This is a genomic window from Microbacterium sp. Soil_N32 (genome assembly GCF_057655505.1).
Window position 1 is genome coordinate 54,936 of sequence record NZ_JBDGME010000018.1, and the last position, 109,731, is coordinate 164,666.

The 109,731-nt window shown below is 70.0% G+C and carries 115 protein-coding genes and 3 tRNA genes (1 of these 118 cut by a window edge); 64 read left to right on the forward strand and 54 right to left on the reverse strand.

The annotated features are described in order from the left end of the window. Positions 1–26: 26 nt before the first annotated feature. The 7 genes from pstB to AC3A3J_RS06600 all read right to left on the reverse strand — a co-directional run bounded on the left by pstB (position 27) and on the right by AC3A3J_RS06600 (position 8,173). Positions 27–806: a phosphate ABC transporter ATP-binding protein PstB gene (pstB, locus tag AC3A3J_RS06570; RefSeq protein ID WP_314651284.1), complete on the reverse strand. Its 780-nt coding sequence runs from the start codon at positions 804–806 to the stop codon at positions 27–29. Positions 807–835: 29 nt separating this feature from the next. Next, positions 836–1,936 (reverse strand): phosphate ABC transporter permease PstA, encoded by a 1,101-nt coding sequence (pstA, locus tag AC3A3J_RS06575; RefSeq protein WP_487671511.1) that lies wholly within the window; start codon positions 1,934–1,936, stop codon positions 836–838. A gap of 1 nt (position 1,937) precedes the next feature. Further along, on the reverse strand, positions 1,938–2,900 hold the full coding sequence (gene pstC / locus AC3A3J_RS06580) for a phosphate ABC transporter permease subunit PstC (protein WP_487671512.1): 963 nt from the start codon (positions 2,898–2,900) through the stop codon (positions 1,938–1,940). 99 nt (positions 2,901–2,999) lie between these two features. Beyond that, positions 3,000–4,103 carry a phosphate ABC transporter substrate-binding protein PstS gene (locus tag AC3A3J_RS06585; protein ID WP_487671513.1) on the reverse strand — a complete coding sequence of 368 codons (1,104 nt, stop codon included), beginning with the start codon at positions 4,101–4,103 and terminating at the stop codon, positions 3,000–3,002. A gap of 202 nt (positions 4,104–4,305) precedes the next feature. Then, a complete protein-coding gene (locus AC3A3J_RS06590; RefSeq protein ID WP_487671514.1) occupies positions 4,306–5,280 on the reverse strand; it encodes an NUDIX hydrolase in 975 nt (324 codons plus the stop codon). Further along, on the reverse strand, positions 5,277–7,442 hold the full coding sequence (locus AC3A3J_RS06595) for an RNA degradosome polyphosphate kinase (protein WP_487671515.1): 2,166 nt from the start codon (positions 7,440–7,442) through the stop codon (positions 5,277–5,279). The genes AC3A3J_RS06590 and AC3A3J_RS06595 overlap by 4 nt, the downstream gene beginning before the upstream one ends. Positions 7,443–7,492: 50 nt before the next feature. Further along, entirely contained in the window at positions 7,493–8,173 is a 681-nt protein-coding gene (locus AC3A3J_RS06600; protein ID WP_314651268.1) for a winged helix-turn-helix transcriptional regulator, read from the reverse strand. Between the two features lie 71 nt (positions 8,174–8,244). On the opposite strand from AC3A3J_RS06600, the gene AC3A3J_RS06605 reads away from it, so the two are divergent. From AC3A3J_RS06605 to ygfZ, 3 genes are all read left to right on the forward strand, one after another. Next, a complete protein-coding gene (locus AC3A3J_RS06605) occupies positions 8,245–8,535 on the forward strand; it encodes a hypothetical protein (RefSeq protein WP_314651266.1) in 291 nt (96 codons plus the stop codon). A gap of 166 nt (positions 8,536–8,701) precedes the next feature. After that, positions 8,702–9,304, forward strand: coding sequence for a heme-binding beta-barrel domain-containing protein (locus AC3A3J_RS06610; protein WP_487671516.1), 603 nt, complete (start codon positions 8,702–8,704; stop codon positions 9,302–9,304). 5 nt (positions 9,305–9,309) lie between these two features. Continuing rightward, complete coding sequence (gene ygfZ / locus AC3A3J_RS06615; RefSeq protein WP_487671517.1) at positions 9,310–10,431, forward strand: CAF17-like 4Fe-4S cluster assembly/insertion protein YgfZ; 1,122 nt, start codon at positions 9,310–9,312, stop codon at positions 10,429–10,431. Positions 10,432–10,475: 44 nt separating this feature from the next. On the opposite strand, the gene AC3A3J_RS06620 is transcribed toward ygfZ, so the two are convergent. Then, positions 10,476–11,300 carry a class I SAM-dependent methyltransferase gene (locus AC3A3J_RS06620; RefSeq protein WP_487671518.1) on the reverse strand — a complete coding sequence of 275 codons (825 nt, stop codon included), beginning with the start codon at positions 11,298–11,300 and terminating at the stop codon, positions 10,476–10,478. A 58-nt stretch (positions 11,301–11,358) separates the two neighbouring features. Between AC3A3J_RS06620 and AC3A3J_RS06625 the strand changes: the two genes are divergently transcribed. Continuing rightward, positions 11,359–12,108, forward strand: a complete 750-nt coding sequence (locus AC3A3J_RS06625; protein WP_487671519.1) for a phosphoglyceromutase — start codon at positions 11,359–11,361, stop codon at positions 12,106–12,108. 66 nt (positions 12,109–12,174) lie between these two features. On the opposite strand, the gene phoU is transcribed toward AC3A3J_RS06625, so the two are convergent. Continuing rightward, positions 12,175–12,870: a phosphate signaling complex protein PhoU gene (gene phoU, locus AC3A3J_RS06630; protein WP_487671520.1), complete on the reverse strand. Its 696-nt coding sequence runs from the start codon at positions 12,868–12,870 to the stop codon at positions 12,175–12,177. 217 nt (positions 12,871–13,087) lie between these two features. Between phoU and AC3A3J_RS06635 the strand changes: the two genes are divergently transcribed. Both AC3A3J_RS06635 and AC3A3J_RS06640 read left to right on the forward strand, forming a co-directional pair. Continuing rightward, the gene (locus AC3A3J_RS06635; protein WP_487671521.1) at positions 13,088–14,308 is read left to right on the forward strand and encodes a sensor histidine kinase; all 1,221 of its coding nucleotides are present in this window, start codon (positions 13,088–13,090) and stop codon (positions 14,306–14,308) included. Beyond that, entirely contained in the window at positions 14,305–14,988 is a 684-nt protein-coding gene (locus tag AC3A3J_RS06640) for a response regulator (protein ID WP_487671522.1), read from the forward strand. The genes AC3A3J_RS06635 and AC3A3J_RS06640 overlap by 4 nt, the downstream gene beginning before the upstream one ends. An 81-nt stretch (positions 14,989–15,069) precedes the next feature. On the opposite strand, the gene AC3A3J_RS06645 is transcribed toward AC3A3J_RS06640, so the two are convergent. Beyond that, a complete protein-coding gene (locus tag AC3A3J_RS06645; RefSeq protein ID WP_314651248.1) occupies positions 15,070–15,543 on the reverse strand; it encodes a DNA modification methylase in 474 nt (157 codons plus the stop codon). 137 nt (positions 15,544–15,680) lie between these two features. On the opposite strand from AC3A3J_RS06645, the gene AC3A3J_RS06650 reads away from it, so the two are divergent. The 5 genes from AC3A3J_RS06650 (at position 15,681) to AC3A3J_RS06670 (ending at position 20,665) form a co-directional block, all read left to right on the forward strand. Next, positions 15,681–16,163 (forward strand): CarD family transcriptional regulator, encoded by a 483-nt coding sequence (locus AC3A3J_RS06650; RefSeq protein WP_487671523.1) that lies wholly within the window; start codon positions 15,681–15,683, stop codon positions 16,161–16,163. Between the two features lie 78 nt (positions 16,164–16,241). Further along, complete coding sequence (gene ispD, locus AC3A3J_RS06655; protein WP_487671524.1) at positions 16,242–17,501, forward strand: 2-C-methyl-D-erythritol 4-phosphate cytidylyltransferase; 1,260 nt, start codon at positions 16,242–16,244, stop codon at positions 17,499–17,501. A 9-nt stretch (positions 17,502–17,510) separates the two neighbouring features. Next, positions 17,511–18,920, forward strand: coding sequence for a cysteine--tRNA ligase (gene cysS, locus AC3A3J_RS06660; protein ID WP_487671525.1), 1,410 nt, complete (start codon positions 17,511–17,513; stop codon positions 18,918–18,920). Further along, complete coding sequence (gene rlmB / locus AC3A3J_RS06665) at positions 18,913–19,917, forward strand: 23S rRNA (guanosine(2251)-2'-O)-methyltransferase RlmB (RefSeq protein WP_487671526.1); 1,005 nt, start codon at positions 18,913–18,915, stop codon at positions 19,915–19,917. Before cysS ends, rlmB begins: the two co-directional genes overlap by 8 nt. Positions 19,918–20,023: 106 nt before the next feature. Then, positions 20,024–20,665 (forward strand): NAD(P)-dependent oxidoreductase, encoded by a 642-nt coding sequence (locus AC3A3J_RS06670; RefSeq protein WP_487671527.1) that lies wholly within the window; start codon positions 20,024–20,026, stop codon positions 20,663–20,665. 24 nt (positions 20,666–20,689) lie between these two features. On the opposite strand, the gene AC3A3J_RS06675 is transcribed toward AC3A3J_RS06670, so the two are convergent. Next, complete coding sequence (locus tag AC3A3J_RS06675) at positions 20,690–21,997, reverse strand: DUF4032 domain-containing protein (RefSeq protein ID WP_487671528.1); 1,308 nt, start codon at positions 21,995–21,997, stop codon at positions 20,690–20,692. Positions 21,998–22,079: 82 nt separating this feature from the next. Beyond that, positions 22,080–23,183 carry an ABC transporter ATP-binding protein gene (locus tag AC3A3J_RS06680; protein WP_487671529.1) on the reverse strand — a complete coding sequence of 368 codons (1,104 nt, stop codon included), beginning with the start codon at positions 23,181–23,183 and terminating at the stop codon, positions 22,080–22,082. A gap of 238 nt (positions 23,184–23,421) precedes the next feature. Here AC3A3J_RS06680 and AC3A3J_RS06685 point away from each other — a divergent pair, with 238 nt between their 5' ends. The 4 genes from AC3A3J_RS06685 (at position 23,422) to AC3A3J_RS06700 (ending at position 25,984) form a co-directional block, all read left to right on the forward strand. Beyond that, a complete protein-coding gene (locus AC3A3J_RS06685; protein WP_487671530.1) occupies positions 23,422–24,381 on the forward strand; it encodes a DsbA family protein in 960 nt (319 codons plus the stop codon). Between the two features lie 58 nt (positions 24,382–24,439). Next, positions 24,440–24,512: transfer RNA gene (locus AC3A3J_RS06690), tRNA-Thr, on the forward strand. 113 nt (positions 24,513–24,625) lie between these two features. Continuing rightward, the gene (locus tag AC3A3J_RS06695) at positions 24,626–24,910 is read left to right on the forward strand and encodes a hypothetical protein (protein WP_487671531.1); all 285 of its coding nucleotides are present in this window, start codon (positions 24,626–24,628) and stop codon (positions 24,908–24,910) included. Positions 24,911–25,033: 123 nt separating this feature from the next. After that, positions 25,034–25,984: an aldo/keto reductase gene (locus AC3A3J_RS06700; RefSeq protein WP_487671532.1), complete on the forward strand. Its 951-nt coding sequence runs from the start codon at positions 25,034–25,036 to the stop codon at positions 25,982–25,984. Positions 25,985–26,077: 93 nt separating this feature from the next. Here AC3A3J_RS06700 and AC3A3J_RS06705 read toward each other — a convergent pair whose 3' ends face one another. Together AC3A3J_RS06705 and cycA are read right to left on the reverse strand one after the other, a co-directional pair. Then, the gene (locus AC3A3J_RS06705) at positions 26,078–27,220 is read right to left on the reverse strand and encodes a calcium:cation antiporter (protein WP_487671773.1); all 1,143 of its coding nucleotides are present in this window, start codon (positions 27,218–27,220) and stop codon (positions 26,078–26,080) included. 92 nt (positions 27,221–27,312) lie between these two features. Beyond that, on the reverse strand, positions 27,313–28,842 hold the full coding sequence (gene cycA, locus AC3A3J_RS06710; RefSeq protein ID WP_487671774.1) for a D-serine/D-alanine/glycine transporter: 1,530 nt from the start codon (positions 28,840–28,842) through the stop codon (positions 27,313–27,315). Between the two features lie 70 nt (positions 28,843–28,912). Between cycA and AC3A3J_RS06715 the strand changes: the two genes are divergently transcribed. The 4 genes from AC3A3J_RS06715 to AC3A3J_RS06730 are packed head-to-tail and all read left to right on the forward strand — an operon-like array spanning position 28,913 to position 32,336. Beyond that, entirely contained in the window at positions 28,913–29,869 is a 957-nt protein-coding gene (locus AC3A3J_RS06715) for an ABC transporter ATP-binding protein (RefSeq protein WP_487671533.1), read from the forward strand. Next, a complete protein-coding gene (locus AC3A3J_RS06720; RefSeq protein WP_487671534.1) occupies positions 29,866–30,627 on the forward strand; it encodes an ABC transporter permease in 762 nt (253 codons plus the stop codon). Before AC3A3J_RS06715 ends, AC3A3J_RS06720 begins: the two co-directional genes overlap by 4 nt. 9 nt (positions 30,628–30,636) lie before the next feature. After that, positions 30,637–31,725 (forward strand): sensor histidine kinase, encoded by a 1,089-nt coding sequence (locus AC3A3J_RS06725; RefSeq protein ID WP_487671535.1) that lies wholly within the window; start codon positions 30,637–30,639, stop codon positions 31,723–31,725. Next, positions 31,722–32,336: a response regulator gene (locus tag AC3A3J_RS06730; RefSeq protein WP_487671536.1), complete on the forward strand. Its 615-nt coding sequence runs from the start codon at positions 31,722–31,724 to the stop codon at positions 32,334–32,336. Before AC3A3J_RS06725 ends, AC3A3J_RS06730 begins: the two co-directional genes overlap by 4 nt. Positions 32,337–32,385: 49 nt before the next feature. Here AC3A3J_RS06730 and AC3A3J_RS06735 read toward each other — a convergent pair whose 3' ends face one another. Continuing rightward, on the reverse strand, positions 32,386–32,763 hold the full coding sequence (locus AC3A3J_RS06735; protein ID WP_487671537.1) for an MmcQ/YjbR family DNA-binding protein: 378 nt from the start codon (positions 32,761–32,763) through the stop codon (positions 32,386–32,388). Next, entirely contained in the window at positions 32,763–33,416 is a 654-nt protein-coding gene (locus AC3A3J_RS06740) for an SOS response-associated peptidase family protein (protein WP_487671538.1), read from the reverse strand. The genes AC3A3J_RS06735 and AC3A3J_RS06740 overlap by 1 nt, the downstream gene beginning before the upstream one ends. A 64-nt stretch (positions 33,417–33,480) precedes the next feature. Between AC3A3J_RS06740 and AC3A3J_RS06745 the strand changes: the two genes are divergently transcribed. Next, positions 33,481–34,419, forward strand: a complete 939-nt coding sequence (locus AC3A3J_RS06745) for a DMT family transporter (RefSeq protein ID WP_487671539.1) — start codon at positions 33,481–33,483, stop codon at positions 34,417–34,419. Positions 34,420–34,425: 6 nt separating this feature from the next. Here the strand turns inward: AC3A3J_RS06745 and AC3A3J_RS06750 are convergent, their stop codons facing one another. Both AC3A3J_RS06750 and msrB read right to left on the reverse strand, forming a co-directional pair. Then, positions 34,426–34,989 (reverse strand): nitroreductase family protein, encoded by a 564-nt coding sequence (locus tag AC3A3J_RS06750; RefSeq protein WP_487671540.1) that lies wholly within the window; start codon positions 34,987–34,989, stop codon positions 34,426–34,428. Next, positions 34,986–35,396 carry a peptide-methionine (R)-S-oxide reductase MsrB gene (gene msrB, locus AC3A3J_RS06755; RefSeq protein ID WP_487671541.1) on the reverse strand — a complete coding sequence of 137 codons (411 nt, stop codon included), beginning with the start codon at positions 35,394–35,396 and terminating at the stop codon, positions 34,986–34,988. Before msrB ends, AC3A3J_RS06750 begins: the two co-directional genes overlap by 4 nt. A 74-nt stretch (positions 35,397–35,470) precedes the next feature. On the opposite strand from msrB, the gene AC3A3J_RS06760 reads away from it, so the two are divergent. The 4 genes from AC3A3J_RS06760 (at position 35,471) to groL (ending at position 39,094) form a co-directional block, all read left to right on the forward strand. Then, the gene (locus tag AC3A3J_RS06760; protein ID WP_487671542.1) at positions 35,471–36,463 is read left to right on the forward strand and encodes a DUF2332 family protein; all 993 of its coding nucleotides are present in this window, start codon (positions 35,471–35,473) and stop codon (positions 36,461–36,463) included. A gap of 9 nt (positions 36,464–36,472) precedes the next feature. Then, positions 36,473–36,730 (forward strand): DUF3263 domain-containing protein, encoded by a 258-nt coding sequence (locus AC3A3J_RS06765; protein WP_487671543.1) that lies wholly within the window; start codon positions 36,473–36,475, stop codon positions 36,728–36,730. A gap of 25 nt (positions 36,731–36,755) precedes the next feature. After that, positions 36,756–37,334: a LytR C-terminal domain-containing protein gene (locus AC3A3J_RS06770; protein WP_487671544.1), complete on the forward strand. Its 579-nt coding sequence runs from the start codon at positions 36,756–36,758 to the stop codon at positions 37,332–37,334. A gap of 140 nt (positions 37,335–37,474) precedes the next feature. Continuing rightward, positions 37,475–39,094 (forward strand): chaperonin GroEL, encoded by a 1,620-nt coding sequence (gene groL / locus AC3A3J_RS06775; protein ID WP_487671545.1) that lies wholly within the window; start codon positions 37,475–37,477, stop codon positions 39,092–39,094. 92 nt (positions 39,095–39,186) lie between these two features. Here groL and AC3A3J_RS06780 read toward each other — a convergent pair whose 3' ends face one another. The 7 genes from AC3A3J_RS06780 to AC3A3J_RS06810 all read right to left on the reverse strand — a co-directional run bounded on the left by AC3A3J_RS06780 (position 39,187) and on the right by AC3A3J_RS06810 (position 46,979). Further along, the gene (locus AC3A3J_RS06780; protein ID WP_487671546.1) at positions 39,187–39,474 is read right to left on the reverse strand and encodes a WXG100 family type VII secretion target; all 288 of its coding nucleotides are present in this window, start codon (positions 39,472–39,474) and stop codon (positions 39,187–39,189) included. Positions 39,475–39,607: 133 nt separating this feature from the next. Beyond that, positions 39,608–41,308, reverse strand: coding sequence for a sensor histidine kinase (locus tag AC3A3J_RS06785; RefSeq protein WP_487671547.1), 1,701 nt, complete (start codon positions 41,306–41,308; stop codon positions 39,608–39,610). Positions 41,309–41,355: 47 nt separating this feature from the next. Beyond that, positions 41,356–42,048, reverse strand: coding sequence for a response regulator transcription factor (locus tag AC3A3J_RS06790; protein WP_487671548.1), 693 nt, complete (start codon positions 42,046–42,048; stop codon positions 41,356–41,358). A 161-nt stretch (positions 42,049–42,209) separates the two neighbouring features. Then, positions 42,210–43,157 carry an endonuclease domain-containing protein gene (locus tag AC3A3J_RS06795; protein WP_487671549.1) on the reverse strand — a complete coding sequence of 316 codons (948 nt, stop codon included), beginning with the start codon at positions 43,155–43,157 and terminating at the stop codon, positions 42,210–42,212. A 149-nt stretch (positions 43,158–43,306) separates the two neighbouring features. Next, complete coding sequence (locus AC3A3J_RS06800) at positions 43,307–44,950, reverse strand: DNA repair helicase XPB (protein ID WP_487671550.1); 1,644 nt, start codon at positions 44,948–44,950, stop codon at positions 43,307–43,309. A 36-nt stretch (positions 44,951–44,986) separates the two neighbouring features. Beyond that, entirely contained in the window at positions 44,987–46,696 is a 1,710-nt protein-coding gene (locus AC3A3J_RS06805; protein WP_487671551.1) for a helicase-associated domain-containing protein, read from the reverse strand. 10 nt (positions 46,697–46,706) lie between these two features. Beyond that, on the reverse strand, positions 46,707–46,979 hold the full coding sequence (locus AC3A3J_RS06810; protein ID WP_487671552.1) for a multidrug ABC transporter ATPase: 273 nt from the start codon (positions 46,977–46,979) through the stop codon (positions 46,707–46,709). A 119-nt stretch (positions 46,980–47,098) separates the two neighbouring features. Between AC3A3J_RS06810 and AC3A3J_RS06815 the strand changes: the two genes are divergently transcribed. Continuing rightward, positions 47,099–47,479: a cold-shock protein gene (locus AC3A3J_RS06815; RefSeq protein ID WP_487671553.1), complete on the forward strand. Its 381-nt coding sequence runs from the start codon at positions 47,099–47,101 to the stop codon at positions 47,477–47,479. After that, positions 47,463–48,194, forward strand: a complete 732-nt coding sequence (locus AC3A3J_RS06820; protein ID WP_487671554.1) for a DUF3027 domain-containing protein — start codon at positions 47,463–47,465, stop codon at positions 48,192–48,194. Before AC3A3J_RS06815 ends, AC3A3J_RS06820 begins: the two co-directional genes overlap by 17 nt. Positions 48,195–48,242: 48 nt before the next feature. Here the strand turns inward: AC3A3J_RS06820 and serC are convergent, their stop codons facing one another. Then, complete coding sequence (gene serC, locus AC3A3J_RS06825; protein ID WP_487671555.1) at positions 48,243–49,355, reverse strand: phosphoserine transaminase; 1,113 nt, start codon at positions 49,353–49,355, stop codon at positions 48,243–48,245. Between the two features lie 102 nt (positions 49,356–49,457). On the opposite strand from serC, the gene AC3A3J_RS06830 reads away from it, so the two are divergent. From AC3A3J_RS06830 to AC3A3J_RS06845, 4 genes are all read left to right on the forward strand, one after another. Further along, positions 49,458–50,159, forward strand: a complete 702-nt coding sequence (locus AC3A3J_RS06830) for an iron-dependent transcriptional repressor DtxR (RefSeq protein WP_487671556.1) — start codon at positions 49,458–49,460, stop codon at positions 50,157–50,159. A gap of 243 nt (positions 50,160–50,402) precedes the next feature. Beyond that, positions 50,403–51,242, forward strand: coding sequence for a M23 family metallopeptidase (locus AC3A3J_RS06835; protein WP_487671557.1), 840 nt, complete (start codon positions 50,403–50,405; stop codon positions 51,240–51,242). Between the two features lie 306 nt (positions 51,243–51,548). Continuing rightward, on the forward strand, positions 51,549–52,046 hold the full coding sequence (locus AC3A3J_RS06840; protein WP_487671558.1) for an HNH endonuclease: 498 nt from the start codon (positions 51,549–51,551) through the stop codon (positions 52,044–52,046). Between the two features lie 31 nt (positions 52,047–52,077). Further along, positions 52,078–52,151 (forward strand) — tRNA-Arg (locus tag AC3A3J_RS06845). Positions 52,152–52,165: 14 nt separating this feature from the next. Here the strand turns inward: AC3A3J_RS06845 and AC3A3J_RS06850 are convergent. The 8 genes from AC3A3J_RS06850 to idi are packed head-to-tail and all read right to left on the reverse strand — an operon-like array spanning position 52,166 to position 60,044. After that, positions 52,166–54,352, reverse strand: coding sequence for an MMPL family transporter (locus AC3A3J_RS06850; RefSeq protein WP_487671559.1), 2,187 nt, complete (start codon positions 54,350–54,352; stop codon positions 52,166–52,168). Positions 54,353–54,378: 26 nt separating this feature from the next. After that, positions 54,379–55,266 carry a prenyltransferase gene (locus AC3A3J_RS06855; RefSeq protein WP_487671560.1) on the reverse strand — a complete coding sequence of 296 codons (888 nt, stop codon included), beginning with the start codon at positions 55,264–55,266 and terminating at the stop codon, positions 54,379–54,381. Beyond that, positions 55,263–55,604 carry a lycopene cyclase domain-containing protein gene (locus AC3A3J_RS06860; protein WP_487671561.1) on the reverse strand — a complete coding sequence of 114 codons (342 nt, stop codon included), beginning with the start codon at positions 55,602–55,604 and terminating at the stop codon, positions 55,263–55,265. Before AC3A3J_RS06860 ends, AC3A3J_RS06855 begins: the two co-directional genes overlap by 4 nt. Beyond that, positions 55,601–55,942 (reverse strand): lycopene cyclase domain-containing protein, encoded by a 342-nt coding sequence (locus AC3A3J_RS06865; RefSeq protein ID WP_487671775.1) that lies wholly within the window; start codon positions 55,940–55,942, stop codon positions 55,601–55,603. The genes AC3A3J_RS06860 and AC3A3J_RS06865 overlap by 4 nt, the downstream gene beginning before the upstream one ends. Continuing rightward, complete coding sequence (gene crtI, locus AC3A3J_RS06870; protein WP_487671562.1) at positions 55,942–57,537, reverse strand: phytoene desaturase family protein; 1,596 nt, start codon at positions 57,535–57,537, stop codon at positions 55,942–55,944. Before crtI ends, AC3A3J_RS06865 begins: the two co-directional genes overlap by 1 nt. Next, positions 57,534–58,433 (reverse strand): phytoene/squalene synthase family protein, encoded by a 900-nt coding sequence (locus AC3A3J_RS06875; RefSeq protein WP_487671563.1) that lies wholly within the window; start codon positions 58,431–58,433, stop codon positions 57,534–57,536. The genes crtI and AC3A3J_RS06875 overlap by 4 nt, the downstream gene beginning before the upstream one ends. Beyond that, a complete protein-coding gene (locus AC3A3J_RS06880) occupies positions 58,430–59,503 on the reverse strand; it encodes a polyprenyl synthetase family protein (RefSeq protein ID WP_487671564.1) in 1,074 nt (357 codons plus the stop codon). The genes AC3A3J_RS06875 and AC3A3J_RS06880 overlap by 4 nt, the downstream gene beginning before the upstream one ends. 1 nt (position 59,504) lies before the next feature. Continuing rightward, positions 59,505–60,044, reverse strand: coding sequence for an isopentenyl-diphosphate Delta-isomerase (gene idi / locus AC3A3J_RS06885; RefSeq protein ID WP_487671565.1), 540 nt, complete (start codon positions 60,042–60,044; stop codon positions 59,505–59,507). Positions 60,045–60,104: 60 nt separating this feature from the next. On the opposite strand from idi, the gene AC3A3J_RS06890 reads away from it, so the two are divergent. After that, a complete protein-coding gene (locus tag AC3A3J_RS06890; protein ID WP_487671566.1) occupies positions 60,105–60,740 on the forward strand; it encodes a MarR family winged helix-turn-helix transcriptional regulator in 636 nt (211 codons plus the stop codon). Positions 60,741–60,784: 44 nt separating this feature from the next. Here the strand turns inward: AC3A3J_RS06890 and AC3A3J_RS06895 are convergent, their stop codons facing one another. The 3 genes from AC3A3J_RS06895 to AC3A3J_RS06905 form a co-directional block, all read right to left on the reverse strand. Then, positions 60,785–61,138 (reverse strand): histone-like nucleoid-structuring protein Lsr2, encoded by a 354-nt coding sequence (locus tag AC3A3J_RS06895; protein ID WP_487671567.1) that lies wholly within the window; start codon positions 61,136–61,138, stop codon positions 60,785–60,787. Positions 61,139–61,241: 103 nt separating this feature from the next. Then, positions 61,242–62,099 carry a LuxR C-terminal-related transcriptional regulator gene (locus tag AC3A3J_RS06900; protein WP_487671568.1) on the reverse strand — a complete coding sequence of 286 codons (858 nt, stop codon included), beginning with the start codon at positions 62,097–62,099 and terminating at the stop codon, positions 61,242–61,244. A 93-nt stretch (positions 62,100–62,192) separates the two neighbouring features. Beyond that, positions 62,193–62,744, reverse strand: a complete 552-nt coding sequence (locus tag AC3A3J_RS06905; protein WP_487671569.1) for a methylated-DNA--[protein]-cysteine S-methyltransferase — start codon at positions 62,742–62,744, stop codon at positions 62,193–62,195. A 177-nt stretch (positions 62,745–62,921) separates the two neighbouring features. On the opposite strand from AC3A3J_RS06905, the gene AC3A3J_RS06910 reads away from it, so the two are divergent. After that, positions 62,922–66,632 carry an AAA family ATPase gene (locus tag AC3A3J_RS06910; protein ID WP_487671570.1) on the forward strand — a complete coding sequence of 1,237 codons (3,711 nt, stop codon included), beginning with the start codon at positions 62,922–62,924 and terminating at the stop codon, positions 66,630–66,632. A gap of 261 nt (positions 66,633–66,893) precedes the next feature. Here AC3A3J_RS06910 and mscL read toward each other — a convergent pair whose 3' ends face one another. The 3 genes from mscL to AC3A3J_RS06925 are packed head-to-tail and all read right to left on the reverse strand — an operon-like array spanning position 66,894 to position 68,239. Next, positions 66,894–67,328 carry a large conductance mechanosensitive channel protein MscL gene (gene mscL / locus AC3A3J_RS06915; protein ID WP_487671571.1) on the reverse strand — a complete coding sequence of 145 codons (435 nt, stop codon included), beginning with the start codon at positions 67,326–67,328 and terminating at the stop codon, positions 66,894–66,896. Positions 67,329–67,354: 26 nt separating this feature from the next. Next, positions 67,355–67,627 carry an FmdB family zinc ribbon protein gene (locus tag AC3A3J_RS06920; RefSeq protein WP_487671572.1) on the reverse strand — a complete coding sequence of 91 codons (273 nt, stop codon included), beginning with the start codon at positions 67,625–67,627 and terminating at the stop codon, positions 67,355–67,357. A gap of 15 nt (positions 67,628–67,642) precedes the next feature. Further along, positions 67,643–68,239 carry a 5-formyltetrahydrofolate cyclo-ligase gene (locus AC3A3J_RS06925; RefSeq protein ID WP_487671573.1) on the reverse strand — a complete coding sequence of 199 codons (597 nt, stop codon included), beginning with the start codon at positions 68,237–68,239 and terminating at the stop codon, positions 67,643–67,645. Positions 68,240–68,280: 41 nt separating this feature from the next. On the opposite strand from AC3A3J_RS06925, the gene galU reads away from it, so the two are divergent. From galU to AC3A3J_RS06955, 6 genes are all read left to right on the forward strand, one after another. Beyond that, positions 68,281–69,168, forward strand: a complete 888-nt coding sequence (gene galU / locus AC3A3J_RS06930) for a UTP--glucose-1-phosphate uridylyltransferase GalU (protein WP_487671574.1) — start codon at positions 68,281–68,283, stop codon at positions 69,166–69,168. A gap of 46 nt (positions 69,169–69,214) precedes the next feature. After that, the gene (locus AC3A3J_RS06935; protein WP_487671575.1) at positions 69,215–69,826 is read left to right on the forward strand and encodes a GNAT family N-acetyltransferase; all 612 of its coding nucleotides are present in this window, start codon (positions 69,215–69,217) and stop codon (positions 69,824–69,826) included. Positions 69,827–69,911: 85 nt separating this feature from the next. Beyond that, the gene (locus AC3A3J_RS06940; protein ID WP_487671576.1) at positions 69,912–70,793 is read left to right on the forward strand and encodes a hypothetical protein; all 882 of its coding nucleotides are present in this window, start codon (positions 69,912–69,914) and stop codon (positions 70,791–70,793) included. Positions 70,794–70,844: 51 nt separating this feature from the next. Then, positions 70,845–70,920: transfer RNA gene (locus AC3A3J_RS06945), tRNA-Ala, on the forward strand. A gap of 325 nt (positions 70,921–71,245) precedes the next feature. Further along, the gene (locus AC3A3J_RS06950) at positions 71,246–72,559 is read left to right on the forward strand and encodes an ATP-binding protein (protein WP_487671577.1); all 1,314 of its coding nucleotides are present in this window, start codon (positions 71,246–71,248) and stop codon (positions 72,557–72,559) included. Further along, complete coding sequence (locus AC3A3J_RS06955; RefSeq protein WP_487671578.1) at positions 72,556–74,316, forward strand: tetratricopeptide repeat protein; 1,761 nt, start codon at positions 72,556–72,558, stop codon at positions 74,314–74,316. The genes AC3A3J_RS06950 and AC3A3J_RS06955 overlap by 4 nt, the downstream gene beginning before the upstream one ends. Before the next feature lie 7 nt (positions 74,317–74,323). Here AC3A3J_RS06955 and AC3A3J_RS06960 read toward each other — a convergent pair whose 3' ends face one another. Both AC3A3J_RS06960 and AC3A3J_RS06965 read right to left on the reverse strand, forming a co-directional pair. After that, entirely contained in the window at positions 74,324–75,238 is a 915-nt protein-coding gene (locus AC3A3J_RS06960; protein ID WP_487671579.1) for an arginase family protein, read from the reverse strand. Position 75,239: 1 nt separating this feature from the next. Further along, positions 75,240–76,517 (reverse strand): DUF445 domain-containing protein, encoded by a 1,278-nt coding sequence (locus AC3A3J_RS06965; protein ID WP_487671580.1) that lies wholly within the window; start codon positions 76,515–76,517, stop codon positions 75,240–75,242. A 51-nt stretch (positions 76,518–76,568) separates the two neighbouring features. On the opposite strand from AC3A3J_RS06965, the gene AC3A3J_RS06970 reads away from it, so the two are divergent. Further along, entirely contained in the window at positions 76,569–76,844 is a 276-nt protein-coding gene (locus tag AC3A3J_RS06970; protein WP_314651070.1) for a metal-sensitive transcriptional regulator, read from the forward strand. A gap of 30 nt (positions 76,845–76,874) precedes the next feature. Here the strand turns inward: AC3A3J_RS06970 and AC3A3J_RS06975 are convergent, their stop codons facing one another. Genes AC3A3J_RS06975 through AC3A3J_RS06995 form a run of 5 tightly spaced genes read right to left on the reverse strand, consistent with a single transcriptional unit; the run spans position 76,875 to position 81,415 of the window. Continuing rightward, complete coding sequence (locus tag AC3A3J_RS06975; RefSeq protein WP_487671581.1) at positions 76,875–77,339, reverse strand: Lrp/AsnC family transcriptional regulator; 465 nt, start codon at positions 77,337–77,339, stop codon at positions 76,875–76,877. 41 nt (positions 77,340–77,380) lie between these two features. Then, positions 77,381–78,541 carry an acyl-CoA dehydrogenase family protein gene (locus tag AC3A3J_RS06980; RefSeq protein ID WP_487671582.1) on the reverse strand — a complete coding sequence of 387 codons (1,161 nt, stop codon included), beginning with the start codon at positions 78,539–78,541 and terminating at the stop codon, positions 77,381–77,383. Continuing rightward, the gene (locus AC3A3J_RS06985; protein WP_487671583.1) at positions 78,538–79,296 is read right to left on the reverse strand and encodes an alpha/beta fold hydrolase; all 759 of its coding nucleotides are present in this window, start codon (positions 79,294–79,296) and stop codon (positions 78,538–78,540) included. Before AC3A3J_RS06985 ends, AC3A3J_RS06980 begins: the two co-directional genes overlap by 4 nt. Positions 79,297–79,340: 44 nt before the next feature. Next, the gene (locus AC3A3J_RS06990; protein ID WP_487671584.1) at positions 79,341–80,255 is read right to left on the reverse strand and encodes a sugar kinase; all 915 of its coding nucleotides are present in this window, start codon (positions 80,253–80,255) and stop codon (positions 79,341–79,343) included. After that, complete coding sequence (locus AC3A3J_RS06995; protein ID WP_487671585.1) at positions 80,252–81,415, reverse strand: MFS transporter; 1,164 nt, start codon at positions 81,413–81,415, stop codon at positions 80,252–80,254. The genes AC3A3J_RS06990 and AC3A3J_RS06995 overlap by 4 nt, the downstream gene beginning before the upstream one ends. 437 nt (positions 81,416–81,852) lie before the next feature. On the opposite strand from AC3A3J_RS06995, the gene nrdH reads away from it, so the two are divergent. The 11 genes from nrdH (at position 81,853) to AC3A3J_RS07050 (ending at position 92,589) form a co-directional block, all read left to right on the forward strand. Next, entirely contained in the window at positions 81,853–82,086 is a 234-nt protein-coding gene (nrdH, locus tag AC3A3J_RS07000) for a glutaredoxin-like protein NrdH (protein WP_017202656.1), read from the forward strand. A gap of 26 nt (positions 82,087–82,112) precedes the next feature. Beyond that, the gene (gene nrdI / locus AC3A3J_RS07005; protein ID WP_314651052.1) at positions 82,113–82,562 is read left to right on the forward strand and encodes a class Ib ribonucleoside-diphosphate reductase assembly flavoprotein NrdI; all 450 of its coding nucleotides are present in this window, start codon (positions 82,113–82,115) and stop codon (positions 82,560–82,562) included. Then, entirely contained in the window at positions 82,559–84,706 is a 2,148-nt protein-coding gene (gene nrdE / locus AC3A3J_RS07010; protein ID WP_487671586.1) for a class 1b ribonucleoside-diphosphate reductase subunit alpha, read from the forward strand. Before nrdI ends, nrdE begins: the two co-directional genes overlap by 4 nt. 49 nt (positions 84,707–84,755) lie before the next feature. Further along, entirely contained in the window at positions 84,756–85,733 is a 978-nt protein-coding gene (nrdF, locus tag AC3A3J_RS07015) for a class 1b ribonucleoside-diphosphate reductase subunit beta (RefSeq protein ID WP_487671587.1), read from the forward strand. A gap of 164 nt (positions 85,734–85,897) precedes the next feature. Next, entirely contained in the window at positions 85,898–86,827 is a 930-nt protein-coding gene (locus AC3A3J_RS07020) for a ribokinase (protein WP_487671588.1), read from the forward strand. Then, complete coding sequence (locus tag AC3A3J_RS07025; RefSeq protein WP_487671589.1) at positions 86,824–87,825, forward strand: ABC transporter permease; 1,002 nt, start codon at positions 86,824–86,826, stop codon at positions 87,823–87,825. The genes AC3A3J_RS07020 and AC3A3J_RS07025 overlap by 4 nt, the downstream gene beginning before the upstream one ends. A gap of 125 nt (positions 87,826–87,950) precedes the next feature. After that, complete coding sequence (locus AC3A3J_RS07030; RefSeq protein WP_487671590.1) at positions 87,951–88,979, forward strand: sugar ABC transporter substrate-binding protein; 1,029 nt, start codon at positions 87,951–87,953, stop codon at positions 88,977–88,979. Further along, entirely contained in the window at positions 88,979–90,520 is a 1,542-nt protein-coding gene (locus tag AC3A3J_RS07035) for a sugar ABC transporter ATP-binding protein (protein ID WP_487671591.1), read from the forward strand. The genes AC3A3J_RS07030 and AC3A3J_RS07035 overlap by 1 nt, the downstream gene beginning before the upstream one ends. Positions 90,521–90,549: 29 nt before the next feature. Then, the gene (gene rbsD, locus AC3A3J_RS07040; protein WP_487671592.1) at positions 90,550–91,005 is read left to right on the forward strand and encodes a D-ribose pyranase; all 456 of its coding nucleotides are present in this window, start codon (positions 90,550–90,552) and stop codon (positions 91,003–91,005) included. A 41-nt stretch (positions 91,006–91,046) separates the two neighbouring features. Then, a complete protein-coding gene (gene deoC, locus AC3A3J_RS07045) occupies positions 91,047–91,757 on the forward strand; it encodes a deoxyribose-phosphate aldolase (RefSeq protein ID WP_487671593.1) in 711 nt (236 codons plus the stop codon). 121 nt (positions 91,758–91,878) lie between these two features. Continuing rightward, entirely contained in the window at positions 91,879–92,589 is a 711-nt protein-coding gene (locus tag AC3A3J_RS07050; RefSeq protein WP_487671594.1) for a GntR family transcriptional regulator, read from the forward strand. 50 nt (positions 92,590–92,639) lie between these two features. Here AC3A3J_RS07050 and AC3A3J_RS07055 read toward each other — a convergent pair whose 3' ends face one another. After that, positions 92,640–93,251, reverse strand: a complete 612-nt coding sequence (locus tag AC3A3J_RS07055; RefSeq protein ID WP_487671595.1) for a flavodoxin family protein — start codon at positions 93,249–93,251, stop codon at positions 92,640–92,642. Between the two features lie 117 nt (positions 93,252–93,368). Here AC3A3J_RS07055 and AC3A3J_RS07060 point away from each other — a divergent pair, with 117 nt between their 5' ends. Then, positions 93,369–93,572: a hypothetical protein gene (locus AC3A3J_RS07060; RefSeq protein ID WP_487671596.1), complete on the forward strand. Its 204-nt coding sequence runs from the start codon at positions 93,369–93,371 to the stop codon at positions 93,570–93,572. 69 nt (positions 93,573–93,641) lie between these two features. Here the strand turns inward: AC3A3J_RS07060 and AC3A3J_RS07065 are convergent, their stop codons facing one another. The 3 genes from AC3A3J_RS07065 to AC3A3J_RS07075 are packed head-to-tail and all read right to left on the reverse strand — an operon-like array spanning position 93,642 to position 95,033. Then, positions 93,642–94,259 carry a GNAT family N-acetyltransferase gene (locus AC3A3J_RS07065; protein WP_487671597.1) on the reverse strand — a complete coding sequence of 206 codons (618 nt, stop codon included), beginning with the start codon at positions 94,257–94,259 and terminating at the stop codon, positions 93,642–93,644. 8 nt (positions 94,260–94,267) lie between these two features. Next, positions 94,268–94,648 (reverse strand): ImmA/IrrE family metallo-endopeptidase, encoded by a 381-nt coding sequence (locus AC3A3J_RS07070; RefSeq protein WP_487671598.1) that lies wholly within the window; start codon positions 94,646–94,648, stop codon positions 94,268–94,270. A gap of 7 nt (positions 94,649–94,655) precedes the next feature. After that, positions 94,656–95,033, reverse strand: coding sequence for a helix-turn-helix domain-containing protein (locus AC3A3J_RS07075; RefSeq protein ID WP_487671599.1), 378 nt, complete (start codon positions 95,031–95,033; stop codon positions 94,656–94,658). Between the two features lie 93 nt (positions 95,034–95,126). Here AC3A3J_RS07075 and AC3A3J_RS07080 point away from each other — a divergent pair, with 93 nt between their 5' ends. The 4 genes from AC3A3J_RS07080 (at position 95,127) to AC3A3J_RS07095 (ending at position 97,810) form a co-directional block, all read left to right on the forward strand. After that, positions 95,127–95,375 carry a helix-turn-helix domain-containing protein gene (locus AC3A3J_RS07080; protein WP_487671600.1) on the forward strand — a complete coding sequence of 83 codons (249 nt, stop codon included), beginning with the start codon at positions 95,127–95,129 and terminating at the stop codon, positions 95,373–95,375. Between the two features lie 70 nt (positions 95,376–95,445). Then, positions 95,446–96,375: an aldo/keto reductase gene (locus AC3A3J_RS07085; protein ID WP_487671601.1), complete on the forward strand. Its 930-nt coding sequence runs from the start codon at positions 95,446–95,448 to the stop codon at positions 96,373–96,375. A 42-nt stretch (positions 96,376–96,417) separates the two neighbouring features. Further along, on the forward strand, positions 96,418–96,816 hold the full coding sequence (locus AC3A3J_RS07090) for a PLD nuclease N-terminal domain-containing protein (RefSeq protein ID WP_487671602.1): 399 nt from the start codon (positions 96,418–96,420) through the stop codon (positions 96,814–96,816). A 1-nt stretch (position 96,817) separates the two neighbouring features. Continuing rightward, a complete protein-coding gene (locus AC3A3J_RS07095) occupies positions 96,818–97,810 on the forward strand; it encodes an epimerase (protein WP_487671603.1) in 993 nt (330 codons plus the stop codon). A gap of 34 nt (positions 97,811–97,844) precedes the next feature. On the opposite strand, the gene AC3A3J_RS07100 is transcribed toward AC3A3J_RS07095, so the two are convergent. The 3 genes from AC3A3J_RS07100 to AC3A3J_RS07110 are packed head-to-tail and all read right to left on the reverse strand — an operon-like array spanning position 97,845 to position 100,709. Then, positions 97,845–98,831 (reverse strand): epimerase, encoded by a 987-nt coding sequence (locus tag AC3A3J_RS07100; RefSeq protein ID WP_487671604.1) that lies wholly within the window; start codon positions 98,829–98,831, stop codon positions 97,845–97,847. Then, on the reverse strand, positions 98,828–99,457 hold the full coding sequence (locus AC3A3J_RS07105; RefSeq protein ID WP_487671605.1) for a DUF4166 domain-containing protein: 630 nt from the start codon (positions 99,455–99,457) through the stop codon (positions 98,828–98,830). Before AC3A3J_RS07105 ends, AC3A3J_RS07100 begins: the two co-directional genes overlap by 4 nt. Before the next feature lie 52 nt (positions 99,458–99,509). Continuing rightward, complete coding sequence (locus AC3A3J_RS07110) at positions 99,510–100,709, reverse strand: ROK family transcriptional regulator (RefSeq protein WP_487671606.1); 1,200 nt, start codon at positions 100,707–100,709, stop codon at positions 99,510–99,512. A gap of 116 nt (positions 100,710–100,825) precedes the next feature. Here AC3A3J_RS07110 and AC3A3J_RS07115 point away from each other — a divergent pair, with 116 nt between their 5' ends. The 9 genes in view from AC3A3J_RS07115 to AC3A3J_RS07155 are tightly spaced (at most 51 nt apart) and all read left to right on the forward strand, a layout consistent with a single transcriptional unit that may run on beyond the window. Next, a complete protein-coding gene (locus AC3A3J_RS07115) occupies positions 100,826–101,929 on the forward strand; it encodes a Gfo/Idh/MocA family protein (RefSeq protein ID WP_487671607.1) in 1,104 nt (367 codons plus the stop codon). Positions 101,930–101,980: 51 nt separating this feature from the next. Then, the gene (locus AC3A3J_RS07120; protein WP_487671608.1) at positions 101,981–103,474 is read left to right on the forward strand and encodes a GMC oxidoreductase; all 1,494 of its coding nucleotides are present in this window, start codon (positions 101,981–101,983) and stop codon (positions 103,472–103,474) included. Positions 103,475–103,501: 27 nt separating this feature from the next. Then, positions 103,502–104,824 (forward strand): sugar ABC transporter substrate-binding protein, encoded by a 1,323-nt coding sequence (locus tag AC3A3J_RS07125; RefSeq protein ID WP_487671609.1) that lies wholly within the window; start codon positions 103,502–103,504, stop codon positions 104,822–104,824. An 8-nt stretch (positions 104,825–104,832) separates the two neighbouring features. Then, the gene (locus tag AC3A3J_RS07130) at positions 104,833–105,801 is read left to right on the forward strand and encodes a carbohydrate ABC transporter permease (protein WP_487671610.1); all 969 of its coding nucleotides are present in this window, start codon (positions 104,833–104,835) and stop codon (positions 105,799–105,801) included. Beyond that, the gene (locus AC3A3J_RS07135) at positions 105,798–106,625 is read left to right on the forward strand and encodes a carbohydrate ABC transporter permease (protein WP_487671611.1); all 828 of its coding nucleotides are present in this window, start codon (positions 105,798–105,800) and stop codon (positions 106,623–106,625) included. The genes AC3A3J_RS07130 and AC3A3J_RS07135 overlap by 4 nt, the downstream gene beginning before the upstream one ends. 31 nt (positions 106,626–106,656) lie before the next feature. Beyond that, on the forward strand, positions 106,657–107,601 hold the full coding sequence (locus AC3A3J_RS07140; protein WP_487671612.1) for a sugar phosphate isomerase/epimerase family protein: 945 nt from the start codon (positions 106,657–106,659) through the stop codon (positions 107,599–107,601). A 34-nt stretch (positions 107,602–107,635) separates the two neighbouring features. Beyond that, the gene (locus AC3A3J_RS07145; RefSeq protein WP_487671613.1) at positions 107,636–108,613 is read left to right on the forward strand and encodes a sugar phosphate isomerase/epimerase family protein; all 978 of its coding nucleotides are present in this window, start codon (positions 107,636–107,638) and stop codon (positions 108,611–108,613) included. Further along, positions 108,610–109,617: a sugar phosphate isomerase/epimerase family protein gene (locus AC3A3J_RS07150; RefSeq protein WP_487671614.1), complete on the forward strand. Its 1,008-nt coding sequence runs from the start codon at positions 108,610–108,612 to the stop codon at positions 109,615–109,617. Before AC3A3J_RS07145 ends, AC3A3J_RS07150 begins: the two co-directional genes overlap by 4 nt. Further along, positions 109,614–109,731 carry the 5' end (the start) of an MFS transporter gene (locus AC3A3J_RS07155; protein ID WP_487671615.1) on the forward strand. It continues 1,196 nt past the right edge of the window, so 118 of the gene's 1,314 nt are visible here — the first part of the coding sequence; its start codon is at positions 109,614–109,616; its stop codon lies off the right edge, out of view. Before AC3A3J_RS07150 ends, AC3A3J_RS07155 begins: the two co-directional genes overlap by 4 nt.

Genomic DNA, 109,731 nt, shown 5'->3' on the forward strand with positions numbered 1-109,731 from the left:
GAAAGCGGAGAGGAGCGCGCCTCAGGTCACCCGAAGCGGCCGGAGACGTAGTCCTCGGTCGCCTGCACCGACGGGGTGGTGAAGATCGACGTCGTGTCGTCGTACTCGATCAGCTTGCCGGGCTTGCCGGTGCCGGCGATGTTGAAGAACGCCGTCTTGTCGGAGACGCGGGATGCCTGCTGCATGTTGTGCGTGACGATCACGATCGTGAACTCGTTCTTGAGCTCGCCGATCAGCTCTTCGATCGCGTAGGTCGAGATGGGGTCGAGGGCCGAGCAGGGCTCGTCCATCAGCAGCACCTCGGGCGACACCGCGATCGCGCGGGCGATGCACAGACGCTGCTGCTGTCCGCCCGACAGACCGGAGCCCGGACGGTCGAGGCGGTCCTTGACCTCGTTCCACAGGTTCGCGCCGGTGAGCGACTTCTCGACCAGGTCGTCCTGGTCGCTCTTCGACATGCGGCTGTTGTTGAGCTTCACGCCCGCGAGGACGTTCTCCTTGATCGACATGGTCGGGAAGGGGTTCGGACGCTGGAACACCATGCCGACCTGGCGGCGCACGAGCACCGGGTCGACGCCGGGGCCGTAGAGGTCGTTACCGTCGAGCAGCACCTCGCCCTCGACGCGGGCGCCGGGGATGACCTCGTGCATCCGGTTGAGGGTGCGCAGGAACGTGGACTTGCCGCAGCCCGACGGGCCGATGAAGGCGGTGACGCTGCGCGGCTGGATGTCGAGGGAGACGCCCTCGACGGCGAGGAAGTTGCCGTAGTAGACGTTGAGGTCGTTGACTTCGATGCTCTTGGACACGTGTGGATTCCTGTTCTGAGTGATCGGGCTCAGCGGCCGGTGACCTTGGGGGCGAACAGCTTCGCGATGAGACGCGCGAGCAGGTTCAGCACCATGACGATGAGGATGAGGGTCAGGGCGGCGGCCCACGCACGCGCCACCGACGCGTCGGGGTTGGTGCCCTGATTCATGTACTGGTTGTAGGCGAACACCGGCAGGGTCATCATCTGACCGTTGAAGATGTTCGTGTTGAGGCTCTGCGTGAACCCGGCCGTCAGCAGCAGGGGAGCGGTCTCGCCGATCACGCGGGAGATGGCGAGCATGACCGAGGTCGTGATTCCGGCGATGGAGGTCGGCAGCACCACCTTGAGGATGGTGAGCCACTTCGGCACACCCAGGGCGTACGAGGCCTCGCGCAGCTCGTTGGGGACGATGCGCAGCAGTTCCTCGCTTCCGCGCACGACGACCGGGGTCATCAGCACGGCGAGGGCCAAGGCGCCCATGAAGCCCATCGAGATGCCCGGCCGGAAGATCAGCGCGAACACCGCGTAGATGAACAGACCGGCGACGATCGACGGGATGCCGGTCATGACGTCGACGAAGAACGTGATCGCCTTCGCGATACGACCGCGGCCGTACTCGACCAGGTAGATCGAGGTCATGAGACCGATCGGCACCGAGATGATCGTCGCGGTGAGCGTGATGAGCAGGGTGCCCCAGATGGCGTGCACGATACCGCCGCCGTCGCCGATGATGTTGCGCATCGACGAGCTGAAGAACTCGGCGTCGAAGCGCTCGATGCCGTTCGCGACGACGGTCCAGAGCAGCGAGATGAGGGGCAGGAGGGCGATGAGGAACGCGGTCGCGACGAGAGCGGTCATCAGCCGATCGACGGCCTTGCGGCGGCTCTCGGCGATCGACGAGACGACCGTGATCAGCACCATGTAGAGCAGGATGCCGACGATCACGGTGCCGACGATGTTGAAGTCGGCGAGGCTCGATCCCATCGCGGCGACCGCGAAGATCGCGGCGCTCACGACGAACGATCCGGCCAGCAGCGCCCACGGCGCCCACTTCGGAAGTTTGCCGGCGGTGAGCGGGGCGGAGGTGCTCGACGTCGTCGACGCGGGCGGGGCGGTGAGGACGCTCATGTCAGTTCGCTCCCGAGAACTCGGCGCGGCGGGCGACGATCCAGCGCGCCAGCGCGTTGACCGCGAAGGTCACGATGAAGAGGATGAGGCCGGTCGCGATGAGCGTGTTGACGCCCGTGCCGTGCGCTTCGGGGAAGGCGAGGGCGATGTTCGCGGGGATCGGCGTGGGGTTCGTGGCGGTCAGCACGAGGAAGCTGACGACCGCCGAGGGGGAGAGCACCATCGTGACGGCCATGGTCTCGCCGAGGGCGCGGCCGAGGGCGAGCATCGCCGCTGAGACCATGCCGCCGCGGGCGAAGGGGAGCACGGCCATCCGCACCATCTCCCACCGCGTCGAACCGAGCGCGAGCGCGGCCTCTTCGTGCAGCTTCGGCGTCTGCAGGAAGACCTCGCGGCAGATGGCGGTCATGATCGGGATGCACATCACCGCGAGAACGAGGGCGGCGGTGAGGATGGTCTTGCCGGTCGACGATACCTGGCCGCCGAAGAAGGGCACCCAGGACGCGTTCTGGTTGAGCCAGGCGTAGATGGGCTGCAGGAGCGGGGCGAGCACGAGTCCGCCCCACAGGCCGAAGACGACCGACGGCACGGCGGCCAGGAGGTCGATCACGTAGCCGAGGAACGCGGCGAGCCGGCGGTGCGCGTAGTGCGAGATGAAGAGGGCGATGCCGATCGCGATGGGAGCCGCGATGAGGAGGGCCATGAACGACGCCCAGAGCGTGCCGAACACGAGCGGCCAGACGTACACCCAGAAGGACTCGCCTCGAAGGATGTGGTTGTCGGTCGTGTCGAGCTGGAAGGCCGGGATGCTCTGGATGATGAGGAACGCGGCGACGAGCGCGAGGACGATGAGGATGATGATGCCCGCGCCGAGCGCGGTGCCGGAGAAGACGCGATCGCCGAGACGCTGCTTGGCCTTGATCGGGGCGGGCGGCGCTGCGGGCGCCTGCGCGGTCGTGCTCATGGTCTCCCTGTCTCGGGCGGTTCGGGGTGGGGGCTGACCCGGCGGAGCCCCCGCGTCCGGAATGGACGCGGGGGCACCGCCATCAGTCGTTCGATTGGATCAGCCGACCTGGATCATGTCGATCGCGGCCATGACCTGCTCGCGCAGGCCGTCCGAGATCGGGGCGCTGCCGGCGTTGTCGGCAGCGGCGTTCTGGCCCTCTTCGCTCGCGATGTACGTGAAGTACTCCTTCACGAGCTCCGCGACGTTGCTGTCCTCGTACTGCTCGCAGCCGATGAGGTAGCTGACGAGGGCGATCGGGTACGCGCCGTCGGCGGCGGCAGCCGGGTCGACGTCGAAGACGAGGTCGCCCTCGCCGCGGCCCTCGACGAGCTCCGAGCCCTCGACGAGCTTGGCGGCGGCCTCGGCGGAGTACGGGACGAACTCCTCGCCGACACCCACCGAGACCTGGCCGAGGCCGTCGGCCTGCGAGGCGTCGAGGAAGCCGATCGCGCCGTTACCGGCGGTGATCGCCTGCTTCACGCCCGAGGTGCCCTGTGCGGCCTCGCCGCCCTGGATCGGCCACTCGTCCGAGACCTCGTAGGTCCAGACGTCGGGAGCGGTCGCGCTGAGGTACTTGGCGAACGTCTCCTGCGTGCCGGAGGGGTCGGAGCGGTGGACCGGCGAGATCGCCAGGTCGGGCAGCTCGACGCCGTCGTTCAGCGCAGCGATCTCGGGGGCGTTCCAGTTGGTGATGGTGCCCGCGAAGATGCCCGCGATGGTCTTGGCGTCGAGGTTGAGCTCGTCGACGCCCTCGAGGTTGAAGGCCACGGCGACGGGCGAGATGTAGAGGGGGACCTCGACGATGTCGTCGGTGGCGCAGGCGCCGAAGCCGCCCGCGGCGACCTCCTCGTCCTTGAACGCGCGGTCGGAGCCGATGAAGTTGCTGCCGCCCTCGAGGAAGTTCTCGCGGCCCGTGCCCGAACCCGTGGGCTCGTAGTTGACGGTCACGTCGGGGTTGGCGGTCTGGAACGCCGCGACCCATGCCTCCTGGGCAGCGGTCTGCGACGACGCGCCGGTCGCGTCGATGGTGCCGGAGAGCGTCGACTCGGGAGCGTCGGACGAGCCGCCGGTGCTGCCGCCCTCGTTCGTGGCGCAGCCGGCCAGGGTGAGAGCGGCGACGGCGCCGATGGCGCCGATGCGAGCGATTCGGGAGATCTTCACTGTGGATCCTTCGATCGTGGTTGGGGTAGAGGCCCGGTGCAGGGCACACAGTGACGCTAGGTGCGGCGGTTAACGAGACTCTCCCGGTCGGGTGAACGGAAGGTGAACGGGCGTCGACTCTCTGGGGGCGACGCCCGGGATTCCGCGGCGCGATCGATCACCCCGGTTGCGGTCGACGCCCGGGACAGGGGGCGGATGCCCGTCAGACCTTCGGGACGTGCGTCTCGATCGCGATGATGCCCGAGCCGGGATGGGAGGCCGAGAGATGGACGACCGAGAAGGCGCCGGGTTCGAGATCGGCGGCGCTCGAGACGTACGACCCGTGCACGGTGCCGGTCGCGAGCGCGATCTCGGAGAGCAGTCCGGGGAGCACAGGGCCGTGGCTGCAGAGCACGGCGGGCTTCCCCGACCGCACGCGACGGCCGACCACGGATCGGAGGTCGGCTGTGCCGTCCTCCCAGGCATCCTGGCTGATCAGCTCGGTGCGCACCGCTTTGCGGCCCAGGGCCTTCGCCAACGGGCGCACCGTCTCGACGCATCGCACCGCGTCGCTCGTGACGACCCGGCGCACACCGAAAGCGCGCAGCGGACCGACGATCGACTTCGCCTGCTTGCGCCCGCGCGGCGCGAGCGGCCGCGCCGCATCCGGCCCGTCCCACTCCGAGCGATGCACCGCCTTGCCGTGCCGCAGGGCGATGAGGGGGAAGGTGTGCAGCACGCCGTCGTCGACGAGCCGCGCGAAGAAGTCGATGATCTCGAGATCGACGGGGTAGCTGAGCAGCTCGCGCGCCTTCTTGACGCTCGCCCACTCGAGCGCGGCGATCTCGCGATTGGGCACGAAGGTCGATGCGCGGATCGCGTCGTCGGTGGCCTCGGCCGCCCAGTAGTGCACCACCTTCTGCTTGCGCGACGCGAGGTTGTAGCGGCTGACGCCGACCGGCACGCCGAGAGAGACGCGGATGCCGGTCTCCTCGTGCACCTCGCGCACGGCTGTCTCGGCGAGCATCTCGCCGGGATCGACCTTGCCCTTGGGGAGCGTGATGTCACGGTACTTCGTGCGGTGGATGAGCAGGATCCGCAACTTGCCCTCGACGATGCGCCAGACGACGGCACCCGCCGCGTAGACCGCCTTGTCGGTCCACTTCGACGTCTCGGCGAAGGTCTGCCCGATCGTCATCGAACCGCCCGCGCCCGACGCCGTCGCTGCACCTGGCCCATGGTTCTGTCCTGCAGGTCGACGAGCGGCTTGCCCTCGGCATCCGACGCGTGCCGCTCCCACAGTCCGTTGGGGCCGAGGTGCCACGAGCTGGTGCCCGGGTCCATCGCGAGGTCGAAGAACGACTGCAGCTCCTTCAGGTGCGCGGGATCGGTGACCCGCACGAGCGCCTCGACCCGGCGGTCGAGGTTGCGGTGCATCATGTCGGCGCTGCCGATGTACACCTGCGGGTCGCCGTCGTTCTCGAACGCGAAGATGCGCGAGTGTTCGAGATAGCGGCCCAGGATGCTGCGCACCGTGATGTTGTCGCTGATGCCGTCGAGGTCGGTGCGCAGACTGCAGATGCCCCGCACCCACACGTCGACCTGCACGCCGGCCTGGCTCGCGCGGTAGAGCGCGTCGATGACCTCCTCGTCGACCATCGAGTTCACCTTGATGCGGATGTGGGCGGGCTTGCCCGCCGCCGCATTGGCGCGTTCGTTGTCGATCTGCCGCACGAGGCCCTTGCGCAGGTGCAGCGGGGCCACCAGCAGCCGCTTGAACTTCTTCTCGATCGCGTAGCCGCTGAGCTCGTTGAAGAGTCGCGTGAGGTCCTTGCCGACCTGGGCGTCGGCGGTGAACAGGCCGAAGTCCTCGTAGATGCGGCTGGTCTTGGGGTTGTAGTTTCCCGTGCCGACGTGCGAGTAGTGCTGCAGCTTGCCGGCCTCCTCGCGGATGACGAGCGCGAGCTTGCAGTGGGTCTTGAGCCCCACGAGGCCGTAGACGACGTGCACGCCCGCCTTCTCGAGCTTGCGCGCCCAGACGATGTTGTTCGCCTCGTCGAACCGCGCCTTCACCTCGACCAGTGCGAGCACCTGCTTGCCCGCCTCGGCGGCGTCGATGAGCGCCTGCACCACGGGGCTGTCGCCCGAGGTGCGGTACAGGGTCTGCTTGATGGCCAGGACGTGCGGATCGCGGGCGGCCTGCTCCAGGAACGCCTGCACGCTCGTGGTGAACGACTCGTACGGGTGGTGCACGAGCACGTCGGCCTTGCGGATCGCCTGGAAGATGTCGGAACGGGTGTTGCTGTCGCCGGGCTGGAAGGCCACGGCCGTCGTGGGCACGTGCGGCGGGTAGCGCAGGTCGGGGCGGTCGACGCGCGACAGACCGAACAGGCCGCGCAGATCGAGCGGCCCGGGGAGGCGGTAGACCTCCTGGTCGGTGATGTCGAGCTCCTTCACGAGCAGCTCGAGCGTCAGATCGTCCATGTCGTCGGTGATCTCGAGCCGGATCGGCGGGCCGAACCGGCGGCGCAGCAACTCGGCCTCGAGCGCCTGGATGAGGTTCTCGCTCTCGTCCTCCTCGATCTCGACGTCCTCGTTGCGGGTGAGTCGGAACGCATGGTGGTCGAGCACCTCCATGCCGGGGAAGAGATCGTCGAGGTGGTTCGCGATGAGCTCTTCCAGGCGCAGGTAGCGGGTGATCTCTCCGCCGCCGGGCACCTCGACGAAGCGCGGGAGCATGGGCGGCACCTTGAGGCGCGCGAACTCCTGGCGGCCGGTGCGGGCGTTGCGGATGCGGATGGCGAGGTTGAGAGAGAGTCCGGAGATGTAGGGGAACGGATGCGCGGGGTCGACGGCGAGGGGCATCAGCACGGGGAACACCTGCGCCTGGAAGTACTCGTACAGCGCCGACCGCTCGGCGTCGGTGAGCTCGTCCCAGTCGGTGATCTCGATACCGGCGTCGGCGAGGGCCGGCCGCACGAGCGAGGTCCAGGCGTCGGCGTGCCGCAGCTGCAGGGCGTGCGCCTCGCGGGAGATGTCGGCGAGGGCGTCGACGGGGGAGCGGCCGATGTTCGTCGGCACGGCGAGACCCGTGGTGATGCGTCGCTTGAGTCCGGCCACGCGCACCATGAAGAACTCGTCGAGGTTGCTGGCGAAGATCGCCAGGAAGTTGGCCCGCTCGAGCTCGGGCAGCGACGGATCCTCGGCGAGCTCGAGCACGCGCTGGTTGAATGCGAGCCAGCTCAGCTCGCGATCGAGGTACCGGTGGTCGGGCAGGAGGGCATCCGGCGCCTCGATCGCGTCGAAGTCGTCGTCCTCGGCATCGCCGAGACCCGCGTCGGCCAGAGTGGGATCCATCATGGGGTACATCTAAGCACCGCGAGGTGTCGGGCGCGTGAACGCGCGTCGGTTCAGTGCGAGCCGACGAGCGCGTCGTCGTCGTAGACGTTGAACCGGTATCCCACGTTGCGGACGGTGCCGATGATCTGGTCGGCGTCGCCGAGCTTGGCCCGCAGCCGTCGCACGTGCACGTCGACCGTGCGGGTGCCGCCGAAGTAGTCGTAGCCCCACACCTCGCTGAGCAGCTGCTCGCGGGTGAACACGCGGGAGGGATGCGTGGCGAGGAAGTGCAGGAGCTGGAACTCCTTGTACGTGAGGTCGAGGGGCTTGCCGTGCAGCTTCGCCGAGTACGACTGCTCGTCGATCGTGATGCCCGAGGCCTGCACGCGGGTGGGCTCGTCGCTCTCGCGGCGGGCGACAGCGAGGCGCAGGCGCGCGTCGGTCTCTGCGGGGCCGGCGGTCGCGAGCAGCACGTCGTCGATGCCCCAGTCGCCCGAGACGGCGCTCATGCCGCCCTCGGTGACGACGAGCAGCAGCGGAGCCTCCTGCCCGGTCGCGCGCAGCAGGCGGCAGAGCGACTTGGCCCCGGCCAGATCGGTGCGGCCGTCGACCACGACGATGTCGTAGTCGGGCGCGTTCACCAGGCGCGCGGGCTCGGCGGGGATCTGGCGCACCGAGTGGCTCAACAGCTCCAGGGCGGGCAGGACGGCTTCATCGACCGGAGAATTCGTCAGGACCAGAACCTGGGGCACGCGCACTCCTCACCGGCGCGGATCAACGCCGTGCGGCCATGATACCGGGGCGGATGAGACACAATGGACTCATGACGCAGCCCGCCCTCGTCCCGCGCAACGCCTTCACCGGTGTCGTCGTCGTGTGGGCGGTGTCGTTCCTCGCCGCGGTCGCGGTCGGCATCTTCGTCGCCGAGGAGTGGCGCATGCCGTGGATGCTCGTGGCCTTCGGCGGCGTGATCGTGCTGTCGTTCGCCGTCCAGCTCTGGTACGGGCTCACCGAGGGGTTCATCCTGCGAGTGGGCGGGAGCATCCTCGGGTCGATGCTGCTCATGGGCGTGATCTCGTTCGGCTTCGGCGTCGCTGCCCTGATCCCGACCTGACCGGCCCGGCCAGCGCGACCGGCCCCGCCCCGAGGTAGTCTGGGGGTATGGATCTCCTCGCGCTCGAAATCTTCTACATCGGCCTGCTGGGTCTCGCGAGCCTCGCGATCGTCTTCGTGTCGGTCGTCGTCCTGCGAAACCTGTTCCGCGGCCAGCGCTGAGCGTCGTGCTCGAGCTGCCCACCGACCTCCCCGCCGACCTCGCGCCGCTGGCGTGGCTGATCGGCGTGTGGGAGGGCACCGGGGTGATCGACTACCCGGTCGGCGATGACCGGATCCAGGGCGAGTTCCGGCACCGCGTCAGCTTCAGTCACGACGGCGGACCCTTCCTGAACTACTCCGGCACGGCCACCTTCCTCACCGAAGACGGCGCTCCGGCGGCGGCGCTCCTCGCCGAGACGGGCTTCTGGCGTCTCGCCCGCCCCGCGACGGCCGCCGACCCCGGCCCGGCCCTGCTGCCCCCGACCACCGGCGCCGCTGCCCGAACGGTCGACGACGTCGAGGCGCTGCGCGCGCCGAGCGGCGGATTCCCGATCGAGGTCTCCGTGGCGCACGCCGACGGGGCCCTCGAGCTGTACCTCGGCGAGATCAACGGGCCGCGCATCGACCTCGGCTCCGACGCGATCGTCCGCGCGGCGGGGGCGAAGGTCCACACCGCCTCCTCGCGCATGTACGGACTCGTCGACGGCCACCTGCTGTGGGCGTGGGACATCGCCGCGCTCGGCACGCCGCTGCGGTCGCATGCATCGGCCCGACTGGCGAAGGTCTGACGGACATGGGCTTCTCCGACCTCGACGGCGCCGTGACCGACGGCGCCGTCGTCCTGCACTTCGGCGACGCGTTCCGCGAGCAGCGGCGCCTCGCGGCGGGCAGCGCGCTCGCGCCGCTCGGCGACCGGACGGTCGTCGAGGTGTCCGGTCCCGACCGCCTGACCTGGCTCGACTCCATCACGTCTCAGGCCGTCTCGCGGCTCGTGCCGGGCGAGAGCACCGAACTGCTCGTGCTCGACCCGCAGGGCCGTGTGGAGCATGCTGCCGCGGTCCTCGACGACGGATCGACCGCGTGGCTCCTCGCGGATGCCGCCGACGCCGAGGCGCTCGCCGCCTGGCTGACGCGCATGCGCTTCCGCGCGCAGGTCACGATCGCCGTGCGCTCCGACCTGTCGCTCGTGGGCTTCGTCGACGGCGGCACCGCGGCGGACCGGGCCACGGCATCCGCTCTCCGCGTCGACGACCGGCCGCTGGTGTGGGCCGATCCGTGGCAGCGCGTAGGCGCGGGCGGGCACCAGTACGCCGAGGTGGCGTCGCATCCGGGAGCCGACTACGCCTGGCGCGTGGCGATCCTCGATGCCGCCGGCGCCGACGCGCTCGCCGCCGAGCTCGATCGGGATGCGCTCGCGGGGGTGCTCGCAGCCGAGGCGCTGCGCATCGCCGCGTGGCGTCCGCGCTGGGCGACCGAGGTCGACGAGCGCTCCCTGCCTCACGAGTCCGACTGGATCCGCAGCGCTGTGCACCTGAACAAGGGGTGCTACCGCGGGCAGGAGACCGTCGCGAAGGTGCACAACCTCGGGCACCCGCCGCGCCGCCTCGCGGCGCTGCAGCTCGACGGCAGCGATGCCGTGCTGCCCGAGCCCGGAGCATCCGTCTTCGCCGGCGACGACGAGGTCGGGCACGTGACGTCCGTCGCGCGCCACTTCGAGGACGGGCCGATCGCGCTCGCCATCCTCGCTCGCCGTGCTCCCGTCGGCGACCTGACGGTGCAGACCGGCGACGGGCCGGTCGCGGCCTCGCAGCAGGTCATCGTCCCGGCGGATGCCGGTGCCACCGCCGACGTGCCGCGGCTCACCCGTCTGTCGCGGCGCCCGTCCGCCCCGGACCCGCGCCACGCGCAGGGCTGAGACTCCACCGGATCGACGACGCCGCCCGTCCCCGCGGGTGGCCGTCAGGACAGCGGCGCGACGGCGCTCCACGGCAGGGTGAGTTCGCCCAGGCGCCAGCGGTGTCGGCCGCCGAGCACGGGCCAGCCGCTCGCCTGCAGGGCCGTCACGGCGGCGAGGAAGCGCTGCGTGGGCCCGAAGGTCGACAGGGGGGCCGCCCTGTCCCACTCCCGGTCGAGGTCGACGAGCAACGCGTGGATGCGCTCGCCGGTGACGTTGCGGTGGATGAGTGCCTTGGGTAGACGCTCGGCGACGACGCTCGGATGCTCCAGATCCGCCAGGCGTAGCGAGAGAGTGAAGCGCAGCGGCCGTGCCGCGGCGTCGACGTCCACCCAGCTCGCGACGCGACCGATCTCGTCGCAGGTCCCCTCGATGAGCAGGCCCGCGGGTGCCAGTCGTGACGACATCCGCGTCCAGGCATCGGCGACATCGTGCTCGTCGTACTGACGCAGTACATTCATGGCACGAATGACCGCGGCGCGCCGACCGTCGGGGAGAGGCACCTCGAACCCGCCGCGGGCGAACGACACCGGCAGGTCGGGCGGGAACGGGGTGCGACCCGCGCGCACCTCCGCCAGCTGAGCCTCGGCCGTGGCCACGCGCGCCGGATCGATCTCGAGTCCTCGCACCTCGACGTCGGGGCGCGTGCGCACCAGCCGGGCGGCCAGCTCGAACGCCGTCACGCCGCTCGCGCCGTACCCGAGGTCGACCACGAGCGGATCGGATGCCCGCCGCAGGGCGGTGCTCGCGGCGATCCACCGGTCGTTGCGCCGGAGCCGGTTCGTCCCGGTCGTGCCGCGGGTCGGCCGGCCGAGAGGGGAGGACGCCATGCCTCCATCCTCCCAGGAGCTGCGGCGGCGGCCGGACGGTCGGCGATAAACTGACCGCATGACTGCGAAGCGCACCCTCATCCTGCTCCGCCACGGCCGGAGCGAGTGGAACGAACTGAACCTCTTCACCGGCTGGGTGGACGTCCGCCTCAACGCGCAGGGCGAGAAGGAGGCGCGTCGCGGCGGCGAGCTGCTGGCCGAGTCCGGCATCCTCCCGGACGTGCTGCACACGTCGCTGCTCAGCCGCGCGATCCAGACCGCGAACATCGCGCTCGACGCCGCCGACCGGCTGTGGATCCCGGTGACCCGCTCGTGGCGTCTTAACGAGCGCCATTACGGGGCCCTGCAGGGCAAGGACAAAGCGCAGACGCTCGAGGAGTTCGGCCCCGAGCAGTTCCAGCTCTGGCGCCGCTCGTTCGACGTTCCGCCGCCCGTGCTCGACGACGACAGCGAGTTCAGCCAGGTGCACGACGCGCGCTACGCGGGCATCGACGGCGAGGTGCCGCGCACCGAGTCGCTCAAGCTCGTGATCGACCGCCTGCTGCCCTACTGGGAGAGCGCGATCGTGCCCGACCTCGAAGCCGGCAAGACGGTGCTCGTGACGGCGCACGGCAACTCGCTGCGCGGTCTGGTGAAGCACCTCGAGGGCATCAGCGACGCCGACATCGCCGAGCTCAACATCCCGACGGGCATCCCGCTGGTGTACGAACTCGACGAGAACAACGTTCCAACGGGCCCGGGTCGCTACCTCGACCCCGAAGCCGCTGCCGCCGGTGCCGCCGCGGTCGCCGCTCAGGGCAAGAAGTAACCCGCCCCTCCACGAAGAGAGCCCCGGACGCCAGGCGTCCGGGGCTCTCTTCGTGAGCGGGGGAGGTCAGGCGTGACCGAGCTCCTGCTGCTCGACCGCGAGGGGGATGTCGTCCTCCTGCACGGCCCAGTCGCCGGTCGCCAGGTAGACGACCTTCTTCGCGACGGCCACGGCGTGGTCGGCGAAGCGCTCGTGGTACCGGCTGGCGAGCGTGGCGTCGACCGTCGCCGTCGCCTCGCCCTTCCAGTTGTCGCTGAGCACCTTCTCGAAGACGCTCGCATGCAGCTCGTCGACGTCGTCGTCCGCATTGCGGATCGCGTCCGCGAGGCGCAGGTCCTGCGAGCGCAGCAGCTCGGCGAGGGTGCGGGAGATCTCGACGTCCAGCTCGCCCATCTTGACGAACGTTCCCTTGAGGCCGCGCGGGATGGCGCGCTCGGGGAAGCGCAGGCGCGCGAGCTGGGCGATGTGCTCGGACATGTCGCCCATCCGCTCGAGCGACGCGCTCACGCGGAGGGTGCTGACGACGATGCGCAGGTCGCGGGCGACCGGCTGCTGGCGGGCGAGGATCTCGATCGCCTGCTCGTCGAGGGCGACCGCCAGCTCGTCGATCTTGGCGTCGTCGGCGATGACCTCCTCGGCCAGGGCGACGTCGCTCGTCGCGAACGCGCGGGTCGCCTTGTCGATCGAGATGGTGACGAGGTCGGCGATCTCCACGAGACGGGACTGCAGGTCCTCGAGGGACTGATGGAAGACTTCGCGCATGGTGGGGCGCAACCTTTCAGTGTGGATCCCGCTGGTGTCAGCGAGGGGTGCGGACGTCCGCGCGGACGAGCGCGAGGACGCTCCCGCTCGGGCCCGAGGCGATTGTGTTCGTCGAAGGTTAACGAACGGTGCCCAGTGAGTGAATAGTACTTCTCCGGATGCCCGGGAGGCCCGGAAACCCGCAGGAGGCCGGGTGAACGCACTCTACGCTGGAGACATGACCGAGACGCAGATCGCCTTGATCGCCCTGGCCGTCGGCCTCGCGATCGGCATCGGCCTCTCCCTCCTCATCGCCTGGGCGTACCGGGCTCGCGCCCGCGTCGCGGAGGAGACGTCCAACGCCGTTCCCGATGGCATCTCCGACGTGCTCGAGAGCATGGACGACGCCGCCTGCGTGGTCGACGCCTCCGGTCTCGTGCTCGCGTCGTCGCAGGCGGCGACGCGCTTCGGGATCGACGTCGGGTCGGCGCTGGAGAATCCCGAGCTGCGGCTGCTCGTGCGCCGCGTGCGGGCCTCGGGCGGCACGGCCACCGAATCGCTGCGGATCACGCGGGGCGGCCTCAGCCTCGACCCCCGCCTGGTGGCCGCACGCGCGAGCGTGCTGGGGCCCCGGCTCACGCTGCTCATCATCCGCGACGTGACGGAGCAGGAGCGTCTCGACCAGATGCGCCGCGACTTCGTCGCGAACACCAGCCACGAGCTGAAGACGCCCGTCGGTGCGGTGACCCTTCTGGCGGAGGCGATCGAGTCGGCCGCGGACGACCCCGCGCAGGTGCGCATCTTCGCCTCGCGCATCTCGGCCGAGGCCGGGCGTCTGGCGCAGCTGACCGGTCGCATCATGAGCCTGTCGCGGCTGCAGGCCGACGACGGCCTCGGCGATGCGGTGCCCGTCGCGATCGACGAGGTCATCGCGAAGTCGATTGAGGCGCACGTCGTGCAGGCCGACTCCGCCGGCGTCGAGATCACGCGCGGCGGCGACCGGGGGTTGTGGGTGCGCGGCGACGCGCAGATCCTCGTGGAAGCCGTCGGCAACCTCATCGTGAACGCGATCGTCTACTCGCCGCGGGGATCGCGCGTGGGCGTCGGAGTGCGCGCGGAGGACGGGGTCATCGAGATCGCCGTCTCCGACCAGGGCATCGGCATCGCCGAGGCCGACCGCGAGCGCATCTTCGAGCGCTTCTACCGCGCCGACGAGGCCCGCTCGCGGCGCACCGGTGGGACCGGCCTGGGGTTGTCGATCGTCAAGCACGCCACGCAGCGCCACGGCGGCGAGGTGCGGCTGTGGTCGCGCCCGGGACGCGGTTCGACGTTCACGATGCGACTCCCGGCGATCGATGCGCCGCCGGTGGCGGACCCCGCCGCCAAGGTCAAGAAGAAGCGCGACCGCAAGCCTCCCAAGACGGGGGCCGTGCGCGTACGGAAAGGTGACAGAGCATGACCCGCATCCTTCTCGTCGAGGACGAGCCCGATCTCGCCGACCCGCTCGCCTACCTGTTGCGGCGCGAGGGCTACGAGGTCGAGATCGCGGAGGACGGACCGACCGCGCTGAGCGCGTTCCGCGAGCGGGGAGCGGACATCGTGCTTCTCGACCTCATGCTGCCGGGGATGCCCGGCACGGAGGTGTGCCGCCAGATCCGGTCGTCGTCTGCGGTGCCGATCATCATGCTCACGGCCAAGGACTCCGAGGTCGACATCGTCGTGGGTCTCGAACTGGGCGCGGACGACTACGTGACGAAGCCCTACTCGTCGCGCGAGCTGCTCGCCCGCATGCGGGCCGTGCTGCGCCGCGTCGTGCAGGCCGACAGCGAGCTCGACGAGCGGGTGCTCGACGGCGGTCGCGTATCGCTCGACATCGACCGCCACACGGTGACGGTGGCCGGTTCGCTCATCAACATGCCGCTGAAGGAGTTCGAGCTGCTCGAGGTGCTCATGCGCAACGCGGGCCGCGTGCTCACGCGGGGGCAGCTCATCGACCGGGTGTGGGGGAGCGACTACTTCGGCGACACGAAGACGCTCGACGTGCACATCAAGCGCATCCGTTCGCGTATCGAGGTGAACCCGAGCGAGCCGGTCATGCTGGTGACGGTGCGCGGGCTCGGCTACCGCTTCGAGGGCTGACTGAGCGACATCTCGACCGTGTACGGCGAAGGCCGGCCCCCCTCGGGAGCCGGCCTTCGCCGTATACGGTCGGACCGAGGGTCAGTCTTCTTCGGGGACGAGGTCCTTGTAGTACGAGAGCGAGCCGTCGAGCACCGGCACGGCCGTCGTGACGCCCGTGGCGTCGCCCGACTGGAAGTGGATGTCGATCGTCGACCCGGGCATGGCGTCGAGGTCGACGATGCGCAGCGGCTCGGCGTCGGCGCCGAGGCTGACACGGCCGTTCGCCGGCACGGTCACCGTGAGCGGCTCGAGGTCCTGGAACGAGATGGTCAGGGTGGCGCGCTCGGACGTGGGGTTCACGATCGCGGCGACGAGGTTGCCGACCGAGCCGTCCTCGGTGGCGACGATGAACACGTTGCGCACGTCGAGCGGACCGTCGGAGTCGGAGACGTTCACGCCGTCGGAGGCCGAGTACTCGATGGTCGTGGCCTGCGGCGAGATGAACGTGCAGCCCGTGGCGCCGAGAAGGACGAGGGCGCTGAGGGCGGCAGACGCAACAAGGCGCGATTTCACGGGTCCTCCTGGGGGTCCGACGGGGATGTCCGTGTCCCATTCTATGGGTACGGGCGACCGGCATCGGGACCAGGGGTGGCGAACCTTAGCGCATATCCCCTGTGGTATCCTTGAGGTTGCCGAAAGGACTTGTTTTTATGCTTTTTGAGGTTGGCGAGACCGTCGTCTATCCGCACCATGGCGCTGCGACCATCATCGAGGTCAAGGAGCGCATCATCAAGGGTGAGGCGAAGAAGTACCTGAAGCTCAACGTGACCCAGGGCGACCTGGTCATCGAGGTGCCCGCTGAGAACGTCGACCTCGTCGGCGTGCGCGATGTGATCGGCAAGGAAGGCCTCGACCACGTGTTCGAGGTGCTGCGCGCGCCGTTCACCGAGGAGCCGACCAACTGGTCGCGTCGCTACAAGGCGAACCTCGAGAAGCTCGCGTCGGGCGACGTCATCAAGGTGAGCGAGGTCGTGCGCGACCTGTGGCGCCGCGACCAGGACCGCGGCCTGTCGGCCGGCGAGAAGCGGATGCTGGCGAAGGCGCGCCAGATCCTCATCTCCGAACTGGCCCTCGCCGAGAAGATCGACGAGGACAAGGCGGGCGCCCTGCTCGACGAGGTCCTCGCCTCCTGAGCCGAGACTCCCGAAGGGGCGGATGCTGCGGCATCCGCCCCTTCGTCGTCTCCGCAGCGCGCACGGTAGCGTGAGGACGTGACCCTGATTCCCGTTCCGCGCATCGCGGTGATCGTCGTCGCGGCCGGCTCCGGCACGCGCTTGGATGCCGGGGCGCCCAAGGCGTTCGTCGGCATCGACTCCTCCTCCGTGCTGCGGCACGCGCTGGACGGCGTGTTCGCGGCGGCTCCCGCGCAGGTCGTGGTCGTGGCCCCGGCGGGCTTCGAAGGCGACGCCGAGACCGAACTGCGCGGCGCTGCGGGCGACCGGGTCGACCTCGGACGCGTGGTGACCGGGGGAGAGACGCGTCAGCAGTCGGTCGCCGCGGGCCTCGCGGCGCTATGGGGCGATGTGGAGGTCGTGCTCGTGCACGACGCGGCGAGGGCACTGACCCCGCCGACCCAGATCGACGCGGTCGCCGCCGCCGTGACCGGGGGAGCGGGCGTCATTCCCGCGCTGCCCGTCGTCGACACCCTCAAGCGCGTCGACGGCGACCGTGTGATCGCCCCGGTCGACCGCTCCGAGCTCGCGGCGGCGCAGACCCCGCAGGGGTTCCCGCGCGCAGCGCTCGAGGCCGCCTATGCCGCGGCTCTCGCGTCGGGCGTCGAGTACACCGACGATGCGGCGCTGTTCGCGGCCGCCGGCGGTGCCGTGCGCCACATCCCCGGATCGGCACGCGCGTTCAAGATCACCACGCCGGACGACCTGGACCGCGCGCGCCGGCTCCTCGCCGGTGACGACCCCGCGCGCGCCGGTGGTGCGGCAGCGGCGGCGCCGTCCGCCTCGGCCGCGACGCCCGCCGCCGGCATCCCGCGGATCGGCATCGGCACCGACGTGCACGCGTTCGGCGGCGGGGGCGACCTGTGGCTCGCCGGACTCGAATGGCCGGGGGAGCCCGCGCTCTCGGGCCACTCCGACGGCGATGCCGTCGCACACGCGATCGTCGATGCGCTGCTCGGCGCCGCCGGACTCGGTGACATCGGCGAGCACTTCGGCACGGCGCATCCCGAGTACGCCGGGGCGCACGCCGCCGTGTTCCTGGCCCGCACCCGCGAGCTGCTCGACGAGGCGGGCTTCGCGATCGGCAACGTGTCGGCCCAGTTCCAGGGCAATCGTCCCCGCTTCAGCGCCCGCCGCGCCGAGGCCGAGCGTGTGCTCTCGCAGGCGCTCGGCGGGGCCCCCGTCTCGATCACCGCCACGACGACCGATCGTCTGGGGTTCGCGGGGCGCGGGGAGGGGATCGCCGTGACCGCGGTCGCCGTCGTCTTCTCCCGGGGCGGAGCCGACCGGGCCGAGTAGGCTTGAGCGGTGACTCTCCGCCTCTACGACACCCGTGCTCAGGACCTGCGCGACTTCGTGCCGCTCGACGCGGAGAACGTCACGATGTACGTCTGCGGTCCCACGGTGCAGTCGGGTCCGCACATCGGGCACGTCCGCGCCGCGCTGAGCTTCGACCTGCTGCGGCGGTGGCTTGCCCACCGGCACGGGCGGGTGACCTTCGTGCGCAACGTCACCGACATCGACGACAAGGTGCTCGCGAACGCCACCGATACCGAGGCGTGGTGGGCGCTGGCCTACCGCATCGAGCAGGAGTTCGCGTCGGCGTACGCCGCCGTCGGCATCCTGCCCCCGACCTACGAGCCGCGCGCCACCGGATCGATCCCGCAGATGCAGGAGCTCATCGCGCGCCTCGTCGAGCGCGGTCATGCCTATCCCGCAGCGGACGGCTCCGGCGACGTCTACTTCGACGTGCGGTCGTGGCCCGAGTACGGCTCTCTCACCCGGCAGTCGGTCGACGCCATGGAGGCCGCGGAGGACGCGGACCCGCGCGGCAAGCGCGCCCCGCAGGACTTCGCGCTGTGGAAGGGCGCCAAGCCCGGCGAGCCGGCCGACGCGACCTGGGCGTCGCCGTGGGGTGACGGACGCCCGGGGTGGCACATCGAGTGCTCGGCGATGGCCCGGCGGTATCTCGGCGCGGAGTTCGACATCCACGGCGGAGGGCTGGACCTGCGCTTCCCGCACCACGAGAACGAGCTCGCGCAGTCGACGGCGGCCGGCGACGCCTTCGCGCGGTACTGGATGCACAACGGCCTCGTCACGGTGAACGGGCAGAAGATGTCGAAGTCGCTCGGCAACTTCACCCTCGCCTCCGACGTGCTCGCCCAGCACGATCCCCTCGTCGTGCGGTACGCCCTGGCGGCCGCGCACTACCGGTCGAGCCTCGACCTCTCGGAGTCGTCGTGGGCGGAGGCGGAGTCGGCGCTCGCCCGCATCTCGACGTTCCTCGAACGCGGTGAGCGGCTCGCGCCTTACGGGTGGGTGCAGGTGAAGGAGGGGCTGCCCACCGAGTTCACCGAGGCGATGGACGACGACCTCTCGGTGCCCCGCGCGCTCGCCGCCGTGCACACGAGCATCCGCTCCGGGAATGCGCTCCTCGACGCGGGCAAGTACGATGAGGCGAAGCAGGACGTCGCCGACGTCGCTCAGATGACGTCGATCCTGGGGATCAACCCCCGCTCCCGGCAGTGGAGGCGCACGGAATCGGGAGCCGAGGCCTCCGCGCTGGACGCCCTCGTGCAGACGATGATCGCGCAGCGCGCACAGGCGCGTGCAGACAAGGATTGGGCCGCAGCCGATCGCATCCGCGATGCGATCGCCGCGGCAGGAATCACGCTGGAGGACACTCCGGCCGGAACTCATTGGAGTATCGATGGCTAAGCCAGGTCGCCCCGGAGCGGGCAACAGCAAGAAGAAGGGGCCCACCAAGGGCACCGGAGGCCTCGGGCGCAAGGCGCTCGAGGGCCGAGGACCGACCCCGAAGGCCGAGGACCGCGCCTGGCACCCCGCCGGGAAGCGCAAGGCTGCGGCCGAGCGCTACGCGGCGTCCGGCGGCAAGGGCAAGCCGGGGCAGCGCCAGACCGCGGGGGGCAACCCCAACCGCTCGGCGCGCGCGAAGGACAACACGACCGACACCGAGGTCGTCACCGGCCGCAACTCGGTGCTCGAGGCGCTGCGGGCGAAGATCCCCGCGACCGCGTTCTACATCGCGCAGCGCGTGGAGATGGACGATCGCGTGAAGGAGATGCTGTCGATCGCGACGCATCGCGGCATCCCGGTGCTCGAGGTCACCCGCCAGGAACTCGACCGCATGGCCGGTTTCGACGGCGTGCACCAGGGCGTCGCCATTAAGGTGCCGCCGTACGAGTACGCGCACCCGCAGGATCTGCTCGAGAACACGATCGACAAGGGGCAGGTGCCGCTGTTCGTCGCCCTCGACGGCATTACCGACTCGCGCAACCTCGGTGCGATCATCCGTTCGGCCGCCGCCTTCGGCAGCCACGGCGTGATCCTGCCGCAGCGCCGCTCCGCCGGCGTGAACTCGGCCGCGTGGAAGACCAGCGCCGGCGCCGCCGCACGCCTGCCCGTCGCGCTCGCGACCAACCTCACGTCGCTGCTCAAGGACTTCAAGAAGCAGGGCGTCTTCATCCTCGGGCTCGCGGGTGACGGCGACGTCGACCTGCCCGCGCTGCAGCTCGCCGACCGCCCCGTCGTGATCGTCGCGGGTGCCGAGGGCAAGGGCCTCTCGCGGCTCGTGCGCGAGACCTGCGATCAGATCGTCTCGATCCCGATCTCCACGGCCACCGAGTCGTTGAACGTGGGAATCGCGACCTCGGTGGCGCTGTACCAGGTCGCCACCATCCGTTCCGCGTCGTAGCCGCGGCCGGTCGTCGACCGGCCGACTGCCGCCGCCCCGTCCACCGCAGCATCGTCCACGACAGCATCGTCCACGACAGCATCGTCCACGACAGAGGAGAGCACGCATGAGTCGCATCGTCGTTCTGGGAGGGACCGGCTACGCCGGTCGTCACATCGTCGTCGAGGCCGTCAACCGGGGCCACGACGTCACCGCGCTGTCGCGCTCCGTGCCCACGGATGCTGTCGCGGGGGCGTCCTACGTGCAGGGATCGGTGCTCGAACTGGCTCCGCTCGCCGGGGTGTTCGCGGGTGCGGATGCCGTGGTGTCGGCGCTGTCGCCGCGCGGCGACATGGAGGACCGTGTGCTCGACGCCCTCGAGGGCATCGCCAACCTGCTCGGCGGCACCGGCACGCGTCTCGGCGTCGTCGGGGGAGCGGGCGGCAGCCTCGTCGCGCCGGGCGGGCCGCGGCTGTTCGACCAGGACTTCCCCGAGGAGTACACACACGAGGCCCAGGTCGGCATCGACTCGCTCGCCCTGCTCGAGTCCACCCCCGACGACCTCGACTGGTTCTTCGTGCACCCCGCGGAGGTCTTCGGCCCCTGGGCCGAGGGAGAGCGCACCGGGCACTACCGCGACGGCGGCGATGTGCTGGTGCGCGACGCCGACGGCAATTCGTTCATCTCGGGCGCCGACTTCGCGGTGGCGGTCGTCGACGAGATCGAGCAGTCGAACCACCGCCGCGAGCGGTTCACCGTCGGCTACTGATACCGACGGCGGGCGGCGGGCCGATCAGACGAGATCGCGCCAGTCGACCTCGTCGTCCTCGTCGTCGGAGGTGGGCGTCGAGCCGGTGACCACGGGCAGGCTCATCGTCTCGGTCGGCGGGCCCATGATGGTCGCCTCGTCGCGGCGGTGACGGAGCACGTCGTTGATGTAGCTCGTGAGCACCTCGGCCAGCGGCACCGGTCGCCCCTGCGCCTGCGACAGGTACCAGCGGTGCTCGAGCACCTGGTGGAACACCTCGGCCGGTTCGAGCTTGGCGCGCAGGTCGTAGGGGATCGCGCGCACGACCGGCTCGAACACGCGCGTCAGCCACTCGTGCGCGTACATTTCCTCGTCGGCCCACTGCTTGGTCGAGCGGGCGCGGAACTCGTCGAGGTCGTTGAGCAGACGGCGTGCCTGGTTCTCCTCGACGTCGAGGCCGGTCAGGCGGATGAGCCGGCGCTGGTGGTGTCCGGCATCGACGACCTTCGGCTGGATCTCGACCACCGTGCCGTCGGAGGTGGTCGTCATCGACATCTCGTCGATGTCGAAGCCCAGCGCGTTCAACCGCTCGACCCGCTCGGTGATGCGCCAGGTCTCCGAGGTCGAGAACGAGTCCTGTTCGGTCAGCTCGGCCCACAGCGAGCGGTACGACGACACGATGCCATCGGCGATCGCCACCGCATCCACCCCGTTCTCGAGCCGCCCGCCGCCGGCGAGGTCCATGACCTCGCCGGCGATGTTCGTGCGGGCGAGGTCGAGGTCGTACGAGCGCTGGCCGTCGGTCAGGCCCTCCTCGTGCAGCTCACCCGTCTCTGCGTCGACGAGGTACGCGGCGAAGGCGCCGGCGTCGCGGCGGAAGAGGGTGTTCGAGAGCGAGACGTCGCCCCAGTAGAACCCGACGTTGTGCAGGCGCACGAGCAGCAGGGCGAGAGCGTCGACGAGACGTGTGGCGGTGTCGGGCCGCAGCACCTGGGTGAACAGCGCCCGGTACGGCATCGAGAACCGCAGGTGCGAGGTGACCAGGGCGGCGGGCAACGGCTCGCCGTCGGCATCCGAACGCCCCGCGATCACCGCGACGCGCTCGACGCAGGGCACGTCGAGGCGGCGCAGGTTGCCGAGCATCTCGTACTCGCGACGGGCCATCTCCTCGGTGGTCTCCTTGACCGCCACCACGCGACCCGAGAGATCGGCGAACCGCACGAGGTGGCGCGAGAGGCCCTTCGGCAGCGAGACGATGTGCTCAGACGGCCACCGGCCGAGGGGCGTCGACCACGGCAGCCCGAGCAGACCGGGGTCGATCGAGCTCGCGGTGATGCGCAACGAATCCTGCATGGGGCTCCTGGGGAATCGAGGGGCGGACGCAGACGCGGCGCGGGCGACCGAAGTCGACCCGCGCCGCGAGTGGTGTGACCGATCAGGCCGAGACGACCGGTGCCGTGTTTAGGCGGTCGCCCGTCTCGAGGTCGAAGGCGTGCACGTGGCCGGGGTTGGCGGCCAGCGTGACGGTCTCGCCCGCGTTCGGGTGGTTGCGACCGTCGACACGGGCGACCAGGTCGGTGCGCTTGCCGTTGATCTCGGTGTGACCGTAGAGGTAGCCGTCGGCGCCGAGCTCCTCGACGAGGTCGACGACGACCGAGAGCCCGCGACCGTCGGCCGGGCCGACCGTGATGTCCTCGGGGCGGACGCCGACCGTGATCTGGGTGCCGGATGCGCCGGCCACCGCGTCGCGCTCGAGCGGGACGATCTCGGAACCGAAGCGCACGCCGCCGTCGGCCAGGTCGGCCGAGAACAGGTTCATCGCGGGCGAGCCGATGAAGCCGGCCACGAAGACGTTGTTCGGCTTCTCGTACAGGTCGCGCGGGGTGCCGACCTGCTGGAGGAGGCCGTCCTTCAGCACGGCGATGCGGTCGCCCATGGTGAGAGCCTCGGTCTGGTCGTGCGTGACGTAGACCGTGGTGACGCCGAGGCGGCGCTGCAGCGACGCGATCTGCGTACGCGTCTGCACACGGAGCTTGGCGTCGAGGTTCGACAGCGGCTCGTCCATGAGGAAGACCTGCGGCTGGCGGACGATCGCGCGACCCATGGCGACACGCTGACGCTGACCACCGGAGAGCGCCTTCGGCTTACGGGTCAGGTACTGCTCGAGGTCGAGGAGCTTCGCCGCCTCGAGCACGCGCGTGGCACGCTCCTCCTTGCCGACTCCGGCGATCTTGAGCGCGAAGCCCATGTTCTCGGCGACGGTCATGTGCGGGTACAGCGCGTAGTTCTGGAAGACCATCGCGATGTCGCGGTCCTTCGGCGGGACATCGGTGACGTCGCGGTCGCCGATGAGGATGCGGCCGGCGTTGACCTCTTCGAGGCCCGCGAGCATGCGGAGCGAGGTGGACTTTCCGCAACCGGAGGGGCCGACCAGGACGAGGAACTCGCCGTCTCCGACCTCGAGGTTGAGCTTGTCGACCGCCGGGCGGGTGCCGCCCGGGTACAGACGCGTGGCGTCGTCGAAAGTCACTGATGCCATGATGTTTCTCCTTCACCGGCAGGTACGTGCCGGACGATCCGTAGTGATGGAAGCGGCAGCCTCGCCGCCGTGACCCCTCATCGGGTCGGGATCAGTATGACATGGATGCCTTCACCTGGGTATTTCTCAGGTGCGGTGGTTAGCATCGAGACCGGCCGTTTTCCCGCGGCGACCGTCGATCCTCCGAGCATCCGACGGTCGGGGTCACCCTGCCCCCGTGAGACTTTCAAGAGGAACGATGTCGAGCGACGAAACGCCGGACTCCTCCACCCCTCGCAGTTCGCGCGAGGCCGTGCGGGAGAAGGCACAGCGCGTACACGCGCAGCAGTCCCGGGCGCGGATCATGCGCCGGATCATCCTCGGCACCCTGGCGCTGGTCGCCATCGGTGCGATCGGCACCGCCGTCACGCTGGCGGTGTCGGCGCAGGTGTCGAAGCCGCAGCTCTCGCCCTCGGGCATGGACCGCGACGGCGTGGTGATCTCGAGCGTCTCGCCGGCCGCGGCATCCGCGGACGTGCCGGCGACGCCGAGCGCCACGCCCACCGACGCGGCCACCGAGCCTGAGCCCACGCCCGAGCCGAGCACGGCCGAGAAGGTCGACATCCACATCTACGTCGACTACCTCTCCGACGACGCGGGCCAGTTCGAGCGGACCAACGCGCGCCTGCTCACCAACTGGATCAACGAGGGCGCGGTCACCGTGACCTACCACCCGGTGGCGCTGCTGACCGCCAGCTCGAACGGCACGAAGTACTCGCTGCGCTCCGCCGCCGCATCGGCCTGCGTCGCGACGTACTCGCCCGACCAGTTCTGGGCGTACAACCACGAGCTGCTCGACGACCAGCCCGAGATCAACACCGACGGGATGTCCGACACCGAGCTCGCCGACCTCGCCGGCGCGGTGGGCGTCGAAGACGCGAAGAAGGTGCGTTCGTGCATCGTCGACGGCGACTTCCTCGGCTGGGCGAAGGACGCCACCACGCGCGCCCTCGAGGGGCCGCTCGCGGGCTCCGACGACCTGGTGCTGAAGTCGGCGCCGATGGTCGTGGTGAACGGCGAGGCCTACGTCGGCGCGCTCGACGACTCGTCGGAGTTCTCGTCGTTCGTGCTGACCGCGTCGAGCGAGGCCTCGTACAAGGCCACTGAGACGCCGACGCCCACGCCGACCCCGGCGCCCAGCGAGACCCCGGCATCCTGACGCTGCAGTCCCGTATGAACGGGACCGCGGCTCCGCCATCGCTAAGCTGGTGGCATCCGCCGACTTGGCGCAATTGGTAGCGCACCGTACTTGTAATACGGGGGTTACGGGTTCGAGTCCCGTAGTCGGCTCTTCACAGGCGGAACGTTCCGCTGCTCGCCATGCCTCGGGTTTCTGGGTTCTCGTCCGGTGCCGTCGTGCGGGCGACTGCGAGGTCGCGGTCGCCCGCGTCTATTCTTCAGGTATGAGCACGCCCGAGAATGAGCCCATGACGTCGGCTGCCGAGCGGGATCGGGGCATCCGTATCAGCGCCATCTTCTGGTCGTCGGTCATCGCCGTGATCTTCCTGTTCGCGGCGTGGAACTGGGTGACGCTCGCGGTCGACGGCGGGGGGAGCTTCGGCACCTGGGCCTGGGCGATCGCACTCACCGTGGTCGCCGTGGCGGGTGCCGTATACCTGTGGAGTGGTCTTCGCCTGATGCGGCGGATCATCGCCGCGCAGGACGCCCGCCCCGACTCTCGAGACTGACCGCCCGCGCATCACGAAACCTCGGCTCCCGCCAGGCGGAACGAGCGCTGCGGTTCCTGACCGAGGACGGCCGTGTGCCGCCGAATCGGAAATACGCGACGACGGTGGTCGGTTGGCCCCGGTATGACTCGTATCGGAAACAGTGACCTCGACGTTCTTCCCCTCTCGCTCGGCGGCAACGTGTTCGGATGGACGGCCGACCGCGACGCCTCCTTCGCCGTTCTCGACGCGTTCGTCGACGGCGGCGGTGACTTCATCGACACGGCCGACGCGTACAGCGCCTGGGCGCCCGGCAACAGCGGCGGTGAGAGCGAGACGATCATCGGCGAGTGGCTCGCGTCGCGCCGGCCCGAGGGCGTGACCGTCGCGACCAAGGTCAGCCAGCACCCCGAGTTCCGCGGACTGTCGGCGTCGAACGTGCGCCGTGCGGCCGAGGCGTCGCTCGGACGCCTCGGGGTCGACGCGATCGACCTGTACTACGCGCACTTCGACGACGAGACCGTGCCGCTGGAGGAGACCGTCGGCGCGTTCGGCGACCTCGTGTCCGACGGTCTGGTGCGCAACGTCGCGGTCTCGAACTACTCCGGCGCGCGCATCCGGGAGTGGATCGACATCGCGCAGCGCACCGGCGCCGCCCTGCCCGTCGCGATCCAGCCGCACTACAACCTCGTGCACCGCAACGAGGTCGAAGACACGATCATCCCCGTCGCCGAGGAGTTCGGGCTCGGACTCGTGCCCTACTACTCGCTCGCGAGCGGCTTCCTCACCGGCAAGTACCGTTCGACCGAGACCGCGGGGCAGTCATCGCCGCGGGCCGAGGGGGCCGCGAAGTACGCCACGCCGCAGGGGCTGCGGATCATCGACGCGCTGGAGGAGATCGGCAGCGCCCACGGGGCGTCGATCGCCGCCACCGCTCTCGCGTGGCTGCGCGCGCAGCCGACCGTCGTCGCTCCGATCGCCAGCGCGCGGACGGTCGAGCAGGTGCCCGACCTGCTCGCCGGAGCCCGCCTGACGCTCGCTCCCGACGAGGTCGAGACCCTCACCCGCGTCTCCGCCTGGACGCCCCAGTCCTGATCCCTCCCGTCCTCCGCCCGTTCCCGTCGCACTTTCTGTCGCTCGCCGCGCGCTGAGGCGACAGAAAATGCGACGGGAGCTGGGGGGAGAGGGCTAGGAGAAGAGGGCGATGAGGTAGGCGGCGAAGACCACCAGGTGCGCGGCGCCGTGGGCGGCGGTGGTTCGCTTCGCGGCGAACGTCGTCACCGACAGCAACAGGGTGACACCCAGCAGCAGCAGGTTCACGGGCGACTCCGCCAGGACGACGGTCTGCCCCGTGAGCATCCCGATGATCAGCACGACCGGGATGGTCAAGCCCACGGTCGACACCAGAGCCCCGTGGCACAGGTTCACGACACGCTGGGCCTCTCCCCGCAGCGCGGCCCGGATCGTCGTGATCGACTCGGGCAGGAAGACGATCGCCGCGATCAGCACGCCGGCGAGCGCCGGGGGAGCGCCCAACCGCCCGAGGCCGTCGTCGAGCAGCGCGGCCATGTCGTGCGACAGAAGCACGATCGGGGCCACCGTGACGACGAGCAGGGCGAACCGCGCGATCACCTCCGTGCGGTGTTCGACGAGCACGCGACGGATGCCGAGACGCGGAGCCGGCCTCTCGCTCGCGGCCCGGGGAAAAGGGGTCACTTCGGTGAAGTCCGTGGACTGCGCCCCCATCTGGCGGGCGAGGAAGAACGCGTACAGCCCGAGGGTGAGCACGACGATCGGGATCTCCTGGGCGAGGGTGAATGCGCCGCCGCTGCCGATCACCGCCGGCAGGCCGAACGCGAGCGTCACCAGCACGACCAGCATCGAGAGGTAGGCCGAGGTGCCGGTGCGGTTGTGCGCGAGGCCGCGGTGCCGGATGCCGCCGACCAGCAGCGCCAGGCCGATCACCAGATTGAGGATGATCATCGACACGGCCATCACCGAGTCGCGCGCGATCGTGGCGTGTTCGCCCGGGCCCAGCATCACGGCGGAGATGAGGATGACCTCGATCAGCACGATCGAGAGAGTGAGCACGAGCGACCCGTAGGGATCGCCGAGTCGATGCGCCAGCGCCTCGGCCTGCGTCACCACCCCGAACGCGCACACCAGGATCACGACCACGATCACGACGAGCGCCACGATCAACGCCGGGGCGGGCGCCGGCGCGGCGAGGAGCGGATGCGCGAGCACGACGGCGAGGAACGTTCCCCAGCCGAGCGCGATGCGGGCGAGGTCGGATGCTCCGACGAACTGTCTTACCGCGGGGGAGGTCATCATCTGAATCCTTCGCGGGGCCGTCCCCGGACGATGACACGCGACGGGTCGTCCCGGGCGCGGAGTGCTCTCAGCGTACCGCGGCGACCTGCTCAGCGGCTGGGCAGCGCGTCGTCTTCGTCGTCGTCGCTGCGCAGGTGCGCGATGTGCGCGGCGTGCCGCTCGAGGTGGTGCGGCGAGCGACGCACGAAGAGCCACGCCACGACGAGCACCGCGAACCAGATCGGCGTCACCAGCAGCGCGGTGAGCGTATCGGGCTGCGTCGTGAGAGCCCAGAGGATGAAGACGAAGAACGCCAGGACGACGAAGACCATCACCCGGCCGCCCGGCAGGCGGAAGGTCGAGGCGGCGGCCTTCGCCGGGCGGGTGCGGCGGTAGGCCAGGTAGCTCAGCAGGAAGATCGTCCACACGAACATGAAGCACACGGCCGAGACGGTCGTGACCATCTCGAAGGCGGTGCCGATGTCGTCGCCCGCGTAGAGCAGCACGACGCCGGAGAGCAGCAGGATGCACGACAGGAACAGTGCGTTCTGCGGCACGCGCCGCTTCGACAGACGGCCGAACAGACGCGGCGCGTCGCCATCCTGTGCGAGGCCGAACACCATGCGCGACGTCGAGTAGATTCCCGAGTTGGCGCTGGACATCGCCGAGGTGAGCACGACGAGGTTGACCACCGTGGCGGCGATCCCGAGCCCGGCGAGGGCGAACATCGCGATGAACGGACTCTCGCCGGCGACGTACTCCGTCCACGGCGTGACGGACATGAGGATGACGAGCGCGCCCACATAGAACAGCAGGATGCGGATGGGGATCGCGTTGATCGCCTTCGGGAGGTTCTTCTCCGGGTTCTTCGTCTCGGCCGCCGCGGTACCGACGAGCTCGACGCCCACGAAGGCGAACACCGCGATCTGGAACCCGGCGACGAACCCCAGGAAGCCGTGCGGGAACATGCCGCCGTGCGCCCACAGATTGGCGAAGGTGGCGGTGCCGGCCTCGTGCGAGAACCCGGTGACGATCATGACGAGACCGGTGACGATGAGGGCCACGATCGCGATGATCTTGATGAGCGCGAACCAGAACTCCATCTCACCGAAGGCGGCGACCGAGGGGAGGTTGAGCGCGAGGAGGATGACGACCACGGCGAGCCCGGGGATCCAGAGGGGGATGCCCGGGAAGAGCGCATCCGTGTACCCGGCGATCGCGATGACGTCGGCGACCCCGGTGACGACCCAGCAGAACCAGTAGGTCCACCCCGTGAAGAAGCCGGCCCACGGGCCCAGGAGGTCGCTCGCGAAGTCGCTGAACGACTTGTACTTCAGATTCGACAGCAGCAGCTCGCCCATGGCGCGCATGACGAAGAACAGCATGAAGCCGATGATCATGTAGACGAAGATCACCGAGGGTCCGGCGACCGAGATCGTCTTCCCGCTGCCCATGAACAGGCCGGTGCCGATGGCCCCGCCGATCGCCAGGAGCTGAATGTGGCGGTTGCTCAGCGCGCGCCGCAGGTGCTGTTCGTCGTCGGTCTTCTGCACGGTCACCCGATGCAGAGTATCCGACGACTCGGGGTCGCTCCGAAACGACGACGATGCGGCGGGCATCGCGAGACGGCGTGCCGACATGACGGATGTCATCCCGAACGTGTGACATCGGGCTCCGGCGTCGCGCGGCGGTCGGCGGTTCACTGGAAGCATGACCCAGCCTGCCCCCGTCTCCACCGTTCGCGAGCCCGAGCACCCAGCCCCCGCCGTCGAGCTGCAGGGGATCGTCCGCCGCTTCGGCGTCGGTGCACACCGCGTCGTTGCGGTCGACGGCGTCGACCTGCGCATCGAGCGCGGGGAGGTGGTGGCGCTGCTCGGACCGAACGGTGCCGGGAAGACCACGACGATCGACGTGCTGCTCGGGCTGGCCGAGCCCGATGAGGGAGAGGTGCAGGTGCTCGGCACGCGGCCGCAGCGGGCCGTCGCCGCGGGGCGGCTCGCCGCCGTGCTGCAGACGGGAGGGCTGCTCGCTGACCTCACCGTGCGCGAGACGGTGGCGGTGATCGCCGGACTGCACGGCGCGACCGGCCGCATCGCCGAGGTGATGGAGCGCGCGGACCTCGGTCCGATCGCGCGGCGGCGTGTCGGCCGCTGCTCGGGCGGCGAGAAGCAGCGCGTGAAGTTCGCCCTCGCCCTGCTGCCGGATCCGGACGTGCTGGTGCTCGACGAGCCCACCGCGGGAATGGACGTCACCGCCCGTCGCCGGTTCTGGGACGCGATGCGGGCGGATGCCGATGCCGGACGCACCATCGTCTTCGCGACCCACTACCTCGAAGAGGCCGAGCAGTTCGCCCGTCGCACGGTCGTGATGAATCACGGCGTCGTGGTCGCCGACGGCGCGACGGCCCAGCTGCGGGCGTCGCTCGGCGGGCGCACGGTGTCGGCCACGGTGCCGGGCGGCCGCGCCGAGGTCGCCGCGCTCGTCGCCGAGCTGCGCGCCGATGCGGGGGTCGCCGACGTCGATGTCGACGCCGATCGCGTCACGGTGCGCACCGCCGCATCCGACCTCCTCGCGGGGCGCCTGCTCGCACGGGGCGCCACCGATCTGGAGATCACCGCTCCCACCCTCGAATCCGCATTCGCCTCTCTTACCAAGGACCCCGCATGACCGCGCTCGTCGCCCCGGTGCTGTACCGCACCGAACTCGTCCGTCAGATCCGCAACCCCTACACGCTCGCGTTCACCCTCGCGATGCCCGTGGCGATGTACCTGCTTTTCGGGGCGAGCATGTCGTACGCGTCGCAGAGCGTCGGCCAGGCCAACGTCTCGTTCTACGTCATGGTGTCGATGGGCGCCTACGGCACAGCGACCGCGATGAGCTCGCTCTGCTCGCTCGCCGCCTCGGAGGTCGGTCAGGGGTGGGGGAGGCAGCTGGCGCTCACACCGATGTCGACCCTCGGCTATGCGCTGACCAAGGTGCTCGCCGCCGTCTCGTTCGCGGCGCTCGCCGTGGTGTTCGTCTACGCCGCGGGGCTGGCGACGGGTGCCGAGGCATCCGACCCGTGGCGGTGGGCTGCTGCCGCCGTGATCACGCTCGGGCTCGGGCTCGTGTTCGGCCTGTTCGGACTGGGCGTCGGTCTCGCCTTCAACTCCGACTCGGCGGCGGCTCTCGCGTCGATCTCGATCACGTTCTTCGGCTTCTTCGGCAACGTGTTCGTGCCGCTCGACGGCGCGATGCTCGACATCGCGCACTGGACGCCGATGTACGGCTACGTCGCCCTGGTGCGGTGGCCGGCCACCGAGGGCGCGCTCGTCGCGGGCGGGTCCGACCCGCTGTGGGCGGTCCTGCTGAACGTCGTCGTCTGGGCCGTCGCTTTCGCCGCGCTGGTGCGCCTCGGGGTGCTGCGCTCGCGGCGCCGTCGCTAGGCTGGAGCGATGACCGACGTCGCCGACAGCACGGCGCACACCGGGCCCTGGCAGCGCTGGGGCTGGCTCATGGCCGTCGTCTGGATGGTCTTCCTGGTCTACCCCGTGCTGGCGCTGCTCCAGTCCCGCGCCGCGGTCGGGTGGGTGGCGCTGGGCTGGGTGGCGCTCGTCTGCTTCGCGGTCGTCTACGTCGTCGGTTTCGTCGCCGGGATGCGCGCGGAGTGGGGCGCGCCCGGCCGGCTCGTGCGCGCGCTGTTCTGGGCGCAGATCGCCTGTGCGATCGCGACGATCCCCGCGATCGACACTCGGGCGCTCAGCTTCCTGCCGTACCTCATGTCGTACGCCAGCTACGGCCTGCGCGGCATCTGGCACTGGGCGACCACGCTCGGCGGCATCGCGATCGCCGTCGGGGTGATCGTCGTCACCGGGCGGTTCGCGGAGCACTTCCAAATTCTCGCGATCGTACTGCTGATCGCGGTGGTGAACACCGTCAACTCGTGGTTGATCGGGCGCTCGGTCGATGCCGATCGGGTGCGCGTGCAACTCGCGACGAGCGAGGAGCGCACGTCGATCGCGCGCGACGTGCACGACCTGCTCGGGCACACGCTCACCGCGGTGAAGCTCAAAGCTGAACTCGCCGAGCGACTCGTCGACGCCGACCCAGAGCGGGCGAAGGCCGAACTCGCCGAGATCGTGCATCTGACCGGCGAGGCGATCACCGGGGTGCGCAGCACCGTGACCGGTCTGCGGGGCGCCGCCCTCGGCGAGCAGGTGCGGGCGAGCGCGGCAGCGCTCCGGTCGGCGGGGGTCGACGTCGAGGTCACGGGCGAGTCCGCCGCGCTCTCGCCCGCACAGTCGCTGCCCGCGGGGTGGATCGTGCGGGAGGCGACGACCAACGTGCTGCGGCATGCGGATGCCTCGCGGGTGCGCATCGTCATGGCACCCGGCGAAGTGATCGTCGAAGACGACGGAGGCGGAATGCGCGGCAAGGCGGGCAACGGGATGCGCGGCATGGCGGAACGTGCGGCGGCGGCGGGGGCCGTGCTCGCCGTCGACGAGGTGCCCGGGGGCGGCACGAGAGTGAGCGTGACCTGGTGACCGATCCCATCCGGCTGCTGCTCGTCGACGACCAGGCGCTCGTGCGCGGGGCGATGGGGGCGCTGCTCGACCTCGAACGAGACCTCACCGTGGTGGCCGAGGCCGCAGACGGCGCCGCGGCCAGCGAGCGCGCCGCCGAGACGCAGCCCGACGTCTGCCTCATGGACATCCAGATGCCGGGCATCGACGGCATCGCGGCGACCCGGGCAGTGCGGGCGGCGAGCCCGTCGACGCGGGTGCTCGTCGTCACGACGTTCGCACGCCCCGGCTACCTGCGGCAGGCGCTCGATGCGGGGGCGAGTGGCTTCATCGCCAAAGACACCCCGGCGTCCGAACTGGCCCACGCCGTGCGGCGCGTGCACCAGGGGCTGCGCGTCGTCGACCCGGCGCTCGCCGAGGCGTCGCTGTTCGAGGGGGCCAACCCGCTGAGCGAGCGAGAGCAGCAGGTGCTGCGTCTGTCGGCCGACGGTCGCGCGATCGCCCGCATCGCCGCCGAGGTCTTCCTCTCGGCGGGAACGGTCCGCAACCACCTGTCTTCGGCGATCGGCAAGACGGCGACCGAGAACCGGGTGCAAGCGGCGCGCGTCGCGCGCGACAAGGGGTGGATCTAGGCGACGGGCGGTCGCCCCACCGCCCCGGTCACCCGCGCCGCGGCGTTGTTCAGACCCGGCCGAACAGTTCGGGGTCGACGGGCCGCTGGGCGCGAGGGAGCTTCTCGACGACGAGACGGTACGACTCGGTGACGAGTTCGTCGACCAGCCCGGCTTCGAGCGACGGACCCGGCTGCAGCGTGATCCAGTGCTTCTTGTTCATGTGATACCCGGGAACGATGTCGGCGAAGGTCTCGCGCAGGGCCACGGCGTCGTCCGGGTGCGACTTCAGGGTCACGCGCCCGGTGCCGTCGAGGGGGAGCAGCAGGAACACGCGTCCGCGCACCTTGTAGACGTCCCACTCGGGGCCGAAGGGTGCCGTGCGCTCCGAGCCGGGCAGCTCGTCGGCACGCGCCGCCGCGGTGCGGGTGAGCGCGTCTGCATCCATCAGAAGAGGCGGTCCGTTCCCTTGTCGTCGGCGCGCGGCGCCGCGATCACACGGTCGTCGAGGGATGCCGCCGCCAGCAGAGCTTCGTCGATCAGCTCACGGTCGCCCTGCGCCGTGAGCCAGTCGCGGGCGAAGGAGGTCGGGATGAGCACGGGCATGCGGTCGTGGATGTCGGCGAGATGCGCGGGAGCGGGCCGCATGACGATCGAGTAGCACGTGAACCATTCGCCGTCGGCGGTTCGACCGCGCTGGGTCACCGCGGCCATGCCGAACAGCGTGCCCGCACCGAGGCCGAACTCGTGCCACACCCGCTCGGGCTTCTTCATCTCGAACCAGTTCGTGGCCGGAACCAGCGCGCGATTCTTGAGGCCGCCCGGCCGCTCCTGCAGACGCTCGGAACGGGTGTTGATCGAGGGGAAGCGTGCCGGCGCCCCGTCGACCAGGAACCCCCACCACGCGGTCTCGAGGGTGGGCGCCCCCTCGGCGTCGACGACCACGGGGTTGAGGTTGCGCAGGTTCTTGCCCGTCGGGCGCAGCGTCTCGCCGTCGTTGCGCTGCGCCCAGTCGCGCAGGTCGTCGAGCACCTCGATGTCGGCCTCGGCCAGCAGCTCGGCGTCGGTGAAGCGGGGGTCCAGTCCGTAGCTCGCGCACATGCCCCCAGGCTAGACCCGGCCTCCGACACGCGGGAGGGGTCGTGGGGTCCGGTAGCGTGAGGCGGTGACCCCGACTCGTTCCGTTCCCGCCCCGGTGGCGATCGGCGGTGCGGTGGCGATCGGCGTCATGACCGCGATCCAGGCCCGCATCAACGGCGTGCTCGGTGTCCGTCTCGGCGACGGCATCCTGGCCGGACTCGTCTCGTTCTCGGTCGGCACCCTCGTGCTCGCCGCGATCGTCGCGGCGCTGCCATCCGGCCGGGCGGGCATGGCCCGACTCGTGCGAGGACTGCGGGCGCGCCGCATCCCGCCGTGGATGCTGCTCGGCGGCGCCTGCGGCGCTCTCACGGTGTCGACCCAGGGCCTCACGGCCGGTCTGTTGGGCGTCTCGCTGTTCACCGTCGGTGTGGTGGCGGGGCAGACCACGCACGGACTCGTCCTCGACCGCATCGGCTTCGGCCCCGCCGGCGTGGTGGCCGTGACGATGGGACGCGTCGCCGGAGCGGCCCTGGCCCTCATCGCGGTCGCGGTGTCGCTGAGTGGCGACGTGCTGACCACGGCGCCGCTGTGGATGCTCGTGCTGCCGTTCGCCGCGGGGGTCGGCATCGCCTGGCAGCAGGCGGCGAACGGCCGTCTCGCCCAGCGGGTCGCCTCTCCGATGGCCGCGACGATGACGAGCTTCGTCGCCGGAACGGTCGTGCTCGCGCTCGCCGCGGCCGTCAGCGTGCTGGTCGGCGGCGCACCCGATCCGCTGCCCGCCGAGCCCTGGCTCTACCTCGGCGGCACGCTCGGCGTCGCGTACATCTTCCTCGGCGCGTTCCTCGTGGCGCACACGGGCGTGCTGCTGCTCGGGCTCGGATCGGTGCTCGGCCAGCTCGTGACGGCGGTGATCATCGACATGCTCTGGCCCACCGAGGCAGGCCCCGCTCCGTGGCAGATCGTGACGATGGTCGTCATCGCCGCGGCATCCGTCCTCGTGGCGCTCGCCCGCCCTCGACGGTGACGCCGCCTACTTCTTCTTCTGCTTCTTCACGGCGTCGGGCGCCGGCATCCGCGTGAGCACCTCGTCGGCGTCGACCGGCTTGCGTCGGCCCGGCTTCTTGTCGGGCTTCCCGCCGACGTAGAGCCACCCGAGGAGCTCCTCGTTCTTGCCGAGACCGTGCGCTTTGGCGACCGCCTTCGCACGCGTGTAGCCGCCGGTGCGCCAGATGACGCCCCACCCGGCCTCGTCGAGCAGCAGGCTGAGAGTGTGCGCGACACCCGACGCGACGGCCTCCTGCTCCCACCGCGGCACCTTCCCGCTCTTGCGGTAGCTCGCCACGACGGCGATGAGCAGCGAGGCGCGCAGCGGCTTCGACGACCGATGCTTGTCGCCCTCGGCCTTGCCGATCGCCGCGCCGAGCGCGAGACGGTCGTCGCCGCGCAGCTCGATCAGCCGCCACGGACGCAGCGAGGAGTGGTCGGCGACCCGCCCCGCCGCGGCGACGAGAGGGAGCAGCTGCTCGCGCGTCGGGGCGTCGGGAGTGACCTTCGACCACGACTGACGCGCGAGGACCGCGTCGAGGGCGCTCACGCCTCCGGTGCCTCGGGGGTGAAGTTCAGCGCGAGCGAGTTCATGCAGTAGCGGTCGCCCGTGGGCGTGCCGAACCCGTCGGGGAAGACGTGGCCGAGGTGCGAGCCGCAGCTCGCGCAGCGCACCTCGGTGCGCACCATGCCGAGGGAGGTGTCCTCGATGAGCTCGACCGCCTCGGGGCGCACCGACTCGTAGAAGCTCGGCCAGCCGCACCCGGAGTCGAACTTCGTCCCGCTCTGGAACAGTTCGGCGCCGCACGCGCCGCAGGTGTAGAGGCCGGCGCGGCTCTCGTCGAGCAGCTCGCCCGTCCACGCGCGCTCGGTGGCGGACTGGCGCAGCACCGCGTACTGCTCGTCGCCGAGCTCCTGGCGCCACTCGTCTTCGGTCTTCTGCACGTCGTACGGCATGTGTCCTCCCGGGGTGTTCCCTCCATTCTCCCCTCTGCGCGGAGCACGGGCACGTCGGCGGTGAGAATGGAGGGATGACGGATGCCGTACGCGAGCGCTACGCGCGATTCGCCGCACTGGAGGCCCCCGGTCGCAGCGCGATCTACGCGGAATGGGCGGCCGGAGTCGCCGAGGATGCCGCGGTGCAGGCGGTGCTCGCCCGCATCCCCGAGACGCACCGGCAGCCGCCGCTCGTCTTCGCCGTCACGCGTCTGCTCGGCGCCCCGCTGAGAGGGTTCGCCGACTGGCGGGCGTTCGTCCTCGACCGCGCAGACGACGTGGTGTCGGAGTGCACATCCCGCACGCTGCAGACCAACGAGCCGCTCCGCCTGGCGGCCCTGCTCCCCGTGCTGTCGGAGTTCGAGGGCCCGCTCGCGCTGCTCGAGGTGGGGGCATCCGCCGGGCTGTGCCTGTACCCCGATCGGTACTCCTACCGGTTCCGCGACGCCGAGGGAACGCTGCGCGTCGCCCTCGACCCGCACGACGGTGTGTCCGACGTCGTGCTCGAGAGCCGCGTCGACGGGCCGCTCCCGCCGCTGTCGATGCCGCAGATCGTGTGGCGCGCCGGCATCGATCTCGCCCCCCGCGACGCTCGTGACCCCGACGACCGCCGCTGGCTGCGCGGTCTCGTGTGGCCGGGGGAGAGCGGCCGGGAGCAGCGCATCGACGCGGCGCTCGACGTGGCGGCATCCGACCCGCCGTTGCTCGTCGCGGGGGACGCCGCCAACGGCCTCGACGCGCTCGCCGCCACGGCGCCGTCCGACGCGACGCTCGTCGTCACCACGCCCGGCGTGCTCGTCCACATCTCTCGGGGCCCGCGGGCGGCGCTCGTCGAGAGCATCCGCTCCCTCGATGCGCGCTGGGTGACGATCGATCCGCCGGGCCTGCTCGACATCTGGGAGCCGGCGGTCGACGTGGCGTCCTGGCCGGGTTTCGTCGTCGCCCTCGACGGGCAGGTGCGCGCCGCGGCCGACCCGCTCGGCGCGTGGTGGGAGTGGCGTCCCGGAACGGGCGGGAAGCCGACCTAACCTGGAGGCATGCAGGGAGAGATGACGGAGCGCGATCGCGCGATCCTCTCGCTGGAGACCCTCTGGCCGCGGCACAGCGGCGCGAAGGAGGAGGTCATCCGCGCGCAGCTCGGAATGAGCGCGGCCCGGTACTACCAGCTGCTCGGACGCCTGGTCGACTCGGACGCCGCCCTCGAGTACGATCCCCTGCTGATCGGTCGGCTCCGTCGACTTCGCGATGTGCGGGCCCGGCGGCGCACCGCCCGCGCCCCGGGGTTCGTGGGCTGAAGCACGCCTCGGCTAGCATCGAGGGGTGTCCAAGCCCTCCCGCGATCGTTTCGACGAGGTCCCCCGCTCCGACGGTCGCGTCGGAGCGCACCGCGCCGAGGCGCCACGAATGAACGGCTGGGTGGTGCTCCTCTGGTCCTTCGTGGCCGCCCTCATCCTGGTGATCGCCGGCATCTTCGGGTCTCTGGTGGTCATGGGACGCATCAGCCTGTTCCCCGAGGCGCAGCCCACCGCGGTGCCGACCCCGGTCGAGACGGGCGTCGTCGACACCTCCTTCGCGGTGACCATCCTCAACGCGACTCCCGATGAGGGCCTCGACGCCCAGATGCGCGACACGCTGCTCAATGCCGGCTTTGCCACGGTCTACGCCAGCGACAGCGGGAGCGAGGACTTCACCGACACCACCGTCTACTACGTCGAAGATGCCGACCGCACGGCCGCGCTCGGGGTCGCCGATCTCATCGGCGGCGCCGCCGTCGAGCAGAGCGACTTCTACGCCGGCCTGGCGGAGGGGCAGAAGCAGCTGACGATCGTGATCGGCCTCGACCGCGCGTCGGGCGGCGGAGCAGACGACGGATCGAGCGGCGAGACGCCCGCGCCCTGAGCGCCCGCGCCCTGAGCGCCCGCGCGCACCCCCTCCGCACGGCTTGCACTCGGTGGGGTCGAGTGCCAGAATGGCGTTAGCACTCGCATACTCGGAGTGCTAAACCCCAACGTCTACGTCCAGGAGGGACGACAAAACTCATGGCAAAGATCATCGCTTTCGATGAGGAGGCCCGTCGCGGCCTCGAGCGCGGCCTCAACATCCTCGCCGACGCCGTCAAGGTGACGCTCGGCCCGCGTGGTCGCAACGTCGTGCTCGAGAAGAAGTGGGGCGCCCCCACCATCACGAACGACGGCGTGTCCATCGCCAAGGAGATCGAGCTGGACGACCCGTACGAGAAGATCGGCGCGGAGCTCGTCAAGGAGGTCGCGAAGAAGACCGACGACGTCGCCGGTGACGGCACCACGACCGCCACGGTCCTGGCTCAGGCGCTCGTCCGCGAGGGCCTGCGCAACGTCGCGGCCGGCGCCGACCCCATCTCCCTGAAGCGCGGCATCGAGAAGGCCGTCGCGGCGATCACCGAGGAGCTGCTCAGCAGCGCCAAGGAGATCGAGTCGAAGGAGCAGATCGCCGCCACGGCATCCATCTCAGCCGCAGACCCCGCCATCGGCGAGCTGATCGCCGAGGCGATCGACAAGGTCGGCAAGGAGGGCGTGGTCACCGTCGAGGAGTCGCAGACGTTCGGCACCGAGCTCGAGCTCACCGAGGGCATGCGCTTCGACAAGGGCTACCTCAACCCGTACTTCGTGACGGACCCCGACCGCCAGGAAGCGGTCTTCGAGGACCCCTACATCCTCATCGCGAACCAGAAGGTCTCCAACATCAAGGACCTGCTGCCGATCGTCGACAAGGTGATCCAGGACGGCAAGGAGCTCGTCATCATCGCCGAGGACGTCGAGGGCGAGGCTCTCGCGACGCTCGTGCTCAACAAGCTCAAGGGCATCTTCAAGTCGGTCGCCGTCAAGGCCCCCGGCTTCGGCGACCGCCGCAAGGCGCAGCTGCAGGACATCGCGATCCTCACCGGCGGACAGGTCATCACCGAAGAGGTGGGCCTCAAGCTCGAGAACGCGACGCTCGACCTGCTCGGCCGTGCGCGCAAGGTCATCGTCACCAAGGACGAGACCACGATCGTCGAGGGTGCCGGCGAGGCCGACCAGATCGAGGGTCGCGTCACGCAGATCCGTCGCGAGATCGAGAACACCGACAGCGACTACGACCGTGAGAAGCTGCAGGAGCGCCTCGCGAAGCTCGCGGGCGGCGTGGCCGTCATCAAGGCGGGTGCGGCGACCGAGGTCGAGCTCAAGGAGCGCAAGCACCGCATCGAAGACGCCGTGCGCAACGCGAAGGCGGCCGTCGAGGAGGGCATCGTCCCCGGTGGTGGCGTCGCGCTCATCCAGGCCGGCACCAAGGCCCTCGACGTCCTTACGCTCTCGGGCGACGAGGCGACCGGCGCGAGCATCGTCCGCGTCGCGATCGAGGCTCCGCTGAAGCAGATCGCCCTCAACGCCGGTCTCGAGCCGGGCGTCGTGGCGAACAAGGTCTCCGAGCTCCCCGCGGGCCAGGGCCTCAACGCCGCCACGGGCGAGTACGGTGACATGTTCGCACAGGGCATCATCGACCCGGCGAAGGTCACGCGCTCCGCGCTGCAGAACGCCGCGTCGATCGCCGGTCTCTTCCTCACCACGGAGGCCGTCGTCGCCGACAAGCCCGAGAAGGCCGCCGCTCCCGCGGGCGACCCGACGGGTGGCATGGACTTCTGATCCATCCCGCATGAACAGAACGCCCCCGGCTTCGGCCGGGGGCGTTCTGCGTTACCGGACGGCGGAGGAGGAATCCGCCGTCCGGCGTGGGATCAGCGGAACAGGCCCGCTGAGTACTGATCGGCATCGGCGTACTGGGTGGCTGCGGAGCCGAGAGCCGAACCGATCGATTCCAGGACCTGCTCCACATGCGCGGCGGCGCCCCGCCACTGCTCGGCGCAGCCCTGGAAGGCGGTGGCGGCTCCGCCGACCCACGACGACTGCAGCTGCGTGAGCTGCGCCATGAGCGTGGTCGACTCGCTCTGCAGGCGGGTCATGGTCGCGAGTGCCGCGGTCTGGGCGGCCTGGACGGCTTCGGTGTCGACGGTGAAGACGGACATGAGGGTTCCCCTTTCGTTGGTGCTCCGACCGTACGCACGAGGCGCGCCGACCGGGACGCCCGGGCGTGCGGATCGTGCGGGCGCGGGGAGAATCCGTGGCAGGAGCGCCGCTGTGCAGAAAGACCCGTCGGCGTCAGAGGTCGAGCGGCTCGATGGGCTGGGTGTCTTCCAGCAGGTGTTCGGGCGTCGCCCGCGCCGGGGCCAGGGGGAGCGTGACGGTGAACGTCGCCCCGCCGCCCTCGGTCTCCGAGACCGAGACCGATCCGTTCAGCGCCTTCATGATCGACGCGACGATCGCGAGGCCGAGTCCGGAGCCGCCGGTCTCGCGGGCGCGCGAGGTGTCGGCGCGCCAGAAGCGCTCGAAGATCTGCTCCCGGATCTGCGGAGGGATGCCCTCGCCGTGATCGACGATCGAGATGCTCGCCGTGCCGCGCACGCGGTTCGAGTCGACGACGATCTCGAGCGGCGAGTCCTCGGGCGAGAACCTCCGGGCATTGCCGAGAAGGTTGGTCACGACCTGCCGCACCTTGTTCTCCTCGCCGAGAGCGATCGGCGGAGTCCGCACCGGCTGATCCTGTTGCTCCGAGAAATCGATCGCCGGCATCTGCTCGGTCGGAGTCGGCGTGGGCGTCGTACGCGGACGTCGGCGCAGTCGCGCGAGCGTGGCGCGGGGAAGGCTGCGCGTCGGGGGAGGTGGGGCCGGCACGGGGGCGATGCGGACGGATGCGGTCGTCGGCTGCTCCGCCGTCCGGTCGATCACGGTCACGGTGCGGCCCGGAGCCGCCGCGCGCAGGTCGAGAGCGGCGTCACGGGCGACGGGGCGCAGGTCGATCGGCACGATCTGCGGCTCGCGCTCCTCGTCGAGGCGCGCGAGGGCGAGCAGGTCCTCGACGAGCACGCCCATCCGAATCGCCTCCTTCTCGATGCGCTCCATGGCCCGGGCCGTGTCCTCCTCGCCCTGGATCGCGCCCATCCGGTACAGCTCGGCGTAGCCGCGCACGCTGACCAGCGGCGTGCGCAACTCGTGGCTGGCGTCGCCGATGAACCGGCGCATGTGCTGAACGGTCCGCTCGCGCTGCGCGAGGGAGCGGTCGACGCGGTCCAGCATGGTGTTGATCGCGCCGTTGAGGCGGCCGACCTCGGTCGTTGGTTCCAGATCGGTCAGACGCTGGCTGAAGTCGCCGGCCGCGATCGCCATCGCCGTCGCCTCCACCTGGCCCAGCCGTCGGAAGGTCAGCGTCACGAGCCCGCGGGTGGCGAGAGCGGCGATGAAGATCGTGATGAGCGCGATGGTGATGTAGATGCCGAAGTACTGTCCGAGGATGCGGTCGACCTCGACCAGCGGCATCGCCACGACCTGGATGTACAGCGCCCCGCCGTCGGCCGGGACGATGGCGACCATGGCGCGGTAGACGCTGCGGTCGGCCCCGGGGAGGTCCCACGCCTCGCCCTCGTCGGCCTTGGCCTTCTGCAGCGAGTACTCCGAGGGGAACAGCGGCGCCGCCTCGGCATCCGATTCCCCCGCTGTCGCGACCAGCACGCCCTCGGCGTCGTAGATGGCGACCGAGAAGTCGCGGGGGGTGTCGGTGCGCGTGTAGGTGGTTCGTCCGTCGACGGTCGAGGCGTCGAAGTAGCGGTCGACGAGCGGCGTGGAGACCAGCCCGGGCAACTGCGCATCGATGTTCTGCACGAGCGCGGTGCGCAGGATGGGCACGGTGCCGACGCCCGCCACGAGCAGTCCGAGCGCGAGGACCGCGACGGTCACACCCGTGACCTTCGCGCGCAGGCTGATCCGGCGCCACCAGGAGGTGACCGCGTCGGGCTTGGTCGCCATGCGATCCTCTCGGTCGTGGCGTGGATGCGGTGTCGGAACCCGCGTCGTCAGGCGGACTTGCCGATCTTCAGCATGTAGCCGAAGCCGCGCTTGGTCTGGATGAGCGACTCCTCGGTGTGGGGGTCGATCTTGCGGCGCAGGTACGAGATGTAGCTCTCGACGATGCCCGCGTCGCCGTTGAAGTCGTACTCCCAGACGTGATCGAGGATCTGCGCCTTCGACAGCACGCGGTTCGGGTTGAGCATGAGGTAGCGCAGCAGCTTGAACTCGGTCGGGCTGAGCTCGATCGGCACCTTGCCTACGTGCACGTCGTGGGTGTCCTGATCCATCGACAGCTCGCCGGCGCGGATGATCGATTCCTCGTCGGCCTGCATCGTGCGGCGCAGGATCGCCTGCGCACGGGCGACGATCTCGTCGAGGCTGAACGGCTTGGTGACGTAGTCGTCTCCGCCGGCGTTGAGTCCTTCGATCTTGTCGTCGGTGCCGTCCTTCGCCGTGAGGAAGAGGATCGGTGCGGTGAACCCGGCGCCGCGCAGGCGCTTGGTGACGCTGAAGCCGTTCATGTCGGGCAGCATGACGTCGAGGATGATGAGGTCGGGCTCCTCCTCGAGCACGGCCGAGATGGTGCCCGCGCCGTTGGCGACGGTCTTCACCTCGAAGCCCGCGAAGCTGAGACCGGTGGAGAGCAGGTCGCGGATGTTCGGCTCGTCGTCGACGACCAGAATTCGTGCAGCTGTCATGACCCCATTATGGTGACTCCGCCGATGGTCCTGCTGATCATTCGCCGGTGCGCCCCGTCTGCCCGTGCGCTCCCGTCGCGCGGACGGCTCGTCTCGCGGCTGAGAAGGGCCGTTCGTGCGACCGCAGCAGAGGGAGCAGCCGTTCGAGCGACGGGAGCGGGTCAGCGGAGGGCGGCGCGGACGCGGGCGGTCAGGACGTCGGGGCGCGCCAACAGTGCGGCGGTGACCTCGATCACTGTCCAACCGGCGGCCCGCAGCCGCGACATGCGCTCGACGTCGGCGGCGTAGTGAGCGGCGTGCACGGTGCCGTGGTACTCGATGGCCGTCCGTCGGCGAGGGTATGCCAGGTCGAGACAGGCGAGGAAACGGCCGTCGTCGTCGAAGACATCGATGTTCAGTTCGGGCTCCGGCAGGCCGGCCGCGACGAGGATGCACCGCAGGTGCGACTCTCGCGGAGACCAGGAGTCTTCACGGATGAGTTCGAGTGCCTGCCGCAGCCGCGGATTGCCCACCCGGCGCCCCGCATCGACAGCCGACCGCAGCTCCTCGAGTGTCGTGAGGGGCGCGCGTCCCGCGTGACGCCGCCCGACGCCCGGTCGCCAGACGCGACAGAAGAAGTCGCCGAGGGCCACGAGATCCGGAAGGGCGAGTCGACCGAGACTCGCCCACGTGCTCGCGGGTGATGCTGCGCGCACCGCGCCCCGCGTGACGATGTCGCTCGTCACGGGGCTCGCGCGATGGCCGACGATCCCGGGGGCCCGGGGGAGCGGCCCTGCTCCGAGGACGCTCACGTGCACGGGGAAGCCCACGGAGGGATCGCCGTCGAGCGGTAGAGGTGCCCCCCAGATCGCGGCCGCCGTCTCATGACTGAAGAACTGCGCGTCGAGCATCCGGGGGAGCCATGCTCGCGCCGCCGCTCGTCGGGCGTGCTCCTGGCGCACGAAGGGATCGTCGGCGGATCGCCGCTCCTCCGGAAGAACGCGCACCCCGCGGAACGGCCGTTCGAAACGCGCATGCCGGAGCGTGCCGCGTTGCACGCCGAGGGCGCGGGCATCAGCCACCCCGAACACGGCGCCGAGGTCGCGCGGAAGGGGTTCGGGTTTTCGCATCCCGCGACTCTGCCACGCCCGCGCCACCGCCGTGCTCGCTCTCCACAGCCCGTCCTCCGGTCGCACGAACGGTTGCTCTGAGCGCTGAGAACAGCCGTTCGTGCGACCGCAGCGGAGGGAGCAGCCGTTCGTGCGACGGGAAGCCGCGATCAGGCGGCGGCGAGAGCGTCGGCGTCGAGGATCGTGTAGCTGTAGCCCTGCTCGGCGAGGAAGCGCTGGCGGTTCTGCGCGTAGTCCTGGTCGACCGTGTCGCGTGCGATCAGCGTGTAGAAGCTCGCCGTGTGACCCGACTGCTTCGGGCGCAGCAGGCGTCCCAGGCGCTGCGCCTCCTCCTGCCGTGAACCGAACGATCCGGACACCTGGATCGCGACGGATGCTTCGGGCAGGTCGATCGAGAAGTTCGCGACCTTCGAGACGACCAGCAGCTGGATCTCGCCCTCGCGGAACTGGCGGTAGAGCTCCTCGCGCTCGTCGACGGGGGTCGCTCCGGTGATCTGCGGCGCGTTCAGGGCCTGCGACAGCGTCTCGAGCTGGTCGAGGTACTGCCCGATCACGAGGATCTGCTCGCCCGGATGCTTCGCGATCAGTTCGCGCACCGCGTCGATCTTCGCCGGGGCGGAGGCCGCGAGCCGGTACCGCTCATCGTCGGTCGCCGCGGCGTACTCGAGCCGGTCGTCCGGCGGCAGATCGACCCGCACCTCGTAGCACGCGGCGGGCGAGATGAAGCCCTGCGCCTCGATCTGCTTCCATGGGGCGTCGAACCGCTTCGGGCCGATGAGGCTGAACACGTCCCCCTCACGACCGTCCTCGCGCACGAGCGTGGCGGTGAGCCCGATGCGCCGGCGGGCCTGCAGGTCGGCGGTCAGCTTGAACACCGGCGCGGGCAGCAGGTGCACCTCGTCGTAGACGATGAGGCCCCAGTCGAGGGCGTCGAGCAGCGCGAGGTGCGCGTACTCGCCCTTCCGCTTCGCCGTGAGGATCTGATACGTCGCGATGGTGACCGGCTTGACCTCCTTGGACTGCCCGGAGTACTCGCCGATCTCCTCGGGGGTGAGGCTCGTGCGCTTGAGCAGTTCGTCGCGCCACTGCCGCGCCGACACCGTGTTGGTCACGAGGATGAGGGTGGTCGTCTTCGTGGCCGCCATGGCTCCGGCGCCGACGATCGTCTTGCCCGCGCCGCAGGGGAGCACCACGACGCCCGAGCCGTCCTTCGAGAAGGCGTCCACGGCATCCTGCTGGTACGGGCGGATCTTCCACGTGCTCTCGGCGAGCTCGATCTCATGCGGGGTGCCGGGCGTATAACCGGCGAGATCCTCGGCGGGCCAGCCGATCTTCAGCAGTTCCTGCTTGATCTGCCCGCGGGCCCAGGCGTCGATGACGTAGGTCTCGGGGGAGGGGTGGCCGACGAGCAGTGGCTGGATGCGCTTGTTCGCCGCCACCTGGGTCAGTACGGCGGCATCGGTGGAGCGCAGGATCAGCAGCCCCTCGTCGTCGCGCTCGATCACGAGCCGGCCGTATCGGTTCACCGTCTCGCGCAGGTCGACCGCGACCGACGGCGGCACGGGGAATCGCGACCAGCGGTCGAGGGTCTCGAGCATGTCGTCGGCGGTGTGACCGGCGGCGCGCGCGTTCCACAGTCCGAGCCGGGTGATCCGGTACGTGTGGATGTGCTCCGGCGCGCGCTCGAGCTCGGCGAACACGGCGAGTTCGTGGCGGGCGCTCTCGGCGTCGGCGTGGGCGACTTCGAGCAGCACGGTGCGATCGCTCTGGACGATCAGGGGGCCATCAGACATAGCTGACCATCCTACCCGCGCAGGGTGTGGCCGGCCTCAGGATTCGACGACCGAGGCGGATCGGATGCTCGACACCGGCAGGGTGCGCTCGACGTCGGCGGCCCGGTCGCGGCCGCGCAGCCGCCCGCCGCCCAAGCCGGTCGCCTCGAGCTCGAGGTCGCGGGTCGAGCCGTCGGGCATCGCCACCGTCACGCGCAGCAGCGCGCGGGCGCGCACGGCGGCCTCGAGCTCGCGCCCGAGCCAGGCGGCGTCGGCGTCCGGTCCGCGGTGCTCCCGCAGTCGAGCGATGAGCGGGCGGTAGTCGACCTCGTCGGCGGTCGTCCGAGCATCCCCGTCGCGCGGCGGGCCGGCGACGATCGGCGCACCGTCGGCGCCGATGAGAGTGGCGGGGTAGCGGGCGTCGACGAGCGCGCTGTGCACGGTGTCGCGACCGACGTTGGTGGTCAGAGCGCCGACGTGACGCACGAGTCCCAGGGGCTTGAGGGCTTGATCGACGGCGATGGCGCCCAGCAGGTGGTCGTCGGCGCTCTCGATGCGCGTGCGCCCGGTCTCGTCGTCGGTCGACACGCGCACGAGGCCGTGTCGGGCCGCGGCACGCGTGACGAGATACGACAGCGGCTGCGGGATGCCGGTGAGCGAGAGGGCGCCGAGGAACTCGTGGATCGACTGCTCGGTCTCGCCGAGGATGAGCGCGCGCGTGACGGACTCGTCGGTGAAGCGGTACGACGAGGCCTGCGCCGCCGATTCGCGCACGGCCATCGTGCGGAGGCGGACGTCGAGCTGCGGGACGAGGGGGCCGGGGGCGATCGCGGTGAGATCGTTCTGCAGGAAGATGCGGTCGACCTCGGCGGGGAGCAGAGCGACGAGAGCGGCGGGGTCGGCGTCGCGACCCGCACGGAGCGGCGCCGCCCACGGCGGCTCGGAGCCGTCGTCGGCGACCAGTCCGAGCAGGCCGGCGACCTCGAGCAGCGCCGCGCTGCGCTGAGGCCAGTTCGGGTCCCAGGGGTGCGCGCCGATCCACGTCGACGGGGGCGTCCATCCGCCGTCGGCGGTGCGGAGGCCGCGGGGCAGCCGTGCGCGGAACGCCGTCGCGACGTGCATCCACCGTTCCGCCGCCGAGGAGCGCAGCCAGGAGGCGCCGGTCGTCGTGACACGCAGGCGCCGCTGGCCCGCGACCGCGAGGTCGGCCTGAACGGCGAGGTCGAGAAGCGCGTCGATCCGGTCGATCGGCACTCCCGCCTCGTCCAGCTGGCGCTTCTCGGCGGCCGTGAGCGCGCCCCCGGCGAGGAGGCCGAGGGGAGCGTCTCGCGTGAGGAGCAGCAGGTCGGCCAGGCGGGCGACCGTCGTGAACGCGCGCTCGGCCGCGTGCGCGGCGACCGGTTCCGACGATGTCTCGGCCGGCGTCTCGCTACGGGGATCGGCGGGTGACGGGCGTCCGGCGAGCACCGCGCTCACGGGAGGCCACGGCGAGCCGTCCGGTTGCAGGAGCGCCAGGGCGGTGAGCATCGCGCGGTGCTCTCCGGCGTCGCCGCCGCCGTCGGCGCGCAGCAGGGCGGTGGCCTCGTCCGCGGTGAGACCGGGCAGCGCCCGCTGGATCGACGCGGGCTCGAGCAGCGCCTCGGCAGCGTCGAAGAAGTCGTGCCAGCCGGGGTCGGCGCGCACACCGCGGGCGCGCAGGAGTCCGTCCAGCTGCTCATCGCTCGCGGCCGCGAGGTCGTCGGCCAGCGGGCGGGCGTGCGTGCTCATGTCGACGCCTTCAGGATCGCGATGCGCGACCCTTGCGGATGAAGCTCATGACCAGCAGCGCGATGATCATGACGAACGCCAACGGCAGGCCCCAGTAGGGGATGGCGGCGACGACCGGCCAGAGCCCCTCGCCGAAGTCCCTCCGGTCCATGCCGACGGCGGTACCGATGATGATGACGAAGAAGCAGATCACGGATGCCGCGGCGATGCCGAGCGCCGTGAAGGCCAGGATTCGATCCAGTCGTCGGATCGGAACATCCGGCTGGGAGTTCTGCGTGCTCATCCCTCTCACCCTACCCGCGCGCGCGGGAGTCGAGCTCCGTCGAGGCCCCCGACCGGTAGGCTGGGAGAGGTCGTGCACACGCGCGATCTCTGCTCCGCACGACTCAGCGAGGTTCTCCGATGCCCACCGGCAAGGTCAGGTTCTACGACGAAGACAAGGGTTTCGGCTTCATCGCCACCGATGACGGCCAGGACGTCTTCCTGCACGCGTCCGCTCTGCCCGCCGGCGCGTCCGTGAAGGCGGGGGCCCGCGTCGAGTTCGGCGTGGCCGACGGCAAGCGCGGACTGCAGGCGCTCTCGGTGCGCGTGCTCGAGGCGCCCGTCAGCCTGGCGAAGGCGAAGCGCAAGCCGGCCGACGACATGGCGATCATCGTCGAGGACCTGGTGAAGCTCCTCGACGGCATCGGTGGTGACCTTCGTCGCGGCCGTTATCCCTCGTCGAGCCACGGCCGTAAGATCGCCGCCGTTCTGCGCAAGGTCGCCGATGACCTCGAAGCCTGAGCCCGACGAGCGCCTCGTCGGCGCTCACGATCTCGCGCTGCAGGCGCTGCGCGAGATCACTCCTGCATCGACGATCGGCCCGGCCGCCGGGTACCTCGTCGAAGACGACGGCACGGTGTCGTTGCGTTTCGAGAACCGTCTGGCGGGCTACCCCGGCTGGTACTGGATTGTGACCGTGGCTCGCGTCGACGACGACGAGCCCACCGTGCTCGAGGCGGAGCTGCTGCCCGGCGACGGAGCCCTGCTGGCCCCGGAGTGGGTGCCGTGGGCGGAGCGCCTGGCGGAGTACCGCGCGCATCAGGCGGAACTCGCCGAGCAGAGCGCGGCGGCTGCCGACGATCCGGAATCGGATGCCGGTGACGGCACCGAGGACGACGAGTCGGACGACGACCTCGACGACGAGGCCGACGACGTCGAGGACGACCTCGACGTTGAGGACGACGAGGATGACGAGGTCGACGGCGTCGTCTCTCCCCGCCTGCACGCCGGTGATCTCGACGGGGTCGACATCGATGAGCTCGACGACTCGGCCGAGTCGGACGACGACGATGCCGACGCCGAGTCGGATGAGGACGACGCCGAGTCGGGCGACGACGATGCCGACGCCGAGTCGGATGAGGACGATGCTGACGACGAGTCGGACGCGTCCGACGACGCGGACGACGACGAGCCGGACGAGTCCGCACTGGAGGGCGACGACTCCGAGGAGGAGTGAGCCCTCCGGCTCCCGGGGAGGCGCGGGTCGACGACCCGCGCCCCGCGGTCAGGACCCGAGGTTCTCGAGCACGTAGTCGAGCGAACGGATGAGCTGACGCACGTCGTCGGGCTCGATCGAGACGAACGTCGCCACCCGCAGCTGGTTGCGACCGAGCTTGCGGTAGGGCTCGGTGTCGACGATCCCGTTGGCGCGCAGCGTCTTCGCGACAGCGGCGGCGTCGATGCTCTCGTCGAAGTCGATCGTGACGACCACGGGGGAGCGATGCGCGGCCTCGGCGACGAATGGCGTCGTGATGTCGGATGCCGTCGCCCAGTCGTAGAGCAGACCCGACGACTCCGCCGTGCGATCCGCAGCCCAGGCGAGACCGCCGTTGTCGCGGATCCACGACAGCTGGCTGTCGAGCAGATGGAGGGTGGCCAGCGCGGGGGTGTTGAGCGTCTGGTTCAGGCGCGAGTTGTCGAGCGCGTTCTTGAGGCTGAGGAACTCGGGGATGTAGCGGTCGGAGGCCGCGATGCGCTCGATGCGCTCGATGGCCCCCGGCGAGACGGCTGCGAACCACAGGCCGCCGTCGGATCCGAGGTTCTTCTGCGGGGCGAAGTAGTAGACGTCGGCCTCGGCGGAGTCGAACTCGATCCCGCCCGCAGCGCTCGTCGCGTCGATCACGGTGAGCGCGCCGTCGGCGTCGACACGGCGCACCGGCGCCGCGACACCGGTGGACGTCTCATTGTGCGGCCATGCGTAGACGTCGACCCCGTCGACGACCTCGGCGGTCACGGCGGTGCCGGGCTCGGCCTTGCGGATGTCGGGCGCATCGAGCCAGGGTGCGCCCGCGGCGGTCGCGAACTTGCCGCCGAACTCGCCGAACACGAGGTTCTGGCTGCGACGCTCGATCAGACCGAACGCCGCGGCGTCCCAGAAGGCCGTCGACCCGCCGTTGCCGACGACGATCTCGTACCCCTCGGGCAGGCGGAAGAGCGCGGCGAGCTGCTCGCGCACACTGCCGACGAGGTTCTTCACCGGCGCCTGGCGGTGCGAGGTGCCGAGGATCGACGCCCCCGCGGTGACGAGCGCCTCGAGCTGCGCCGCGCGCACCTTCGAGGGACCGCAGCCGAAACGGCCGTCGACGGGCAGGAGGTCACGGGGAATCTCGATCGCCATGCGTCGATTCTAGGGGGAGCGCCGACGCCCGCCCACCGGGGAGCGAGGCCCGATGTCGGCCCGGGAATGTAGGCTTGCCTAAGAACCTCGGAGGGCCAGCACATGACGGATCTGATCGACACCACGGAGATGTACCTCCGCACCATCCTCGAACTCGAGGAGGAGAACATCGTGCCGCTGCGCGCCCGCATCTCCGAGCGTCTCGGCCACTCCGGGCCGACCGTCTCGCAGACGGTGGGTCGCATGGAGCGCGACGGTCTGGTGGTGGTCTCCGAGGACCGTACTCTCGAGCTCACCGACGCCGGACGCCGCAAGGCCGTCGACGTCATGCGCAAGCACCGGTTGGCCGAGCGCCTGCTTTCAGACGTGATCGGTCTGGACTGGGCCTTCGTTCATGAAGAGGCCTGCCGCTGGGAGCACGTGATGAGCGAGCAGGTCGAGCGGCGCCTCGTCGAGCTGCTCGGGCACCCCACCGAGTCTCCGTACGGCAACCCCATCCCCGGGCTCGACCAGCTCGGCGACGTGCCCGCGCGCACGTTCGACGAGGGCGTCATCGGGCTCGTGCAGAAGCTGAACGCGGCGGGTGAGCCGGTCGACGGCACCGTACGCCGTCTCGCCGAGCCTGCGCAGGTCGACCCCGAGCTGCTCGAGCAGTTGCGCGATGCGGGGGTCATGCCGGGCGCGAAGGGCGACTTCCGCTTCAACGAGGGCTACGTCCTCATCCGCATGGAGGGTCGGGACGAGGGTCTCGAGCTGCCGGTAGAGCTCGCCTCGCACATCTTCCTGGTCGGCGAACCCGCCTGATCGGCGGCCGCGTCCAGCGTGCACCGGTGATTGCCAGGTTCGCAGGGTGACACGATCGTTATCTTCCGGTAACCTCGGACAGGTCGTCGGAGAGCCCCTCACCGATGACTCGCGTCGATCGCCTTCCGGCTCGTCGTCGTCGCGGTGAGAACGCACAAAGTACCCGAGATACATTCGTGCCACGAGAGCAGAGTGCCGACGAGCCAGCGCTACCCGAGCGCGCAGGCGCTGGAGGATCAGGTTTTGGTCGCAGACAAGAATTTGCCCGCACAGACAACTGAAGACCGAGCGATCGCTCGTCGCGACGGAGCACGAGCCGCATCCCGCGCGGTGGTCAAGCCGCTCCGCTCGATCTTCATCTTCGGAGCCGTGGGGGCGCTCGTCGCCGCCGTCGCGCTCCCGGCGTACGCCGCGACCAAGCCGGCCGAGGCGTCCACGCCGACGGTGCAGCAGCTCGCCGCGGTCGACGCGCAGTCGCTGGTCGTCGCCTCCGAGGCGACCGCTGCACCCATGAACCGCGGCACCTTCACGGCGACCACGCCCGAGGAGATCGAGAAGAAGAAGGCCGAAGAAGCCGCCGCCGCTCGCGCCGCCGCTGCGGCGAAGGCGGCCGCCGTCGCCTCGGCATCCTCCTCCGCGTCCTCCGGCAAGTTCAACACCGCGGGGTACGCGCTCGTCGCCCCCGGCTCCGGCGAGGTGCGTTACCCGCTGCCTCCCGGCTCCTACAGCGTCAGCCGCACGATCGGCGGCGGCCACAACGGCGTCGACATGCTCGCTCCCGCGGGCACTCCGATCTACGCCGCCGCGGGCGGTGTGGTCCGCGCGTCCGCCGAGAGCATCGGCGGCTACGGGGTCTGCGTCATGATCGACAGCGTGGTGGGCGGTCAGCGCGTGCAGACCACCTACGGCCACATGATCTACGGCTCGCGTCAGGTGCAGCAGGGTCAGACCGTCGAGCCCGGCCAGCTCATCGGCTACGTCGGCAGCACCGGCCGCTCGACCGCCAACCACCTGCACTTCGAGGTGTGGGTCAACGGCGGGCTGCTCGAGCCGCAGGCCTGGCTGGCCGCCAACGCCGGCTGACGTCTCCGAACACGCCGAGCGTTCACCTCTCGTTTCGCCCCGCACCCTGCGGGATGGGTTAGCCTGATCCCGTCGTCGAACGGGCAGGAGAAGCTGATGGATACGATTCCGAGCATCCGCACCATGGATGCCCTCGGTCGTCATGTCCTTCTGCATCGCCCGCAGGGATGCCGCGGTGCTGCCGCGCGCGAAAGGCGCTGTCACTAGACAGCGCCTTTTCTCGTCTCTGGGGGATCTTCCGTCTGCACGGCGTCGTGTGGTTCGAGAGTGCCGGGAAGCCGTCCCGGCGGATCGAGAGGATGACGGATGCGCACACTGGTACTGAACGCCGGCTACGAGCCGCTTGCGATCGTGTCGTTCAAGCGGGCCCTGGTGCTCGTGATGAACGACAAGGCGACCGTGATCGAACGCGTCGAGGACGACCCCGTCTGGGGATCCCACGGTGTCTACGATCGTCCGGCCGTGATCGTGCTGGCGCGGTACGTTCGGGTCCCCTCCGGGCGACGCGTACCCGTCACCCGTCGCGGCGTGCTGCGCCGCGACAATCACCGGTGCGGATACTGCGGCAAGGCGGCGTCGACGATCGACCACGTGCTGCCGCGCTCGCGCGGCGGCGCGGACTCGTGGGAGAACCTCGTGGCGTGCTGCCTGCGCTGCAACAACGTCAAGAGCAATCGCACGCCCCAGGAGATGCGCTGGGAGCTGCGCGTCACCCCGCGTCCGCCGCACGGCACCGCATGGACCGTGCGCGGAACCGAGCGCAGCGACCCGCGGTGGGAGCCGTACCTCGCGCTCGCGGCGTGACCGCGGGCGGTCCCGTAAACTGGAGGCGCACGCCCTCGTAGCTCAGCAGGATAGAGCAGCCCTCTCCTAAAGGGCAGGTCGCAGGTTCGAATCCTGTCGAGGGCACCGCGGCCCCGGTTTCACTCCAGCCCTTTCCTCCACAGCTTCGACGGCCACCAGATCCGTTTGCCCAGGTCGTAGGCGAGTGCCGGCACCAGCAGCGAACGCACGACGAACGTGTCGAGCAGCACCCCGAACGCGACGATGAACGCGAGCTGCACGAGGAACAGGATCGGGATGACCGACAGTGCTGCGAATGTGGCGGCGAGCACGAGTCCCGCCGAGGTGATGACGCCGCCGGTGATCGACAGTCCGCGGAGGACCCCCTCGCGGGTGCCGTGCGCGATCGACTCCTCGCGCACGCGCGTCATGAGGAAGATGTTGTAGTCGATGCCCAGGGCGACGAGGAAGACGAAGCCGTAGAGGGGCACGGCCGGGTCGGCGCCGGGGAAGGCGAAGATGCCGTCGAAGACGAGGGCGGAGACGCCGAGGGCCGTGCCGAACGACAGCACCGTGGTGAGGATGAGCAGCACGGGCGCGAGGATCGAGCGCAGCAGCAGCATCAGGATCAGCATGATCACCACGAGGATCACGGGGATGATGAGGTTGCGGTCGTGGATCGAGGCGTCGTTCGTGTCGATCGACGTGGCCGTGACACCTCCCACGAGGGCGTCGAGCCCGGCGAGCTCGGCGCGCAGCTCGCGAACCGTCTCGGCGGCGGCGTCCGAATCGGCGGCGTCCGTGAGAGTCGCCTGCAGCAGCACTCGCCCGTCGGCGACCGTCGGGTCGGGCGCGGGCGTGCCGGGAGGCCCGACCGGGGTGATGCCGTCGGTCGTGACCGGCGCGGTGCCGCTGGGCGAGTCGGACGCGGCGACGGCGACCCCATCGACGCCGTCGTTCGCCAGCAGCACGTCGGCCGCATCCTGCAGGGAGTCCTCCGCGACCACGACCGAGGCGGGGCTGCCTGACCCACCGGGGAAGTGCTCGCCCAGTGCGGTCTGACCGTCTCGCGCGTCGGAAGCGCCGAGCACGAGGTCGGACTGCGGCACCCCCTCGGCGTCGAGCTGCGTGAGGCCCATCGCACCGACGAGCAGCACGAGGGTGGTGACGATCCAGATCGCGCGGGGGCGGCGGGAGACGAAACGCGAGAGTGCAGCCCAGAGGCCGGTGGTGCGCATGCCGTGCTCGTCGGCCACGACCTCGGGCTCGAAGCGCGGGCGACGGGGCCAGAAGACGGCCCGACCGAAGAGCAGCAGCAGTGCCGGCAGCAGGGTGAGGGCCGCGAGCATGGCGAACACGATGCCGATCGCGGCCACCGGGCCGAGGGTGCTGTTCGACTTGAGGTCGCTCAGCAGCAGGCAGAGCAGGCCGGCGATGACCGTGCCGCCGGAGGCGACGATCGGCTCGAACGAGCCCTTCCACGCCGCCATGATGGCCGCGCCCTTGTCTTCGGTCGAGCGCAGCTCCTCGCGGAAGCGCGCGACGAGGAGCAGTGCGTAGTCGGTGGCCGCGCCGATCACGAGGATGAACAGGATGCCCTGGGTCTGACCGCTCAGCAGCAGCACCTCGAACTTGGCCAGCCACCACACCACCAGCAGCGCGACGCACAGGGCGAACAGGCTCGTCGACAGCACGACCACCGGAAGGAGGAGCGAGCGGTACACGAGCACGAGGATCACGAGAACGGCCAGAAGCGCGACACCGAGAAGGAGGCCGTCGATGCCCGCGAACCCGGCGGCGAGGTCGGAGGTGAAGCCCGCCGGGCCCGTGAGGAAGACCTCGACGCCCTCGGGAGCCGCAGCCCGCAGCGCGTCGCCCAGCTCGGCGGTGACATCGCGCAGCTCGGCGTCGCCGTCGATGGGGATGAACGCCTGCACCGCGAGGCCGTCGTCCGAGACGAGCGCCGGCGACACGTCGTCCGCGACCCCCTCGATCGACGTGCTGTCGGCGACGGCATCCGAGATCGTCTCGACCTCCTGCGCGGTCAGCTCCGTCTCGGACGCGAAGACCGCGATCGCGGGGATCTCGTCGCTGTCGCGGAAGTCGCCGAGCAGCTCCTGCACCTTCGTCGCGTCGGCCGACTCCGGGAGGTAGGTCGTCTGGTCGTTCGACGACACCTCGTCGACCTTGCCGAACAGCGGGCCGCCGAGCGACGCGCCCGCGAGCCAGGCGAGGATGAGCACGACCGGCACGAACACGCGCACCCAGGAGTGGCGGCGGGAGCGCTCGCGGATCTTCGGCGCGGAGGCGCGTTCGGAGGACGACATGCGAGGGCCTTTCGTGATGCGGCGGGTCAGGAGACCCAGGCCAGGATGAGGATCATCGTCGCCAGGAACCCCGCGACGTAGTTGAGGAGGATGAACCGCCGCCAGGCGCGGTTGGTTTCCCCCGAGGTCTCGTCGGTGACGCCCCACCAGGGCGCGGCATTGACGAGGTACGGCACGGCGAGCAGAGCGCCGAGCGGCCCCGGCCAGGGGGTGACGAGCATGAGGACGCCGGCGAGCAGCCAGAGCACGAGCGAGAGGCGCACCGTCGCACGGGCCCCGATGACGGTGGCGACCGACCCGATCCCTGCTTCACGGTCGGGTGCGACGTCCTGCACGGCGCCGAACGCGTGCGCCGCCATGCCCCAGAGGAAGAACGCGACGAGGACGAGCACGGTGCCGGTCGAGAACTCGGCCCGCGCGAGGGCGAGGCCGACGACGGCGGGCGTGACGAAGTGCAGGCTCGACGTGATCGAGTCGAGGAAGGGTCGCTCCTTGAAACGCAGACCGGGGGCCGAGTACGCGATCACCGCGAACACCGAGACGGCGAGCCATACCGTCGACCACAGGTCGCCGACGATCACGAGGTACGCGAGGAACGGCACGTTCGACAGGGCCGCCGCCCACAGGGTGGGGCGATGCATGCGGGGGGCGAGCAGCGCTCCCTCGATGCCGCCCTTGCGGGGGTTGGCGAGGTCGGACGCGTAGTCGAAGACATCGTTGATGCCGTACATCGCGAGGTTGTAGGGCACGAGGAAGTACAGGAACCCGATGACGAGCGTCGGGTCGAGCTCGCGCGTCGTCATCACGTAGGCGGCCGCGAACGGGAACGCGGTGTTGATCCAGCTGATCGGACGTGACGAGAGCAGGATCTGACCGAGATCGCGTGCCAGGGAGGGGCGGGTGGTCGATGTCATGCCGCCTCCTCGGCGCGATCGGCATCCGCGGGCGCGGACCGGCGGCGGCGGAGCAGCGCCCAGAGTGCGGGCAGCAGCAGCGCGCCGGCCAGCGGGTACGCGAAGTCCTCGATCGGCGCGAGGCCGATGCGGATGCCGACGAGGTGCTGATCGGCGTAGTGGAACAGCCCGCTGCCGATCATCACCGTGTCGAACACCGCGGTCAGCGCGAGGAGCACCGCGATGGTCAGCGCGACGGCGGCGGGACGCGGCCCCCGACCGCGCGCCATCAGTCCGAACGCGAGGGCGACGGCGACCGTGGCGGCCAGGAAGCAGGCGGAGAGCTGGAGGTAGGTCATCGCGTTCCTCCGGCGACCGCGGTGCGACGTCGCGCCAGCAGGCGCACGAGCCCGGTGTAGACGATCATGGTGCAGATCACCAGGAAGAGCAGGAAGATCGGTTCCTCGAGAGGCATCTCCGGAGCGAGCACGATGCCGGTGGCGATGACGGCGTCGCCCCGCAGGAAGATGCCCGACGCGATGCCCGCGACATCCCAGAGGAGGAAGAACGCCAGGCCGACGAGCGTGACGACGGTGGCCGCGACCGCGTCACGCCAGAAGAACAGCCGGAAGCGTCGGTCGACCAGCAGCATGCACGCCGTCGAGATCAGCAGCGCGCCGAGGTAGACCGCTCCCATCATCGCGCCCCGGTGGCGGGTGTCGCCGGCACCGCGACCGGTAGCGGGCCGGCGCTGTGGTCGCCGCGGATGCGCTTGAGCACGATCTCCGCACTGATGAGGCACATGGGCACACCCACACCGGGGGCGGTGGTCGCCCCGGCGTAGTACAGGCCGCGCACGCGCTTCGACGCGTTCTGCGCCCGGAACATCGCGCTCTGCGACAGGATGTGCGCCGGCCCCAGCATCCCCCCGCGCCAGGAGTGGTAGTCGTCGCGGAAGTCCGCCGGGCCCAGGGTCTCCCGCACCACGATGCGTTCGCGGAGGTCGGGCACCCCCGACCATTCGGCGATCATGTCGATCGCGGCATCGGCGGTCTTCTCCACCTCGGCATCGCCCGCACCGTCGGAGCCGCCGTGTCCGATGGAGGCGTCGGCGGGCACGGGAACGAGGACGAACAGGTTCTCGTGGTCGGCGGGGGCGACGTCGCCGTCGGTCGCGCTCGGGCGGCAGACGTAGATCGAGGCGGGGGAGGGGATGCGCGGGTCGGAGCCGAAGATCGCATCGAAGTTCGCGTCCCAGTCCTCGGTGAAGAACAGGGAGTGGTGAGGGAGCTCGGGGAGGCCGCCGCGAACGCCCAGCATCACGAGTACGGCACCCGGGCCGCTGGTACGGCGCTGCCACCACGACTCCGGGTAGGTGCGCAGATGCGGCGGCAGCAGAGCGGTCTCGGTGTGGTGCAGGTCGGCGCCGGAGACGACGATGTCAGCCACCTCGACGTGACGCTGGCCGGCGGCATCCGTCCATTCCACGCCCTCGACCCGCACGTCACGATCGCGGCCGACGGTGCGGATACTCGTGACCGCGGCATCCGTGACGATCCGGGCGCCCGCGTCGGAGGCGAGTGCGGCGATGCGCTCCACCAGCCGCCAGAATCCGCCCCGCGGGTAGCTGACCCCCTCGTCGAGGTCGAGCGCGCTCATCAGGTGGTACATCGCGGGCGCGGTGCGGGGGTCGGTGCCGAGGAACACCGCCGGATACCCCAGGATCTGCCGCAGCAGCGGGTCGCGGAACCGCTTCGCGGCGAACGCCTGCAGCCGGGTGCCGAGCAGGGAGAACAGGCGCGGCGCGGCGCGCAGCACCTCGCCCGTCGTCAGGGACGACAGTCGGGTGAACGGGTTGTAGAGGAAGTACTTCTCGGCCATCGCGCTGGCGTGGTGGGCCGAGTCGAGGTAGGCCGAGAGGGCCGCGGCCGCGCCCGGCTCGCGATCCTCGAACAGGTCCGACACCGCGTCGCGTCCCGCGGGCACCGTGATCTGCGACGGTGCGCCCGCGCGGGGCGGCTGGAACACGCGGTAGCCGGGGTCGAGCAGGGTGAGGTCGAGCTGCTCGTCGGCCGAGGTGCCCATCATCGCGAACCAGTGATCGAACACCCCGGGCATGAGGTACCATGACGGGCCCGTGTCGAAGCGGAATCCGTCGCGCTCGATGGTGCCGGCCCGACCGCCCACCCGGGCGTTCTTCTCGAGCACGACCACGTCGTGTCCGTCCCTGGCCAGCAGCCCGGCGGTGGCGAGGCCCGCGACACCCGCGCCGATCACGACGACGCGGCTCATCGGGGCTCCACCGCGGTGACGAGGAGTGAACGCATCGCGAGCAGTCCTTTCTGAGGGTCGGGCACGCGCACGCGCCGACGGTAGAGGTCGTCCATCGGGGTGCGGGCCACCCGACGGGTGAGGGCGGCGAACAGCGCCAGCGCGCTGCGCACGGCAGCGCGCGCATCCTTCGGGAGCAGGGGGATCGATGCCCGGGCGTCGTCGAGCTGGCGCTCCACGGTCGCGACCCAGGCGTCACGGTCGGCGTCGGTCAGACGGTCGGCGGTGCCGAGGTAGCTGCGGCCGAGTCGGTCGGTGTCATCCGCGAGGTCGCGGAGGAAGTTCACGTTCTGGAACGCGGCCCCGAGCTGACGGGCGCCGTGTTCGAGCACCTCCCGCTGGGCGGCGGTCGGGGCGGTGCCGCGCAGGAACACGCGCAGGCACATCAGGCCCACCACCTCGGCCGATCCGAACACGTAGCGCGCGTGCGCCGTCGAATCGTAGGCGGCCGGCGCGTCGGTGGGGACGTCGGCGAGCATCGACTCGAAGAAGGGCTGCGTGAGGTCCTCGCCGATCCCGCAGGCGCGGGCCGTCTGAGCGAAGGCGTGCAGGATCAGATCGCTGCTGTACCCGGTGCGCATCGCGCGGTGCGTCTCGGCGATGTAGCTCGACAGCGCGTCGGCCTGCGCGCCGGCGTCGAGCCCCGCCTCCGCGGCGACGCCGTCGACGATCTCGTCGGCGATCCGCACCATCGCGTAGATGTTGCGGATGTGCTGGCGGTGTCGGCGGCCGAGGAGCTTGGTCGCCATGCCGAACGAGGTGGAGTAGGCGCGGATCACGCCCGTCGTCGCGATCTCGGCGGTGCGGCTGAAGCGGCGGAGCGACGCGTCGTCGGACCCCGCGGGTGCGGTGCTCACGAGCGGCGTCCCTCGACCCGGGCGAGCAGGGTGCGCAGGCAGGTCACGACATCCCCCGACATGGTGCGCGTCTCCTCGGCGGCGGTGAGGATCTCGGATGCCGCGGCCAGCTCATCCGCCACGAGGCTCTGCACGAAGCCCTCCGCGCCGCACTCGCGGAGCGCGTCGCGCAGGCGCAGACCCTCGTCGTCGCCGAGGTCGGCGGCGCCGAAGCGCGGCGCGATCCTCGTCCATGCCGTGGTCATGCGCGCGTAGGCGATGATCGCCGTCTCCTTGCCCTCGCGCAGGTCCGAGAACGGATCCTTGCCGTGCGCCTCGGCGTCGCCGAAGATGCAGAGCAGGTCGTCCTGCAGCTGGAACGCCAGGCCGAGGTGCCATCCGATCGCGGCGAGGTCCTCCTCCACCTCGACCGGTGAGCCGGCGAGGATCGCCGCCGCACGCAGGGGGAGCGAGAAGGAATAGGTCGCGGTCTTGTACGTGCTCATCGCCAGGATGGTGCGCAGATCGGGCACGATGACACCATCGGCGAGGCCGACGTCGATGTGCTCCCCGGCGACGGTCTCGACGATCGTGTGCTCGATGAGATCGAGCAGGCGCATGCGGGCCGCGGTAGACACCCGGGCGCGAGCGAAGCCCAGCACCGCCGTCGCCAGCAGCAGATCGCCCATCAGGAGGGCGCTCGACCGCCCCCAGTGCAGATCGTCGTCTGCCCCGCCGCCCTCGTGCGCGAGCGTGCCGATGAGGTTCGGACGCCGACGCCGGTAGAGGTCGCCGTCGATGACGTCGTCGTGCAGCAGGAACGCGTAGTGCAGCAGCTCGATCTCGGCGGCGATGCCCACCACCGTGTCGACATCGCGCCGACGGGAGTCGGGCGACAGCGCGCGGTGGATGTCGAGCAGCAGACGCGGTCGGATCAGTTTGCCGCCTGTCGCGTGCGCCGCCGCCGACCGCCAGAGGTCGGCGAACGGCTCTCCGTAGGCCTCGGCGGCCGTGCTGCGCTCGGCGAAGCGCAGGCGCAGAGCCTCTTCGATGCGGATGCCCTGCTCGTCCTGCGTCGCAATCGCCGTCATGTCACACCGTTCCGTTCGCGCGCAGGCGGGGGAGTTGCTCGGCGAGCCAGGGGCTGAATGCGAAGGGGGCCGCGACGACGGCGGAGGCGGCGTCGCCGGCGTCGACCCACGCCCACTCCGCCACCTCGTCGGACGACGGGGAGAGGGGGCCGGCGAGACGTGCGACGAAGACGGGGCAGACCTCGTTCTCGACGATGCCGCTCGCGTCGACTGCGCGGTAGCGGTAGTCGGGCAGGGCGGACCGCACATCGTCGACGGGGGCACCGAGCTCTTGCACGGCCCGGCGGCGCACGGCTTCGACCATGTCCTCCCCGGGCTGCGGGTGGCCGCAGAAGCTGTTGGTCCAGACGCCGGGCCACGTCTGCTTCGAGAGGGAGCGGCGGGTGAGCAGGATGCGACCCCGGTCATCGACGAGGTGACAGGAGAAGGCCAGATGAAGCGGGGTGTCGTGCGTGTGCACCTCGCTCTTCGGGAGCGAGCCGATCGCGGCCCCGTCCTCACCGAGAAGAGTCACGTACTCCATGGCGTCCTCTGCGTTCATTTCACTAGCTTGGCGAGTAATTAACTTAGCATGAAATAGATCGTTGTGTAACATACTGGCATGGACCACGCTTCCGGCACCACCCCGACCACGGGGGAGCCATCTCGCGCCTCGACACTCGAGGGCGAGGCGGGCGTCGACGGTCTGCACCACGGGGCGATCTACGATGTCGAGGCGTCCGATCCGCGCAGTTCCCTCGTCGACCGCTCCGGCGTCGCGCCCGAGGATCTCGCGCAGATCTCGACTCTCATGGCGGCGCTCGGTGAACTGCGCGAGGCGGAGCAGCGGCTCTCCCGGGCATCCCGTCGCTACATGCAGCTGAACGAGACCGACATGCGTGCGCTGCACTACCTCATCGTGTGCGCGAACGCGCGGGCGATCGCCACTCCCGGGGGGATCGCCCAGCACCTCGCCATCTCGACGGCATCGACGACGAAGCTACTCGACCGGCTGGAGAAGGGCGGACACATCGTGCGCTCGCCGCACCCGCACGATCGTCGTGCCCTGGCCATCACGATCACCGACGAGACCCGCGAGGCGGCCATGCAGACCGTCGGGCGGCAGCAGGCGCGGCGGTTCTATGCCGCTGCCCGGTTGACACGAGCCGAGCGCGATACCGTCGTGCGATTCCTGCGCGATATGACCCAGGAGATCGCTCTTCCCGAGGGCGGTTGGGCGTCGCCCGAGAACGACTGAAGGCTCCCCGGTACGGAGAGCCTTCAGCGCGCAATTCTGTCTCGTCAGTGGGCTTTGTTATACGCCTCGATGACCGGCGCGGGGATTCGACCGCGCTCCGACAGCGAATAGCCGTTGTCATTGGCCCAGGCGCGGATCGCCGCGACCTCCGGGTTCCGCGCCGGGCGCTTGCGCGACGACGACGACGAGGAGGAGCGCGGTGCGCCGCCTGAACCCGCGCGGCGCCCTGCCGAGATGTAGGGTTCGAGCGCCTCGCGCAGCTCGCGCGCGTGCGCCTCGTTCAGGTCGACCTCCCAGGCCTGCCCGTTGAGGGAGAAATGGATCGTCTCCCCTTCGCCGACCTCGAGGACGCTGCCGTCGATATCGTCGACCAGCTGATGCACAATTCTTCTCGCCATGATGAGGACAGTACCGCGCAATAGGAAAAGCGGCAATAAATGCGGCCTATTCGTACCGAATACGTCGCGACACTAATATTTCCGATCCGGGGCGAATGCGGGGTCAGGGCAGGAGGCCCGCACGTCGAGCGCGCACCACGGCCGCGTGCCGGGTGGACGCGTCGAGCTTCGACATCGCCGTGCCGATGTACGCCTTGACGGTGCTCTCGCGCAGACCCAGTTCGGCGGCGATCTCCCCGTTGGTGGCGCCGAGTGCCGCGCAGGCGAGAACATCGGTCTCGCGCGGCGACAGGCGCACGACCGGTACCGCTCCGGTGTGCGCGGGGGCCCGCTCGTCGCCCGCGAGGGCGAGCAGTCGTTGCTCGACCGCGGCGAGGCGAGCCCGCAGCGCCTCGTCGTCGACCGAGGCGCTGATCCCGCGGAGCTCGGCGAAGGTCTCGCGCAACTGCTCCTGATGCGGCGCCGTCGGGGAGGGAAGCGCCCCCGCCGCCCGGAGTCGGCGTTCGACCTCGTCGCGGACCCGCAGCTCGTCGGCGAGGGCCTGCGCGACCTGCATGGCCGGAGCGGTCGTGATCCCGGCGACGGGCTCCGTGTCCCACGCGCCCGCGTAGAGGACGCCTCGCGATCGCCCCTCGACCACGATCGGCAGGGCGAGAAGAGTGCGCAGCCCCTCGCCGAGCACGAAGACGTCGTAGTCATGGGTGATCTGCTGCGATGAACCGTAGTCGCTGGTCATGCGCGGTCGCAGTTCCATCATGGCGCGGCCGCCGAGACCGCGTTCGGGGCGCACGCGCAGGCCGTCGAGGCTCCGGGTGCGATTGCCGACGATGGTCGTCACATGCACGACCCCGTCGTCGAGCAGGCCGCCGAACGCCACGGGGAACCGCGTGCGCCGCGCCAGCTCGCGCACCGCGCGAGCGACGAGCTCGGCGTCCGAGTCGGACGCGGGGGGTGTGCTCATCACGTCGTCCTCCGTGGCCGCGTTGCCGTCGGAGGAGGCGGGCAGCGGCCGTGTCGACGCGAGAGTATCACCGGTCGTACGGGTCCCGACGGCCTACTCGTCGGGACCCGCGGCGGGGGAGGCCTGCGCAGCTGCTCGACGCTCGAGGTCGACGAGGAACCGCTTGCGCTCCGGGTGGGCACCGTAGGGACCGATGGTGCCGTCGGCGCGCACGACGCGGTGCACCGGCACGACGATCGAGAACGGCGTCAGCCTGCAGGCGGTGCCCACGGCGCGGGCGGCGCCGGGGTGGCCGGCGATGACCGCGACCTCGCCGTAGCTCATCGTCTCGGCCCAGCCGATCTCGCAGACCGCCTCGAGCGCGCGGCGGTGGAATCCGTCGATGAGCCGCCAGTCGAGATCGATATGGGCGTCGAAGCGCACAGGCTCGCCCTCGAAGTAGCGCGCGAGCAGCACCGCGAGCGAGTCGGCGGCGCCCGGGTCGGGTTCGGGCATGGCTCCGAGGCGGCGGGCCACGCCCTGGAGCAACCAGGGGACCGTCGGGTCGTCCGCCTCGGAGAGGTCGAACCGCACGATGCCCCGGTCGGAGAACACGGCCAGCGCATCGCCGAACGGGGTCGGGGCGAAGTCGTAGCGGAAGGTCATGCCTCCATCCTGTCGGTGCGGGTGCCGAGCCGGCGCCCCGGGAGACGCCGCTCCCCGAGGGGACGTGAGAAGCAGCGCGAAGACCCGGCGGTGCAGGACGAGTGCGGAGGGCGCGGAATTCGCCCGAAACCCGCCCGGGATACCGGTCGGCGCGCCTGTCGCGCCTAGGGTGGCAGTGTGTGGCGACGAGAAGACAAGTCTGCGGGTGACGCGGCAGCGGCAGCAGCTGTGACGCTCGGTGACCTGCAGCCCTCGAGCACCGGGGTGACGGTGCCGCACGCCGCCGACGCCGAGCGTGCGCGCCTGCGCGCCGAGGCGGCCGAGCTGGGAGGGCCGTCGCCGCTCACGGGCTTCCGCGACGCCCCCGAATCGGGCATCGACATCTCGAAGGCGCATCCGGGCAGCCTGCCCCAATTCATCACCGGCCGATCGACGCTGCTCTCCAACCTCTTCCGCGACGAGGTCGGCCTGCGCACCGCACGTCTGGCGGCAGAGCGCATCACCGCCAAGAACACCGAGCTGCGCACCGTCCGCGGCATCGAGGCCGTGCACCTCGCCGTGGGCGTCGCGCGCTGGCGCATCGGCGGAGCATCCTTCGCCGCGCCCGTCCTGCTGCGACCGCTGGCCATCCGTCGGCACCACTCCGACTTCGAGCTGAAGCTGCAGGGGGCGTTCACCGTCAACCCCGAGCTCGTGCGCATCGCGCGCGAGCATTTCGGCATCACGATCGACGGTCCGGCCCTGGCCGCTCTCGCCTACGACGGCGGCATCTTCAAGCCGCAGCCGGTGATCGACAGCCTGCGCGCGATCACCCGCACCATCGACACCTTCTCGGTCGAGCCGCGACTCGTCGTCTCGACCTTCGCCGATGTGGGCGGCGCGATGGCGCGCGACGGACACGACCTCGACCACCGCATGCTGAACGCCCTCGCCGGGCACGTCGGCGACCGCGAGCAGGTCATGGCGCCTCGCGCCGTGCCGCATCACACGGGGCCCGACGATCGGGCGCCCGCGTCCGACACGCTGCTGCTCGACGCGGATGCCGAGCAGGAAGCGGTGCTGGCGCGCATCACCGCCGGTCATTCGCTGACGGTCGCGACGCTCCCCGGGACCGGCGGCACCCAGACCGTGATCAACGCCGTGGGCGAGCTGGTGCGTGCGGGCAAGCGCGTGCTCGTGGTGTCGGCGCGTCGGTCGACCCTCGACGGCGTGCGTCACCGCCTCGCCGGCATCGGTCTCGACAGCCTCGCGATCTCGCCGGCCTCGGTCCGGCGCGACCTCGTACGCGCCATCGTGCGCAACGAGAAGGCCACGGCCCCGAAGGCGGGCGAGGTCGATGATGCGCTGGTGCGGCTGCGCACCGTGCTCCGCGACTACCGCGAGGCTCTGACCGCGCCCATCCACGGCACGCGGTCGTCGGTGCTCGACGCGACGCGGGAGCTTACCCGGCTCGCCTCGTTGCCCGTGCCTCCCTCGACCACGGCCCGGCTCGGAGCGGATGCACTGCGCCGCTTGGCCGACGACCGCAAGGATGCCGCTGCCGCGCTCGCGCAGGCCGCGCGCCTGGGGGAGTTCCGCTTCGGTCCGGACGACTCGCCCTGGTACGGCGTGAGCTTCACCTCGACCGAGGATGCCCGTGCTGCCCACGCTCTCGCCGGTCGCCTGCACGGCGACAGCGTGCCCGCTCTGCTCGAGCGCGGCTACGAGCTGATCGCCCAGACGCGCATGCGGCCGTTCTCGACGATCCAGGAGCTGGGGGAGTACCTGCGTCTCCTCGAGGGCATCCGCGACTCGCTCGACCGCTTCAGCCCGACGGTGTTCGAACGCCCGCTCGGCGACCTCATCCAGGCGCACGGCTCGCGCCGCGACGCCCCGGGCATGTCGTCGGCCAACCGTCGTCGCCTGCGCCGCCTGGCGAAGGAGTACGTGCGCCCGGGTGTGCACGTCACCGAGATGCACGAGGCACTTCTGCGCATCCAGACGCAGCGCACGCAGTGGCAGCGCTGCGTCGACGCGGGCGTCGCCCCTGAGATCCCGCTCGGTCTCGGCGAAGTCGCCGCAGCCTGGCAGCGCGTGGACGCGCAGCTCGCCGAGCTCGACGTCGCGCTCGGTCGGCGCGAACCCCTCGTCACCCTCCCGGTCGCCCGCCTCGTGCGCACCCTTGCGGGGCTGGCCGCCGAGTCCGATGTATTCGAGAACCTCGTGGAGCGGGCGCAGCTGCGCGACGAACTGGCCCTGCTGGGCCTCGAGCCGCTGCTCACCGATCTCTCGGTGCGGCACGTGTCGGAGTCGCGGGTCGGCGACGAGCTGGAGTTCGCGTGGTGGCAGTCGCTCCTCGAACGCGCACTCCAGGAGAACCGGGCGCTGCTCGGCGCGAACACCGCGGTGGTCGACCGTCTCGAGCGCGACTTCCGCCTCGTCGACGAGGCGCACGCGGCGATGGCCGGACCGCTCCTGGCCTGGCAGCTCGCCAACCAGTGGCGTATCGCCATCGTCGACGAGCCCGAGGAGTCGGCTCACCTCCGGCGCGCGCTCAAGCAGGCGTCGACGACCACGGCCGAGCTGGTGAGCGCGGCACCGACCCTCATCGAGACGCTGGCCCCGGTCTGGATCTCGTCGCCGTACCTGGTTCCCGAGATCCCCGACTCGGTGGAGTTCGACACGGTGCTGCTGGTGGACGCCGCGGCGATCAATCTCGCCGAGGCCGTGCCGGCCATCCGTCGTGCGCGGCAGGTGGTCGCGTTCGGCGACCCGGTGACCCAGCGTCCGAGTGCGTTCGAGACGGCGGTCGCCGCCGACGACCCGTGGGAGGCGGAGGTGCCGTTCGACGAGGTCTCGGTCTTCGAGCGCCTGTCGGAGCTGCTGCCCGTGATGACGCTGACCCGCAGCTACCGTGCCGGGGGCGAGGACCTCGCCGAGCTCATCAACGACGCCTTCTACGGCGGCGAGATCGTGTCGCTGCCGTGGGCCGGCTCCTACCTCGGCCGAGGCAGCCTGACGGTCGACTATGTCGAGGGCGGCACCGGTACGCCCGACCCGATCTCGGGCGCCGTCGAGAGCCCCGAGGCCGAGGTGGCGCGCGTCGTCACCCTCGTGGTCGAGCACGCGGTGCACCGACCGACCGAGTCGCTCATGGTGGTCACGGCGAGCCGGCGGCACGCCGAACGGGTGCGAGCCGCGGTCACGGCCGCCTTCGCCGGACGCTCCGACGTCGCCGACTTCGTGGCACGTGACACCGCAGAACCCTTCGCCGTGTTGACCCTCGAGGAGTCGGTCGCCGAGAGCCGCGACCGTGTGATCTTCTCGCTGGGCTTCGGTGTGACCAGGCACGGCCGCGTGCTGAGCGACTTCGGCGACCTCTCCACCCCCGACGGTGAACGCCTGCTCACGGTCGGCATGACGCGGGCACGTCGCTCGATGGTCATCGTGTCGTCGATCCGACCGTCGGCGTTCGACGACGGTCGTCTGGAGCACGGCGCCGCGACCTTGATGTCGATCCTCGGCGGTCTGGCCGGGCGTGCGCGGGACGCGCGTCTCGAGGATCTCGCCGACCCCCTCACCCTCGCCCTCGCCCGCGAGCTACGGCGTCGCGGAGCATCCGTCGATGTCGACTACCGGGGTTTGCTGCCGCTCGTCGCCCAGCACAACGGCAAGGCCGTCGTCATCGAGTCCGACCCCGAATCGCGGGGGGAGTCGCTGCGCGAGACGCTGCGGCTGCGTCCGCACGTGCTGCGGCGCCTGGGATGGCACTACGTGCGCGTGCACGCGTTCGACCTGTACAGCGACCCGGCCACGGTGGCCACGCGCATCGCCGAGGTGCTCGGCATCTCGCCCTCGGCCGCACGGGCCGAGAACGACACCGAGCCTCTCGACCTCGACGGCGCGTGAACGGCGACGGCGACAGCCCCCGCGAGGGCGAGCATCCGCCCGTCGAGCGACAGCACGTCGAGCGCGTGCGGGGATCGCGCCGCGCGCGGCTCACGCCGGTGGAGGGCACCGACCCCTCGCCGGAGACCGGCGGCGGGGCACGCGGTGAGACGCGGCCGCCCGGCCCTCGCGGGCCGAAAGGGCCCAACGACGATCGCTTGATGCAAGACGTCCCGCCCCACTACTGAAGCGGGACGGGACGGATGCTCTGCGCGAAGTGCCTCAGGCGGGCGGACGCGGGGCGCTGTTGCGCGCCAGCAGGTCGCGGATCTCGACCAGCAGCTCGGCCTCGGTCGCGGCGGCCGGCTCCTCCTGGGGCTCCTCCGCCGGGGTGCCCTTGCGGGCCTCGACGCGCGCCTTGAACGTGTTCATCGGCAGCACGAACACGAAGTAGACGACGACGGCGACCGCGAGGAAGCTGATGACCGCCGAGATGAGGTCGCCGAGCGGGAACACGACATCGTTGCCGTAGATGTTCTTGATGGTCGGACCGAACTCGCCGGTCGCGCTGGCCTCGAAGAACAGGGCGACGAGCGGGTTGATGATGCTGGCGACCACGGCGTTGACGATCGCGGTGAACGCGGTGCCGATCACGACGCCGACCGCGAGGTCGAGCACGTTGCCGCGGAGGATGAAGTCCTTGAAACCCTTGAGCATGGCGAAACCTCCGAAGTGGGGGACGGTCAGGAAGCGGGAGTGCTCGACGTCGACGCCGGGGCGCTGCTCGTGGTCGACTCCTTCTTCGATGATGACGGAGCATCCGACCCGCCCGAGGATTTGGTGCGCGAGTCCGTGCGATAGAAGCCCGAGCCGTTGAAGGTCACACCGATCGACCCGTACTGCTTGCGCAGTGCGCCGCCGCACTCGGGACAGGTCGTGAGCGCGTCGTCCGAGAAGCTCTGCACGGCGTCGAACTGGTGCCCGCACGACGTGCAGGCATAGGCGTAGGTGGGCATGGCGATCCTGGGGGTTCAGTGTCGCGTGCGCGACAGGGTGAGGGTCTGCGTGGGGGTGACGACGCCGTTCACCGGCTGGTCGTGCACCTCCCGGGGCAGGGAGTCGAGTATCTCGGAATCATAGATGACCGCGTAGACGGGCGGGCATTTCTCCATCGACCCGATGGTCTTGTCGAAGTATCCGCGTCCCCAGCCCATGCGCATGCCCTGACGGTCGACCGCGGCCGCAGGGACGATCATGAGGTCGACGTCGTTGACCGCGATCGGACCCAGCACCTCGCCGGTCGGCTCGGGAAGGCCGTAGAGACCCTCGGTCACTTCGCCGTCGTCGGTGGCGATCGCCCAGTCGAGCAGACCGTCGGCGCGCGTGACGGGCAGGAGCACGCGGATACCGCGGCGCACCGCCCGCGCGACGAACTCGCGCGTGCCCGGCTCGGCGGTGGTGGAGAGGAAGCAGGAGATCGAGCGGGCCCCGAGCTCGTCAATCAGCGCATCCAGACGCTCGCCGATCGCGGTGGCTGCGCTGGCGCGCTGCGCGTCGGAGAGGAGCCCGCGCCGCTCGCGGAGTTCGGCGCGCAGTGCGCGTTTCTCGTGCTCGATGTCGTTCGACATGGCTTCGAGTCTACGGGGGTGCCCACCGCTAGGCTGGGGGAATGGGTAGTCAGAAGATGAAGGCCGTCATCCCCGCCGCAGGTCTCGGCACGCGGTTCCTTCCGGCGACGAAGGCGATGCCGAAGGAGATGCTCCCGGTCGTCGACAAGCCGGCGATCCAGTACGTCGTCGAGGAGGCCGCGAATGCGGGCATCGACGACATCCTGGTCATCATCGGTCGCAACAAGAACGCCATCTCGAACCACTTCGACTCGGTTCCCGAGCTCGAGGTGAAGCTCATGGAGAAGGGCGACACCGGCCGTCTCGAGCGGGTCGTGCGGTCGAGCGACCTCGCCGACATCCACTTCGTCCGCCAGGGCGAGCCCAAGGGGCTCGGCCACGCCGTGCTGCGCGCGCGTACCCATGTCGGCGACAGCTCGTTCGCGGTACTGCTCGGCGACGACCTCATGGACGAGCGCGACCCGCTGCTCACCGAGATGATCGCCGAGCACGAGCGCACCGGCGCCGCCGTGATCGCCCTCATGGAGGTCGACCCCGACAGCATCCACATGTACGGCGCCGCGGCGGTCGACGAGCTCGAGGGGTCGGACGCCGTGCGCGTCACCGGCCTCGTCGAGAAGCCCGCCAAGGAGGATGCGCCGTCGAACCTCGCGGTCATCGGACGCTACGTGCTGCCGGCATCGATCTTCGAGATCCTCGAGCGCACCGAACCGGGCAAGGGCGGCGAGATCCAGCTCACCGATGCGCTGCAGGAGATGGCGACCGACGCCGACGGCCCCGGAGTCTCGGGCGTCGTCTTCCGCGGGCGCCGTTACGACACGGGCGACCGCGTCGACTACATCAAGGCGATCGTGCAGCTCGCCTCCGACCGCGACGACCTCGGCCCCGAGCTGCGGCCGTGGCTGAAGGAGTTCGCCGAGCGCCTCTGAGGGCCGGCGGAGGTCGGGGCGCACGATGGATCTGACAGGGGTGGGTATGCGTCACGACAGGGTGTCGTTGCGCCTGATCCGCGCACGCGATGCGCGCCCCCTGCAGACAGAACTGCTCGAGAACCGGTCGTGGCTGCAGCGGTGGGAGGCCACCGTGCCGAACGGCTCGGTGTCGTTCGACATGCGTCTGAGCATCCGTCGTCTGCTCCAGCAGTACCGCGACGGCGGCGGCTATCCGTTCGTGATGGAGTACGACGGCGAGGTCGCAGGTCAGCTCAACGTCTGGGGCGTGTCTCGAGGGTCGTTGTGCTCGGCGACGATCGGGTACTGGGTGAGTGAGCGGTTCGCCGGACGCGGTATCACGCCGACCGCCGTGGCGCTGGCCACCGACGCGTCGTTCGTCGAGTTCGGACTGCATCGCATGGAGATCTGCATCCGCCCCGAGAACGCGGCCAGCCTGAGGATCGTGCAGAAGCTCGGGTTCCGGTACGAGGGGCTGCGCCGCCGGTACATCCACATCGACGGTGACTGGCGCGACCACTATGCGTTCGCGCTCACCCGGGAGGACGTGCCGCAGGGTGTGCTGGCGCGCTGGCTGAGCGGGCAGGTGCCGCCCGATGCCGCCGACGTGCCCCCGGCCGACCGACTCACCCTCTGACCGGGGCATCCGTCGGGCGCGATCGCCCGCGACACGCGCCCCCGGCTCGGGGCGCGGCGGCTCCTGTTCCCTTACCGTTGTCCCTATGGACGGGCCGGTGCTGAGCGGGGGAGTGATCGTGCTCGTCGCCGTGCTCCTGTGGATGCTGTATCTGCTGCCTTCCTGGCGCGGTCGCTTCCAGTACAACGCCGCCGAGCGCAACGCCGTGCGGCTCAACCAGGCGCTGCGCATCCTCGCCGAGACGAGCGAGACCCCTGACGAGGTGCGGGTCGAACTCACCGCGCGCACGGCCCTCGCGCAGCAGAAGCTCGCGAAGCGCCTGCAGTCGGAGCGCGAGGCGGCAGAACTCGAGCGCCTGCGCGAAGAGCTCGCCGCAACACGCGCCGATCCCGTGATCGCACGTGCCCGTGCCCGCCGTCGTGTGCGCGCGACGGCGACGCTCACCCTGCTCGTCGGTGCGATCGTCGCCGGGTTCGGTGTCTGGCAGCTGGCGGCCGCCGGCTCGGCCGTGCTGCTGGGTGTGGGAGGCGCGCTCGTGCTCGTCGCCGGTATCGCGCTGCAGCGCATGGCCGCCGTCGCTGCTCGTGTCGCTCGTGCCACCGCGCGCGCCGCCGCCCCCGCCGTCGAGCGTCGGGCTGCGCCCGAGCTCCACGACCAGGGACCCGCGGCCGCGACCACCTGGACGCCGCGTCCGCTCCCCGAGCCCCTGGTGTCGAAGGCCGGCTCCCGCGCCCAGACCGCGCGGGCCGAGATCGACGCGCAAGAGGCTCGTCGCAAGGCCGCGCGCCTCGCCGAGCTGCGCAAGCGCGCCGAGGAGATCGCCGCGGCGGATGCTCCCGTGCCGCTGCCGACGCCGCGTACCGCGCCCGCGGCGGAGGCATCGCCGTACGCGCGGATGGGGTTCGTCGACGACGCCGAGATCGAGGCGCACGTGCGCGATCTGCTCGCGCGCCGGGCCGCCGGCTGACCCGCGCGTCCTGAGGCCGTCCCGCATCGTGATAATGTGGATCTCGGTCACGGGCCTATGGCGCAGTTGGTAGCGCGCCTCGTTCGCATCGAGGAGGTCAGGGGTTCGAATCCCCTTAGGTCCACCACCACAGAAGGCCCCGGGTTCTCCCGGGGCCTTCTGCTTTGCTCGGAGCGCGTCGTCGCACGTCTGGTGTGCGCGAGACACCGCTTCGACCGCGAGGCACCATCCCTGACGCGATGTCTCGTGACGGATGTGGTGTGTCGAGGCTGCATGTCGGCGGCTTGCGATGGGCCTTCGGTATACCAATACGAGATGTTGTCGGGGCCGCGAGTGTCGTCATAGCATGTGTCCTCACTGCCTCGGCGCAGCGGGCGGGGGCTCTCGGTCACGCACCATCGTTCGGCGCCGTTCCCTTCGACCACGTGGTGATCCACCGTGAGGAGTCCGCCGTGTCCGAACTCATCGACTCGTTGCGCGCAGCGGTGCGTGCGAACCCGGATTCCGCGCCGCTCGCTCTGCATCTCGCCGAGCTGCTCCTGGACGGCGGGCACCGCGAACTCGCTATCGCCGAGCTCGGTGGGGTGTTGAGCAGAGAGCCGGGCAATGTGCAGGCGTTGGCGCTCCTGCAACGCGCCGTCCGAGCGACGGCCGCACCGGCTCCGCCCTCCGCTCCTCCGCCCCCTCCCGCTTCGGGATACCCAGTGGCAGCAGCGGAAGCCGCCGACACCGTCGATTGGGCGACGCTCGAACGCGAGGTCGGGGTCGACGTCGAGCCCCCGTTCGTGAGCGACGCGGCGGGTGCGCCCCGCGCGGGCGACGACGGTCTCCTCAGGATCAGCGAGGTTGAGAGTGCGTACTACGTGGAGACGACTCCGCCTGAACGAGTCACGCTCGCCGACGTCGGAGGTCTGAACGACGTCAAGGACCGTCTGCGGGTGGCTTTCCTCGAACCGATGCGGAACCCCGCGATCGCGAAGGCGTACGGCAAGAGCCTTCGCGGCGGTCTGCTGCTGTACGGGCCGCCGGGCACGGGCAAGACCTACCTCGCGAAAGCTGTCGCGGGCGAGCTCGACGCCCGGTTCCTGACGGTCACCGTGGCAGACATCCTCGACGGTGTGATGGGTCAGAGTGAGAAGAACGTCAGGAACGTCTTCGAGCGCGCCCGTGAACTGGCACCGTGCGTACTCTTCATCGACGAGCTCGATTCTCTGGGGGGAAAGCGCTCGGGGTACTCGAACCTCGGGTGGATGCGCAACGTCGTAAATCAGCTGTTGCAGGAGATGGACGGCGTGGGCTCGGACAACGACGGAGTGTTCATCCTGGCAGCGACGAATCATCCCTGGGACGTCGATGCCGCGCTCCTGAGACCGGGCCGCTTTGATCGTGTCGTGCTCGTAACCCCGCCCGATGCCGAGGCGCGTGCCGCGATCCTGAAGAGCGCTCTGAAAGACCGCCCGATCGCGGGCATAGACCTGGGCCGGATCGTCGCTGCGACTCAGGGCTTCACCGGTGCCGATCTCTCCCACCTCGTCGCGTCGGCGGCAGAGAGGGCCATGAGCGCGTCGATCGCGAGCGGAGAGATACGGCCGATCGGGATGGGCGACCTTCGGGCCGCGCAAAGCGAGGTGAAGCCGAGCTCGGGGCCCTGGTTGCAGAGTGCGCGGAACGTCGTGGAGTTCGCGAACTTCGACGGGCGCTACGACGACCTCGAGCGCTATCTCGCCGCGGAGTCGTCCTCGCGCACGAAGAGACCGAGGCAATGAACGACAGCGCCACCGAGCGGCGGGCGATGGTCGCGATACAACGCACTGACCTTCTCGCGCGTCAGAATCGCGAAGACGACGCGCTCGAGTTGCTCGCGGAGGAACTACGGAACTTTCCGGATGATCCGGATCTTCTCGCGCAGCGGGCGTGGCTGCTGAATCGCGCGGATCGTCCGGCGGCAGCGCTGGAGTCCGCCCGAACGGCGCTGCGCACCCATCCCGACCATCGCGAGGCGCTGTTTCAGGCCGCCGCTGCGCATCTCCTCAACGGCGACTACGCCGAGGCGGAGCGCGCCCTGCGCAGAATGTTGCGTGAGACGCCCGAGAACCCGATGCTCCACCGGCAGATCGCCCGGCTTCTGCTCATCGAGCACGAGGATCGCGCCGGAGGTCGGACATCGAGTGGTGCCCCACCTGGCCAGCGGCGTGAGCGCGCGTACGCGCACGTCGAGAAGGCACTGACGCTCGACCCCCAGGATCCCGACAGCTACCAGATGGCGGCCCGGGTCGCATGGGTATTCGACCAGGACTACGAGCGGGCCCTCGGCTATGTGGAGCGCGGGCTCGAAATCGCCCCGGAGGATTTGACGCTCCTGCAGCTCCGATCGGTCGTCCTCGAAAGGTCGCTCGCTCCGTCGAGTGTCACGAGGGCGCAGGATGCGTCGGTCGTCGAGTCCGAACGCATTCTCCGAATCGATCCGCGCGATTCGTTCGCCAGGCAGCAGCTTTTCGGCACTTTCTGGATGCTCCGCACCTCCTTCGTCGACGCCCCTCTCGTCGGCCTCGCTTTCATGCTGTTCGGCGTGGCTGGACGCTTCCTCGACGGGCACGTCGGGTGGCTCTTCTTCGTTGTCGGCTTCGTTCTCGCTGCGATTTCGACGCTGTTCCGCGTCTCCTCGTACTCGTCCGGTGTCGCGAAGATGAGTCCCGAGTTCGTCCGGTCGGTGCTGCGACGCACACGGTTCGCGCGCGTGCGCACCGTGCTCGGCAGGATCTCGTGGACGGCGATGATCGCCTTCGGATTGACGATGCCGTTCGTCCGCGATGCGGTTGTGGTGCGGGGGAGTATCGCAGCTCTGGGTGTGGCCGTGCTCCTTGCGCTGGCCGCCTCACTGCTCTGGCACGGGAGCTACATCGACGCATCATCGCGCATCGCCGGTGCGAATGAGAACACCTACGTGCGAAACGGGCTCGCCTGGGAGGCCAAGCACCGCCGTCAGCTGCGCCTACGCATGATCGGGCGCGCGGCACTGGGTCTGCTGGCGTTCTTCTCCCTTTCGGTCGCCCCTGACCTCCGTGATGACGCGCGCAGCATGGCGTTCATGGCCCTCGCCGCGGTTGTGTTGCCACCGCTGGTCGGGATGATCTCGACGGGGATCGCCGAGAGACGACGGGTCGCGGCCCTGCCCGAGGACAACGCTGTGCGCATCACCCATCGCGCGCCGGGTCTGCCGCGTTTCGTGAGCACCGGGATCGCTGCGATCGTCGTGATGGGGCTTTTCTTCCTCAACCTGACACACCTGCCTATCACCCCGAACGAGTACGACCTGGTCGGCTGCTATCGCGTATCCGACGACCCGTGTGCCGCCGAGAATCGCGTCGAACCGGCCACTCACGAAGAAGGCGAAGACCCACTCGAGGACGGTAGCGGCGATCGTCTAGTCATTCCGACGTACCAGCCGATCGATCTCGACAGCCTCGACCTCAGCGTCTTCGACCCCACGACGATCGTGCCGACGATGGTTCCCGCTCCCTGACGCCGCGTCAGCGGGAGGCGAGGCCCGCCAGCAGCTCCAGCACGCACAGCGCGGCGAGCCGCACGGTGCGGGCGTCGTCGGCATCCGCCGTGGCATCGACCTCGGCGAGGTCGGCGCTGACCACGCGCGGGTCGGTGGCGACGGTGCGAGTGAGGGCGCGCAGTTCCCACGCCTGCAGGCCGCCGGGCACGCTCGCGGGGCAGCCCGGCGCGACCGAGCGGTCGCAGACGTCGACGTCGATGTCGAGATGGATGCGCGCATCCGACCCTGCCCCGGCGATCTCGACGGCCTCGGCCACGACGTCGTCGATGCCGCGTCGACGCAACTCGTCGAGGGTGATCACGCGGATGCCCCAGTCGGCGGCGCGACGGGCGTACGCGACCGAGTTCGCGAAGTCGGCGATCCCGATCTGCACGATCCGCGTGGGGTCGATGCGCGCGGTGTCGACGGTCGAGAGCGCGGGGACGTCTTCGACGAGCCGACGCACCGGGGTGCCGTTCGAGACCCCGTCGCGCAGATCGAAGTGCGCGTCGAAGGTGATCAGGCCGGTCGCCCGGGCGCCCAGAGCCACCGGGTAGGTCAGGGAGTTGTCGCCGCCGAGGGCGATCACGAAAGCCGGGTCGAGATCGCGCACGCGCGCGATGACGGAGGCCTCGCCCTCGTCGCCGTCGGGTTCGAGCACGTCGCCGGCATCCGCGACGCGCAGCACCTCGTTCAGGTCGACGGCGGGCGGGCCCATCAGCGTCGTGCTGTAGCGCAGCAGGGCGTCGCGGATCGCGGCGGGAGTGGCGCCGGCCCCCGTGGGCGAGAGCGACGTGCGCCACGTCGGCACCCCGAGCACGACGGCGTCGGCGCCGGTCTGCGGGGCGTACGCGGGCCAGGATCCGGCGCGCGGCCAGAGCGGGTCGTGCGAGAGGGCCATGTCATACTCCCGGGATCAGGGCGTGCGCGATCGTGAAGATGGCGAGGCCGGCCAGGGCACCGACCACGGTGCCGTTCAGACGGATGTACTGCAGATCGCGGCCGACCATGAGCTCGATCTTCTCGGTGGTCTCGGCGGGATCCCAGCGCTCGACCGTGTCGGTGATGATCGAGGCGATGTCGTGGCGGTAGCGGTCGACCAGGAAGACGGCGGCATCCGACACCCACGTGTCGACGCGGCGCTGCAGGGCCTCGTCGCTGGTGAGTCGCTCGCCGACCTCCTGCAGGGCGCGCGCGGCGCGGCGGCGCAAGCCGCTCTGCGGGTCGGCCAGTGCCGTCAGCAGGCCGTTCTTGGCCGTGTTCCAGGCTTCGGCGGCAAGGGCGCCCACACGCGGGCTGTCGAACAGCGACGCCTTCGCCGATTCGAGCTTCTCGCGCGTCGCGGGGTCGTGCTGCAGGTTGTCGGCCAGACGTTCGAGGTAACCGTCGATCGCGATGCGGGCCGGATGCGCGGGGTCGGCCTGCACCGCCTTCACGAACTTGACGGCCTCGCTGTAGACGGTGTCGTCGACGAAGCGATGCGCGAGCCGGGGGAGCCACGACGGCAGACGGCGGGAGATGAGGCCGCGGAACGACTCCTCGTTCGCATCGAGCCAACGTCCGATGGTCTCGACCGCGAGGTCGACGGCTCCGCGGTGCGCGTCGGCCTCGACGATCCTGCCGAGCCACGCGCCGGCGGGCGGGCCCCACTCGGGGGCCAGCAGATGCTCGCGAGCGAGGTCGGAGATCAGGTCGCGCACGTCGTCGTCGCTCAACGCGTTCAGCACCGCCGTGGCGATCGTCGCCCCCTCGGACGCGACGCGCTCGGCGTGCGGCTCCTCGCGCAGCCATTCCCCGGCCCGACGGGCGATCGCCGTCGACGCGAGCTTCGTGCGCACGACGTCGGAGGCGAGGAAGTTGGTCTCGATGAACTCGCCGAGCGTGCGCCCGATCTCGTCCTTGCGGTTCGGGATGATCGCCGTGTGCGGAATGGGGAGGCCGAGAGGTCGCCGGAAGAGCGCCGTCACGGCGAACCAGTCCGCGAGCGCTCCCACCATGCCGCCCTCGGCCGCGGCCCGCACGTAGCCCAGCCATCCCACGCGCTCCTGGAAGGCGAACGCGACGACGAAGACCACGGCCATGAAGACGAGGGCGCCCAACGCCACGGCCTTCATGCGCCGGAGCGCGCGCAGTCGGACCTGATCGGCGGGCGAGAGCATCGCCATCGGAGTGCGCGGCATGAAGGCATCCTTTCACGGTCCTCGCCCGCCCAGGCGGAGTAGCCTCGATGGGTGATCGAAGACATCAAGAAGCGCGCCCTGCACCGCACGGCGATCCTCGAAGGGCAGCTCCGCGGCGTCGCGCGGATGATCGAGAACGAGGACTACTGCATGGACATCATCACGCAGTCACGCGCCATCCAACGGTCGCTCGAATCGCTGAACCGACTGCTCCTCGAGAACCACCTGCGCACGCACGTGACCGACATGTTCGAGAACGGCGGCGACGAACGGGAGCAGGCCGTCGGCGAGCTGCTGAAGGCGTTCGACTTCGATGCGCGGAGTTGAGCCGGAGGTGACGGCGCGCGGGGCCGGGTGTCAGCGGGTTCCCCAGTTGTAGAGCTGCTTCTGAAGCTTGGCGTAGACGAACGTCTCGGTCGACAGCACGCCGTCGATCGGGCGAATGCGGTCGTTGACGATCGCCAGCAGCTCCTCGTCGTCCTCGCAGACGACCTCGACGATCACATCGAAGCCGCCCAGCGTGACCACCACGTAGTCGATCGCGTCGATCTCGGCGACGGCTTCCGCGACGACCCTGGCGTCACCCGAGACGCGGATGCCGATCATCGCCTGGCGTTGGAAGCCGAGCTGCATCGGGTCGGTCACCGCGACGACCTGCATCACCCCGGACTCGGTGAGCCGCTGCACGCGCTGCCGCACCGCGGCCTCGCTCAGGCCGACCGCGCGACCGATTTCGGAGTACGACCGGCGGCCGTCCTCCTGCAGCAGTTCGATGATCGCCTTCGAGGTCGCGTCGATCGAGGGGAGCTTCGTCGGGGGCATGTGCAGATCGTAGGATTCCGCGGCGGTGACCGGCAACCCGGTCAGTCCTCGCGCGGACCGAGCCACGCGCTCGCCGCCGTCGCGTGCGCCGACTCGGGGTCGGACGGGTGGAACGCCCCGGCCAGCACGTCACGGTAGAGGCGCGCGAGCTCCCCTCCGGCGGAGTAGGCGCCTCCGCCGCCGACGAGCATCGCCTCGTCGACGACCTGCTTCGCCATCGTCACGGCGCGGTGCTTCACGCCCGACAGCAGCGGGAACCAGCGCGGGCCGTGGTCGACGCGCTCGTCGACATCGCGGGCGAGAGCGGCGATCTGCGGGGGGAGGGCGTCGTATGCGATCGCCATGTCGGCGATGCGCCAGCGGATGTCGGGGTCTTGGCTGTACGCCGCCCCGGTGCGCTTCGACCGGCGCGCGTGCGCGGTCTCGACCGCGAGCTCGAGCGCTCGGTGCGCGATGCCGGTGTAGACCGAGGCGAGCAGGATCTCGAAGACGCTGAAGATGCCGAACACGATCGGATCGGGCGTCGGTCCCGGGTCGATGCGGCGCACGACGTGCGAGCGATCGGCGACGGCCCCCGAGAGACGCGTGGTGCGGCTCTGGGTCGCACGCATGCCGAGGGTGTCCCAGTCGTCGGCCGTGTCGACCGCGTCGGTGCGCTCGACGAAGGCGAAGACGAGCTGGGGCGCGTCGGGGCTGGTGGTGTCGAGACCGTGGAGTCCCAATCGCGTCCACACCGGAGCGAGCGACGTGAAGATCTTGGTGCCGGTGAACGCGTAGCCGCCATCGGCCAGCGGAACGGCATCCGTGTCGCTGCCGAACAGCACGAGGTCGTTGCCGCGCTCGCTGATGCCGAAGGCGAACACCTCTCCGGCGACCGCGCCGTCCTGCACGAACTCGAGCCCCTCGACGCCGCGGTCGGAGAACACCTTCGCGACACCCGTCCACACGAGGTGCATGTTGATCGCGAGGGCCGTCGCCGGCGCGGCGGTCGCCAGACGCTGCTGGAGCAGCGCCGCCTCGGCCAGCGAGAGCCCTGCACCACCGCGCTCCCGCGGCACGAGGATCGACAGGTAGCCGGCCTCGCGCAGATCGGCGAGGTCGTCGTGAGGGAACGTGTTCTCGCGGTCGTGGATCGGGGCCCGCTCGCGGAGGCGGTCGAGCAGGGCGTCGGGAAGGTGGACGGCGGGATCGAACGTGCTCATGCGAGGGCCTCCAGGATCTGGCGGATGGACTCGTCCGGTCGGTCGCGGTGCAGCGAGTGCCCCGCCCCTGGGACGACCGACATCGAGATCGCCGGGTTGGCGGCGAGCACGGCGGCCGCGGTCTCGCCGGTGAAGATGCTGTAGACCTCGGGGTCGGCGCCGATCACGTGGGTGGGGACGGCGAGCTGAGCCGCCTCGCGCCGCACGTCCCATGGCGTGTTCTGCACGCTCGTCTGCTCGACGGCCCACGCGCTGGCGCGCCGCACCGCGTCGACCTTGAGTTCGTGGTCGTGCGGGTGCCAGTGCGGATGCTCGGCCCGCACCGTCTCGATGCGGGTGTCGGCGAAGGCGCGCTCCTGGCTGCGGCGCACGACGGCGGCGTCGTGCCCGTCGACGAGGATGGCCGGGTCGAGCAGGACGAGGCGCCGCGTCCATGCGGGCGCGGAGGCGGCGGCGACCGTGCTCGCGGCGCCGCCGAGGGAATGCCCGACGACGGCATCCCACGGGCCCCCGTCGTCGGGATGCGTGGCGGCGAGGTCGGCGCCGAACGCCGCGACCGAGTAGTCGAGCGCACGCGGCGCATCGCCGTGCCCGCGCAGGTCGACGGCCGTCGCGTGCCATCCCGCCTCGGCGAGGGCGACGCCGACGCGCCACATCAGCGCCGCCGACGAGCCGAGTCCGTGTACGAGCAGGGCGCGGCGGGAGGAGGACGGATGCCCCCAGGCGAGTCGGGGCAGCAGGAGCGGCGAGGGCATGCCCTCAGCCTAGGACGATGCGCCGACACGGGCGCCGGCCGTGCTCAGTCGAGCGGCGGCATGTCTCCGTGGGTGGTGAGCACGCGCGCAGCCGCGGCGTGTCCGGCCGAGAGACGGGTCGCGAGGTCGGCCCCGTCGAGCGTGGCGGCGAGGAAGCCGGACGCGAACGCATCGCCGGCGCCCACCGGCTCGACCACGTCGACGCGCGGCGCCGGGACGAACACGGGCTCATCGTCGCCCGAGAACGCCGTCGCTCCGACATCACCGTCCTTCACCACGAGCAGGGCGCACGACGACAGGTGCGCCCGCACGTCGTCGGCGGTGACCGTGCCCCACAGGCGCTCGGCCTCGTCGCGGCCCACGAACGCGATGTCGGCGGCATCCGCGAGACGGGCGAGGGTCGCCCGCGCATCGTCGAGCGACCACAGCGCCCGCCGGTCGTTCACATCGAACGAGACGATCGCACCCGCGGCGCGTGCGTCGTCGTACAGGCCGTCGACCATCGCGCGGCACGACTCCGAGAGCGCGGGGGTGATGCCGGTGGTGTGCACGATCCGCACGCCCTGCAGACGCTCCGGAGGGAGGAAACCGGGCGCCATGCGCGAGGCGGCGGACCCGCGACGGTAGTAGTAGACGCGCGACGACTCGATGCCCGGGTCCTTGAACATGACGCCGGTGGGGGCATCCGCATCGGTCTCGACCCACAGCTCGACCCCGCGCCGGCGCATCTCGGTGGTGATGCGCTGTGCGATCGGGTCGTCGCCGAGACGCGACGCCCAGACGGCGCGATGGCCCGCAGCCACCATCCCCGCGGCGACGTTCGCCTCGGCCCCGGCCAGGCCGAGGGCCGCCGTCTCGGTCTCGGCGAGAGGGGCGCCGAGCGCGGTGACGAGTCCCATGGACTCGCCCACGCAGACGATCTCGGGGGTGGTGGGGGTTGCAGGCGAAGGGATGCTCATGAGGGGGTGACCGCCAGGGGCTCGGTGTCGGGATGGGGGCTCGCGTCGCGATGACGCAGGTCGGGGAGGGCGCGGACGAAGACGATGGATACGACGAGTCCGGCCGCGGCGAACAGGGTGGCCGCCAGGTAGGCGCCACGGGCATCGCTCAGGTCGACCAGGAAGCCCGCGACGGCGGAACCGGCGGCGGCGCCGATGAGCTGTCCGGTGCCCGCCCATCCGAACGCCTCGGCCGTCTCGCTGAATTTGACGCTGGCGGTGGTGACGGCGAAGAGCACCGCCAGGGCGGGCGCGATGCCGATGCCCGCGAGCACGAGGGTGCCGCCGAGCCAGAACACGTTCAACGACACCATCGTCAGCGCGAGCCCGACCGTGACGATGGCCAGTCGGCGGGCCATGGCCCAGGGGCCGATCGGGATGTGGCCGAACGAGAGGCCGCCGACGAGGCTGCCGACCGAGAACACGGCCAGCACGAGACCGGCGGCCAGGCTGCCGTGCTCGAACGTCGCGACCACGCCGACCTCGACCGCGGAGCAGGCGCCGATGAGGAGGAAGCCGATGACGGTCGCCATGAGCACCGGCGGCTTGAGCACGACCTTGCCGAGCGCGTTGCGGCTGCGCGGGATGCGGACGCGACCGACCTCGGGGGAGAGGATGAACCACGAGCCGCCCCCCACGAGGATCACGGCGACGAGGAGAAGACCCTCCGTCGTACCGATCTGCGTGCTGACGAGGGTGATGACGACCGGCGCGAGGATCCAGATGATCTCCTGCAGCGACGCGTCGAGAGAGAAGAGGGGCGTGAGCTGGCGGGCGTTGACCAGCTTGGGGTAGATCGTCCGCACGGCGGCCTGCACCGGCGGCGTCGACAGGCCGGCGATCATGCCGAGCACCATGTACCCCGGGAGGCTCAGCGGGAGCAGGGCCAGGCAGAGCACCGCCGCCACGCACACGATCGACGTGAGCGTCAGCACGCGGCGCATGCCCCAGACGCCCATCCACCGGCTGGTGACGGGGCCCGCGACGGCCTGCCCGATGCTCGTCGCGGCGAGCACGAGGCCGGCCGCCCCGTAGGAGCCGGTCTGCTGCTCCACGTGCAGGAGGATCGCGAGCGAGGCCATGCCGTTGGGGAAGCGCGCCGTCAGCTGCGCTGCGATCATGCGCGCCACGCCGGGCGTGCGAAGAAGATCCCGATATCCCGCCACGAGACAACGGTACCGGGCGCCGCCGACGCCGCAGGACGCGATGTCGCAGACGGCGGGGTGGGGCACTCGACGCGACACGCCGACGACACGCCGAGGCGCATTCTCCACAGAAATCGGAATGTCGGAGACCCCGCGTACGGTCCCCCCTGTGGATGGATCTCTCCCCGGGTGATCCGACCCGCGGATTCCCGCGGTTCGGAACCCCCTCCGCAGGGGCCGCGCCTGTGGAAGAAACGGTGGACAACCTGTGTTGTACATGGGGAGAGCGGTGGAAAAACTACACGAATGTAACTACTACCCCTTGTGGTCACTCCGAGTGTCCGTCCCTATATGTAGTATTGAACTCCCGGCGGACCACAGCCGGCCACGAACAGATTCTGAGGGGATTCGAGATGTCGATCACGGTCTACACCAAGCCTTCCTGCGTCCAGTGCAACGCGACGTATCGCGCCCTGGATGCCAAGGGCATCGAGTACGAGATCCACGACCTGTCGGAGGACCCGACGGCCCTGGAGCAGGTCAAGGCGCTCGGCTACATGCAGGCGCCGGTCGTCGTCACCGACGAGGACCACTGGTCGGGCTTCCGTCCCGACAAGATCGACGAGCTCGCGTCGCGCCTGGCCTGAGCCCGCGGCCGGAAGCGGGGTCGAGCATGAACGCCGTCGCGACCGCAGCGCCGCTCCTCGTGTACTTCTCGAGCGTGTCGGGCAACACCGCGCGCTTCATCGAGAAACTGGGCCTCCCGGCCCGACGCATCCCGATCCACCGGAACGAAGATGACCTCGTCGTCGACGAGCCCTTCGTGCTGGTCACCCCGACCTACGGCGGGGGAGAAGGTCGTGGCGTCGAGCGCGGAGCGGTGCCCAAGCAGGTGATCCGGTTCCTCAACGACGAGCGCAACCGTCGTCACATCCGCGGAGTCATCTCCGCAGGCAACACCAACTTCGGCGAGGCGTTCTGCCTCGCCGGAGACATCATCAGCCGCAAGTGCGACGTGCCCCACTTGTATCGGCTCGAGATATTCGGCACACAGGACGACGTGGATCGCGTGAGCGACGGATTGGAACGACGGTGGACAGCGCAGTTGACGAGCAGGCGATGACCGAGCAGGCGGCGGCCTTCAAGATCAACCCGGCATACGAGGGGCTGGACTACCACGCCCTCAACGCGATGCTGAACCTCTACGACGCGAACGGGAAGATCCAGTTCGACGCCGATAAGCGCGCCGCGCGGGAGTACTTCCTGCAGCACGTGAACCAGAACACCGTGTTCTTCCACTCCCTCAAGGAGCGCCTCGACTACCTCGTCGAGAAGGAGTACTACGAGGGCGCCGTGCTCGAGCAGTACTCGTTCGACTTCATCCAGAAGCTCAACGACCGGGCCTACGCCAAGAAGTTCCGCTTCGAGACGTTCCTCGGCGCGTTCAAGTACTACACGAGCTACACGCTCAAGACCTTCGACGGCAAGCGCTACCTCGAGCGCTTCGAGGACCGCGTCGTCATGACGGCCCTCGCGCTCGCCGACGGTGACGAGAACCTCGCCGTCTCGCTCGTCGACGAGATCATCTCGGGCCGCTTCCAGCCCGCCACCCCGACGTTCCTCAACGCCGGCAAGGCCCAGCGCGGCGAGCTCGTCAGCTGCTTCCTGCTGCGCATCGAAGACAACATGGAGTCGATCGCCCGCGGCATCAACTCCGCCCTGCAGCTCTCGAAGCGCGGCGGCGGCGTGGCGCTGCTGCTGTCGAACATCCGCGAGTCGGGTGCGCCCATCAAGCAGATCGAGAACCAGTCGTCGGGCATCATCCCCGTGATGAAGCTCCTCGAAGACAGCTTCAGCTACGCCAACCAGCTCGGCGCGCGCCAGGGTGCGGGTGCGGTGTACCTGAACGCGCACCACCCCGACATCATGCGATTCCTCGACACCAAGCGCGAGAACGCCGACGAGAAGATCCGCATCAAGACGCTGTCGCTCGGCGTCGTCGTGCCCGACATCACGTTCGAGCTCGCGAAGAACGACGAGGACATGTACCTCTTCTCGCCGTACGACGTCGAGCGCGTCTACGGCGTGCCCTTCGGCGACATCTCGGTCACCGAGAAGTACCGCGAGATGGTCGACGACCCCCGCATCAAGAAGACGAAGATCAACGCCCGCGAGTTCTTCCAGACCGTCGCCGAGATCCAGTTCGAGTCGGGCTACCCGTACGTGATGTTCGAAGACACGGTCAACAAGGCCAACCCCATCAAGGGGCGCATCAACATGTCGAACCTCTGCAGCGAGATCCTGCAGGTGAACACCCCGACCACCTACAACGACGACCTGTCGTACAAGGAGATCGGCAAGGACATCTCCTGCAACCTCGGCTCGATGAACATCGCGCTGTCGATGGATGCCGACGACCTCGGTCAGACCGTCGAGACCGCCATCCGCGCGCTCACCGCGGTGAGCGACCAGAGCCACATCCGTTCGGTGCGCTCGATCGAGGACGGCAACGACCGCTCCCACGCGATCGGTCTCGGACAGATGAACCTGCACGGCTACCTCGCCCGCGAGCACGTCTACTACGGCTCGGAAGAGGGTGTCGACTTCACGAACATCTACTTCTATACCGTGCTGTTCCACGCGCTGCGCGCGTCGAACAAGCTGGCCATCGAGCGCAAGCAGTCCTTCGAGGGCTTCGCCGACTCGACGTACGCGTCGGGCGAGTTCTTCGACAAGTACATCGACCGCGCCTGGGTGCCCGAGACCGAGAAGGTCAAGGAACTCTTCGCGGGCAAGCACATCCCGACGCAGGACGACTGGGTCGCTCTCAAGGCCTCCATCCAGGAGCACGGCATCTACAACCAGAACCTGCAGGCCGTGCCGCCCACGGGCTCGATCTCGTACATCAACAACTCGACGTCGTCGATCCACCCGATCGCGTCGAAGATCGAGATCCGCAAGGAAGGCAAGCTCGGTCGCGTGTACTACCCGGCGGCGTTCATGACGAACGACAACCTGGAGTACTACCAGGACGCGTACGAGATCGGCTACGAGAAGGTCATCGACACCTACGCCGCGGCCACGCAGCACGTCGACCAGGGCCTGTCGCTGACGCTGTTCTTCAAGGACACCGCCACCACCCGCGACATCAACAAGGCGCAGATCTACGCATGGCGCAAGGGCATCAAGACGATCTACTACATCCGCCTGCGTCAGCTGGCGCTCGAGGGCACCGACATGACCGAGTGCGTCTCCTGCATGCTCTGACCCACCGGTCACCAGGCTCAGCGATTCAGGAAACAAGGAAACAAGGAACATGACCCCCGAACGACTCAAGCTGGTCGACAGCGTGCAGGCGATCAACTGGAACCGCATCCAGGACGACAAGGACCTCGAGGTCTGGAACCGTCTGGTGAACAACTTCTGGCTGCCCGAGAAGGTGCCGCTGTCGAACGACGTGCAGTCGTGGAACACGCTCACCCCGGAAGAGCAGCTGCTCACCATGCGCGTGTTCACCGGCCTCACGCTGCTCGACACGATCCAGGGCACCGTGGGCGCCGTGTCGCTCATCCCCGATGCGATCACGCCGCACGAGGAGGCCGTCTACACGAACATCGCGTTCATGGAGTCGGTGCATGCGAAGAGCTACTCCTCGATCTTCTCGACGCTCGCGTCGACGAAGGAGATCGACGAGGCGTTCCGCTGGTCCACCGAGAATCCGAACCTTCAGAAGAAGGCGCAGATCATCATGGACTACTACCAGGGCGACGACCCGCTCAAGCGTAAGATCGCCTCGACGCTGCTCGAGTCGTTCCTGTTCTACTCGGGCTTCTACCTGCCGATCTACTGGTCGTCGAAGGCCAAGCTCACCAACACGGCCGACCTGATCCGCCTCATCATCCGCGACGAGGCCGTGCACGGGTACTACATCGGCTACAAGTTCCAGAAGGGTCTCGAGAACGAGTCCGACGAGCGCCGCCAGGAGCTGAAGGACTACACGTTCAACCTGCTGTTCGAGCTCTACGACAACGAGGTGCAGTACACGCAGGACCTCTACGACGGCGTCGGTCTCACCGAGGACGTCAAGAAGTTCCTGCACTACAACGCCAACAAGGCGCTCATGAACCTCGGCTACGAGGCCATGTTCCCCTCGACCGTCACGAACGTGAACCCGGCGATCCTGTCGGCTCTGTCGCCGAACGCCGACGAGAACCACGACTTCTTCTCGGGGTCGGGCTCGTCGTACGTCATCGGCAAGGCCGAGGCCACCGAAGACGACGACTGGGACTTCTGACCCCGGGAGTCACCGCCCGCGCATCGCGCACCACGAACCCGCCCTGAGGACAACCGTCCGCAGGGCGGGTTTCGTCATGTCGCCGGGTAACTCTTGACACCGGCATCCGCGCTCCTTACTCTCGTCATGTACATAGTTGTTCATAGACAAAGGAGTCGCTGCGAATGAAGATCGCAGTCGTCGGAAGCTACGGCGCCGGCCTCACGATGCGGGTGCCGAGCGCGCCGGGTCCCGGCGAGACGCTGACCGGGGGTGAGTACGCCGAAGGCCCCGGGGGTAAGGGGTCGAACCAGGCCATCGGCGCCGCCCGCCTCGGCGCTCAGGTCTCTCTGCTCACGGCGATCGGGAACGACGCCTTCGGGGTCGCCGCCCGCCGCCTCTGGGCATCTGAAGGCATCGATGCCTCGCAGGTGATCACGGGAACGCGCCCGACCATGGTGGGATTCATCCTGGTCGAGCCGTCGGGGGAGAACCGCATCAGCATCGCCCCGGGTGCGCTTGACGAGCTGGGTGCCGCTGACGTCCGCCGCTTCGCGGACGAGATCGGCACCGCCGACATCCTCGTCGTGTCGATGGAGATCCCGGAGACCGCCGTGGTGGAGGCGCTGCAGGTGGCACGCGAGCGCGGCACCCGTACGTTGCTCAACCCCGCCCCCGCTCGCGCTCTGCCCGACGATGTCTGGGCGCTCATCGATGTCATCACGCCGAACGAGACGGAGGCCCCGATCCTGCTCGGCCTTCCGTCCGACCACGGCCTCGGCGACGAAGAGCTCGTCGCAATGCTGCGCGACCGCACCGGGGGTGCGGTGATCCTGACCCGCGGCGGCGCCGGAGCTCTCCTTGCGAGCGACGATGGCACCGCCATGATCGATCCGCTCCGCGTCGACGAGGTCGTCGACACCACCGGAGCGGGGGACGCGTTCACCGCGGCTCTCGCGGTCGCTCTCGCCGGGGGCGCGTCGCTCGACGACGCTGCACGCTTCGCCGCCCACGCCGGCGCGCACGCCGTGACGGTCGAGGGGGTCATCCCCGCGCTCCCGACACTCGCTCAGCTGCCCCGAATCCCCGTCCACTCGATCGGAGCCTCCTCATGACCGCCACGAAGACCGTCGCCGCCCCTCTGCGGTTCGACCCGCGCAAGCTCCTGCACGCCCGTGAGGCGGGCGTCTTCGCCGCCCTCGTGTTCCTCTTCATCCTCGGAGCCGTGCTGCAGCCGAACTTCGCGCAGAGCGGCAACCTGCTGTCGGTCGGCCAGCAGATCTCGCAGATCGGCATCATGGCCATCGGCGCCACCTTCGTCATCATCAACGGCGAGATCGACCTGTCCGTCGGTTCGATCTACGCACTGTCCGCTATCACCACCGGAATGGCCATCACCGCCGGCGTCGGCTGGCCGTTGGCGATCGTCATCGGGCTGGTCATCGCCGTCGGCGCCGGCCTCCTCAACGGCCTCGCCGTCGTGCTCCTGGGTGTGCCCAGCTTCATCGTCACCCTCGGCAGCCTCAGCGTGTTCCGCGGACTTGCTCTTCTCATCTCCGATGGCGCTCCGATCTCGCTGTCCAGCGAGCAGGCGGGCGTGGCGGAGTTCACGCTCATCGGGCAGGGGCGGCTCTTCGGTGTCGTGCCGATGCAGCTCATCATCTTCGCGGTGATCGCCGCTCTGGGTATCGTGCTCCTGTCGCGCTCGCGTCTCGGCTTCAACACGTATGCAGTCGGCGGCAATCCGGAGGCGGCCCGCCTCGTCGGCATCAACGTCAAGGCCGTCAAGCTCACCGCATTCGTGCTGTCGGGCCTCACCGCAGGCATCTCCGGAGTGCTCGGCCTCTCGTTCCTGTCGTACGTGCAGGGCGTGACCGGCACGGGTCTCGAACTCACGGTCATCTCGGCCGTCATCATCGGCGGCGCGGCGCTCTTCGGCGGCTCAGGCACGATGTGGGGCACCGTCATCGGGGTCGCGTTCATCGGGCTGCTGCAGAACATCCTGAACATCAACGGCATCTCGTCGTTCTGGCAGACCGTCGTCACCGGTCTCGTCATCGTGGCGGCCGTAGCGGCGGACACCTGGCAGCGACGCCGCAAGACGAGGGCCTGACCCGCGCGGGTTTCGCCCCTCCTCCTCCGCCATCCGCACGTATCCCGACCCGGGTGGCGCGAGGCCCCTCGGGGTGCCCCCACGGTCGCCCCTCCATGCAATCGGACACTGACAAAGGAGTATCGATGTCCCTCACTCGAATCGCCCGGCGCTTCCTCGCCACGGGCGCCCTCGCGGTCACCGCCGCCCTCGCCTTGAGCGGCTGCGGTGCCATCACCGCCGGCAACGACGCCTCTGGCAGCGACGGCGGCTTCCAGCTCGCCGACTACATCCAGAAGCGCGTCGACGACGGCGAGCCCCTGCGCATCAAGCTCAGCTACCACGACCCCTCCCTCGCATTCGCGACGCCCATCTCGGCGGGCATGGAACGCGCAGGCGACGAATTCGGTGCCGAGGTCCAGTTGATCGGACCGACGGGAGGAGATGCCGCGAAGCAGGTCTCCGAACTGCAGACGCTCATCCAGCAGCAGTCGGTCGACGCGCTGGCGGTATCGAGCTCCTCTAGCGACGCTCTCAAGCCGGTCATCGCGCAGGCCTACGACGCGGGCATCCCGATCATCTCGTTCAACACCGACAACCCCGGGTCCGAGCAGATGGGCTTCGTGGGGCAGGACCTCAAGGCCTCCGGCCAGGCGCAGGCGGAGGAGCTCCGTTCGGTGCTCGGCGAGGGCGTGACCGGCAAGGTGGTCGTCTTCTCGCTCGACACCGGAGCGGGATGGTCGCACGACCGGTTCAGTGGTTTCGAGGAGGGACTCGAAGGAGCCGGGCTCGAAATCGTCGGCCCCGTGAATGTCGGGAATGAGCCGAACGCCGCCTACAACACCGTCGAATCGACGATGTCGGGCCAGTCCGACGTCGTCGCGATCGCGGGCCTCGACTGCTGCAGCACCACTGCCGCGGCGAAGTGGGTGCAGCAGAGCGGAAACACTGGGGCCATCACGATGGTGGGGTTCGACCTGCTTCCCCAGACCGCGGACTTCGTGAACAGCGGCGTCATGGCGTTCACGATCAGCCAGAACCCCGAGGAACAGGGCTACCAGGCGGTGAAGGTGCTGTACGACTTCCTCACCGAGGGCACCGAGATCACGGGCGTCGACACGGGCGCTCAGTTCATCACGCTCGACAACATCGGCGAAGCGACGGTGGAGGGCTGATGTCCGGGCTTCCTCCGCTCGCCGTGCGCATCGAGCACCTCAGCCGCAACTTCGGCCCGGTGGTCGCTCTGCACGACGTGAGCTTCGATATCACCGAGGGCGAGATCACGGCGCTGCTCGGCGAGAACGGGGCGGGCAAGAGCACTCTGCTCAAGATCCTCGCCGGACTGCAGCCGCCGAGCGGAGGAAGCGTCACCGTCTTCGGGGAGCAGGTCGCGTCTTTCGAACCCGCCAGTATGCTCGCAACCCACGGGATAGCGATCGTGCCGCAGGAGCTGTCGCTACTGCAGGACCGGACGGTGGCGGAGAATATCCTCTCCGGCATCGAACCCGGCAACCGGCTCTTCCCCTCTCGCCGACGGATGCTCGCGCGGGCGGTCGACCTCCTCGCCGAGCTCGACCTCCGAATCGATCCCGGCACGGCGGTGCGCACGCTCGACCTCGCGGCCCAGCAGCTGATCGTCGTCGCCCGATCGATCGCGCGCGACTGCCGAGTACTCATCCTCGACGAGCCGACGGCCATGCTCACGCCCGCCGAGTCCGATCGGCTCTTCGCCCTCATGGACACGCTCAAGACCAAGGGCACCACCATGGTCTACGTCTCGCATCGGATGCCGGAGGTGTTCCGTCTGGCGGACCGCATCGAGGTGTTGCGCGACGGGCGGCATGTGGCATCCTGGCGTCGCGACGAGGTGACGCCGGAGCAGGCGGTCGCCGCGATGGTGGGCCGGGAACTCGGTCAGTTCGCATCGCGCGCGGACCTCCGCGCCGCCTCCGGCACGGAGGCCCCGTCGGGCAGCCCCGCGCTCGCGGTCCGCGCGCTCGGCGGCAGGCGGCACTCGTCCGTCACCTTCGATGTGCGACCGGGTGAGATCCTCGGCGTCGCCGGCCTGCCGGACAGCGGGCGGGTCGAGCTGCTGCACAATATCTTCGGCGGCGACGGCGGAACCAGCGGCACGGTCGAACTGCTCGGAGTCCCGTACGAGCGCCGCAACCCGATAGCGAGCGTGGAGCGTCGACTCGGCTTCGTCCCGGGCGAGCGTCGCGCGCAGGGGCTGCTCACCACGATGAGCGTCGCAGAGAACGTCGGCGTGCTCACCGCCCGACGGCTCACGACAGCGGGTCTCGTACGGCGCGGCGCCTTCGACCGCAGCGCGCGAGCGCTCGCGGAGCGGTTGCGGGTGAAGACGGCAACCATCGCACAGCCGATCACCAACCTGTCTGGCGGGAATCAGCAGAAGGCGATGCTCGCCCGATGGATCGCGATCGACCCCGTCGCGCTCATCCTCGACGAGCCGACGCGGGGAGTGGACGTCGGCGCGAAGGCCGAGATCTACGAGCAGCTGTTCGACCTCGCCGATCGCGGTGTCGCTGTGCTGTGCTCGTCGTCCGATCTGCCCGAACTGCTCACCATCACGGACCGGATCGTGATCATGGCCGAAGGCAGGGTCGTCGACATCGTCGATTCCGCGCACGCCACCGAGGAATCGATCATGGCCGCAGCCACCGGTGCCGTCGTCTCGTCGGCGACCGCCGGGTGACATCCCCCCACACATCGCAAGGAGAAGACATGAAGCGACACGGCATCCTCAACGCCCCCCTCAGCGGCGCTCTCGCCACGCTCGGACACACCGACCTGATCCTCGTCGTCGACGCGGGGTTCCCCATCCCGGCTGACGCCCACCGCATCGACCTGGCCCTCGCGGAGAACCTTCCCGACCTGCGGACCGTCCTCGATCTCATCGCCGAGGAGATCGTCGTCGAGGGTGTCGTGCGAGCCGACGACGTCGTCACCCACAACCCTCGACTCGACGAGTGGCTCTCCGCGCGTTTCCCCGACGCCGAATTCCGCACGATGACGCATGCCGAGGTCCTCGGTGCGCTCGCCGCCCAGGCGAAATTCATCGTGCGCACCGGCGCCTTCGAACCGTGGGGCAACGTCGGCCTCGTCTGCGGCGTCGACGTGCCCAAGTGGTTCGGCGGCGACGGCGTCATCGCCCCTGACTACTACGCGTCCAAACTCTGAGCACCTTCGCTCGACCCCACTCCAGAGAAAAGAGAACGACAGTGACCGACACCACCGCCACCCCCCTGACCCAGCTCGCCCCGGCCGAACTCGCCCCCTACATCCAGCACACCAAGATCGAGGTCGGGACCACCCGCGAGGAGATGCTGGCGCACGTGCGCGAGACGGTGGAGCACGGCTTCAATGCCGCAATGGTGCCCGCCTCGTGGGTTCCGCTTGTCGCGGCGGAGCTGGCCGGGACCGGCATCGGCATCGCCTCGGCGCTCGACTTCCCGACGGTGGGCGTCATGACCAGCCGGGGGAAGGCGGCGGAGGCCGAGCAGATCGCCCGTCTCGGCGCCACCCAGCTCGACATCGGCGTGCAGGTCGGCTGGTTGAAGAGCGGCATGTACGACGAGTTCCGCGAGGACATCGCTGGCGTCGTCCGGGCCAGCGGCATCCCCGTGAAGGTGATGCTCGAGCTGCCGCTGCTCACCGACGCAGAGAAGGAGGCCGCGGTCGAGCTGGCTCAGGAGGCAGGCGTCGCCTTCCTCAAGAACGCATCGAGCGGGGCGATCGAGACCGCGAATCCCGCCAGCATCCAGTACCTCGTCGATCGTGCGCGTCCCGGCGTGCAGGTGAAGGCTTCCGGCTCCATCAAGAGCTACCCGCAGGCGATCGCCCTGCTGCAGGCCGGTGCGTCTCTCATGGGGACGAGCGCGGGCATCGAGATCATCACCGACACGGGCGACGACGATACCGTCAGCTACTGAGAACCCGGAGCGTCGGTCGGCACCGTCGAATGCGTGCCGACCGACGCGGGATGGGGAAGGATAGGGGCGGACGAACATGACCGACTCACACGCGACACCAGCCATCGACCGCGATGCCCCGGTGGCGATCCATGCGCAGATCTCGGAAGGCATCCGCACGCGGGTGGCGACCGGCGAGTGGCCCGCCCACTACCGGCTGAAGAGCGAGCCGGAACTCGCGGCTGAACTCGGCGTCAGCCGCGGTACGCTCCGCCGGGCACTCACCACCCTGATCGAGGAGGGACTGCTGCGGCAGGTGCGTGGGCGCGGCACGTTCGTCGCTTCGACGACGTTCGAGCCGGCCATCGCGCAGCGGCTCAGCACCCTGTCCGAGGACTTCGCCACGCAGGGTGTGGTGTTCGACACCGAGGTACGTGCGAGTGAGGCGATCGAGCCGCCGCGGCCCGTCGCCGCCCTGCTCGACGTGCCGGCCGGTGGGCAGGTCCTCCGGCTGTCACGCCTGCGGTCCACCGACGGCAACCCCGTGACGCTGCTCACCAATTTCGTTCGCCTCGACCTCGCGCCCGGGATCACGGCGACCGACTTCGCCCAGGAGAGCCTGTTCGGCACGCTGGAGGGACGCTACGGCCTGAAGATCGGGACGGCGCGGCGGACGTTCAGCGCAGAAGCGGCGACGGAGGAGATCGCTGGGGCCTTGCAACTCGAGGTGGGCCAGCCCGTGCAGTACATGCAACAGGTGACCTATCTCACGGACGGTCGCCCGATCGAGTTTTCGGACGTCTGGATCCACAGCGGTCGGCTGCAGGTCACATCGCTGTTGTCCCGTCGCTGAGGCGGCAGGCGTCGACACGGCAGGCGGCGCATGACCGCCCTCCGGCGCCCTCAGGCGGCCGGGAAAGCGCTGATCTTCAGTGCCCGCGCGAGGTGCGCGGCGTTGCGCGCCGACGTGTCGATCGTCTTCTGCACGGGCTCGGGCGTCTCGTCGAGGTCTTTGTAGTCGCCGCCGGCCATCGCCTCGCCGTTCCAGTAGACCGACGACTGCGCGGCGACCGTGTAGCCGACGTCGTTCAGCGCCTGGAACAGGATCGCCGCGATGTGGTGGGCGCCGTCCTCGTTGCCGACGATGCCGGCGATGGCGACCTTGTCGAAGAGGATGGGCCGGCCCTGGTCGTCGGTCTCCGACAGCTCGGCATCGAGACGCTCGAGCACGCGCTGCGCGACGCTGGAGTGCTGGCCCATCCAGGTGGGCGTGACGAAGACGAGGATGTCGGCGGCCAGCACCTTCTCGCGGAGCGTCGGCCACTCGTCGCCCTCGCCCATGTCGGTCTCGACACCGGGGGCGATGGAGAGGTCGACCGCGCGCACGAGGTCGCCGGTGACGCCGTGCTCCTTCAGTGCATCGAGGATCTGCGTCGCCATCAGGTCGGAACTCGAGTCGGCGGGGGAGGGCTTCAAGGTGCAGGTGATCGCGAGGGCGGTGAGTGCGGTGTCCATGGGGCCGATGACACCACGCGCATACCGGCCCGCACAGCCCCTTTCGTCGCCGTGCGGTCTGCGCTAGTCCGCAGTGACGGGTAGTCTGGAGTACGGCCGCTACGACAGGAGACCGCCGTGATCCTCAGCTTCATCTTCTTTCTGATCCTCTTCCTCGGAGGGATCTGGATCATGGCGTTCGCCCAGTCCGCCGAAGACTTCCAGGCGATCATCTTCGTCGCCGGCCTGCTCGTGACGATGCTCTCGCTGGCCTTCGTGATGCGCGAGCGCGGCACGGCCACCCGCCGCACCGACAACTGGTCGGGTCCGTCGACCGACTGACGACACTCCGGCCGCACGCATCCCCCTGCCCGGACAGCCACTGTCACCCTGGTCGGCCCCTCGGGAAGATCAGCTCCGGGATGCTCCGCCACGACGCGCCAGGCGCGCATCGAGAGTCGCCCGTACCGCCGGCCACTCCGGCTCGATGATGGAGTACTCCACGCTGTCGCGCAGCGCACCGTTGCGGTAGCGGGCCACCGCTCGCATCACCCCGTCCTGCTTCGCGCCGAGGCGTTCGATGGCCGCGCGCGACTGCAGATTCACCCACTGCGTGGTCAGGCCCACCCGGAACACGCCGAGCGTCTCGAAGGCGTGCTGCAGAAGCAGGAGCTTCGACTCGGCGTTGGTGCCCGTCCCGTGCGCCGAGGGACGATTCCAAGTGAAGCCGATGTGCAGACGGGGCACGTCGGCGGACAGGTCGTAGTACGAGGTCATGCCGAGCACTCGACCGGAGGCGTCCTCGGCCACGAAGGGGACCATCTCGCCCTTGGCGCACAGCCCCAGGCGGCGGTCGATCTCGGCGGCCATGCCGTCGGGCGACGGCACCGACGTGTACCACGCGGTCTCGTGTAGGTCGCCCTCCCGCACCGCCTCGACGAGTGCGTCGTGGTCGCTCGTCTCGAGTGGGCGCAGCGTGACGAGGCGTCCGCGCAGGGTGACAGGGGTGGGGGCGACGAGGAAGGGCATCCCGCCATTCAATCATCGAGGTGCAGCAGGCGGCGGTACGCCGCGACGAGCTCGACCGTGACGTCGAGGTCGAAGGCGAGGCTTGCGAGGTGAGCGCCCCGACGGCTCTCGGCGTCGGCGTAGTCCTGGGGTGAGATCAGCAGTTGTGCGGCCCAGGCATCCGCCTGGCGCTCCTGCCGCCGGTCGATGAGCGGCTGAGACGCCGGTGCATGCCCGAGGGCGGCGTGGCCGAGTTCGTGCGCGAAGACGCTGCGCGTGGTGCGCCTGCTCATTCCCGGTGAGAGCCGGATGGTGCGGCGCTCGGGATCGAAGCCGCCCCGGAACGCGCCGGGGGCCTCGATCACACGGATGCCCTGTTCCTCAGCGAGCCGGAGGAGCAGCGCATCCATGGTTCTCCTAGTGGTAGAGGTCGTCGGTGTCGCGTTCGTGCGGGACGCTCGAGGTGAACGCGGCTTCGGGGACAGCTTGCACGGAGGGGCGGACATCGGAGCGGGAGCGCAGCGGGGAGACCACCGCCGAGAGGCCGGAGGTGTCGGCGCTGAGGCGTTCCTCGGCGCGTGCGAAGACGAGGTGCGGGGCCACGTTGACGATCGCGCAGACGGTGTACACGACGGGCACGGGAATGGATCGTTTGCCGGTGACGTAGTTGTCGAGCGCGCTGCGGGCGATGCCCGCCTCGCGCGCCATGGCGGCGATGCTGCTTCCGGCGGCGGCGATCTCGGCACGCAGCTGGCGTCCGACGGCAGCGTTGAACTGCTCGGCTGATGTCTTCACCCGAGTCACGATAGCACCGGCCTGCACGCAGTATGCCGTCATTTCAGAGGGTGCGGGCTTGTATGTCGCCAAGCGGGCGGTTACTGTCTTCATGTGACGGCAGATGCTCGACAGGTGGTGGCGCGTGTGATCGTGTCCGCCTTGCGCGACGCCCGGCGCTCGCGGCGCTGGCTCTCCGATACGACCGGCATCGCGTACTCCACCCTACGGCGCAAGCTCCATGGCGATGTCGACCTCAGCGTCACCGATCTCGCGCGCATCGCGGCTGCGCTCGACGTGTCGCCGGCGGCCCTCCTGCCGCGCATCGACTCCACCGGGGAGGTGGCGGGGCCGGAGCGCTGACCCGGGTGCTCCGGCCCATTCTCTCCGGCGTCCGCACCTTCGAGGGCACGGCGCACGGTAGCGTTGCGGCATGAAGACCGTGCCCTTCGGACAGTCCACCGCCCCCGCCATCGTCGCCGGGATGATGCGTATCGCCGACAAAGACGATGCGCAGATCCGCGAGCTCTACTCCACGGCACGCGCCGCGGGGATCGACTTCTTCGACCACGCCGACATCTACGGCGGCCGCATGCACCGCTGCGAGGAGCGCTTCGCCGAGGCTCTCGCGCTCACCTCCGCCGAGCGCGACGAGATCGTGCTGCAGACCAAGTGCGGCATCGTGCCGGAGCATCAGATGTTCGACTTCTCGTACGAGCACATCCTGCGCCAGGTCGAGGGGTCGCTGCGGGCCCTCCGGACCGACCGCATCGACGTGCTGCTGCTGCACCGCCCCGACGCGCTGGTCGAGCCCGACGAGGTCGCGCGGGCGTTCGACGAGCTCGAGGCATCGGGCAAGGTGCGCGCCTTCGGCGTCTCGAACCACACCCCGCGTCAGATCGATCTGCTCCGCACCGCCGTGCGCCAGCCGCTCGTCGCCAACCAGCTGCAGCTGTCGATCACGCACGCACCGATCATCGCGCAGCCCGTCGCCGCCAACATGCTGCGCGAGGATCAGAGCATCGTTCGAGACGGGGGTGGCATCGTCGAGTACTGCCGCATCAACGGCATCACCGTGCAGGCGTGGTCGCCCTTCCAGGCCGGTCTCTTCACCGGGGTCTTCCTCGGCAACCCGGAGTACGCCGAGCTGAACGCCGTGATCGATCGACTGGCGGCGTCCTACGATGTGCCGGCGCTCGCGATTGCGACGGCGTGGATCACACGGCACCCGGCGCAGATGCAGGTCGTGCTCGGCACGACCACACCGCAGCGGGTGACGGATGCCGCCGCCGGCGCCGAGATCGAACTCACCCGCCCCGAGTGGTACGAGCTGTTCCGCGCCGCCGGGCACCTGGTTCCCTGATCCACCTGCCATCGACCGGCGACGCTGCCCTACCCTGAATCCATGCCGTTCCTGTTCTCGTTCCTGGTGATCCTGCTGATGATCACCGCGCTCGTCGACATCATCCGGCGCGACGACGCGCAGGTGCGGTACCTGCCGAAGCTCGCCTGGGTCATCGTGGTGATCCTGCTGCCGTTGATCGGAAGTCTGCTGTGGTTCGGACTCGGTCGCGACTACGGCGATGCGGGCATCCCACTGCCGAATCTGCGCAGAGCGCCGCGCACCGCACCCTCCGCCGGGCCGGCGGCACCACCGGCGCCGCCGCGAGACACGCGCACCACCGAGCAGCAGATCGCAGACCTCGACCGCGAGATCGAGGAGTGGCGACTGCGCGAGGAGATCGAGAAGCGGCGTGCCCAGCGCGAGACCGACGGCGACCACGACGTGAAGGGCGAGGCCTGAGATGGCGAAACGAGCGGTACTCGGCGGCGGAACCGGCTTCCTCGGAACGGCACTGAAGGAGGCGTTGGAGGCCGACGGCTACGACGTCGCCGTGATCGGTCGATCCGGGCCGGATGCCCGCTGGGATGACCCCGCGTCGATCCTCCGGGTCGTCGACGGCGCCGACGTACTCATCGGACTCGCGGGCAAGAGCATCAACGCGCGATTCACCGACGCGAACCGCGACGAGATCCTCGAATCCCGGCTCTCGACCACACGCGCCCTGCACGACGCGGTCTCGCAGGCGGAGCATCCGCCCCGCGTCTGGATGAATGCGTCGAGTGCCGCCGTCTACCGCTACGCCCTCGACCGTGCCCAGACCGAGGCCGACACCGAAGAGGACGGTGGCTTCCTGCCGGACGTGTCGCGCGCCTGGGAGGCAGAGCTGTTCCGTGGCGACCTGCCCGGCACACGACGGGTCGCCCTGCGCATCACCCTCGTGCTCGGTGACGGGCCGGCGACGAACATGCTCTTCCGCATCGCGCGTCTCGGCGCCGGTGGGCCGCAGTTCGACGGCTGGTGGTTCCCCCACCGGCGGTACCGGGGCATCGGGCCGCACCCGACCGAGCCGCGCCAGCCTCTGGGGCGCCGGTCGCACGGACACCAGAAGTTCAGCTGGATCCACATCGACGACGTCGTCGGCGCCATGCGGCTGGTCCGCGACGACGACGGCATCTCGGGTCCGGTCAACCTCTCGGCTCCGGGCGTGATCGACAACCGCGGCCTGATGGCGGCCCTGCGGCGCGTGGTCGGCATGCCCATCGGGCTTCCGTCGTGGCGCTTCATGCTGGAGCCGGCGATGTGGGTCATCCGCGCCGAGCCCGATCTCGTGCTCAACAGCCGATGGATCGCGCCGGGCGTGCTCGACGACGCCGGCTACGCGTGGGTGCAGCCGGATCTCGAGCCTGCTCTGCGCGACGTGCGGGCGGCGAGCCGGCGACGGCGCTCGGGGTAGGCGTCGTGCGTCTTCGCCCGCATCGGGGTGAGGGCTAGGCCGCGCGCGGCGCGTCGAACGACTCGCGGATCGCGTCTTCGAGGTCGGGGTAGGCGAACGTGAACCCGGCGGCGGTGAGTCGCTCCGGCCGCACCCACCGGCTCTTCAGCACCAGTTCGGTCTCGGTGCGGATGCCGATGGCGCCGAGTTCGAGCATCCATCGAGGCATCGGCGGCCCGAACCCGACGCCGAGCACCCGGCGCACGGTCGCCATGAAGGTCGCGTCGTCGACGGGGTGAGGAGATGCGGCGTTGATGGCTCCGTCGAGCGCCGGGGTGACCTCGAGGAAGTCGATGATGCGGGCGACGTCCTCGATGTGCACCCAGCTGAAGCGCTGCGCGCCGCGGCGGGCGCCGGGTAGATGTGCGGTGCCGGCCGCGCGGCGCGCCCGGCTGACCGGCCACGGGCCGTCGTGATGGGCGCCGCCGAGACCGAGACGCGCGAGGGTCTTCAGCGGACCGAGCACGCCGCCGTGGCCGAGCACGATCGCGGAGCGCAGCGCGATCCGACGGGTGGCGGGCAGATCGTCGGCGAAGAGAGCGCCCTCCCAGGCCTTCGCCACCTCGACGGAGAACCCCGTCCCCAGCTCGCCGCCCGATTCGGTCATCGGGCGGTCCTCGGCATGGCGGTAGATCGTCGCGGTCGACGAGTTCACCCACAGCGGCGGCGGGGTCGTGGCCCGGGCGATCGCCGAGCTCAGCGCCGCGGTGGTGTCGAGCCGGGATCGGAAGATGGCCGCGCGGTTCTCGGGCGTGTACCGGCAGTTGACGCTCTTGCCGGCGAGCCCGATCACGAGCGAGGCACCGTCGACTGCGCGGTCGATCGCACTCTGGTCGCCCCAGGCGATGTCGGCGCCGGAGCGCGAGATCGTGATGACGTCGCGCCCGGCGGCGCGCAACCGGGGGATCAGGTACTGGCCCATGAAACCCGTGGAACCGCCGATGACGACGGGGCCGGCGGGAAGCGGTGCGGGGTCGGTCACGGGGTCTCGCTCTCGATCGCGTATTCGAAGAAGCCGGTGTACTCGTAGACGCGCCCGAGGAGCGGAGCGTCGATCGTCATGTTCACGTGGTGGCGCTCGCGCTCGGTGTCCCAGCGTTCGACGAGACCGAGACGGATGCCCAGCGCCGGGGGAACCGCGACGCGCAGGCCGCCGAACCGCAGGCCGACGCGGCGCACCGTCAGCACGACCGCGCCGTCGCGTGCGTCGATGTCGAAGGTGCACACCACGGTGCGCCGCGGACCGATCTCGGTGCGGAGAACGCGACCGGGGAGGAGCGTGACCGTGTCGGTCATCGTCCAGGTGCGCCCGGGGAGTTCGAAGTGCCGCACCGACACGGTCTTGCCGTTCTGCGTGCGGTTCTCGATGCGGAACGGCACGTCGCGCTCGCGCCCCGCGAAGGCCACGCCCAGACGCTCGGCGACGAGGAAGACGGGTCGAAGCCACCGGTGCGGAGAGCCGGCGCGGGTGAACACGCCCGTGCCTCTCCCGACCCGGCCGTCGGGGATCGTGCGGAAGTACCAGGCGGTCTTCGGATGCAGCTCGGCCAGTCGTTCGCCGAGTGCGCGCTGATACGGCGAGTCCGAGGCGGCATCCGGAGCGGTCACCCGCTCACCCTACTGGACCGGCCCGTCCTCGCCGGTCGGCGCCGTCCGCGCCTCAGCCGCGGACGGCGGCGGCCACCCGCGCCTCGACGTTCGCCGGCGAGAGCACTTCGCGGGTGACCATGATCGCGGCGCCGAGCACGGCGGCGCGCTCGCCGGTGGGGGACTGCACGATCGCGAGATGCTGCGTGGCGAGCGGGATCGAGCGCCGGTACACGACCTCGCGCACCCCCGCGAGCAGATGCTCGCCGGCGCGGGCGATGCTTCCCCCCAGGACGACGATCGACGGGTTGAGCAGGTTGACCACGGTGGCCAGCACCTCGCCGACGTCGCGGCCGGCCTGGCGCAGCGCCTCGATCGCGGCGGTGTTGCCGCTGCGCACGAGTTCGGTGACGTCCGCGCTCGTCTCGGCGTCGATGCCCTGCGCGCGCAGGGTCGCGGCGATGGCGCTGCCACTCGCGAGGTCTTCCAGGTCGCGCTCCTCGTCGGCGGCGTGCGTGGACTCGGCGGAGTGCGGCACGCGCACGTGCCCCATGTCGCCGGCCGAGCCCTGCGCGCCGCGCTGCAGCTGGCCGCCCGCGATGATGCCCGCGCCGATGCCGGTGGCCACCTTCACGAACACCAGGTCGGTGGTGTCGGGGAAGCTCGTGGCCTGCTCGCCCAGCGCGAGGATGTTGACGTCGTTGTCGACCAGCACCGGCACGTCGAAGGTGCGCTGCACGTAGGCCGGAATGTCGAAGCGGTCCCACCCGGGCATGATCGGCGGGTTGTAGGGGCGGCCGGTCGAGTGCTCGACGGGGCCGGGCACGCCGATGCCGACGCCCACGAGGGCGCTCGATTCGACGCCGAGATCGCGCAGCAGCGCCTCGGCGTCGGCCAGCGTGCGGTCGAGCACGGTGCTCGGGCCGCTGGCGATGTCGAGCGGATGCGTCGTCGAGGCGAGGATGCGTGCGCCGAGGTCGGCGATCGCGACGGTGGCGTGCGAGGCTCCGAGGTCGACGGCCAGCACCAGGCCGGCGCGGGGGTTGAAGGCCACGCGCGACGGTGGGCGCCCGCCGGTCGACGCCGCTTCGCCCGCCGCGACCAGGAGGCCGGCGGAGAGCAGGGCATCGACGCGGGCCGAGACGGTGGAGCGTGCGAGCCCGGTGAGGTGCACGAGGTCGGCCTTGGTGCGGGCCTGGCCATCGAGCAGCAGGTGGAAGATGTCGCCCGTACCGGTCGAGGCGGGCGCGGAGGCGCGATCGGCGTCACTCATGAGCGTCAGTAAACCACAGGACTTCCGATGCCCTCGCGATGGCTAATGAATGTCGAAAGAAAAACTTATGACGAAGCACTAGCAAAAGGTTGTCGAGTCGTGTCAGAATCATCGACATGACAACGGACGTCACCACAACCGGCGTCGGGACGATCCGATCCGGATTCCTCGGCGGGGGCTTCATGGCCCACGTGCACAGCCGCGCCGCTCGCGCCGCCGGTGCCACCACGGCCCTCCTCGCCAGCTCCTCCGCCGCTCGAGCGCAGGCCGCCGCCCACGATCTCGGGATCGAGCGCGCGGCCGCCGACATCGACGAGCTCCTCGCGGGAGACATCGACATCGTGCACGTCTGCACCCCGAACGCCACGCATGCCGCCCTCGCCATGGCGGTGATCGACGCCGGCATCCATGTGATCTGCGAGAAGCCCCTCGCGACGACCGCCGACGACGCGCGCGCCCTGGCTCGCGCCGCCGCGGAGCGCGGGGTCGTCGCCGCGGTCCCGTTCGTGTACCGCTACCACCCGATGGTGCGCGAAGCGCGTGCCCGCGTGGCCGCCGGAGAGATCGGCGACCTGCTGACCGTCGACTGCGGCTACCTGCAGGACTGGATGCTGCTTCCCGACGACGACGACTGGCGGGTGACCTCGGCAGACGGCGGGCCCTCCCGCGCCTTCGCCGACATCGGATCCCACCTGTGCGACCTCCTGGAGTTCGTGGCGGGAGAGCGCATCGTGCGCCTCACCGCCCGCACGCGCCGCGTGTACGACGAGCGCGGCGGCCGGGCGGTCACGAACGAGGACGCGGTCGCGATCCTCGTCGAGATGGCCTCCGGCGCGATCGGCACCCTGCTCGTCTCGCAGATGTCGGCCGGCCGCAAGAACGCCCTCACGCTCGAGCTGCACGGCGCACAGGCCAGCCTCCGCTTCGATCAGGAGCGGCCCGAGGAGCTGTGGGTGGGGCAGCGCGACGGCAGCCGCCACCTGTTCCGCGACCCGCTCACCGCGCATCCGGGGATCGCCCGCTTCTCCCGCGTGCCGGCCGGCCACGCCCAGGGCTACCAGGATGCGTTCAACGGGTTCGTCGCCGACGCGTATGCGGCCGTGCGCGGCGAGCAGCCGGACGGACTGCCCACGTTCGCCGACGGCGTGCGGGCGGCGCAGCTCACCGAGGCCGTGCTCGAGGCATCCGCCGCCCGGCGGTGGGTCGACACGCCGCACTGACCCCAGGCGCACCCGACTTCCTGATTCGACGAAGACAGAAGGAAACACTCCATGACGGACACATACGACCTCGTGATCGTGGGCACCGGACCCAACGGCGCGATCATCGCGAACCAGGTGCGCCAGGCGAAGCCCGATGCGCGCATCGTCGTGGTGGAGGCCGGTCGCCGCATCACCGACGTGCCGGGCGAGCATCTCGTCGAGGCCGACGAGTCGGCCATGAACGCCTCGTACGACGACCTCATGCGCCGCGCCCGGCAGATCGAGTACGTCAAGGATGCCGTGTCGATGAGCGCGATCGAGGGCGACGGCTGGGATCCGGAGTCATCCGGCGTGTTCCCCGCCGCGTTCTTCGGGCACAACTTCGCCGCGTTCCCCGGTGCGTCGATCTCGTGGAACATCGGCGGCATGGGCGTGCACTGGACCGCCGCGACGCCCTGGCCCTACGCCGAAGAGGTTCCCGCCTTCCTCCCGTCCGAGGAGTGGGACGCCGACCTCGAGACGGCGCGCGGGCTGCTGCGCACCTACGTCGGCCCGCTCGTGGCGGGCGTGCACAACCCCTTCGAGCAGCCGCTGTTCGCAGCTCTCCGCGAGGCCGTGCCCAGCCCTGACCCCGACCGCGAAGCCGGCTTCATGCCCATGGGCGGAGCGCCGCGCGTCGGCGAGCCGTTCGCGCGCACCGGCCCCCGTGACATCGCGCCGTTCGTCTTCGACGGCAGCGACCCCGCGGTCGAGCTGCGCAGCGGGGTTCTCGTGCATCGGATCGAGCACGCCGACGGCCGCGTGACTGGGCTCGCTCTGCGCGACCTCGTCACCGGAGAGGAGACGACGGTGCGGGGTGCGCAGGTGCTGATCGCCGGAGACGCGCTGCGCACGCCGCAGCTGCTGTGGGCCTCGGGCATCCGTCCCGCCGCGCTCGGCGCGTACCTCAACGAGCACGCCACGATCGACGGCGAGGTCGACATCGATGCGTCGCGCTTCGGGCTCACGGATGCCGACATCATCGAGCCGCCGAAGGGCGAGCCGTTCATCGGCTCGTTCTGGAGCCCGTCGATCGGCGCCTCCCGGCCCGCGCACGGTCAGCTCATGGAGCGCGTGTACGAGGGACGCCACAAGCTCAGCGTCGGCTGGTACTGCGCCACCGAGATCCGCGCCGAGAACCGCATCGAGTTCTCCGACGAGCTGCAGGACGCGCTGGGCATGCCGCACATGACCGTGCACTTCTCGTACTCCGACGCCGATCTCGAAGAGATCCGCCGCACCCAGGAAGTGCAGCGGGCCGCCGCGAACGCCATCGGCGACTTCCCGACCGACGACCGCGCCGTACAGCCCCCCGGAGCATCCCTCCATTACACCGGCACCGTGCGCATGGGGACCGCCGACGACGGCACGAGCGTGGTCGACACCGACGGCCGCGTGTGGGGCTTCGACAACCTCTTCCTCGCCGGCAACGGCGTCATCCCGACCGCGCTGACCTGCAACGCGACGCTCACCGGAGCCACCCTCTCGGTGCGCATCGCGCGCGCGGTCGCCGCTTCCCTCTGACCCTGCACTACCCACACCATCAAGGAGATGATCGCGATGCACTTCCACCCTTCTTCGCGACGCCGGGCGACGATGCTCGGAATCGCGCTGGTCGCATCCAGCGCCCTGGTCCTGACCGGCTGCGGCCGCGGTGACGACTCCGGCGGACCCGCCGCAGGCAGCGACACCACGGTCGACGACAAGCCGGCCACCGGCACGCTCGAGATCTGGACGCAGGGCGCCGACGGCGCCGAGCTGCCGCAGATGTTCGAGGAGTTCCAGAAGGACAACCCCGACGTCGAGATCAACATGACGCAGATCCCCGAGGCGGAGTTCGCGTCGAAGATGACCGCGGCGATCACCGCGGGCACCGTGCCCGATCTGATCTACGCGTTCACCGAGACGCAGTCGTCCCTCATCGCGACCGGCGGCTTCGACTCCGTGCCGGATGGGCTCGTCGACCCCGACGACTTCTTCGAGGTCATCTGGGACAACTCGGTCTACGACGACGTGGCGTACGGGGTGCCGTGGTACGCCTACGCCGACATGGTGATCTACCGCACCGACCTCGCCGAAGCCGCCGGTGCCGAGGCGCCGACCGACTGGGACAGCCTGCGCACCTTCGGCGAGGACCTGAAGGCATCCGGCGTGGAGTGGCCGCTCGCGCTGTACGCCGCCTACGACTCCTACACCGCCCGGCAGCTGCTGACCTTCGCGAAGCAGAACGGCGGCGGCTTCATCAACGACGACCTGACCGAGTGGACCATCAACTCGCCCGAGAACGTCGAGGCGCTGGAGTACTGGGCCGGCCTGATGGCCGACGGTCTGGCCTCGCCAGACGGCCCGGCGTTCCTCGACACGGTCTCGTGGTCGACCACCGGCAAGAACGCGGCGATCATCGACGGCGGGCCGTGGTTCGTCGGGTGGTTCGACGACGCGAACGGCGAGGGCTGGGCCGACGAGCACCTGGCGCTCACCACCATGCCGGTCGGCCCCGACGGCGACGCCGCGACCACGGTCGGCGGCGGCAGCTGGTTCGTCCCGTCGGATTCCGAGAACAAGGACGCCGCGTGGAAGTTCGCGCGCTTCATGTCGGAGCCGGAGAGCCAGGTCAAGTGGTTCGAGATCTTCAAGAACATGCCGGCCGTCAAGGCCGCGTGGGAGGACCCCACGCTCGCCGACGACCCGCTGCTGCAGACCGTCGAGGCGGGTCTGGAGACCGGTGTGACCCTGCCCAAGGTCTCGACCTGGAGCCAGGTGGGCACCGTCATCGGCGAGCAGATGGAGAAGGTCGTCCGCGGCGGCGTCTCGGCCCAGGACGCGCTCGACGCGGCCCAGGCCCAGGCGGAGTCGATCGGGATGGGCGACTGACACCCATCATGACCGCCACAGCGACCCGCACCATGGTCACCTCGGAGGCGCCGGCCCGGCGCCTCCGGGGGACCGGTCCCCGCCGGATGAGGAAGGTGCACGAGGGATCGCGGGCCGAAGCGACGACCGCGTGGCTGTTCCTCGCTCCGTTCCTGCTGATCTTCCTCGTCTTCACGGGCATCCCCGCCCTCCTCGCCATCGGCGCGAGCATGACCGACATGTCGGCCCGCGACATCCGCGACCCGCTCAACGTCAACTTCACCGGGCTCGAGGGGTTCGCCGAGATCATCGGCAATCCCGGATTCCAGAGCGCGTTCCTCAACACGGTGCTGTTCGTGGTGCTCTGCGTACCGATCAGCATGGCGCTCGGTCTGGCGCTGGCCCTCATGCTCAACAACGGCATCCGACGCCTGCGCAACGTGTTCCGTGCGGCGGCGTACGTGCCCGTCATCACGAACATCGTCGCCGCCGCCGTGATCTGGCAGTACGCCTTCTCGATCAACGGCCCCGTCAACACGACCCTCACCGATCTCGGGCTCGGCGCACCGAACTGGCTGGGGGAGCCGGGGTGGGCCGTCACGACCGTCGTGATGATGGGCGTGTGGCGCACCACCGGCACCTGCATGATCCTCTTCCTCGCCGGGCTGCAGGCCGTGCCGGAGGAGATCTACGAGGCCGCCGCGACCGACGGTGCGGGCGCCTGGCGCCGGCTGTGGTCGATCACCCTTCCGCTGCTGCGTCCGACGACCCTGCTCGTGACGGTGCTGCAGACGGTGTCGTTCCTCAACATCTTCGAAGAGCCGTACCTGCTCACCAAGGGCGGGCCGCTCGGTTCCACCAAGTCGGTCGCCGTCTGGGTGTACGAACAGTTCGGCTTCGGCAACGTCTCGGCCTCGATGGCCGGATCGGTGCTGCTCCTGCTGCTCGTGGGCATCGTCGCGATCGTCCAGTTCCGAATCCTGAGGCCGAAACATTGAAAACCCTGTCTCCGACGCGCCAGGCGTTCAACTACACCGCTCTCGCCGTCATCACCGTCTTCATGCTCCTGCCCTTCGTCTGGGTGTTCTTCGGATCGTTCAAGACCCAGTCGGAGTTCCTCGGCAACCCGGGGGCCTGGTTCCCCGAGTCGTTCCAGATCCAGAACTACATCCAGCTCTTCGCCGAGCGCGGCTTCGGCTCGTACATGCTCAACAGCGTGATCGTCTCGGGCGTCGCGATCGTCGGCAACGTGCTCTTCAGCGCCATGGCCGGCTACGCGCTGGCGAAGCTGCGGTTCCGCGGACGCGGCCTCGTCTTCCCGCTCGTGATCGCCTCGATGATCGTGCCCTACGTCGCGCTGTTCGTGCCGCAGTTCGTGATCGTCGTGCAGCTCGGCCTGGTCAACTCGCTCATCGCGATCATCCTGCCGGTGCTCGTGCTGCCGCTGTGCGTGTTCATCATGCGCCAGTTCGCCCACGGGGTGCCGTACGAGCTCATGGAGGCCGCGCGTCTCGACGGGGCGGGGGAGGGCCGCATCTTCTTCCGCGTCTTCCTGCCGCTCACCGGCCCGGGGCTCGCGACCGTCGCGATCCTGTCGTTCCTCACCTCGTGGAACAACTTCCTCTGGCCCCTCGTCGTGGCCCAGTCGCAGGACACGTACACCGCGCCCGTCGGGCTCTCGGTGGCGTCGCAGGCATCCAACACCATCTCGTTCGGTCTGCTGCTCGCCGGGGCCATGGTGGTGCTGCTGCCGATCCTCATCCTCTTCCTCTTCCTGCAGAAGTACTTCATCCAGGGCGTCGCCGCCACCGGACTGAAGTGACCGCCGCAGCCCCTCGAAAGGACACCGTCGCATGGCCGTGAAGGACCTCAAGTTCGCCCTCAACGCGATCCAGTGGATCAACGTCAAGGAGGACCCCGCCGACCTCGACAGCGCGAGCCTCTGGCGATTCGCCGACCCGGCGTTCGTCGCCGAGTACCCCGGCGTACTGCGGGCGATCCGCGACGCCGGCTTCGGCGCCACCATGATGGAGGTGCTCGACACCCAGACCCTGCAGAACTACGCGGCGATGGTCGAGGAGTCGGGGCTGGCCCTGGCGCCCGGGTACGTGCAGGTGCCGCTCGCGAGCGATCACGGCGGACGGCTCGAGCGCGGCACGTTCGAGCGCATCCACTGGTTCGACGGCGTGCGGCGCAAGGCCGAGGAGTCGAACTACTTCGGCATCCCGACCGTCTTCCTCGCGGCCGAGGTCGACCAGACGGCGATCCGGTGGCAGAAGCCGGCCGTCGGCGCCGACTTCTCGCAGGACCGCCTCGACGAGCTCACCGATCTGATCGACGAGGCCGTCGACGTGCTGAACGCCGAGGGCGTGAAGCCCGGCCTGCACAACCACGTCGGCACCTGGATCGAGACGCAGCACGAGTACGAGCACGTGCTGAACGCCATCGACGCGTCGCGGCTCGGAGCGGCCTTCGACATCGGCCACCTCGAATGGGCCGGCATCGATGCGCGGCAGGCGATCTCGACCTGGGCCGACCGCGTGCAGGACCTGCATCTGAAGGACCTCGATCTCGACCTTGCCCGCCGAAGCCGCGAGGAGGGGCTCAGCTACGAGCGCGCCACCGACCTCGGTCTGTACCTCGAGCCCGGCCTGGGTGCCGTCGATCTGCGGGGCGCGCTCGAGGCGCTTCCCGACGGATGGGACGGATGGGTCATCATCGAGGTGGACCGCGCCAGCATGGACCCGGTCGAGAGCGCGCACGTGACCGCACGCTGGGTCGCCGATCTCACGGCGTGAACCGCACCGGGACGACTCGAAGGGATCAGACGCGATGACGCTCACCCAGGACCATTTCTCGCTCAACACCCTGCAGTGGATCACCGTCTCGCTCGGCGAGTCGACCGGTGAGCCCGGCAGCGTCGGCTGGGCGTTCGACCGGCCGAGCTTCCTCGCCCGGCAGCCGGAGGTGCTCCGTCAGGTGCGCGACGCCGGCTTCTCGGCGGTGATGCTGGAAGTGCTGCCCACCCAGACCCTGCAGGCGTACGCCCGCGTCGTCGCCGACTCGGGCCTCAAGGTCACCCCCGGGTACGTGCACATCGGCCTGCCCGAGGAGTTCGGTCGCGACCACACCGGCGACGACGAGGCGCGGTTCCGGTGGTTCGACGGCATCCGTCGTCGCGCCGAGGAATCGCAGTACATGGGGCTCGACCGGGTGTTCCTCGCCGCCGACATGGCGCCGGGGCGTCCGCGCATCGACGAGGCCGCCGCGCGCGGGCACGCGTTCGACGCTGCGCGGCTCGACCGCGTCACCGACGTCATCGGCGAGGCCGCCGAGGTGCTGAAGGCGGAGGGAGTGACCGCCGCGCTGCACAACCACGTCGGCACGTGGATCGAGACCGAGGCCGAGTACGACCACGTGCTCGACGCGGTGCCGTCGACGATCCTCGCCGCCGGTCCCGACCTCGGGCACCTGGCGTGGACGGGGGCGGACGTCGTCGCCTGGGTCGCCCGCCACGCGGATCGCATCTCGGATCTGCACATCAAGGACATGGACCTCGCCCTCGCCGCCGAGGCGCGCGACAAAGGCACGCCCTACTTCGACGTCATGGCCCAGCGATTCTTCCTGGAGCCGGGCCTCGGTGACGTGCCGCTCCAGGCCGCGCTCGGGGCACTCCCCGAGGGGTTCGACGGCACGATCCTCGTCGAGGTCGACAAACCGAGTATGGAGCCCTTCGCGAGCGCCCGCGCGAGCTGGGCCTGGATCGCCGAGAACTACCCGTCCGCCGCTCCCACGGAGGAAGCCGCATGAGCACGCATCCCGTCACCCTGTTCACCGGTCAGTGGGCCGACCTGCCGTTCGAGGAGGTGGCCCGCCTCGCCGCCGAGTGGGGGTACGACGGTCTCGAGATCGCCGCATCCGGCGACCACCTCGACCTGCGGCGCGCCGACGAGGACGACGCCTACGTCGAGTCGCGGAAGGAGATCCTCGACCGCCACGGCCTGCAGGTGTTCGCGATCTCGAACCACCTCGCGGGGCAGGCGGTGTGCGACGCTCCCATCGACTTCCGCCACCAGGCGATCCTGCGCGACTACGTGTGGGGCGACGGCGAGGCCGAGGGTGTGCGGCAGCGGGCCGCCGATGATATGAAGCGCGCGGCCCGCGTCGCCCGCAAGCTCGGCGTCGACACCGTCGTCGGCTTCACCGGGTCGTCGATCTGGCCGTACGTGGCGATGTTCCCGCCCGTCTCCGACGACGTCATCGCCGGCGGCTTCGAGGACTTCGCGCAGCGCTGGAACCCGATCCTCGACGTCTTCGACGGCGAGGGTGTGCGCTTCGCCCACGAGGTGCATCCGAGCGAGATCGCGTACGACTACTGGTCGTCGGTGCGCGCGCTCGAGGCGATCGAGCACCGCGAGGCGTTCGGGTTCAACTGGGACCCCTCGCACATGATGTGGCAGAACATCGACCCGGTCGGCTTCATCTGGGACTTCCAGGACCGGATCTACCACGTCGACTGCAAGGACACGCGGATGCGCCCGCACAACGGCCGCGCCGGCGTGCTGGGCTCGCACCTGCCCTGGGGCGACCCCCGACGCGGCTGGGACTTCGTCTCGACCGGTCACGGCGACGTGCCGTGGGAGGACTCGTTCCGCGCGCTCGACGCGATCGGATACACGGGGCCCATCTCGATCGAGTGGGAGGACGCAGGGATGGACCGCCTGCACGGCGCGGCGCAGGCCGTGCAGTACGTGCGCTCGCTGCTCTGGCCGAAGCCCACCGCGTCGTTCGACGCCGCCTTCCGCCACCAGTGAGCTGGCGCGATCGCTTCACCCGCGAGGCGCTGACGCGGTCGTTCGCCGCACTGCGCATCCGCGACTACCGCCGGTGGAGCATCGCGCAGCTGCTGTCGGCGGCCGGCGGTGCGG

Excerpts from the sequence above, each read along its gene's own strand:
- AC3A3J_RS06905 (WP_487671569.1), bottom strand. The coding sequence starts at position 62,744 with ATGACCTTCCGCTACGACTTCGCCCCGACCCCGTTCGGCGATGCGCTG.
- AC3A3J_RS06840 (WP_487671558.1), top strand. The coding sequence starts at position 51,549 with ATGCGCACACTGGTACTGAACGCCGGCTACGAGCCGCTTGCGATCGTG.
- pstC (WP_487671512.1), bottom strand. The coding sequence starts at position 2,900 with ATGAGCACGACCGCGCAGGCGCCCGCAGCGCCGCCCGCCCCGATCAAG.
- nrdE (WP_487671586.1), top strand. The coding sequence starts at position 82,559 with ATGACCGAGCAGGCGGCGGCCTTCAAGATCAACCCGGCATACGAGGGG.
- AC3A3J_RS07095 (WP_487671603.1), top strand. The coding sequence starts at position 96,818 with ATGGCGAAACGAGCGGTACTCGGCGGCGGAACCGGCTTCCTCGGAACG.
- AC3A3J_RS07070 (WP_487671598.1), bottom strand. The coding sequence starts at position 94,648 with ATGGATGCGCTGCTCCTCCGGCTCGCTGAGGAACAGGGCATCCGTGTG.
- cycA (WP_487671774.1), bottom strand. The coding sequence starts at position 28,842 with ATGTCGGCACGCCGTCTCGCGATGCCCGCCGCATCGTCGTCGTTTCGG.
- AC3A3J_RS07085 (WP_487671601.1), top strand. The coding sequence starts at position 95,446 with ATGAAGACCGTGCCCTTCGGACAGTCCACCGCCCCCGCCATCGTCGCC.
- AC3A3J_RS06965 (WP_487671580.1), bottom strand. The coding sequence starts at position 76,517 with ATGCCGCGCACTCCGATGGCGATGCTCTCGCCCGCCGATCAGGTCCGA.
- AC3A3J_RS06590 (WP_487671514.1), bottom strand. The coding sequence starts at position 5,280 with ATGACGATCGGGCAGACCTTCGCCGAGACGTCGAAGTGGACCGACAAG.
- AC3A3J_RS06900 (WP_487671568.1), bottom strand. The coding sequence starts at position 62,099 with ATGAGCACACCCCCCGCGTCCGACTCGGACGCCGAGCTCGTCGCTCGC.
- AC3A3J_RS06880 (WP_487671564.1), bottom strand. The coding sequence starts at position 59,503 with ATGACGGCGATTGCGACGCAGGACGAGCAGGGCATCCGCATCGAAGAG.
- pstA (WP_487671511.1), bottom strand. The coding sequence starts at position 1,936 with ATGAGCGTCCTCACCGCCCCGCCCGCGTCGACGACGTCGAGCACCTCC.
- crtI (WP_487671562.1), bottom strand. The coding sequence starts at position 57,537 with ATGAGCCGCGTCGTCGTGATCGGCGCGGGTGTCGCGGGCCTCGCCACC.
- rbsD (WP_487671592.1), top strand. The coding sequence starts at position 90,550 with ATGAAGCGACACGGCATCCTCAACGCCCCCCTCAGCGGCGCTCTCGCC.
- phoU (WP_487671520.1), bottom strand. The coding sequence starts at position 12,870 with ATGCGCGAAGTCTTCCATCAGTCCCTCGAGGACCTGCAGTCCCGTCTC.
- AC3A3J_RS06940 (WP_487671576.1), top strand. The coding sequence starts at position 69,912 with ATGGACGGGCCGGTGCTGAGCGGGGGAGTGATCGTGCTCGTCGCCGTG.
- AC3A3J_RS06985 (WP_487671583.1), bottom strand. The coding sequence starts at position 79,296 with ATGCCCTCGCCGCTCCTGCTGCCCCGACTCGCCTGGGGGCATCCGTCC.
- AC3A3J_RS06820 (WP_487671554.1), top strand. The coding sequence starts at position 47,463 with ATGACCTCGAAGCCTGAGCCCGACGAGCGCCTCGTCGGCGCTCACGAT.
- idi (WP_487671565.1), bottom strand. The coding sequence starts at position 60,044 with ATGAACGCAGAGGACGCCATGGAGTACGTGACTCTTCTCGGTGAGGAC.
- AC3A3J_RS06740 (WP_487671538.1), bottom strand. The coding sequence starts at position 33,416 with ATGTGCGCGAGCTACGGACTGGACCCCCGCTTCACCGACGCCGAGCTG.
- AC3A3J_RS06790 (WP_487671548.1), bottom strand. The coding sequence starts at position 42,048 with ATGACAGCTGCACGAATTCTGGTCGTCGACGACGAGCCGAACATCCGC.
- AC3A3J_RS06850 (WP_487671559.1), bottom strand. The coding sequence starts at position 54,352 with ATGTCGTCCTCCGAACGCGCCTCCGCGCCGAAGATCCGCGAGCGCTCC.
- AC3A3J_RS06715 (WP_487671533.1), top strand. The coding sequence starts at position 28,913 with ATGACCCAGCCTGCCCCCGTCTCCACCGTTCGCGAGCCCGAGCACCCA.
- AC3A3J_RS07025 (WP_487671589.1), top strand. The coding sequence starts at position 86,824 with ATGACCGCCACGAAGACCGTCGCCGCCCCTCTGCGGTTCGACCCGCGC.
- nrdF (WP_487671587.1), top strand. The coding sequence starts at position 84,756 with ATGACCCCCGAACGACTCAAGCTGGTCGACAGCGTGCAGGCGATCAAC.
- AC3A3J_RS06980 (WP_487671582.1), bottom strand. The coding sequence starts at position 78,541 with ATGAGCACGTTCGATCCCGCCGTCCACCTTCCCGACGCCCTGCTCGAC.
- AC3A3J_RS06705 (WP_487671773.1), bottom strand. The coding sequence starts at position 27,220 with ATGACCTCCCCCGCGGTAAGACAGTTCGTCGGAGCATCCGACCTCGCC.
- AC3A3J_RS07110 (WP_487671606.1), bottom strand. The coding sequence starts at position 100,709 with ATGAGTGACGCCGATCGCGCCTCCGCGCCCGCCTCGACCGGTACGGGC.
- AC3A3J_RS06725 (WP_487671535.1), top strand. The coding sequence starts at position 30,637 with ATGACCGACGTCGCCGACAGCACGGCGCACACCGGGCCCTGGCAGCGC.
- ygfZ (WP_487671517.1), top strand. The coding sequence starts at position 9,310 with ATGGGCTTCTCCGACCTCGACGGCGCCGTGACCGACGGCGCCGTCGTC.
- AC3A3J_RS06785 (WP_487671547.1), bottom strand. The coding sequence starts at position 41,308 with ATGGCGACCAAGCCCGACGCGGTCACCTCCTGGTGGCGCCGGATCAGC.
- AC3A3J_RS06720 (WP_487671534.1), top strand. The coding sequence starts at position 29,866 with ATGACCGCGCTCGTCGCCCCGGTGCTGTACCGCACCGAACTCGTCCGT.
- AC3A3J_RS07035 (WP_487671591.1), top strand. The coding sequence starts at position 88,979 with ATGTCCGGGCTTCCTCCGCTCGCCGTGCGCATCGAGCACCTCAGCCGC.
- AC3A3J_RS06810 (WP_487671552.1), bottom strand. The coding sequence starts at position 46,979 with ATGAGCACGCAGAACTCCCAGCCGGATGTTCCGATCCGACGACTGGAT.
- AC3A3J_RS06935 (WP_487671575.1), top strand. The coding sequence starts at position 69,215 with ATGCGTCACGACAGGGTGTCGTTGCGCCTGATCCGCGCACGCGATGCG.
- AC3A3J_RS06635 (WP_487671521.1), top strand. The coding sequence starts at position 13,088 with ATGACCGAGACGCAGATCGCCTTGATCGCCCTGGCCGTCGGCCTCGCG.
- AC3A3J_RS06890 (WP_487671566.1), top strand. The coding sequence starts at position 60,105 with ATGGACCACGCTTCCGGCACCACCCCGACCACGGGGGAGCCATCTCGC.
- galU (WP_487671574.1), top strand. The coding sequence starts at position 68,281 with ATGGGTAGTCAGAAGATGAAGGCCGTCATCCCCGCCGCAGGTCTCGGC.
- AC3A3J_RS06700 (WP_487671532.1), top strand. The coding sequence starts at position 25,034 with ATGACTCGTATCGGAAACAGTGACCTCGACGTTCTTCCCCTCTCGCTC.
- AC3A3J_RS07115 (WP_487671607.1), top strand. The coding sequence starts at position 100,826 with ATGACAACGGACGTCACCACAACCGGCGTCGGGACGATCCGATCCGGA.
- AC3A3J_RS07140 (WP_487671612.1), top strand. The coding sequence starts at position 106,657 with ATGGCCGTGAAGGACCTCAAGTTCGCCCTCAACGCGATCCAGTGGATC.
- AC3A3J_RS07130 (WP_487671610.1), top strand. The coding sequence starts at position 104,833 with ATGACCGCCACAGCGACCCGCACCATGGTCACCTCGGAGGCGCCGGCC.
- groL (WP_487671545.1), top strand. The coding sequence starts at position 37,475 with ATGGCAAAGATCATCGCTTTCGATGAGGAGGCCCGTCGCGGCCTCGAG.
- AC3A3J_RS06800 (WP_487671550.1), bottom strand. The coding sequence starts at position 44,950 with ATGTCTGATGGCCCCCTGATCGTCCAGAGCGATCGCACCGTGCTGCTC.
- AC3A3J_RS06960 (WP_487671579.1), bottom strand. The coding sequence starts at position 75,238 with ATGGCCCTCTCGCACGACCCGCTCTGGCCGCGCGCCGGATCCTGGCCC.
- AC3A3J_RS06685 (WP_487671530.1), top strand. The coding sequence starts at position 23,422 with ATGTCGAGCGACGAAACGCCGGACTCCTCCACCCCTCGCAGTTCGCGC.
- AC3A3J_RS06625 (WP_487671519.1), top strand. The coding sequence starts at position 11,359 with ATGACTGCGAAGCGCACCCTCATCCTGCTCCGCCACGGCCGGAGCGAG.
- AC3A3J_RS06855 (WP_487671560.1), bottom strand. The coding sequence starts at position 55,266 with ATGACATCGACCACCCGCCCCTCCCTGGCACGCGATCTCGGTCAGATC.
- AC3A3J_RS06760 (WP_487671542.1), top strand. The coding sequence starts at position 35,471 with ATGACGGATGCCGTACGCGAGCGCTACGCGCGATTCGCCGCACTGGAG.
- AC3A3J_RS06815 (WP_487671553.1), top strand. The coding sequence starts at position 47,099 with ATGCCCACCGGCAAGGTCAGGTTCTACGACGAAGACAAGGGTTTCGGC.
- AC3A3J_RS07030 (WP_487671590.1), top strand. The coding sequence starts at position 87,951 with ATGTCCCTCACTCGAATCGCCCGGCGCTTCCTCGCCACGGGCGCCCTC.
- AC3A3J_RS07150 (WP_487671614.1), top strand. The coding sequence starts at position 108,610 with ATGAGCACGCATCCCGTCACCCTGTTCACCGGTCAGTGGGCCGACCTG.
- AC3A3J_RS07125 (WP_487671609.1), top strand. The coding sequence starts at position 103,502 with ATGATCGCGATGCACTTCCACCCTTCTTCGCGACGCCGGGCGACGATG.
- mscL (WP_487671571.1), bottom strand. The coding sequence starts at position 67,328 with ATGCTCAAGGGTTTCAAGGACTTCATCCTCCGCGGCAACGTGCTCGAC.
- AC3A3J_RS06680 (WP_487671529.1), bottom strand. The coding sequence starts at position 23,183 with ATGGCATCAGTGACTTTCGACGACGCCACGCGTCTGTACCCGGGCGGC.
- AC3A3J_RS06830 (WP_487671556.1), top strand. The coding sequence starts at position 49,458 with ATGACGGATCTGATCGACACCACGGAGATGTACCTCCGCACCATCCTC.
- AC3A3J_RS06695 (WP_487671531.1), top strand. The coding sequence starts at position 24,626 with ATGAGCACGCCCGAGAATGAGCCCATGACGTCGGCTGCCGAGCGGGAT.
- AC3A3J_RS06795 (WP_487671549.1), bottom strand. The coding sequence starts at position 43,157 with ATGCGAAAACCCGAACCCCTTCCGCGCGACCTCGGCGCCGTGTTCGGG.
- AC3A3J_RS06805 (WP_487671551.1), bottom strand. The coding sequence starts at position 46,696 with ATGAGCACGCACGCCCGCCCGCTGGCCGACGACCTCGCGGCCGCGAGC.
- AC3A3J_RS06990 (WP_487671584.1), bottom strand. The coding sequence starts at position 80,255 with ATGAGCATCCCTTCGCCTGCAACCCCCACCACCCCCGAGATCGTCTGC.
- AC3A3J_RS07020 (WP_487671588.1), top strand. The coding sequence starts at position 85,898 with ATGAAGATCGCAGTCGTCGGAAGCTACGGCGCCGGCCTCACGATGCGG.
- AC3A3J_RS06765 (WP_487671543.1), top strand. The coding sequence starts at position 36,473 with ATGCAGGGAGAGATGACGGAGCGCGATCGCGCGATCCTCTCGCTGGAG.
- AC3A3J_RS06670 (WP_487671527.1), top strand. The coding sequence starts at position 20,024 with ATGAGTCGCATCGTCGTTCTGGGAGGGACCGGCTACGCCGGTCGTCAC.
- AC3A3J_RS06735 (WP_487671537.1), bottom strand. The coding sequence starts at position 32,763 with ATGGATGCAGACGCGCTCACCCGCACCGCGGCGGCGCGTGCCGACGAG.
- AC3A3J_RS06995 (WP_487671585.1), bottom strand. The coding sequence starts at position 81,415 with ATGATCGCAGCGCAGCTGACGGCGCGCTTCCCCAACGGCATGGCCTCG.
- AC3A3J_RS06620 (WP_487671518.1), bottom strand. The coding sequence starts at position 11,300 with ATGGCGTCCTCCCCTCTCGGCCGGCCGACCCGCGGCACGACCGGGACG.
- AC3A3J_RS06675 (WP_487671528.1), bottom strand. The coding sequence starts at position 21,997 with ATGCAGGATTCGTTGCGCATCACCGCGAGCTCGATCGACCCCGGTCTG.
- AC3A3J_RS06920 (WP_487671572.1), bottom strand. The coding sequence starts at position 67,627 with ATGCCCACCTACGCCTATGCCTGCACGTCGTGCGGGCACCAGTTCGAC.
- rlmB (WP_487671526.1), top strand. The coding sequence starts at position 18,913 with ATGGCTAAGCCAGGTCGCCCCGGAGCGGGCAACAGCAAGAAGAAGGGG.
- AC3A3J_RS06865 (WP_487671775.1), bottom strand. The coding sequence starts at position 55,942 with ATGGGAGCGGTCTACCTCGGCGCGCTGCTGATCTCGACGGCGTGCATG.
- serC (WP_487671555.1), bottom strand. The coding sequence starts at position 49,355 with ATGGCGATCGAGATTCCCCGTGACCTCCTGCCCGTCGACGGCCGTTTC.
- AC3A3J_RS06925 (WP_487671573.1), bottom strand. The coding sequence starts at position 68,239 with ATGTCGAACGACATCGAGCACGAGAAACGCGCACTGCGCGCCGAACTC.
- AC3A3J_RS07120 (WP_487671608.1), top strand. The coding sequence starts at position 101,981 with ATGACGGACACATACGACCTCGTGATCGTGGGCACCGGACCCAACGGC.
- nrdH (WP_017202656.1), top strand. The coding sequence starts at position 81,853 with ATGTCGATCACGGTCTACACCAAGCCTTCCTGCGTCCAGTGCAACGCG.
- AC3A3J_RS06605 (WP_314651266.1), top strand. The coding sequence starts at position 8,245 with ATGACGCAGCCCGCCCTCGTCCCGCGCAACGCCTTCACCGGTGTCGTC.
- AC3A3J_RS06975 (WP_487671581.1), bottom strand. The coding sequence starts at position 77,339 with ATGCCCCCGACGAAGCTCCCCTCGATCGACGCGACCTCGAAGGCGATC.
- msrB (WP_487671541.1), bottom strand. The coding sequence starts at position 35,396 with ATGCCGTACGACGTGCAGAAGACCGAAGACGAGTGGCGCCAGGAGCTC.
- AC3A3J_RS07145 (WP_487671613.1), top strand. The coding sequence starts at position 107,636 with ATGACGCTCACCCAGGACCATTTCTCGCTCAACACCCTGCAGTGGATC.
- AC3A3J_RS06955 (WP_487671578.1), top strand. The coding sequence starts at position 72,556 with ATGAACGACAGCGCCACCGAGCGGCGGGCGATGGTCGCGATACAACGC.
- AC3A3J_RS07065 (WP_487671597.1), bottom strand. The coding sequence starts at position 94,259 with ATGCCCTTCCTCGTCGCCCCCACCCCTGTCACCCTGCGCGGACGCCTC.
- AC3A3J_RS06860 (WP_487671561.1), bottom strand. The coding sequence starts at position 55,604 with ATGACCTACCTCCAGCTCTCCGCCTGCTTCCTGGCCGCCACGGTCGCC.
- AC3A3J_RS07090 (WP_487671602.1), top strand. The coding sequence starts at position 96,418 with ATGCCGTTCCTGTTCTCGTTCCTGGTGATCCTGCTGATGATCACCGCG.
- AC3A3J_RS06640 (WP_487671522.1), top strand. The coding sequence starts at position 14,305 with ATGACCCGCATCCTTCTCGTCGAGGACGAGCCCGATCTCGCCGACCCG.
- AC3A3J_RS06650 (WP_487671523.1), top strand. The coding sequence starts at position 15,681 with ATGCTTTTTGAGGTTGGCGAGACCGTCGTCTATCCGCACCATGGCGCT.
- AC3A3J_RS06895 (WP_487671567.1), bottom strand. The coding sequence starts at position 61,138 with ATGGCGAGAAGAATTGTGCATCAGCTGGTCGACGATATCGACGGCAGC.
- AC3A3J_RS07055 (WP_487671595.1), bottom strand. The coding sequence starts at position 93,251 with ATGGACACCGCACTCACCGCCCTCGCGATCACCTGCACCTTGAAGCCC.
- nrdI (WP_314651052.1), top strand. The coding sequence starts at position 82,113 with ATGAACGCCGTCGCGACCGCAGCGCCGCTCCTCGTGTACTTCTCGAGC.
- AC3A3J_RS06595 (WP_487671515.1), bottom strand. The coding sequence starts at position 7,442 with ATGATGGATCCCACTCTGGCCGACGCGGGTCTCGGCGATGCCGAGGAC.
- AC3A3J_RS06780 (WP_487671546.1), bottom strand. The coding sequence starts at position 39,474 with ATGTCCGTCTTCACCGTCGACACCGAAGCCGTCCAGGCCGCCCAGACC.